Genomic DNA, 114,812 nt, shown 5'->3' with positions numbered 1-114,812 from the left:
TTTGCCCCTCGCAAACGCGAATATCCCAGATGCCGATGCAACGCGCGAAACGTCCATTTTCAGGAGAAACACTGCAGTTGACGCTGATGCGCGTGCTCCGGCCGCTTGTCAAACTCGCGCTGGCATCGGGATTGAGTTTTCCTTCGTTCGCGTCCTTGCTGAAGCGCCTCTATGTAGATGTCGCCGAACGTGACTTCGCGCTCGCCGACAAGGCACAGACGGACAGCCGGATCTCCCTGTTGACGGGAGTCCACCGCAAGGATGTCAGCCGCCTGCGCGATGAGCCGCTCAGCGAAACGACGCTGCCGGCCGCAGTGTCGCAGACGGGCCGGATCATCGCAAAGTGGATAGCCGATCCGCTCTACTGCAATGAAGACGGAAGCCCGCGCGTGCTGCCGAGAACCTTGCAGGGTGAAGGTCCGTCCTTCGAGCGGCTTGTCGCCGAAATCACCAAGGACGTTCATCCACGCGCCGTCCTCGACGAATGGGTCGATCGCGGGATCGTATCCGTCGATGCGCAGGACATGGTTCGACTGGATCTCGCATCCATCGTCCCCAATGCCGATGACGAAGCGCGCCGGCATTATTTTACCCGCAATCTTCACGACCACGCACTTGCTGCCGTGTCCAATGTCATAAACGATGTGGCGCCCCATCTCGAGCGCGCCGTCCACTACGATCGAATATCGGCGGATCTTGCTGCCCGTCTCGACGTGATTGCCCGCGAGGAGACGATGGCAATGCTTTTGAGGCTGAACAAGATCGCCCATCAACTGGTGCAAGAAGATCCGGGTGGCGGCAGCCGCTGGATTGCCGGAGGATACGTTTTGACCGAAACGGTGGAAACGAGCCCGCTGCCGCGCTCTGGAACTACGGAGGCAAAACAATGACGCCTCCGGTACTGTCGAGACGGCAACTGCTGTTGGGAACTGCTGCTTTGCATCTGTTCAGCCGCGTACCGGCTGGTGCAGGGCAGAAGGCCGCGTCCGGCGACGACCAGGGCATTGGCGGCTCGGGCCTTTCCGTCAGTGGCGGAGAGCAGGAGGATCACGGCATCGGCGGCACCGGTATCGTCGGCACCATCCAGGGCTTCGGCTCCATCATCGTCAACGATGTCCATATCCCGTTCACCGAAAGCACGCCGGTTCGCATCAACGGCAAGCGCGTCGCGACGAAGGAAATGAAGATAGGCCATGTTGCCCGTGTTCTGACCGTAGGCGGCGTGGCGCAGCGGATCGAGATCACGAGCGAAGTGCTTGGACCGATCGCGCTCATCAGCAAGTCGCGACTGTCTATCCTGCAACAGACCATCGACACGCGCACATTGGATACGAGCCGTCTCAAGGTCGGCGATCAGGTTGCCGTATTCGGGATACGGGCGGAGGACGGGACGATCGTCGCACGGCGTATCGAGCGACGCGCCGCCACGAGCAAGGCCCATGTCCGCGGCGTACCGGGTCAGCGCGGTACGAGCGCCTTCATTGGCGATCTGCCGCTCGGACCGCAATATCGTTATTTCGTCGGACGGCAGACGTTGGTGACGTTCAAGACGGTGCGCAAACAGCCCGTCATTTCCAGGGTTGTTTCGGAATCTCTGGTGCCGGGTTTGGACGAAGGCGTGGCCAATGTGGAAACCTATGGCAGCAATAAGAACGGCTCTCTGAAACTCGGTATCGGCATGTTCGGCCCAGGTGCTCAGGTTCGATTCGGTCCGGACGGGCGGACGTTTGCGACTGTCTCGGTGCGATCGGACCGTATGACATCAATTCGAAACGGCGGTCGGCCCCCTCACGATGCCCGCTTTAACGGAGGCCGTATGCCACCCGGCCCTCCGCCACCCGGTTTCCGCAGACCTGAAGGTTTCTCGCCAAACGGATTTCCGCCGGGAGGCCCGCCCTTTGGCATGCATGAACCGCCGCGCGGCATGCAGAGAGCCCCGGGCAGAAGGCCGGGGCCACCGCCGGAGAGGTTCCGCTGACCGGCTTCACGGCAAGTGTCGATTGACACATGGGAAAATTTCCCATTTTATAGTGAAGCGATTCTGAAGCCGCTGGCAGAACGGCGGAAGAGCGCCGATCGCGGAGCCGGTCCAACCCCAGGACGGCGAGGCGATCGCTCCAGTTTAACCCCTTGTTCCTGCGTTCCCGACATGGATTGCGTTGCGATGCCTGCATCCCGACGACGAGGATGATTGCCGGTAAGTACCTTCGCACGGCGATCGTCCGAGGTGTTTTCGGGCGATTTGCCGGACCGTCAAATCGCCACGCAATCCTGTCGTTTCAAATTTGATCGAGGTCTGACGATAGAGAGATGTTGATGCGCAAGGCAGGCGAAAAGGTTTCGGCGCAAGGCAGCAGGCCGCCATATACGTTAATCACGACCTGGGAAAACCGGTCGGAACTTCTCGCGATCATGCGCAATGCTCTGGGCCTCGCCGAGCAGGTTCAGAACTTGTGGGAGCGAAGCGGCCAGCGCGGCCATCTCTCGCAGTCCGACACGGATGAGATGATATTGCTGCTGTCCGAAATGAGCGCGCTGAGCGAGGCGGCGCGTCGGTTGGACTAAGCCGGCTCGAATTGCATGAGAATGATGCGCGGCTATGTCGGCCGCGCATCAAGCAGGCCATCCGCAGCGTTTAGCTCTTGAGCCCGAACAGGGCTTCGGCGTTGCGGAAGCAGATCTTCTCCATGTCTTCCTTGGGAAGATCGAGCGAATTCAGGATCTTGAGCGTGTCGCGGATGTAGCCCGGTCCCTTTTCGGGATCGAAGGGCGAGTCCGATGCGAAGAGGATGCGGTCGCTGTCATAGAATTCGAGGCCGCAGAGCGTTGCGGCGCGCGAGCCGAAGACGGCGGTGTCGGCATAGAAATCCTTGAAATAGTCGAGCGGACGCTTCTTGAGGCGCTTCAGTACGAGCGACAGATCCTCGTCCGAGGTGCGCTTGCCGAGCTGATCCCAGCCGGGACCGACACGGCCTTCGAAATAGGGCACCATCGCACCCATGTGATGGGCGAGCACCTTCAGGTTCGGCAAGCGGTCCATGAAGCCGGAGAAGACGAGGCGCGCCATGGCGGCGCTGGTTTCATAGGGCCAGCCGAAGGTCCACCAGATTTCGTATTTGGACTTGTCCTCGGTGGCATAGTCAGCCATCGAAGAGTTGCGCGATGGGTGCAGCAGCACCGGCTTGTTGTGCTTGGCGGCGGCTTCGAAGATCGGGAAGAAGCGCTCCTCGTCAAGCGGCGCACCGTTGACGTTGGTGTGGATCTGCAGGCCGTTGGCGCCGAGTTCGGTAAAGGCACGTTCGGCCTCGCGAACGGCGGCGTCCGGGGCGTTCATCGGCAGGGCGGCAACGAAGCCTGCGAAACGTTCCGGATATTTCTCGACGAGTTCGGCCTGCCCGTCATTGGCGATGCGGGCAAATTCGGTGGCGAGTTCCGGGCCGCCCATCGCTTCGAGCGGCGGCATGCCGAGCGAGATGATCTGCCGGTAGTCGGGAAACTCGTCCATCACCCGGAAACGGGTCTCGAGATCGTAGATGCAGGGTATGCCCTGCATGCGACGGCCGATATCCTTGCCGGCGCCGTCGAGCTTCTGGATACGATCCCAGAGCGCTTTCGGGAAAAAGTGATTGAACGCATCGATATAGTACATCGGACTCCTCCTCAATGTGTCGGTATTGCCGCCTCAGCCGCGCTTCAGGCGGCGGACGAGATAGGCGAAGGTCGCCTTGAACATCTCTTCACGGAACATGTGCTTGCGCTTGGCCTTGATATCCTCCGGCTTGCCGAGCGCCTTGGCACCGCCGGCAGCTTCGACCCACAGCTGCATCATGCAGGCGTTCTCCAGTGACAGGGCGAGATAGATCGCCTGTTCGATGCTGGGGCCAGCCGTCACCAGGCCGTGGTTCTGCAGGAGCATGGCGCCATGCCCGCCGAGGCAGGCCGCCACCGCCTTGCCACGCTCGGGCGTGGTGATCAGTTCCGTGGTTTCGGAAAACACCGGCAGGCCTTCGGCAAAGATCGATCCCGGATGCCCGATCGGCTGCAGCGGTTTGCCCAGTGCTGAAAAGCTCACAGCATAGGGCGCGTGCGTGTGAACGACGGCATTGACGTCGGGGCGTGCGCGCAGAACCTCGGAATGGATATAGACTTCGTTGTGGCGACCGTATTCGCCATCGACCTTTTCACCATCGAGATCGACGGTAATGATGTTGTCGAGGGTGATTTCCTCGAGGCCGAATTTCGACGGCTTCATGTAGAAGCGGTCCGGCTGGTCCGGCACACGGATCGAAATGTGGCCGCGCGTCCAGTCACCCTGGCCGGCCTGTTCGAGTATGCGGCCGGCCTCGATCATCCGCTGCTTCAGCTCTTCATGCATCGTCTTGTTCTCCGAGGAATTGTCGCACCGGAAGCCGCCACCGCTCCAGGCCGGTTCGAATGCGGCATCACCGCCCTCGCAGGCGCTACACACGGTGTTTGTCACCGCGCTTGCGGCCCTGCGATACGTCGAGGAAGAGGTCCGAGACCGCGACCTTGCGGTCGATCAGCCCCTGCTGGTGTGCGTAGCCGATGACCGTTTCCAGCGTCTTGGCGTTCTGCCCCTCGATGCCATAGGCCCAGGGGTCGTCGCCGAGGATCGCCTGCTGCTCTTCCCAGGCTTCGCGATACCAGGCGAGCGGCACGATACGCGGGTTCTCCATGCGTTTCATGGCAACCTGCTTGGCCTCCTCGAAGGCAATGTAAAGATTGATCGGCACCCATGGGTGGCGCGCGACGATCTCGGGCCGAATGCCCATGACGTGCATGATCGGAAAAATGCCGGTGCGCTTGTAATAGGCGATCTCTTCCGCCTTGTAGTCCGGAAACAGCCGGCCGACGCGCGGATCACGCTTCTTGATCGGAGCGATGAGGTCGGGATGCAGCAGAGCGTCGATCTCGCCGTCGACAAGCATCTGCTCGATCGACTTGTCTTCGGCGATCTTGTGCAGTTTCAGGCCCGACGGCAGCGTGTAATCCACGTCCTCGTCCAGTTCCGAATACCATTCGATCGACTGATGCGGCACGCCATATTCGCCTTCCAGCAGGCCGCGCAGCCAGAGCGACGCCGTTACCAGATAGCTTTTGACGCCGACCTTGCGGCCGATCAGGTCTTTCGGCTCGCGGATGCCGCTTGCCGTATGCGTGAAGATGAAGCCGTGACGGAAGCGCCGGTGCAGGAAGACAGGGATCGCATCGAAGGGCAGGCCACGCGTCTTTGCCGCCATGTAGGAAGAAAGCGAGACCTCCGCGACGTCGAATTCGCCGTTGCGCAGAAAGCGCCAGTGCCGGGTGGTCGAATCCATTTCCGTCAGGATCGTCAGCTCGATCCCGTCCGGTTTGACCGTCCCTTCCTTCAGCGCCCGCACGATTTCGTAGTCACCGCAAGCAAGCGTCAGCTCGACCTTTTTCGTCACTGCACTCCTCCCAGAGCCGCCCGGCAAAATCCGCCGCGCCATCATTTACAGCCAGCATGCGCAGAACGGCAATCGTCTGTCCAGTCAATTTTCATTTTTTCCTGCATTATGGGATTTTTTAAGTTTTGAATTGACGCCTCTTTCGAACTCGCGATAAATGAAACCCGTTTCCGCCGGTTGGAGGGTGGTTAAGGGATGGAGAGTATGGAACAGACGGATGTCCTTATTGTCGGCGCAGGCCCGGTCGGGCTGACGCTTGCTATCGACCTCGGGCAGAAGGGCGTGCGCTGCACGCTGATCGAAAAGAAGGAAGCCCCGGAATTCCTGCCGAAGATGGAGCGCTGCAACGCGCGCACCATGGAAATCTTCCGTCGCATGGGCCTGTCGCAAAAGATCCGCAAGGCCGGCCTCGACGCTTCGGTGCCGATGGATGTCTATGTCGTTCTGGCGATGAACGAGCCGCCGCTGCTGCGCCTGCCGTATCCTTCCGTCAACGAGGCACTGGACGAGATTCGCCGCTCCGAGGATGCCAGCCAGCCGCTGGAAGCCTATCAGCTGATCTCGCAATATACGCTGGAGCCTCTCCTCAAATCGGTGGCCGAAGAGCTGCCGACGGTCTCGGTCCGCTACGGCACGGAATTTGTCACGCTGGAACAGGACGAGGGCGGCGTGACCGCACGGACCGTCACGAAGAGCGGCGATATCACCTACCGCGCCAAATATGTCGTCGGCTGCGATGGCGGGGCAAGCCCGGTGCGCAAGCAGCTCGGCATCAAGCTACGCGGGGAAGGCAATCTCCTGCATCTGCGCCAGGCGCTCTACTATTCGGAGGAGCTTTACAGCCGCATTCCGCTCGGCGACGGCCCCGGCCGCGGGCGCCACTATCACGTTGCTGATGGGCAGGCGACATTTCTCATCATGCAGGATTCGACAAAGCACTGGACGCTGCATGCCGTCGTCGAGAAGGACGAGGACATGGCCGCCCAGTTCGAGAAAGCGGTCGGCGTTCCGGTCGACTACCAGATGCTCTATGTCGGCCAGTGGAAGCAGAACCTGCTGCTTGCCGACCACTATGGCGCCGGGCGTGTTTTCCTGGCCGGCGATGCCGCCCATCTCGTTATCCCGACAGGCGGTCTCGGCATGAATACCGGTGTCGGCGACGCGGTCGATCTCGGCTGGAAGCTCGCCGCTACGCTTCAGGGCTGGGGCGGGCCGAACCTGTTGCGCTCCTACGAGATCGAGCGCCGGCAGGTCGGCGACCGCAATGTCGGCGCTTCGCGCTATGCCTCGCTCGGCCGTCGCAAATGGCGCTCGCAATACCGGCCCGATATTCGCGATCAGACGCCGGCCGGCCAGGCGACGCGCGACAATCTCGCGCGCATCGCCGATGTCGAGCAACGCAAGACGAACGAGATGATCGGTGCCGAACTGGGATACCGCTATGTCGGCTCACCCGTCATCACCGACGAGCCCGGCGGGCCGGAACATCTGTTCCGCGAATATCACCCGACCACATGGCCGGGCGCCCGGCTGCCGCATCTCTGGCTCGGCGAGAACGACCCGGTGCAGGACCATATCGGCCCCGGCTACACCATGCTGCGGCTTGGCGGCACGTCCATCGATACGTCCGGCGTGGCGGCCGCCTTCAAGGCGAGGGGCGTGCCTTACCAGACGCTGGAGATCGCCTCGCAGCGCGCCCGGGATATCTATGGCTACGATCTGGTGCTGGTGCGCCCGGATATGCATGTCGTCTGGCGCGGCAAGCAGGCCCCGGAAGATGCCGGAGATCTCGTGGCCATGGTCACGGGACACTGAGAACCGTCAGCTGCGCGCCAGCGTCTTGGAAAGGACGCCGGCGCAAAAGACGACCTGTCCGGCAATATCGTCGAGTGTCTTTGCCTGTATCTGCGTGTCGCGCAGTGTCAGGCTGAGGCTGCCGATGATTTCGGAGCGACCATCGAAAACAGGCGCCGCAATGCCGGTGACGCCAGGCGTCACATCGCCGCTGGTGCTCACCCAGCCGCGGTCGCGGTGCTGGCGGAATTTCGCCTTCACGTCCGGAAGGGAACTGCCGAAGCCCGCCTTGAGGAACTCGTCCTGCGCAAGCCCGTAGAACTTTCGCAGCTGGTGATCCGGCAGATAGGCGAGGATCGCGATCGAGGCCGCACCGTGGAGCAGCGAACGGCTGCGTCCGCGGTCATAATTGCTGTGAACCGCGTCTGTTCCTGCTTCCTGGTGCACGCAGAGCACTTCGAACTTATAGCGGCGGCAGAGGAGCGCAACCGCTTTGAAGCGGGCGGCGAGTTCTTCCATCATCGGGCGCGCGGCGCGGATGAGCACGTCGCCGGTCCGGATCTTGTAGTCCAGTTCGACGATGCGGGGGCCAAGCATATAGCCGACGCCGGGCAGAGACGTCAGCAGGCCGGCATCCGTCAGGATCTTGAGGTAGCGGTAGAGGGTCGAGCGGGTATAGCCGAGCCGATCGCAGAGTTCGTCGAAAGTGAGCGCCACCGTGTCTTCGCCCGCATCGAAGAGATCGAGCAGGCCGATCATTTTCTCGAGGCTGTTCAAGCTGGCATCTCCACCCTCGGGTGAGCGTAAGGCCCGATCGAGCCCTCGAAAGACCAGTCCATCAGCAAATCGAATCCCGCCTCGACAATATCAGGAAGGCCTTACTATAGAGCGATGATCAGGCGGCAAGCAATCGGCTGCGTGAGCCGGAGCAATGTGCGGAGCTCCGGCTCATCTGCGTCAGGCCGCCGTGTTCCAATCTGCCGGGAACAGGCCGTCGCGGATAGCGCCGCCCGCGTAATATTTCCAGAGCTTGCGGATGTGGTGGCCGCGGCGGAAACTGTGGGCGAAGGATGCCATTTCTTCCTCGGTCAGCGGCTTTATCTTGCCGAGCGAGGCGGCCCGATAGGCAGCTTCGGCGTTCTCGACCAGATGCACGGCATCGATGAAGACGCCACGCACCGTCTCGGCGGTAACGATCTGACCGTGCGCGCGAATCTGCATCGCATGACAATCGCCGAGCGTCGCCACGATGCCGCGGCCGCGCTCGGGCGTATCGACATGGGCGGGATCGGCATGGACGGGAATGCCGTTGCGCCAGCGGATGGCGTGGTTCTTGACCGGGGGAAGGGGAACGTCTTCCACCAGCGTGAAGACGTTGGTCACGTCGTGATGGAAATGGGCGACGGAGTTCACATCCTGCCGCGATCGGTAAATCTCACAATGAAGGAATGTCTCCGACGGCGGTTTGACGCCAGGCGTACCAGCCACGACCTTGCCGTCGAGGTCGCAGACCAGCAGATCATCGGGTGCGACATCGGCGCGGCTCTTGTCCTGCGGCTGGATCAGAAAAGTCGTTCCGCCCGGCAGGCGGGCGCTAACATGGCCGCTATACTCAAGAATTTTCAGGCTGTTCAGGAGACGCGTCGCCATGGACACATCATGGCGCAGCGTATTTTCCGACAGTTCGGTCTGCGGTTCGTCCGCGTGTTTGTGAGATTGCATGATCGGCTCCTCCCGTTTGAAATTAATCCCACATTATACGACTTTTTATCTTCCGCAAGCGGCGGGTGTCAGACTTCGATCAGCACGTCGTTGTTTTCGACGATGACTCTGTAGGTCTTGATAGGGATCATGCAGGGCGGGGCGACGACCTCTCCGGTGCGCACGTCGAACTGTCCGTTGTGGAAGTCGCATTCGACGTTGTGACCATCGAGATAGCCTTCCGACAGCGATCCGGGACCGTGCGTACAGAGGTCGTCGGTCACGTAGAACGTGCCGTTCACGTTGAACACGGCAAGCGTCAGATCGCCTTCCTCGACCCGGATCGCGCTATCCCAATCCACGTCATCGGTCGAGCACAGCCTGATCCGAGAACCCACTTCCGCCATTGGTCTTTCCTCCTCTGCCTGGATGGCCTTGCCAGCGCTTGACTAGCCTGCCGTCTGGATGTAGCGTTTAAAACGAAACGATGTTCTGCATAACGGAACACTCGGTAAAAATACCCGATCCGGCGTGAAGGTCAACCGCAAATCCGATCGGCCGGAGGAAACACGAGGTGGCGCGGCGCAGCCGTCGGCCACGGACGAACTCGAGGAGGAGTTGTCATGCTCAGGAAAGAACAGAACGATCTATTGACCCAGACCGATATCGGTACGCCGATGGGTGAGATGTTCCGCTGTTACTGGATTCCGGCGCTGCTGGCCGAAGAACTGCCGGACAATGACTGTGCGCCTGTCCGCATCAAGCTGCTCGGCGAGCGCCTTCTGGCGTTCCGCGATAGCGAGGGGCGTTATGGGTTGATCGACGAGTTCTGCGCCCATCGCGGCGTCTCGCTCTGGTTCGGCCGCAATGAGCATGGCGGCCTGCGCTGCCCCTATCATGGCTGGAAATACGATCATACCGGCCAGTGCATCGAGGTCCCTTCCGAGCCGGCCGAAAGCGGTTATTGCAGCAAGATCAAGCTGAAGTCCTATCCGTTGATCAAGATCGGCGACATTCTGTGGACCTATATGGGGCCGGCAGACAAGGAGCCGCCGCATCCGGAATGGGAATTCGCGCTCGTGCCGGCCGAACAGACCTTCACGTCCAAGCGCTGGCAGGAATGCAACTGGCTGCAGGCCATGGAAGGCGGAATCGATTCGAGCCATGTCTCCTGGCTCCACAGCGGCAGCCTGAATTCCGACCCGCTCTTCAAGGGCGCTCGCGGCAACAAATACAACATGTCCGATGCCCGGCCCTTCTTTGAAGTGACCGACATGGCGGGCGGCCTCTACATCGGCGCGCGTCGCAATGCGGAAGAGGGCCACTACTACTGGCGTATCACGCCCTGGGTCATGCCGTCCTTCACCATGGTTCCGCCGCGCGGCGATCACCCGGTTCACGGCCATTTCTGGATCCCGATCGACGACGAAAACTGCTGGGCCTGGAGCTTCGACTATCACCCGGTGCGGGCGCTGACGAGCGAAGAGCGCCAGGCCATGAAGGACGGCAAGGGCATCCATGTCGCCTATGTTCCCGGCACCTATCGGCCGCTCGCCAACAAGGACAACGATTACCTGATGGACCGGGAAGCCCAGCGCAAGGGCATTACCTATTCCGGCGTCGAGGGCATCGCCATGCAGGATGCGTCGCTGCAGGAAAGCATGGGGCCGATCGTCGACCGCAGCAAGGAAAACCTGGTTTCGACCGACAACGGCATCATCATGGCACGCCACCGGCTGATGCGGGCGGCCCGTGCGCTCAAGGACAAGGGCACCACGCCGCCCGGCGTCGATCCGGCTCATCACCGGGTGCGGTCTGCCGCGATCGTGCTGCCGGCGGACAAGGCCTATACCGATATCGCCGATGAGGCGCTGACCGTGATCTCGGGCAAGGCGCAGACGAGCGTCTGACAGGGAGGCAATCATGCACCTCGGATTGAGCGAAAGTGCACGCGCCACGACGGCGCAGGAGGCGCGTTTCCGGATCAACTATCCGAATTCGCGGCCGCGAAAGTCGCGCATCATCGCCCTCGACAAGAGCGCCGAGGCGACGCTTGAACGGCTGGCGGCCGGTTATGCCGGAGGCCATGCGCATTTCCTGCGTTACGTCGAAGCCAAGCCCGCGAGCGATTCTTTGAAGATGCTGCCCGTCGACGCGGTACTGGAAGATCTCTCCGGCAAGCGCTCGGCGCTGGTCGACGAAATCGCGGATGCCGATGTCGTCGTCATGCTGACGACGGCCGGCAGCTCGGCGGAGGCGGCGGAGGTTATCGGCAATGCGTGCTTCGTGCGCAGCAAGATGACGACGGGTCTGGTCGTGAGTTCGGCGGACGTGCCGGCGCTCGATCTTGCCCGGACGCTGACGGCGATGCGTCCCTTTGCGGCGATGCTCGTCATCTCCAACGGCGACGACTATGTCGCCGAGATGCTGAGCGCCTTGAGGGTCTGAGAATGCTTCAAGGCGTGGCGTGAGTATTTGCAGGAGCTGTGTTATGGACGATCCCTTACTCCTTGCAAAGAGACGGAAAACGCACGCCATGAACGCATCTGTGAAGGAAACGGCACGCACGAAAAAGGCAGCGCCTGCCAAACGCAATCGCTTGTCTTCGGTCACGACGGCGATCCGTCTTTTGAAAGCGTTTTCGGAGGACGAGGTCGAAATCGGCGTCAGCGCGCTGGCTCAGAAGCTGAAGGTGGCAAAGAGCACGGTTCACCGGCTTGCCGTGACGCTGGTCGCCGAAGGGCTGCTCGAACAGAACCCCGAAACCGAGCGCTATCGCCTGGGTGTCGGCCTGTTCGGACTTGGAACGCTGGTGCGCCGCCGCATGAACCTGTCGAACGAGGCGCGTCCGTACCTCTTCGACCTTCGCAAGCATACCGGCGAGACCATCATCCTCGGCATCCCGACCGATACGGAAGTGATGCATGTCTACGACCTGGAAAGCCCGCAGGCGGTCGGCATCAAGTCTGACCTCGGCGCCCGCCGACCGGCCCATTGCACCGCGGTCGGCCGGGCGATCTTCGCCTTCGCGCCGGAGGAGACGGTCGAGCGCCTGCTTGCAGGGCCGCTTGTTCGCCGCACGCCACATACGATCACCGATCCCGCGCGGGTGCGCGAGATTTTCGCTGAAGTCCGCCAGCGCGGCTTTGCGATCGAAGACGAAGAGAGCGAGCCGGGCATCCGGGCGATTGCTGCCCCCGTCCGCGATTCCACCGGTGCCGTCGTCGGCGCCGTCGGCGTCGCCGGCCCGTCGCTGCGGCTCTCGCTCGAAGCCATAGAGAATTTCGCGCCGCCGCTCTTGGAAACGGTGGCAACCATTTCGTCCCGTCTCGGCCATGGAGCGGGTTACAGACAAAGATGACAGGGAGGAAAGCATGACCGTGATGACATTGAGCGGGACCGATACGAAATGGTCCTGCGCCGACGGAGACACGATCATGCGATCCGCCATTCGCGCCGGTCTCGGCTTTCCCTATGAATGCAATGTCGGCTCCTGCGGCAATTGCCGTTTCGATCTTCTTGAGGGCGAGATCGAGGAGCTTCGCCCGGATGCGCCGGGTCTCAGCGATCGCGACCGCCAGCGCGGACGCAGGCTTGGTTGCCAGTCGCGGCCACTGACGGACTGCCTCGTCAAGCTGCGGCTGATGCCGCAATATGTCAGCACGCACGCGCCGGTGCGCCAGGAAGCGACGCTGGCAGGCATCCGAGACATAACCCACGACATTAGAGAATTCCGCTTCCGTCTCGACAGGCCCGTGCCATTTCTCTCCGGCCAGTATGCGCTTCTTTCGCTCGCGGGCGTGGAGGGCAGTCGCGCCTATTCCATGGCCAACAGGGGAGACCAACCGGAGGAATGGCACTTCCAGATCCGGCGCGTACCGAATGGCGCGGCCACTTCTACGCTGTTTGACAAGCTCAAGGCGGGAGATCGCATCGGCATCGACGGCCCCTATGGCATGGCCTATCTGCGCGAGGATTCACCCCGCGACATCATCTGTCTCGCCGGCGGCTCAGGCCTCTCGCCGATGATTTCGGTGACGCGGGCTGCAGCCGTTTCGCCAGCTTTGGCGGGCCGCCGTATCGATTTCATCTATGGGGGCAGGGAAGCGCGCGATATCTGCGGGCGTGATATGCTGGAGGAGCTTCCGGGCTTCGGCAGCACACTTCACTACCACCCGGTCGTTTCCGGCATGCCCGCGGAGGACGACGGCTGGGACGGCTATCGCGGCTTCGTGCACGAGATCGCCGCAAAGCTGTTTGCGGATCGACTGCCGGAATGCGAGATCTATTTCGCCGGTCCGCCGATGATGGGCCAGGCCATCCAGAAAATGCTCATCGACCTTGGCGTGCCGCAGGCCCAGGTCCATTTCGACCAGTTCTACTGACATGAAACTTCGCCAGCTCTCTTATTTCGTGAAGGTGGTCGAAGTCGGCAACATCACTCGTGCCGCCGAACAGCTGAACCTTGCCCAGACCGCTCTCGGCATCCAGATCCGCAATCTTGAAGATTCGCTGCAGATCCAGCTTCTCGACCGGCATTCGCGCGGCGTCAGCGCCACGCCGGCAGGCATGCTGCTCTATGAGCGGGCGCTGGAAATTCTCCAGCGTATCGAGGAGACGCGGCGTGACCTGATCTCGCTCGGCGGCGAACGTGTCAGGGTACGGCTCGGTGCGACGCCGAGCATCCTGAAACTCATCGGCACCGATCTTCTTGTCGCCGCCAACGAGCAGCTTCCGGGCATCGCGCTTCACGTCGTCGAGGAACTGAGCTTCGTGCTGACGGATGCGCTGGAGCGTGGCGAGCTCGATTACGTGCTCGCCTATGATATCGACGACAGCCCGGGCCTGAGGCGTATCGCGCTGATGGAAGAAGACCTGCTGCTGATATCGGCGCCGGACGGCAAGTCGGACGAAGCCGATGTCTCCTTCCGCCACGCGGTGGCCGGCGACCTCGCGCTGGTGTCCAACCGCGACATCATCTGGCGGCGCGTGCATGAAACCGCCTCGCGCCTCTCCGTGGACGTCAAGATCACCTACCAAGTGCAATCGATGGAGGCGATCAAGGCGCTCATCCTTCATGGCGTCGCCCAGAGCATCATGCCCTACGGCATCGTCTCCGAAGAAATCCGCTCCGGCGAACTGGTCGCCCGGCGCATCGAGCGCCCGGACGTGAAACTGACGCTCTTTCTCGCCCACGCCTCCCACAAGGGGCTGGCGGACGAGCGGCTGTTCCATTCCTTCATCTATAACATGGTCGACCGCCTGGCAGCGGCGATCGGCCCCTACGCCCACCCGATCGATCGGGTCGCAGAAGACTGACCAGTGATTTTCGTATGGGCTGGACAATATGATTTATCTTGGACATTTCCCTGTGCGAGCCCGATGATCGCAAGGAAATATCAAGGGCCGCAGACCGGATCTTCGTGTCGGGCTAAAGAGCGCGAGAACTGATTGTCTTTTGATGTCAGTCGCTTGGCGGGAGGATGCCAAGGTCCGTCTCGGGCTCTGCTGTTGGGGAGTGAGAATTCTGACATCGTCGCTTCGTTTGTCCTTCGGTTGCTGGAATTATGACCGTACGCGCGCCCTGATGGACCGTACGGTCGTGCCTGACGGTATCGAACTCGTCTATCTGAACATGCCGGTGGAAGAGACGTTCTTCCGCATGCTGCGCCACAGGGAATTCGATATCGCCGAGATGTCGCTGTCATCCTATGTGATGTCCCACTTCACCGAGGAGCAGCCTTTCGTCGCCATACCGGTCTTTCCGTCGCGCTACTTCCGCCACTCCTCGATCTACGTGAATGCCGATGCCGGCATTCGCCAGCCGTCCGATCTCGCAGGCAAACGTGTCGGCAGTCCGGAATATCAGATGACCGCTCCGGTCTGGATCCGCGGGATCCTGTCGGACGAATACGGCGTCAGGGTCGATGACGTGACACATTACACGGGGGGCGAAGAACAGCCGAACCGGCCGGAAAAACTGCCGCTCGACCTGCCGCCCTACATCAAGATCAAGCGTATCGGTCCCCAGCAGACGCTGTCGACGATGATCCGGGAAGGGGAAATCGATGCGCTGTTTACCGCACGCAAGCCCTCTTCCTATGACGGTCGCCACGTGAAGCGTCTGTTCGAGGATTTCGTCGAGGTCGAGCGCGCCTATTTCCGCAAGACCGAGATCTTCCCGATCATGCATACGATCGTCATCCGCCGGGAAATCTACGAGAAGAACCGCTGGATCGCCCAGTCTCTCTACAAGGCCTTCACCGAGGCCCAGGCCCGCATCTACCGGGATCTGGAGGAGACGGCGGCGCTGAAGGTGATGCTTCCCTGGCTGAACGCCCATGTCGAGGAAGCCCGCCGGATCATGGGAGACGACTACTGGAGCTACGGGTTCAAACAGAACCGCCAGACGCTGGATACGTTCCTGCGCTATTCCTACGAGCAGGGCCTGTCGAAACGGCGGCTGCAGCCGGAAGACATTTTCGTGCCGGAGACGATGGAGAATTTCGTGATCTGAGCCGCTCCTGTTCAGACACCTCGGGTCGCTATGCGATGTCCGTATATCAGCATTGAAACATAGGCTCTTTCCGCAGCTGCGCCGGCAAGTTATATGCAGCGCACAATAGACGCGGAGATGAGAGATGACGACGATTGCCTACCGGAATATGCCTCGCACGGATTGGGTCCGCAGTGCATTCGGAGGTTTCTTCGACACGATGAGCCTCGTCGGCGCCGCGCATGAATGCTCGATGGCGCGCAGGGAGCGCCGTGTTCCCGACACCGCCGCTCTTCAGACCCTCGGAATCGACGCGACGGCTTTCAAGCGGACCTACAAGCGCCGCTGACCGAACTGTACCGGACATAAGAAAAGGGCGGCAATCCGTTGGATTGCCGCCCTTTTTTTATCACTGTGCGAAGTCTTAGATCATACCTGTCAGGATGCCGACGCCGGCAACGGCGGCAACACCGCCAGCCGTGCGAACCGCGAAGGTGCCGTGACGTTCGCCGGCACGGCCGATCATGAAGCCAAGGCCGAGGCCAACGGCGTGAAGCACGGCCGTCGCAATCATGAAGCCGGCGGCATATGCTGCACCAGCTGCATTTTCCGGCATCTCCGCTCCGTGCGCGTGGCCATGGAAAATCGCAAACAGGCCGACGAGGCCCATTGCCACTGCGGTCGGCGCCTTCACGTTCAGCGCAACGATGGCACCGAGGACCACTACCGAAAGCGCAATGCCAAGCTCGACAAAGGGCACGTTGATCCCGGCAATCCCGAGGCCGCCGCCAACAGCCATAACCAGGACAAAGGTTGTCGGCACCAGCCAGGTTGCGCGGCCGCCGAGCTGGAAGGCGAAGACGCCGACCATGACCATGGCGAGAATGTGATCGAGCCCGGAAATCGGATGGCTGAATCCGTGCACGAAGCCCGACGTATCGCCAACGCCGGTGTGAGCGTAGGCAACGGCCGGGGCCGCGACGGCAGCAAGGGCCAGAAGCATGCGCTTGATTGATTGTCTCATTGTCATTTTCCTCCTGAGGTCTGCGTCGGCGACAATTTATGAGGGGGCAGCGTCGTCAACATCTGATGGTAATGCAAGGGGTCATTTGACGTAGGCGCCTCCCGCGCAAGCGGAGAACAATTACCCTTCATCATGGCCACGGTAGGCCCTGGCGGTGCCGAAGTAAATTTTAATCTCTTTACAGTGCCGTTAAGTTTTTTTATCGTGACTTTTATGAAAAATATAAGTTTTCGTCAGCTGAGGTCGCTGCTTGCCATCGAGTCACATGGCAAGATCGTTGAGGCTGCGAAAGTGCTGCGGCTGAGTGCGCCGGCCGTGACGCTACAGCTCAAGCAGCTGGAGGCCGAGGCCGGAGTCCAGCTCTTCGATCGCATGGCGCATGGCATGTATCCGACCGAAGCGGGCAGGGCTGTCTTGTCTGCCGCGCGTGATATCGAGGATCGTCTTCAGCTTCTGAGCGACGAGCTCAACGCGTTCAAGGGCATCAAGCGCGGCCGTATTACTGTCGGTGCGGTATCCACCGTCCGTTATTTTGCGAGCGCCATGCAGAATGCCTTCGCAAACGAGTTTCCCGACATCGACCTTGATCTCGTCATCGACCGGCGGACGGAAACGATCGAGCGCCTTAAGAAGCGGACGGTCGATATCGCTCTGGTTGGACGGCCGCCGCGGGATATTTCCGTGCGCGCGGCAATTTTCGGAGAGCATTCGCTGGTCGTCGTCGCGCCGCCGCATCATCCGCTTGTCGGTCGCCATGGCATTTCGAAGGCGGATATTGTGGAGGAGCATTTCATCGTGCGCGGCACCGGTTCCAGCACGCGCATATCCTTCGAGCGCTTTATGGCCGATATTCCCGGCCGGGCCGCCGGCCCGATCACCGAGATGGAACTCGTTGAAGATATCAAGCGGGCCGTCATGGTCGATACCGGGCTTGCTTTCCTTGCCGCCCACAGCGTCGCCGAAGAGGTTCGGGAGGGCAAGCTTGCCGTTCTCGATGTCGTCGGGCTGCCGATCCGTCGCCAGTGGTTTGCCGTCAGCCGCACCGACCGGGCCATGACCCCCGTCATGACCGCCTTCCAGGAGTTCCTGACGCGCCGAAGCGGACAGTTCCTCCCGGAAGCGCTGCCGGCCTGACATCAGGCCTTCAGGAAGTCGGCGATTCGGGCGTTGGTATTGTCAGCTGTCAGCTGCGGCACCGGAATATCCCAGTAGTCCGAGCCCGGGATGCATTCCTGCAGATAGCGTGCGGCAGATGTCGCATGCGAGAAGTCGGCCCCCGGGACAATCAACGTCGGAATGTCAAGCCTGACGAGATCCTCTGGCTCGGCGCCCGGAGACGTGTCACGGTCGATGAGGCCGCGCGGCATGCCGGCGATGATTGCCTTGTAGTGATCGACATTCATCGAGATGTACCGCTTGGCGAACTCCTCGTCATGCCGCAGTACGGAAACCCAGGGGCCGCCGCGCGGATCGGCGCCGAAGGCCTTGTTGCTTTCCTTCGCCAGCGCGACGACCGCTTCCAGCCCGTTCTGCTGAACGAAGGCCAGGTGCTCGGCAAAGCGCTGATGGCCCGTCATGCGGTATCGGGCGCCGCCGACCGGCCAGAAGAGCACCATCTTGTCGACCCGCTCGGGGAATTGCGTGGCGACAGCCATCGCCACGCTGCAGCCCATGCAGCCGCCCATGATGTGGGCTTTTTCAATACCGAGATGATCGAGCAAGCCCATCGCCTGGGCGACATAATCGTGCCAGGTCACACGCTCGACCCGCCCGCCCGACTGGCCGGTTTCGCGCCGGTCGAAGAGGATGCAGGTAAAGTGCGATGGCAGGTGATCCAGAAACCGGGTCGTCACATAGATGCCCTGTGTGCGCCATTTCTCGATCGTGGCGTCGAAACCGCCGGGCGAGAACATCAGGAGCGGCGGACCGTTGCCGATCACCTCATAGCGCGTTTTGATACCGTCAATGACTGCCGTTGCCATTCAAGTCTCCTGATCTCAAAGTCCTTCGCAGCCGAGCTTGCGCAGGCTTTCGTCGACCCAGAGCTTGGGATCGAGCCTGCCGGCAAGCGTATTGGCCACGGTTCTCGCTTCGGCCTCATTCTTGGCCTTGGCCTGCGTGTAGATCTCCTCCGTCGTGCCATAGGGCACGCAGAGCAGGCCGTCATCGTCACCGATGACAAGGTCGCCGGGATTGATGACCATGCCGCCGAAGGCGATCGGCACGTTGATTTCGCCGGGGCCGTCCTTGTACGGGCCGCGATGCGTGATGCCGGCGGCAAAGACCGGGAAATTCCCGGCCTTGATCCATCCGTAATCGCGCACCGCGCCGTTGATGACGACGCCGGTGACGCCGATCTTCATGGCGTGCGAGAGCATCATTTCGCCGACCAGTGCATTGGTGAGATCGCCGCCGGCATCGACGACGATGACATCGCCGGGCTCGGCCATCAGCAGTGCCTTGTGGACCATGAGATTGTCGCCGGGGCGGGTCTTGACGGTAAAGGCCGCCCCCGACATCTGGCCGGAGGCATGCAAGGGGCGAAGTTCAGGCCCGCCTGCCGTCATGCGCGACATGACATCGCTGACATTGGCAACGGGCAGAGTGCGGAACTTCTCGATAGTGGCCGCATCCACCTTGCGGGTGCGCGGCACGATTCTGAAACCGAGGCTCATGGTTGCTCCTATTCCCAGGGCAGAAGCGATGCGTGGATCACGTCGGGTACGCCCTGTCCGCCGACCGACTGGATGGCGAGTGCGGCGTCCTTCAGCCCGAAGCGGTGCGTGGTGATCTTCTCAAGCGCGAAGCGGTTGGAGGCGATCTGTTCGAGCGCCAGCTCGCAGGCGCGGTAGCTGTGGCCGCGGGCGCTCTTGATGGTGATCGCCTTGGTCGTCACCTTCTCGAGCGGGAAATTCGGGAACTCCTTCATCTCGCCCTGCACGAGGATCGTGCCGGCCTTGCGCACAAGCGCCTCGACGCCGAGCAGGATCGGGATCGTGCCCGCACCCGCCGTACAGTCGAGCGAGATATCGACACCCTTGCCGCCGGTGATTTCCATGATACGCGCCAGCGGGTCTTCCCTCTGGACGTCGATGACATAATCGGCGCCGAGTTGCTTGGCGACTTCGAGGCGGGCCGTGTCCTTGGTCGTGCCGGTCACGATAATCAGCGAAGCGCCCGCCTGTTTGCAGATGACGGTCTGCGACAGGCCCTGCTGGCCCGGCCCCTGGATAAGGACGGTGGAATTATAGCCGACCCCGGCATCGAAGAGCGACCACTCCACACCGTTTGCCATTGGCGTGACAAGACCGGCAAGTTCCGGCGTGACACCCTTCGGCACGCGATGGACAACGGCGTTCCACGGCAGGTAGACATATTGTGCGAAACCGCCCCACAGATGCGGCGCGCGCTCGGCCGAGGTATAGCCGTAGCGGATGCTCTCCGGGTTGTTGCGCCAATCGGTGTTTTCGCAATGGCGATACTGGCCCTGATGGCACCATTGGCACTTGCCGCACATGACGTAATGTTCGACGAAGACGAGGTCGCCTTCCTTAAAACCCTTGCGACGGGTGAATTCGCGGCCGGCCTTGGCGATATAGCCGATATTTTCGTGGCCCATGATCGTCGGCGCATTGTTCGGCGGCGTCTTGAAGAGCTTGACATCGGTGCCGCAGATGCCGGCAACTTCCATCTTCAGGAGGGCGGCGTCCTCCGGAACGTCGGGCATCGGAAATTCCCGAAAATCCATCTGGCTCGGTCCGGTGCGGACCGCGGCGAGAACCTTCTCTGTCATGCTTCACTCCCTTCATGCGGGCTGTGGGCCAGCGGCATAAGCGCCGCACGGCGAGCCCTCTGTTTCGACAAACGTTTTTGACAAGTGACGCCGTCGCGCCCTATGGTGGCGGCCAGCAGCGGCCGATCGACCGCCGCCGAACCCAGCCGGAAACCATGCTGAAGACTGCAAGCCGCAATGCCGGAAAGATCGATGCCGTCCGCCGCATCAAGGACTGGACGCGCGCACGTTTCGGCCTCGGTGACGACATTCCGGTCATGGTAGCGGAAGTGGCCTGCGGCCTTCCGGGCTGCCCGCCGATCGAGACGATCGTCACCTTCTGGACGGCGCCGGAGACGCGACACGCCTTCAAGGCGTTCAAACCTGCCATCGAGGTGACGGTCGACGACCTGCCGCCCTCGTGGATGAAGAACGCCATCATTTCCGACAGCGACGATCTTTCCTGCTGCTGACCCGGCGCTGCTCATTGCGGTCGGCCCGGACGGCCGCGGCGCGTCAGCTGGGCGTCGAGACGCGGATAGACCCGGCGCGCATTGCCCTCGAAGATCTTGTAGCGGCTGGTCTCGTCCAGCGCTTCGAGCCTGTCGATATAGCGCTTCGTGTCATCGTAGTTATGCCCCGTTTCAGGATCGATGCCTTTGACGGCGCCGAGCATTTCCGAGGCGAACAGAATATTGTCGATGGGGATGACCTTCGACATCAGTTCGATGCCGGGATAGTGGTAGACGCAGGTATCGAAAAAGACATTGTTCAAGAGGTGCTCGGTCAGAAGCGGCTTCTTCATCTCCTGCGCCAGGCCGCGATAGCGGCCCCAATGGAAGGGCACCGCGCCGCCGCCGTGCGGAATGACGAATTTCAGCGTCGGGAAATCCTTGAACAGGTCCCCCTGCAAAAGCTGCATGAAGGCCGTCGTATCGCCGTTGATGTAATGGGCGCCGGTATGATGGAAGCAGGCATTGCAGGACGACGAGACATGGATCATCGCCGGCACGTCCAGATCGCAGAGCGCCTCATAGAGCGGATACCACTGGCGATCCGTGAGCGGCGGGTCGGTCCAGTAGCCGCCGGACGGATCCGGATTGAGATTGACGCCGACAAAATCGAGTTCTTCGACGATACGCCTGAGTTCCGGAATGCAGTTCTTCGGCGCAGCACCGGGATGTTGCGGCAGCTGGCCGACAGCTGCAAAATTGTCCGGCAGCAGCTTGCAGATGCGATGGATCAGGTCATTGGACATCGAGGTCCACTGCTGGCTCACCGCTTCGGTACCGACATGGTGGGCCATGCCGGCGGCACGCGGCGAAAAGATCGTCAGATCGCTGCCGCGTTCCTTCTGCAGCTTCAGCTGCGGCGCCACGGATTCGCGCAACGTATCATCCGAAATGCCGAGATCGGTGGTAAGCGGCCGGCGCATCGGGTCGGCGAGCCCGGCAAGCTGCTTGTCGCGGAACTGGTGAAGCGCCTGCGGCTCGGTGGTGTAGTGTCCGTGAATGTCGATGATCATGCGCAATCCTCCTTGCGTCATCGATGAGAGCTGGTGTCCGGCATCGCTCAGATGCGGACGAAGAGCTCGTCGACTTCGTAGCGCCGCGGTGTGACCTTCTGGTCGGCGGAATAGTCGAAGGCGAGCTGCAGCGAGCGGCGGTTCTCCTCCAGGCCATAGGCCGGAGGCGGTGTCGCGCCATCTTCCTCGATCGCCACGCGGCGCGCCTCCTCGAACAGTTCCATCAGCTCTCCGGCGAGCCAGGAATGGCTATCGAGCAGTTCGTTGCGCACGGTCAGCACGTGGTTGATCGGCACGATACCAGTCCGCTCGATCCAGGCTTCGGCCGCCCTGTCGCCTTCCGGAACGACCGTGCGGATGCCCGATGGATCGACGACGCGCTCGCCCATGATCGCCGAGAGCTCGCCCGCCATCATCAGTTCGCGAAGCCCCATGGACCTGTCGTTGCGCACCGTGTTTGCGGGATCGGCATATTCGCTGAGATGGGCGTCCTCCATCGTCAGCCAGGTAATGCTGTCGAGATCGACGCCGTAGTCGTCCTTGATGATGCCGCGCACCCACACACCCGACGTCTGGGCATAGGCGCGCACGCCGACCCTGGTATTGTTGAGGTCTTTCGGCTCGCGAATGGCCGAGCCGGTCGGACAGACGAGATTGGCGTGCGGCAGCCGGCTCCAGAGCGGGATCGCGATACCCGTCAGGGGCTTGGCATAGTGATGCGCGAGAAGATGTGTGACGACGGCGAGCTCCGAGACGTCGAGTTCATCGCCGCGAACCATGGTGCGGAAGGCCTTGGGCAGGGGGTCGTAATCGCGGAACGCGAAGGTTACGCGGCTGGACGAAACGCGTCCGTCCATCAGCGGCTTGACGTGAGCGTGCTTTCCCAGTGCCGTGCGCAGCAGCAATTTGTCTGACATCGAACCCTCCCGGATCGATTGTTCCTATATATGGAACGATGTTCTTGTTTAATGATAATAACGCGAATCGCCGACCGGTCAATTCCGGGCTCGGCGATTTTTCAAAGCCTGGTGTTGAAGCCCTGTCTTAGGCGTAGCCGCCCAGGCTCAGCAGGAAGTAGCCGACGGCGCTGGCAGCCAGGATCGGGTAGGGGCCGACCTTGGTGAAAAGCAACAGGCCGACGGCGGCTGCGACCGTTGCCACCTCGATCAGGTTGAGCTGGGCCGAACGCGCAACGGTGTAGACGCCGGCAAAAATCAGACCGGCGGCGACGGGCGCCAGGCCGCGCTCGGCGGCAATAACCCAGGCCGATTTGCGATGGCGGTGCCAGATACTGCCGCAGACGCAGACGAGCAGCGATGACGGCAGGAAGATTGCAAGTGTCGCGGCAAGAGCACCGAGCAAGCCGTCAACATGCCAGCCAATCAGCGCGACGATCAGCGTGCCGGGGCCGGGGGCCGCGCGGGAGATGGCGTAAAAGTCTGTGAAGGCGCGCGCGCTCAGCATGCCGAACACGTCGACTGTCTGGTGCTGCAGGCCGGCGATGATCGACTGCCCGCCGCCGAACGATACGAGCGACAGCGGGATGCAGAGAAGGACGAGGTTGAGAAGCTTTGCGTCATCCATGGTTCTGCACCTCCTTTTTGTCCTTGACGAAGAAGGCGGCGATGATGCTGACCGGGATACTGAAGGCAACGACCGGCACCAGCGGCCAGCGCAGGAGACCGACCATGACGAAGACGGCGATGGCAATCAGAATAGGGACGACATGCCGATGCAGCCGGCGGCCGGTCTTGATCCCCATCGTCAGCGACGAGGCGATGCCGACGCAGGCAAGGCCCCGCAGCACTGTATGGGCCTCGGAATAGCCATTTATCTTTTCATAGAAAAAACTCATCAGCAGGATCACTGTGAGGGCCGGGGTCAGCATTCCCGTGAAGGCAAGCGCCGCCCCGGTCCAGCCCCGCAGTTTCAGGCCGATATAGACGGCAAGGTTTACCGGATTGGCTCCCGGAAGGATCTGCGCGATCGTCAGCGTCTTCAGGAAATTGTCGTCATCGAGCCAGCCGCGCCGTTCGACGATCTCGCGATGTGTCCAGCCGGACATGCCGCCGCCGAACGACGACGCCCCGAGCCGGAGGAAAGAAATCAGCAGGTCGGACAACGGAACTGCGTCCTCCCTCTTCGTGTGAGCGTCTACCCGCTTGTCCAATTCGGCCCTCCCTTGCCTGCCTGAGATCGGCGCCCGGCCAGGAATCCCGGGCGACGTCAAGGAAGGATGGGCCGTGCTCGGCAACGAAGTCCATGCCATTTCCGCTTAGCAAGGCAGTAAGGAAAATTTATCGACTGCACCGTTGGCGGTCTTTTTCGGCAATGGGATGAAGCTTTTAAGCTGTCGATGGCGAACGGTTTCGCGTTTTCCAGACGCGAGGCCGACAGCCGGTACACAATCACGTTTTTTATCGATGATATATGTGAAAATACCGCGATTTTGTCAATATTTTATATTGAAATCAGATACTTAAATTACGTTCTTCTAAATGGAACGATGTACCCCAGTACGGAATAGCTATTGCCAGCCCGCAAGAAAAGTGATGGACTAAGCATAAATTTTTGCTTTGGACAAAGCTCTGGCGAGGGGTCCTAATGAACTCCAGATGCCAGGGGCTCGAGGCGCCGGGTAAGGATAACCGCACCTGGGGGAGTGCGGAGGATCGGCGGAGGCCTGTTGCGGTTTTCGTCGGCGGGAGGAGTGAAGCTGCAATGATTGAAACAATGTTCGGGGCGCTATTCAACCTCGTTAGTTCGCCCCACATCATGGGCCTGATGCTGATCGCGGTGGTTTTCGGACTGCTGGTGGGTGTCACGCCCGGTATCGGTGGCAAGCTGTCGATCGCCATGGCCATCCCATTCGTCTACGGCATGGATATGGTGGCAGGCGCAGTCTTTCTGCTGACCATGCACGCCGTTAACGGCACCAGCGGACAAATATCCAGTATCATGTTCGGCATCCCCGGCGACGGCGACGATGCTGCGACGACATTGGATGGCTACCCGCTGGCAAAACAGGGGCAGGCGGCGCGTGCCCTCGGCGCCAGCATTACCGCATCGGGCGTTGGCGGCATCATTGGCGCCGTGGTCTTTGCGATCATGATCCCGATCCTGGAACCGGTCATCCTGATGTTCAGCCCGGCGGAATTCTTCCTGATCGCGCTGCTCGGCATCAGTTTCATCGCTTTCCTTTCGAGCGGCAACCGCATCGTCAAGGGTCTGATCGTCGGCTTTTACGGCCTCATGCTCTCAACCGTCGGCATGGACCCGATCACCGGCACGCCCCGCTATTCCGGCGACTTCCTGTTCCTGTGGGATGGCGTCAGCCTGGTTACGGCGGTGCTTGCAATGTTTGCCGTACCCGAAATGATTTCGCTCAGCACCAAGGGCGGCTCGATTTCCGCCGTTCCGATGGACTCGGGCTTTTCCTATCGCCAGCTTCTGTCCGGCGTCATGGAAGTGCCGCGTCACTGGTGGCTGGTTGTTCGCACGTCCGTCATCGGCGCCATTATCGGCATGATCCCGGGCCTCGGCGGATCGACCGCCGCCTGGCTTTGCTACGGCCATGCCGTGCAGAGTTCCAAACATCCCGAGCGCTTCGGCAAGGGGGCGATCGAAGGCGTGATTGCGCCGGAGACCGCAAGCAACGGCAAGGAAGGCGGCTCGCTGCTTCCGACATTGTTCTTCGGCATCCCCGGTTCGTCGGGCATGGCCGTGCTGCTCGGCGCGTTCCTGATCCTCGGTATTCAGCCGGGTGCCCTGATGGTGACGCAGCATCTCGATCTCGTCTGGACGCTGATCTGGGCGCTCGTCGTCGGCAACCTGATCGCCGTCGGCATGCTGCTCGTCATCTGTCGCTGGGTTGCGGTGCTGACCTTCGTGAACGGCCGCATGCTCGTGCCCTTCATCCTGGTCTTCGTATCGCTCGGCTGCTTCGTCAGCGACTTCCAGTGGCAGAACCTGATCGTCCTGGTTGTCTTCAGCTTCATTGGCTACGGTTTCCTGCGTGCCGACTGGCCGCGTGCCCCCTTCGTCATCGGCCTCGTGCTTGGCGGAAAGGCTGAAGCCTCGCTCAATCAGGCGCTGCAGCTGTGGGGCTTCAGCTTCTTCCTGCGGCCTCTGTCGCTGGTGCTGATCGCCATGATCGTCGCGCTGATGGGCTACGCCTTCTATCGCAACTTCCGTCCGGCTGCCCGCCGGTCCAACGTGGAGGTCAGCCCATGACCCTGAAGAACATCAACTTCAGCACAGTGCTGACCGTCATCATGCTTGCCATCTTCGCGTCCATGGTGACCATTTCCTTCGGATATCCGGCAAAGGCGCGTTTCATGCCGCTCGTCGTCGGCCTGCCGGGCATCGTGTTCTGTCTCATCCAGCTCGGGCTCGACCTCTTCCGCTCGCCGACCGAAAGCGCTGCAGCCTCGGTCGGTCAGCAGATCGCGGCGGCGAGTGCGCCGGAAGGCAGCCAGCATGAAGAACTGCCGGAGTTCGGGCCGCATACGGCGCGTCAGGAAGTGGTGATGTGGAGCTACTTCGTGAGCTTCATCGCCGGGGTGATCCTGTTCGGTTTCTACATCAGCGTGCCGATCATGCTCCTGACATTCCTGCGCCGGCAGGGCGAAGCGAGTTGGAAGTTTGCGCTGGCATTGGCGATCGCCGCAACGCTTGCCCTTTACCTGATGTTCGGACGCCTGCTCGGCATCGAACTTCATCCGGGCTTTGTGACGCGCTGGGCCATTCACGCTCTTGGCCTGGGTGCCATCTAACGGAACGCCGAGCGCGGACACAGACCGTGCGGCGAAGAAGGAAGTGCCGGCCAACCAAACCCGCCGAGGAAACGGGATGGCCGGCATGATCGACGAGCAGGACGCCTACAGATTTTGATTGAGCTCACTGGGAGGAAACTATGAATATCAACGCAATTCGCATGACGGCTCTCGGCCTTGGTGCCGGTCTTGTAATGCTGGCAGGATCTGCCGCTGCACAGGAAGGCCCGGATTTCTTCAAAGGCAAGACTGTCAACTATATCGTCGCCACGGCACCCGGCGGCGGCTACGACACGAACGGACGCCTCGTCGCCCAGTTCATGCAGAAGCACCTGCCGGGCTCGACCTTCGTGGTGCAGAACATGCCCGGCGCCGGCCACCTGATTGGCGCAAACTTCATCTACGCTTCCGATCCGGACGGTCTGACCTTCGGCACGTTCAACACCGGCCTGATCTACGGCCAGCTGTCCGGCAATCCGGGCATCAAGTTCGACCTTGCCCAGATGTCCTGGATCGGCAAGGTGTCGTCCGATCCGCGCGTCATCGTCGTATCCAAGGATTCCGGTATCAACAGCTACGAGGACCTGGTCAATCTGAAGGAGCCGATCAAGTTCGCCTCCGCCGGCGTCGGTTCCGCATCGACGATCGAAACGACCATGCTCGTCAAGGCGCTCGGCCTGAAGATCCAGGTCGTATCAGGCTATAACGGCAGTGACGACCAGCTTGCCATGCGCCGCGGCGAAGTGCAGGGCATCATCGGCTCGCGCTCGACGTTCCAGCCCTTCGTCGATGCCGGCAACGGCAAGCTCATTGCCCAGATCGGCGGTTCGGAAACCGACATTCCGCAGCTTTCCTCGCTCGTCAACAGTGACGACGCAAAGCGCGTCATCGCTCTTGTGGAATCGCAGAGTGACATCTCCCGCCTGACCGCCGGGCCTGCCGATATCCCGGCCGACCGCCTGAAGGCGCTGCGTGACGCCTATGCTGCTGCAACCTCGGACCCGGAATTCCTGGCCAAGGCCAAGGAGATCGGCGTTCCGGTCGATCCGAAGATCGGCGACGACGTGGGCAACCTCGTCAAGGGGGCCATGAACCAGACGCCCGAGGTTGTCGATTTCCTGAAGCAGTCGCTCAAGGAAGACTGATCGATCCATGCAGGATGGCCGGGCGGTCAGCCGCCCGGTTCTTCTCAACCGGTTGAAGGAACGCAGCATGGACAACAAGGTGACGACCGCCGCGCTTGACAAGACGGCGAAGAAGGAAGGCGTACCCTCCGCGTGGCAGTCGGATGTCATCGCCGATCTGATCAAGCAATACGGCTTTCCCTTCATCACCCTCAACCCGGGTGCCAGCTATCGTGGCCTTCACGACTCGCTGGTCAACCATAACGGCAACAATCCGCCGATGCTGGTCTGCCAGCATGAGAAGATCGCCGTGCAGATCGCCCATGGTTACGCCAAGGCAACGGGGGAACCTCTCGCCGTCATCGTCCACAATGTCGTCGGCCTGCTGCATTCGACAATGGGTGTCTATTACGCCTATACCGACCGCGCGCCGGTCTTCCTGATCGGGGCGACCGGTCCGATGGACGAGGGCAAGCGTCGCCCCCGCGTCGACTGGGCTCACACGGCCAATGTGCAGGGCAACCAGGTTCGAGACTATGTGAAATGGGACTATCAGCCGGGTGGCATCGACGGTGTCGTTGACAGCTTTGCCCGCGCCTATTCGATCATGATGACCGAGCCGCGCGGCCCGATCTACATGTGTTACGACGCAGCCTTGCAGGAAGCGCCGCTGGAGGCGCCGATCGCGCTGCCTTCGCCGAAATCCGCCAAGGTGCCGAGCCGCATCGCGCCCGATCCGAAGGCGCTGGAAGAGGCAGCCGACCGTCTGGTTTCGGCTGAATGGCCGGTGCTGCTGCCGCAATTCGTCGGCCGCGACAAAAACGGATATCATGACATGGTGGGCCTTGCCGAAGCGCTCGGCGCGCCCGTCGTCGATACGCAATGGCGCCTGAATTTCCCGACCGAGCACCCGCTCGACATGCGCATGAGCAAGGACGTCTTCAAACAGGCGGACCTGATCACGCTGCTCGACTGCCGCGACTGGGAGCGCCCGACGCATGTCAACGACCGCATCAACCGCACGCTGAAGCCCTTGTTCCCAAAAGGCTGCGATTGGCTGGACATCGGTTTTGCCGATATCGAGATTTCGAAATGGGCGACCGATTACCAGCGTTTCCCGGAGACGGCCCAGCGTGTGCTCGCCGATACGGCACTTGCGATCCCGGCCTTGACCACCCTGATCAAGGATCGCGTCAAGGACAACGGCGCGCTTGCCCGGCGCATCGCCGAGCGCGCGAGCGCCATCGGCAAGATGCATGACGCCCAGCGCGCCAAGTGGCGCGAGGAGGCGCGTAACGACTGGGACGCCAAGCCGGTGACGCTCGCCCGCCTTGCCACCGAAGTCTGGGACAAGATCCGCAACGAGGACTGGGTGCTGACCACCAATGCCTTCGAAGACTGGGCTCTGAAGCTCTGGGATTTCGACAGGCCCTACCGCTGGCCTGGCAAGGCTCTCGGCACGGGGACGCAGATCGGCATGGCAACGGGCATCGCGCTGGCGCACAAGGGCACCGGGCGCCTCGTCGTCGACTGCCAGACGGACGGCGACCTGATGTTCGATGTCGGCGCGCTCTGGTTTGCTGCCAAGCATCGCGTACCGTTCCTCTGCGTCATGCACAACAACCGCGCCTACTACAACGACTGGGAACATCAGATCACCGTGGCGCGCCAGCGCGGCACGCCGGAAGAGCGCGCCCATATCGGCATGGATCTTTTCGATCCGGCGCCGGATTTCGCCACCCTTGCCCGTGGCCTCGGCTGGTATGCCGAAGGCCCGATCGAGGACGCGAACGATATCGGTGCGGCGCTCGAACGGGCAATCGCCAAGGTCAAGAGCGGCATTCCGGCCCTCGTTGACGTGGTGACGCAGCACGAAGGTTAAGCGCTCGAACGCGCATAGGCATAAGGGGAGACAGGGATGAAGGTCGCGGTCGTCGGCACCGGGGAAATGGGGCTCGCAATGGCAGGGCATATGCTCGACCGCGGGCATGAGGTTTCTGCCTTCGATGTCAGTGCCGAGCGCTTGGCCGCTGCAGCCGGGAGAGGCATCAAGGCGGCTGGCGCGCTTTCGGAGCTTGCGGATGCGGAGGCCTATATTCTGGTCGTTGCGACCGATCAGCAGGTCATCGACGTCTGCGAAACGCTTGCTGAAAGTGCTGCGAAAGGATCGATCATTGCCGTCGCCGCGACGATCAGCCCCGAGACGATGCTGCAGCTTGGGCCGAAGCTCAGGAGCAGGGATATTGGACTCGTAGACGCCCCGGTCGTCTACGGCGCTTCGGGCGCGAAATCGGGAACGCTGCTGTCGCTCTGCGGCGGCAGCGAGGAAGATGTCGAGCGCATCCGCCCGGCGCTGATGTGCTACAGCCGCGATGTCGTGCGTGTCGGTCCGCTCGGCTCCGGCCAGATCGCGAAATCCTGCAACAACCTGTTGCACTGGGTTCATTGCGTGGCCAATTACGAGACGCTGCTGATTGCCAAACGTTACGGCATCGATGCCCAGCGCATGCGCGAAATCCTGCTTCTGTGCCCCGGCACCAACGGCACGCTCGCGCGTTGGGACACGACACGCTTCACCTGGCAGGAGAAGGACATGGACGTGACGCTGGAGCTGGCCCAGAAGGGCGGCCTCATGCTGCCGCTTGCCGGCCAGGTGGATCAGATCATCAAGTCGCTGAAGGCCGACGATGTGAAGGGCCTGCTCTACGGGACCGAGGCCAGCTATCTCGGCAAGACGGTGCGGCCCATGTCTCCGGCCGAAGGGGGCGTTGCCTGACGCCTCTGCCTGCAACCGAATATGCGCCCGCGCAAGCGCCGGCACCGTCCGCAATTGCGCCGAACCGCCGCTCCATCCTCCGATGGCTCCTGCGGTGAAACAGAAACAAGAAATCGAGAGTGAGACAATGTCCGTCAGTGAAAAGCCAAGCGTAAGCGATCCCGTAGCGACCAGCGATCCCGGCAATTCGAAGTTTCTGGTCGATCCCTACGGCAACTGGTCGAAGGGGGAGGGCATCCCGATCCATTTCGACTACGGCCATGACCTGCTGGCGCTTGAAACCGGCGCCTGGGACCGCTACGACGCGCGCGGCTGCTTTGCCCATACCAACGGCATGGGCGACTTCATGGCGAATTATGTCATCGAAGTCCTGCCCGGCAAGAAGACGCGGCCGGTGAAGCACCTTTACGAAGCCTTCTTCTACGTGCTGTCGGGCTACGGCTCGACGACGGTGTGGCTGCCGAACGGCGAAACGCGGACTTTCGAATGGGGTCCGAAGGCACTCTTCGCCATTCCGCTGAATTGCCAGTACCAGTTCCACAACGGCTCGGGCCAGGAGACGGTGCGGCTGTCCTGCACCAATGATGCGCCACTGACGATCAATCTCTACCACAATCTCAAGTTCGTCTTCGAAAACGACTTCGAGTTCGAAGACCGCCTGGGCGGCGCCAAGCATTTCGAGGGTGAGGGCGTTCTCTACACCTATGGCGCGGAATCCGCCCGCAAGATCCAGAATGTCTGGGAAACCAATTTCGTGCACGACCTGACGAGCTTCAAGCTCTACGAGTTCGACGGCCGCGGCAAGGGTTCGCTCAACGTCAATTTCGTCCTTGCCGATGGCACGATGCATTCGCACGTCTCGCAGATGCCGGTCGGCCGCTACAAGAAGGCGCATCGTCATGCGGCGGGCACGCATGTTCATGCGGTCGACGGCGAGGGCTATTCGCTGATGTGGTACGAAGGGGAATCTGAATTCAAGGAAATCCCCTGGCGCCACGGCTATATGTATACGCCGCCCTTCTGGATGTATCACCAGCATTTCAACACCTGCGACCAGCCGGCCCGTTATGTCGCCTGCTCGCTCGGCAGCCGGCGTTATCCCTTCATCTCGCTGCGCCGCAAGAGCGCCGAAGGCGGCGGTGCGACTTCCGTCAAGGACGGGGGGCGTCAGATCGAGTACGAGGATCAGGATCCGCGCGTTCATCGCAAGTTCCTCGAGGAGCTGCAGAAGACCGGCGTGCCCTCGGCCATGGGTGACATCTTCGACGAGCCGGCTATCATGGCCCTGCCGAAGGAAAGCCTGACGGGTGTCATCAAGACTCCGATCCTTGCCGGCCCGGCAAGCTGATAGCCGCCGACGAGCCGCGCAGAGCTTGCGCGGCTCAAGCATATGTAAAGGGAACGGTGTCACGTGCACGACCTCGATTTCGACCACGAACATGGTGACCTCTCCGAGGAGGAACGCCGGGTCATTTCCGAGTGGCTATGGCAGCAGGAAACGGTCGAGCTTCTGACCGTCGGTATCGATATCGGCAGCTCGACATCGCACCTGCTGTTTGCTCGCGTCGTCATGCGGCGCGAGACGGAGGAACTGTCGAGCCGTTTTCAGGTGATCGACCGGCAGGTCGTCTGGCGTTCTCCGATCCTGCTGACGCCTTTTCTGCCGGACGGGACGATCGACGCCCAGGAACTCCGGCATTTCTTCGCGCACTGTTATGAAGACGCAGGATACAAGCGCAGCCATATCGACACCGGCGCTGTGATCCTGACCGGCGAGGCGATCAAGAAGAAGAATGCGCGGGCGATCGACGAGATTTTTGCCAGCGAATCCGGCCGCTTCGTCTGCGCAACCGCCGGCCACAAGCTCGAATGCATGCTGGCTGCCCACGGCTCGGGTGCGACAGAACTTTCCAGGAAGCGCAACGCCTGCGGCCTGCATGTGGATATCGGCGGCGGCACGACGAAGCTTGCACTGATCAGCAAGGGCGAAATTCTCGACGTCGCAGCCTTTGCCGTCGGAGGCCGCCTGGTTGCGCGGGACAAGACGGGGGCCTGGACGCGCGTCGATGAATCGGCAGCGCTCGTCGCAGCCGAACTGGGGCTTGCAACCGATCCCGAAACGCTCGCAAAACCGGAGGTTCGGCTGGCGATCGCCAGGAGGCTCGCCGCAGCCGCTGTCGATCAGATCCTCGGCGCACCGCTCGATACGCTCGGCGAGAAGCTGCTGCTGACGGAACCGCTCGAACGCAACGTCCGGCCCGACTACGTGACTTTCTCGGGTGGCGTCTCGGAATATATCTTCGAATACGAGACGGCAGATCATGGCGATATCGCCCAGATGCTTGCCAGGGAGCTCGTCTCCCAGTTGACCCCACGCATCGAGGTGCCGATCGTCGATGCCGGGCAGCGTATCCGCGCGACGGTTATCGGTGCTTCTCAGTTCACCGTGCAGGTAAGCGGCAAGACAATGTATCGCAGCGGCGACAAAGGGCTGCCGTCGCACAATATCCCGGTCGTGCATCTTGGCCATGCCGTGCCTGAGAATGTCGATGCGGAAGCGATTGCCAAGGCTTTTGCCAGCGGGGCCGCGCGCCGCGACAGTGATGTCTCCGCGCCGCTGGCACTTGCATTTACCTTCGCCGGCCTGCCCGACTATCCGCGGCTTCTTGAACTCGCCAAGGCGATCAAGATGTTTGCCGCACCCGACGGTCCGCGCAGGGAGTTGCTGGTGCTGGTGATCGACGGCGATATCGGCCTGACGCTCGGGCGTATCCTCGACCGGGAACTGGAGATCGGCCCGCAGCTGATCTCGATCGACGGCGTACAGCTGAAGGAACTCGATTTCGTCGATCTCGGCGAATTCATCAATCCCCCGGGCGTCGTGCCCGTCGTGATCAAGTCGCTTTTGTTTTCGTGACGGACAGCTGCACGGCCTTGATTTGCAGGGCGGGCGGATGTACGTTGAGTTTAAATAGGAACGATGTTCCATATAAAGGAACATTTGGTTGGGAGGAGCGCTCCGGGACAGGAAATGCCTGGAGCGACCTCGTATCGAGAGGAGAAACCCATGCATCAGGATCCACTTGGCGGCGGCACAGGCACGCACTGGCACGAGCCGGCCGGCACGAAGAAGGCAGGCTTCGGCGAGTTCAAGAAGCAGCCGACGCCCTATGACCAGTTCATGGAAGAGGAAGGCATCCCCGTCTTCCGCGATCTCGGCGTTTCCAACGTCAAGAACCTGCCGCTGAAGCCGTGGAAGCGTACCGGCGGCCGCGGCACCTATATCCAGCTCTACGGCACCGAAACCAAATGGGGCTGTCACCTCGTCGAGGTTCCGGCCGCGGGTGAACTGAACCCGGAAAAGCATATGTACGAGGAAATCTACCTCGTCGTGGAAGGTCGCGGCTCGACGGAAGTCTGGCTCGAAGGCGAAGGCAAGAAGCACGTCTTCGAATGGCAGGAAGGATCGATGTTCTCGATCCCGATGAATGCCTGGCACCGCATCGTCAACGCCACCAACAGCCCGGCGCTGCTGCTCGGCGGCACGACGGCACCGGTGGTGATCAACGCCATCCAGAATTTCGATGCCGTCTACAACAATCCCTTCGTCTTCCGCGACCGTTTCTCGGGCGCCGACGATTTTTACAAATATCGCGAAGAGATCGAGCCCGATCCGGTACGCGGGCTTGCCATGCGCCGCACCAACTTCCTGCCGGATGCGGTCAATTGCGACCTGCCGCTCGATAACCGCCGCTCCGTCGGCTACCGCCGCGTCGAGCCCTTCATGACCAACAACAATTTCTACTACTGGATCGGCCAGCATGAGAACGGCCGCTACTCCAAGGCCCATGCCCACACGTCGGCGGCAATCCTGATCTGCCTGAAGGGCGAAGGTTATACCTATACCTGGCCGGAAGAATGCGGCGTCAATCCTTGGGCGAACGGCCACGCCGACCGTGTCCGCCGCCTCGATTACGGCCCGTTCGGCATGGTGACGGCAGCTCCCGGCGGCGCGCGCTGGTATCACCAGCATTTCAGCGTCTCGAAGGATGACTTCCGCCTGACCGCCTGGTTCGGCCCGCACAATCCGGGCCGCGATCCGGGTGCGCCTGGCGAAAAACATACGGACTATACGGCGATCGACGTCAACGAAGGCGGCACCGCCATCCCTTACTGGATGGAGGATCCCTATATTCGCCAGGAGTATGAGGCGCTCCTGAAGAAGAACGGCGTCGAGGTTCGCATGAAGCCGGAATGGTACGAAAAGCCGTCCGATACGACGAAGAAGAAATCGACCGTCGTCTGATCATGTCCGACGACGAGGAAGAACAGGGCGGCCGGATATTCTTTTCGAATATCGGCCGCAGCATGGAGCTCGAGGACGAAATCGTGCTGACCAGCGTCGGCATCGATATCGGCTCCTCGACCTCGCATCTCGCCTTCTCCCGCATCGTGCTGGAGCGGCTCGACACGCGCTACATGGTCGTGGAGCGGACGCTGCTGCACCAGTCCGATGTGCTGCTGACGCCCTATCGCGGCGATGACGAGATCGACGCCGATGCGCTCGGCGCCTTCTTTGCCGATCAGTACAAGGCAGCCGGCATCACGCCCGCCGACATCGACACGGGCGCCCTGATCCTGACGGGTGTTGCCGTGCGCCGAAGCAATGCGCGGGCTATTGGCACACTGTTTTCGGAGGAAACCGGTAAGTTCGTGGTGGTCAGCGCCGGCGACGGGCTGGAGACGACGCTCGCGGCCTTCGGCTCCGGCGCCGTCGCGCTTTCCGGGCGCACGGGGCAGGCTGTGTTGAACGTCGACATCGGCGGCGGCACGTCGAAACTCGCTTATTGCGCGGAAGGCACCATCCGCCATATCGCCGCCATCGACATCGGCGCGCGCATTGTCGCTTTCGACGAAAACAGGAAGATCACCCGCGTCGAAGAGGCCGGCCGCTATTTCGGTCGCAAGACAGGCATCAACGTATCGCTCGGCGAAACACTCTGCGAGGCGGATGCGCGGCTCCTCGCCTCTGCAATGGTCGATCAGCTTTTTGAAGCCATGCGGGGCGGCGAAATGAGTGAGGCGACGGTCGGCCTGCATCGCCTGCCGCCCTTGCCGGCAGGGCTGCTGCCTGACGTCGTGACCGTATCCGGCGGCGTGTCCGAATTCCTCTATGCCGAAGAGACAGAGAATTTCAGCGACCTCGGGCCGCTGCTTGCGCAGCTGTTGCGCGAAAGGCTGGAGAACTGGTCGCCTCGGCTCGAAAAGCCGGAGCAGGGCATCCGTGCCACCGTCGTCGGAGCGTCGCAATATACGGTGCAGGTGAGCGGCAGTACCATCTTCGTCCATCCGCTGAGCCTCCTGCCGGTACGCAATATACCGGTCATCAAGCCCGCGATCGATTTCGCCGACAGGATCGAACCGTCGGAAGTGGCGGCCCGCATCACCGAATCCCTGTCGCGGCTCGATCTCGGCAATGGCGAAAGCCCGGTCGCTGTCTGCTACGATTGGGACGGCTCGGCCAGCTATCGCCGGCTGGACGGCTTCTGCCGTGGTGTGATCGAGGGCCTGAAACCGATCCTTTCTCGGGGACATCCGCTGATTCTCGTCGGCAATGGCGATGTGGGCGGCCTTGTCGGAATGCACTGCAAGCTTGAAGCGGGCATTTCGTCGCTTGTCTCGATCGACGGCATCAAGCTCGATGAATTCGACTACATCGACATCGGCGCTATGCTGGAAACGTCAGGCGCGGTTCCTGTCGTCATCAAGTCGCTGGTATTCCCGGACAAGAAACTCGGGAGCGGGGGATAGGGTCGCCGTTGCCGCGGTGTCCGCCCTGTGGCCTCAGACGGCCGCTCCGCTGCGGACGTAGGCCCGCCAGCCGCCGTATGCGGTAATCTCTTCGGCATCCCTCACGGCATGGGCTTCGCTGAGGAAACACGACACGTTCGAGCCATCCTCCAGCGTGACCTTGCCGATGCCGAGCGGGGCGGGAATCCCGGCGACGAAACGGCCGAAGCCGTCGGGCGGCAGCGCCCAGACCTCGATCGCCAGTCCATGTCCGTCATATCCGGGTTCGCGGATCAGGCCGGGCTTCTGCGGTACGGTGTCCGGCAGCACGAATAGGCGATAATCGCCTGCCGTCCGGCAAGCCTTTACAAACGTGCCGCCCAAAGCCGTCAGCTCGTGATTGAGCGGCATGCCGGTCAAATGCGCTCCGACCACCGCAATGGCGACAGTGTCGTCCGCCGGCGAAGCGATACGGCTCTGCTCGGGGATGGTCGCGGCGCGATCGACGCCCATGCCGGCTGCGGCCGCACGATGCAGCGCATCGGCGAGCGGCGCCAGTGCGTCATCGGTGAAGGCCGGCGCAACCAGTGTCACGCCACCGGGCAGGCCGTTGCTGCCGAAGCCGGCAGGAACGGCGATCGCCGCACAATCGAGCAGATTGACGAAATTCGTGTAGCGGCCAAGCCTGCCATTGAGCACGATCGGATCGGCTTGCATATCGGCGACCTTGTAGGTCGTCGGTGCCGTCGGCAGCAGCAGGAGATCGACTTTCGCCCATTCGGCCTCCGTTCTGCGCCGCAGGTCTTCGAGCCGGTAGCGGCCGTTGAAGGCATCGACGGCGGTCTTGCTTTTGGCGCCTTCGATGATCTTGCGAACCGTAGGATCGAAATCGGCGGCATTGCTCGCCAGAAAACCTTCGATGGCGGCCAGACGCTCGGCGACCCAGGGGCCGTCGTAGAGAAGCGAAGCGGCTTCCCGAAAGGGCGCATAGTCGAAAGGAACGATGGCGGCACCGAGCGCCCTGGCTCGCGCGATAGCCTGATCATAGAGTGCCTCAACATCGGCATCGCCGAAAAACTCTCGTTCCGCCCCATCAAGGACGCCGACGCGCAGGCGGGCGGCCGGAAGGGCTGCGGACGCGGCGCGGCGCGAAAAGGCATCAGCCTCATCGAAGCCCTCGGCGACCTTGCGGATCGCGACCCCGTCGCCGACGGTTGCAGCAAAGATGGTGATACAGTCGATGCTCCTGCAGGCCGGCACGGCGCCGGTGTTCGGCAGGAGGCCCGGCGTCGGCTTGATGCCGACGAGATTGTTGAAGGCGGCCGGCACACGGCCCGAGCCGGCCGTATCGGTGCCGAGCGCGAAGGCGGCAAGCCCGGAGGCCACCGTCACCGCCGAACCGGAACTCGATCCGCCCGAAATATAATCGGCATCAAACACCGAACGCGGTGCGCCGTAGGGCGAGCGCGTGCCGTTGAGACCGGTCGCGAATTGATCGAGATTGGTCTTGCCGATCACGATCGCGCCGGCTGCCCGCAACCGCGCGACGACGGTCGCGTCCTTCTCGGGCCGGTAGGCGAAAGCAGGGCAGGCGGCCGTCGTCGGCAGGCCGGCCACGTCGATATTGTCCTTCACCGCAAAGGGGATGCCCCAGAGCGGCAGACTGTTCGGTTCAGGTGCACGTTCCATCAAAGCCCGGGCTTCTGACCGCAGCGTGTCATCAGTCGTCGGCGTGATGAAGATTGCCGGATCGCTGGAGGCGGCGCGACGGGCAATGACGATCTCGACAATATCGAGCGGGCTGTGGCCCGCCTCATAGGCTGCGCGAAGGCTTGTCAGATCAAGAATGGTCGGCAGCATGGATCAGCATTCCTCCAGAATAACAATGATAGAGGTTGTGGCGATGGCCCCGTCGTCGGTCGTAACGGCATCGCCGGCGGCACCGACCGACAAACCATCCATATCGGTCATGACATCAAAGGCCCCGCCCATCTATTGGTTCACCGACCTCGCATCGTCCCAGCTGCACGTCTGGAAAGTGCCGGTACCTCATCCGCCAACTCTGCCCTTTCGAAGCAAGCACCGTACCAGATTTGCTAACCGTTTGATTTTTAGAGGTGGACCTATGCCGCATTCGGTTCAGAACTCAAAAAGTGTATACGAATGCTCGTTTATTAAGCAATATGCAAAAGCGGGCCAGCGTCGTGCATAAAATTGGCGCGGTTCGTCGACGAAATCGTGCCGGCTATCCATCCCCAGCGAGTGACGGACGGCGGGGCTCGCGGGCGTGAGAAGGGGCGTCTGCGTCGCCGGAGCGGGAATTCAGCCTGCGCGTCAGCCGGGTGCAATCGGCGATTGATCGTCTGTCGATTTGGGGCGGCGCTTTATTCTTGTCTGAAAAAGACAACTTTATCTCCCGGAGGCCTTGCGTCGCGCCAAAAGCTTGTTTAGCAGCACCCCGATATAAAGTGGAATGCATGAGTCATGTTTAGCATCCTTATGCGCGCGAGTTTTGGGGGCGTCTTATGATATTAAATCACGGAAAACTCAGGCTCTTGTCGACGGTCGCCATTGCGGGCGTCGGCATAGCCATTGGCGATGCTGCCTGGGGCCAGGCGGCAGGCGGCGCGACAACCAGCGAAAACCCCACGACCTTGGCGCCGATCGTTCTCACGGGCTCAAGCGAGGGCGTGGCCGGTGTCGTCGAAACAGATGGTTACGTTCCCAAATCGAGCCGCACCGCAACAAAGACCGATACTCCAGTCGCGGAAACGGCGCAGTCGGTTTCGATCATCAGCCGCAAGCAGCTCGACGATCGGTTGCCGCAGAATGTGACCGAGGCGGTGAGCTACACACCCGGCGTTCGCGCCGGCCAATATGGTGCCGAGCCCCGCTACGACGCATTCAAGATTCGCGGTATCGACCTGACATATACCGGCATTTTCCGTGACGGCCTGCGCCAGATCAGCAGCCCCAACGGTCTTTTCCGGATCGAGCCATATGGTGTGGAAGCCCTGACCGTCCTACGCGGCCCGGCTGCGTCCCTTTACGGCGCCAGCAGCTCCGGCGGTATCGTCGATATCATTTCCAAGCGGCCGACCGAAGAACGGCTCCGGGAGATCGAACTTCAATATGGATCATACGGACGCAAGCAGGCTGCTTTTGACATTTCCGGACCTCTCACGGATGACGGTGTCCTTCTTTACCGGCTGACCGGCGTGGCACGCGATGCGCGCAACGAAATCGAGGCGATCAAGGATGATCGTCTCATGATCGCTCCCGCGTTGACGTGGAAGCCGGATGAGGGCACGAAGCTTACCATTCTCGGCGAGTATATGGATTCCACGACCGGCGGCACCTGGGGCTACATCAATACTTACGGTCCCTCTGGAACGTCCATCGGCGCCACTCCCGTCTATGGGGGCGATGCCAGGTTCAACGACTTTACCCAGAAGCAATGGCGCATCGGATATGAGTTCGAACACGAATTCTCCGAAGGCCTGACCCTTCATCACAAGCTGCGCTACTCCGGACTTTCAGCCAAGCAGGAATGGGTCTTCGACGCCTTCCCTGGCATTGGTTACGAAGACAATAGCGGCCTCGCGACCGATACCTATCTGGAAGGCGAGTTCGAAACCGGCGGCGCGCACCACAAGCTCATCGGTGGCGTGGATTATAGCTTCATGAAATACGATGCCCGGCAGGGCAGCGGGCCGGACCTGTTCACGGACAGCTATACCTATGTGCCGGCGATCACCTATTACGAAAAGCAGAAGCAGAATTCGGTCGGCATCTATCTGCAGGACCAGGTCGAGATCGACGCCTGGCGCATCTCCGCCGGTCTGCGGCACGACTGGCACCGAAGCGAATATACGCCGGGCGACGTTGATTATGCCCGGAACGACAGCGAGACAACGGGACGCGCAGCGATCGGGTACGTGACGCCGTGGAACGTCATGCCCTATGTAAGCTACGGCACGTCTTACGTCGCAAATCCTGGTGTCGTGCTCACGTCGGGCGGCGGCGCCCATCAGGCCGATCCCACGCTCGGCAAGCAATACGAGATCGGCCTCAAATACCAGCTCCCGAACCAGAACGTCCTGGTTTCTGCCGCCTATTTCAATATCGACCAGAAGAATGCCTCGGTCTACGAAACGTCGTCCGGCGTCAATCTACTGCGGCAGCTCGACCTGCGCTCGCGCGGCTTCGAGCTTGAAGTCACCGCCTCGCTCGACAACGGCCTGAGCTTCACGGGCGGATATTCCTACAATGACGTCGAGATCACCAAGCTCACCCCTGAGACGGTCGGCAACCAGCTGAACTCCTCGCCTTACCACATGTTCTCCCTCTGGGCCGATTATGAGGTTCAGAGCGGTGCCTTGGAGGGGCTGGGGCTCGGCGCCGGCGTGCGTTATATCGGCTCGAGCTTCGGCGACAACGTTCACACGCCGGTGCTCGACAACGGGGCGCGCACCTTCGTCGATGCTGCATTGCGCTACGATTTCGGCAAGCGCAATCCGGCGATGGAAGGCATCAAGCTGCAGGTCAACGCGACCAATTTGCTGGACGAGGTCAACCAGGTCTGCACGACCGGCTTCTGCTATTATGACGAAGGTCGCAAGGTCGTTGCCAGCGTGAAGTACAGCTTCTGATGAGCACGACGGAAGCCCCCGTTCAATTCCCCTCTCCGGTGGCGATCTTCATCGCCATCGGCGGCGTCTACATAGCGCAGAGCGTCATCGGCGGCGTGACGATGCTTGGCCTGCCGGCGGTGCTCAGGCAAGAGGGTTTGCCTCTCGATCAGATCGGCCTTCTCTATCTGACGGTGCTTCCATGGGCGTTGAAGTTCCTGTGGTCGCCCTATATCGAGCGGTTCCGCCTGCCGGCAGCCGGCCGCAATCGATCGAACGTCATCGTACTCAGCGGCAATCTCATCTGCGTTGTCGGCATCGCCCTGGTTGGGCTCCTCAATCCCGGCGTTCTGCTTCCCGTCATCGCCTGTCTGGCGCTCGTCGCACTGGTTGCATCAACGGTCGATATCGCTTGCGACGGTTACGCGGTGGAAAACCTCGCAAAGCGACACCATGGCTGGGGAAATGCCGCGCAGGTGGGAGGCTCCTACCTCGGTTCGGCGATCGGCGGCGGTCTCTTCCTCGTTCTTGTCGATTGGATCGGCTGGCACTACGCCTGCTTTGCCATGGCCGGCGCCATCCTGGCCCTCAGCCTGCCCTTTTCCCTGGGGCCCGCAGCGAAAGAGGAAGAACGGCAGCGCAGCCATACGCCTTCTCTGGCCGCAACCGTTCGCCGCCCGGAGATCCGGCGCGGCATGATCGCAACGGCACTGTTCGTCGCCGCTCAGAAATGGGGGCTTTCCATGCTTGGGCCGTTCCTCATCGACCAGGGCCTTGACCTTGCCACGATCGGCGCCCTGAACGGGGCAGGGAGCATGTTCGTCGGGCTCGCCGGCGCCCTTGCCGGCGGTGCGCTCGTCCGCATTTTTGGCGTGCGCGCCGTGATTGCGGGAGCTCTGGTCACGCAGGCGGCGCTGCTCCTGGGCCTGGCCTATGCGGGCCTCACTGGCGACATGCCGCGGCATCTCATGCTCGCAATCGCGATCGCGAGTTCCTCCGGTATCATGTCGATCGGATTCGTGGCGCTCTATGCGCAGTTTATGGACTGGTCCGATCCGAAACAGGCGGGCGTGGACTTCACTGTCTTCCAGTGCATGGACGGCATCGTCAGCATCGCTGGCGGGCTGGGCGCCGGATGGCTCGCGGAGCGGTTGGGCTATGTCAGCATTTTTGCCGGAACAAGCGGCATATGCCTTGCCGCTGTTGTCCCGATCTTCCTTTTGTTGCGGAGGACGCAGTGAGATCTCATGCCATGCTGTCCCACGGCGATGCCCGCTCGGCGGCCGCGAGCCTGCTCGACATGTTCCGTGAATATGCCGAGGTCAGGACTGACGGCGAGACGCATGTCGTTCGTCTTCGATACGGACAGGCAATTCTCAAAGTCGAGAGTGATCGCATATGTGTTACGGCGGAGGCGGAAGACGCCATCCGATTGTCCTATGTCAAGATGGCTGTGGCGGAACATTGGGCCGCGCAGCCGCTCTCGGCAGATCGGTCAATGGCCTGGGATGGCGCTCCGCAGATTGATCGCAAGCCTGCATTCTTCCAGACCATCGAGGTCGTATCCTCAAGGCTGGTCACCCCGCACATGAAACGGGTCACTTTTCGCGGAGAGGCTTTTGAGACCTATGTGGCCGGCGGCCTGCACGTTCGCCTGCTGTTTGCCCAGAAAGGACGGGACGCCATATGGCCTTCGGTCGGCGCGGACGGGCGGATCATTTGGCCGGGCGGCGAGGATGCGCTTTCGGCGCGCGTGTACACCATCCGCCGGCTCGATCTTGCACGCGGCGAGATCGAGATCGACTTCGTCCTGCATGAACCATGCGGCCTCCCGGCCCCCGGTGCCGCCTTCGGCCGCGATGCCTTTCCGGGTGACGTTGTCGGGATTTTTGCGCCCGGCGGAAACGAAATTCCGGACGCACGCTCGGTTCTCCTTCTAGGCGACGAGACCGCGTTGCCAGCAATGGCGCGAATCGTCGAGCAGCTCCCCGAGCACTCGAGAGCCCGTGTTTTCGCAGAAATCGACAGCGCGGCCGATCACTACGATTTTCCCTCCGCCGCAAATGTCGACCTGACATACCTCTATCGCGACAAGAGAGGCGCCGGCACCACGATGCAACTGAGTGCGGCGCTGGCACAATACCTGTCATCCCATGAGGGAGCTGCCCCCTTTATCTGGGCCGGGTGCGAGCGCGATGACTTTCTGGCAATTCGGCGCCTGGCGCGCGAAGACCTGAAATTGCCGCGTGAAATGCACAGCGTGACGGCCTACTGGCGAAAGCGATAGGCACGGGATATCCCGTGCCTGCCGATGCGAGTCCGCAGATGATCGCGGACCGGACGCGAAACCGGGCCGCAATCAGTCCGCCGGCAAAGGCGCAGCGTCTATTCCGCAGCTTCGATGAAGCGATGCCTTTCGTAGAGAAACTTCAGGACCGCTTCGCGACATTTGAGATATGTCCGGTCGGACGCGAGTTCGATACGGTTGCGAGGACGCTTGATGGCCACGTCGAGCACTTCGCCGATGCGGGCCGCCGGCCCGTTGGTCATCATCACGATGCGGTCGGATAGCAGAACCGCTTCGTCGACATCATGCGTGATCATCACCATCGTGTTGCCGAGCCGTGCGTGAATTTCCATAACCGCGTCCTGAAGATGCGCGCGGGTCAATGCGTCCAGCGCACCAAAAGGCTCGTCCAGCAGCAGGATCTTCGGCTCCATTGAAAGCGCGCGCGCAATGCCGACACGCTGCTTCATGCCGCCCGATATTTCCGAGGGCCGCTTGTCCCTGGCATGCGCCATCTGCACGAGGTCGAGATTGGCCATGACCCAATCATGCCGCTCAGCCCTGGTCTTCGTGCTGTTGAAGACCTTAGAGACGGCGAGGTTGACGTTCTCGTAGACCGTCAGCCAGGGCAGGAGCGAATGGTTCTGGAAGACGACGGCGCGTTCGGGACCCGGTTCGTTGACCTCGCGATTTTCGAGGAGCACGGCGCCTGCGGAAACCGGGGTGAGGCCGGCGATCAGATTGAGCAGTGTTGATTTACCGCAGCCCGAATGGCCGATGATCGAGACGAACTCTCCTTGGGAAATCGTCAGGTTGATATCTTTCAGGACTTCGGCGCGCACGCCGCCGCGATCGAAATGCTTGTCGATGCGATCGAGTTTCAGATAGGCGTTCATGGCTATGATCCTCAGCTGGCCGTGGCCCCGCGGGCGACGAGTTTGCCGAGCGCCGCCACCAGCTTGTCGAGGGCGAAGCCCACGACGCCGATATAGGCGAGCGCGACGATGATGTCTGGAAGTCGCGACGAGTTCCACGCGTCCCAGATGAAAAAGCCGATACCGACGCCGCCAGTCAGCATTTCCGCAGCGACGATCGCAAGCCAGGAGAGGCCGACGCCGATCCTGAGGCCGGTAAAGATATAAGGGGCTGCCGACGGCAGCATGATCTTCCAGAAAAATTCGAACTGATTGAGGCGCAGCACCTTGGCGACGTTGCGGTAGTCCTGCGGGATGGTGCGCACGCCAACAGCGGTGTTGATGATCACCGGCCAGACGGAGGTGATGAAGATGACGAAGATCGCCGAAGGGTTGGAATCCTGGAAGGCGGCGAGCGAAAGCGGCAGCCAGGCGAGCGGTGGAACCGTACGCAGGACCTGGAAAAGCGGATCGAGGCCGCGCATCGCCCAGACCGACTGGCCGATGACCGCGCCGATGACGACACCGGCAACGCCGGCAAGCCCGAAACCATAGCCGACCCGTTGCAACGAAACGAGCACGCGCCAGCCGAGACCGATATCCTGGGAGCCGTAGTTGAAGAAGGGAAAGGCAATCAGATCGTAGCTGTCCTGCCACACCTGGTGCGGCGAGGGCAGAGACGCAGTCGTGGAAGAACACAATACCTGCCAGACGAGCAGGACGAGCGCCAATACGACGGCCGGCGGAAGGACATTGCGAAGTGCGGCCAGTCCCGCATGGCGGAGGTTGAACAGCGATCCCCGCCTGCCGGAAAACGGCAGGACCGTTGCCGCCGGCTTGGCGGGGGCGGTCGGGGAGGGGGTGTGGTCACTAGCAAGGGCGGACATCGACGTGCTCCTCAGGTGAAAACGGGCCGGCGCGCATCACGCGCCGGGAGAGGTCAGGAGACTGCCTTGATCGACAGGCTGTCGAGATAGGCCGAAGGATTTTCGGGGTCGAAGATTTTGCCGTCGAAGAAGACTTCCTTGCCGCGCGAGGACGAGGCGGGAATGTCGGCTGCGGCGACGCCGAGATCCTTGGCGGCCTCCCGCCAGAGATCGTCGCGGTTCACCTGGTTGACCAGCGCTTTCACGTCGGTATTGGCCGGCAGGTTTCCCCAGCGGATGTTTTCCGTCATGAACCAGGTGTCGTGGCTCTTGAAGGGATAGGAGGCGCCGTCCTTCCAGAACTTCATGTAGAGGTCGGAGGCTTTGATCTCACGGCCGTTGCCATAGTTGATGTCACCCTTGAGGCGGCCGAGCACATCCTTCGAGGGAACGTTGAACCATTGGCGCTTGCCGAGAATTTCGGCCATCTCCGCCTTGTTGTCCATGCTGTCACACCATTGCTGAGCCTCCATGACGGCCATCAGCAGGGCCTTGGCGGCATTGGGATTCTTCTCGATCCAGTCGGCGCGCAGACCGAGCGCCTTTTCGGGATGGCCCTTCCAGAGTTCGCCGGTGGTGGCTGCCGTAAAGCCGATGCCCTGGTTGACGAGTTGCTCGTTCCACGGTTCGCCCACGCAAAAGACGTCCATGTTGCCGACCTTCATGTTTGCGACCATCTGCGGCGGCGGCACGACGATGGTCGAAACGTCCTTGTTCGGGTCGATGCCGCCGGCGGCGAGCCAGTAACGGATCCATAGATCGTGGGTGCCGCCTGGGAAGGTCATGGCGGCCTTGACCTCCTTGCCCTCCGCCTTCTTCTTCTCAAAGGCCGCCTTGAGCTTCGAAGCGTCGAGCTGCACGCCGGTTTCGGCATATTCCTTGGCGACCGAAATGCCCTGGCTGTCCAGATTGAGGCGGGCAAGGATTGCCATCGGCACGGGCTTGTTGTTCTGCGTCACCTTGCCGGTATGCATGAGATAGGGCAGCGGGGAGAGGATATGAGCGCCGTCGATGCCGTTGGCAGCGCCGCCAAGGACGAGATTGTCGCGGGTCGCTCCCCATGAGGCCTGTTTGGCGACATCCGTTTCCGGAAGGCCGTATTTGGCGAAGAGGCCCTTTTCCTTGGCGATGATCAGCGGGGCGGAATCCGTCAGAGCGATGAAGCCTAGCTTGACGCCTGTCACTTCTGGTCCAGACCCGGCCGCGAAGGCACCGGACGGAAAGGCGGTTTTGACAGCGCCGATAAGGGCGGCCGTCGCGGTCGTCTTGAGCATGCTGCGGCGCGTGATGCCGGGTGTCGAATTCTTTGTCATGCGCAGGTTCCCTCTGCTGGCTGAATTTGGACACAAAAAAACGCCGCCGGAATGCGTTCTCGGGATTGGGGAATCCCGGATGGCAATCCTTGCGACGTCGGTGTCTAATGTAAGCGCTTATGTCGCGCCTATCTGCGTCGGTCGCCGTTGACCGATGCACCAGGAAGGATTGCAATCGGCGTGCCAATTTCGAAGAATTTTGTAACACTATGAATAAAAAGACGAATTTCCGGAAAAATCGATTGCCTATTTTATGAGCTTAGGTCTATCTTGGCGATGATTTAGGCATGGCTGACGGCTCCTGCTTTTGCAATAGCGTTCTATTTGTGCACTGCACATGTGGCTGCTGGAGCGGATTGTGAATTGGATTTGCGCCGGCTGGCCCTTGGGCGAACGGCGAAAGGGACCTTTTCTGCCAGCAACGGCGTGCTGAAAACTCCGGTCCCTTGAAGGCGGAGATCAGAGCTTTCGACAATCTTGCTCCTCGTTTTCAGCGCTTCGGCAGCGGCCTGCATGGTTGTGGGCAAGCGCGCAAGTTGTCTCCGACGGACGACCTCCGCTTTCGCTAGGCGGACCCCGATAAGTGACGAGACGACAGCCTTGACGGCAGAGCACGAGCGTAAATCGCGCAAGGTACTCACCAAAAAGCTGTGCAAGCGTCAGGTCGTCGCTGCTCCAAGCTCGGATCGGCCGGGGAACATCGCGTCAAGCGATCCCAAGCCCGCAGGATCAATGCAATAACCTCGCCGCTTGGTCACAAAAGAAAGTTCCATAAGATACGTTATGCGATCTAAATGTGTAGGGGTGTAGAGGCTATTTAGTAATGCGACAGTCTCGCCTCTCGATGCACTGGTCAATGCCAATGTCGGGAGCAAGGATGACGATCTTCAGCCCGGTTGAGATCAGGAGCGGTCGGAGTCGTCATGTCCTGTTTGATCACCATGTCGCAGAAAGAGTTGCATCGCCTCGAAGTCATCCAGAAGATCCGCAGTCGGCGCCGGAGCGTCATCCAGGGCGCCAATCCGCATAAGACCCACGGTAATTCATCACCTGGACGACGGCATGATGCGCGTGGGTGAGCTGCCCAATTTTCCCAGGGGGCCATCGATATGGGCATCGACTGAACGCACGACGCCCTATCAGTTTTCCGTACTCAGCCGATCGTCATGAGGCTGGCATTGCCGCCGGCGGCGGCCGTGTTGATGGAGGTCGACACCTCCTCGACGAGCCAGTTCAGGCAATAGGCCTCGATATCGTTCTCGATCTCTTCGGTGGTCGCCGACTGGACAAGAACCAGCGGTCCCTCAAGCGCGGCGATGGCCTTGTTGACCTCGAGAACGCGTGTTGCATCGCCCTCTATCAACGCCGCCGCGAACGGACCGTCCCGGTTCCAGTCGGACGTCCAGGTGACGCGTGCGGCAACTCGTTGCGGAAGATCCCCGGCGAGCGATCTGAGGCCGGAAGCTTCATCGACGAACAGGCGGTTTCCGGTTGCAAGACCGGCAGCGATCTGACGATAGAGGCCAAGCTCCGTTAGCGGCACGAGCAGAACCTTGCCTCGCGGATGAAGAGCGTACAGGTTCCTCTCGCCGACAGGACCTGCGAGCTCCTTTTCCAGGCCAACCGCCGAGAGGCTTCCCAGTTCGCGCGCCGCCTCCGCGTCCTGCGCCCGCCCCATCCGGGAGAGCCAGAGCGCGAAATCCGTGAGCGCCACATCGATATGAACGGAGCTGTGCTGGGGAGGAACCGGTGCCGTCTGAACGAGACGTCCGATGTAGAGCGGGCCGCCGGCCTTGGGACCCGTGCCCGAAAGTCCGCGCCCCCCGAACGGCTGGACACCGACAACCGCGCCGATGATGTTCCGGTTCACATAGAGGTTGCCGGCCTGCACCCGGCTGGTGACGTGGGCGATGGTTTCGTCGAGACGGGTATGAAGGCCGAAGGTCAGGCCGTAGCCAGAGCCGTTGATGTCGTCGATCAGGCGGTCGAGTTCCTCGCGCCGATAGCGGATCACATGCAGCACCGGGCCGAAAATTTCCTTCGTCAGCTCGGAGAGCTTCTTGAGCTCGATAATTGTGGGAGCCACAAAGGTTCCAAGATCGGCAGTGGCCGGCAGCGGAAGCTGGTCGACCTTGCAGCCGGCGGCGCGCATCTTTGCGATATGGCCGTCGATCTCCGCCTTCGCCTCGGCGGTGATGACCGGGCCGACGTCGATCTTCAGGCTGTCCGTTCGTCCGATCGTGAGTTCCCGAAGGGCGCCCTTGAGCATGGCCAGGGTGCGGTCGGCCACGTCCTCCTGCAGGCATAAGACGCGCAGGGCCGAGCAGCGCTGGCCGGCGCTGTCGAACGCCGAGCTTATGACGTCGGCGACGACCTGCTCCGCCAGGGCCGAGGAATCGACGATCATGCCGTTCTGGCCGCCGGTTTCGGCGATCAGCGGAATGGGCTTCCCGGATTTCGACAATCGCTGGACGAGCTGCGCCTGGATCATGCGCGCAACACCGGTGGATCCGGTGAACATGACGCCCGCCGTTTCGGGAGAATCGATGAGCGCCGCGCCCAGACGGCCACTTCCGGGCACGAACTGGAGCGCGCCCCTTGGCACGCCCGCTTCGTGTAGGATCTTCACGCTCTCATAGGCGATGATCGGCGTGACGCCGGCCGGCTTTGCCATGACAGAGTTTCCGGCGACGATGGCTGCTGCGACCTGGCCGGTGAAGATGGCCAGCGGAAAGTTCCATGGGCTGATGCAGACGACGGCGCCCAGCGGCACGTGAGCCGGTCCGAGCGTTTTCCTTGCCTGCTCGGCATAATAGCGAAGGAAATCGATGGCTTCACGCACCTCGCCGATCGCGTTTGCAGCGGACTTGCCCGCCTCGCGCATGATGATGCCCATCAGCTGCTCGATACGGGCCTGCATGATATCGGCTGCGCGATCGAGGCACGCGGCCCGTTCGGCAGGCGCTACAGCCGCCCACTCCCCTGCCCCGCGAGCGGCAAGGGCCGCAATCCTGGCCGCGTCTTCTGCGCGGACTTCCGTCACCTGTCCGACCGCGTCACCATGGTCTGCTGGATTGAGGATCGGCCGGGTTTCTCCTTCTTCAGAACCGTCAGCCAGAAGCGGCAGGGCGTGCCACGACGTCTTTGCGGTCATTACCAGGTTTGCAGCGAGCCGGCGCAGTTCGTCTTCATTGGTAAGATCGAGACCCGACGAGTTCCTGCGGTCGCTGCCGTAGAGGTCCCTGGGAAGAGCGATAAGATCGTGCGGCTTGCCGACGGGATTGTTGGCTTCGACGAGATCCACCGGATCGGCGACGAGGTCGTCGACGGAAATGTTCGGATCGGAGATGCGGTTCACGAACGAGGAATTCGCGCCGTTCTCGAGCAGGCGGCGTACGAGATAGGCAAGCAGGGTCTCATGCGTTCCGACCGGCGCGTAGATGCGGCACGGGCGGTCAAGTTTCTGTTGTCCCACCACCTCGTCGTAGAGAGGTTCGCCCATGCCGTGAAGGCACTGAAACTCGTATTTCCCGACCTGGAAATCGGGACCCGCAAGATGGTAGATCGTCGCCAGCGTCTGGGCGTTATGCGTGGCGAACTGCGGGAAGATGACATCCGTCGCAGCCAGCAGCTTGCGCGCGCATGCGACATAGGCGACGTCCGTGTGAATCTTGCGCGTATAGACCGGGAAATCCGGCAGGCCGTCAAGCTGCGCACGCTTGATCTCCGCATCCCAGTAGGCGCCCTTGACGAGACGCACCATCATGCGCCGGCCGGAGCGGCGGGCAAGATCGATAATATAGTCGAGAACGAACGGGCAGCGCTTGCCGTAGGCCTGGACGACGAAACCCAGGCCGTTCCAGCCTTGCAGTTCGGCGTCGAGGCTGAGTTCCTCGAGAAGGTCGAGAGACAGTTCAAGCCGGTCGGCCTCTTCGGCATCGATGTTCAGGCCGATGTCGTATTTTCGCGCAAGCAGTGCAAGTTCGCGCACCCGCGGGAAGAGCTCATCCATGACGCGCTTTGATTGGGCGCGGACGTAGCGGGGATGGAGCGCCGACAGCTTGATGGAGATCCCCGGCCCTTCATAGACGCCGCGGCCGCCCGAGGCCTTGCCGATCGCGTGGATGGCGTTTTCATAGTCCCGATAGTAGCGTTCGGCGTCCTTTGCCGTCGTCGCAGCCTCGCCCAGCATGTCGTAGGAATAGCGGAAGCCCCGGGCTTCGAGCGGACGTGCGCGTTTCAGTGCCTCGTCGATCGTCTCGCCGGTCACGAACTGCTCGCCCATCATGCGCATCGCCATGTCGACGCCGCGGCGTATGACCGGCTCGCCGCAGCGGGCGATCAGCCGCGTCAGCGCCGCCGCGAGGCTGCGATCGTTAACGGTGGCGGTCAGTTTGCCGGTGACGACCAGTCCCCAGGTCGCGGCATTGACGAACAGGGAGCGGCCGCCGCCAAGGTGAGACTTCCAGTCGCCCTCGGAAATCTTGTCGCGGATCAGGGCGTCACGGGTCGCTGTATCCGGAATGCGCAGGAGAGCTTCGGCAAGACACATAAGGGCAACACCCTCCTGGCTTGAGAGCGAATATTCCTGAACCAATCCTTCGACGCCGGTTCCCTTGTGCTTGGCACGAAGCGCCTCGATCAGCCTGCGCGCAGTGTTGCGCACGGCCGCCTTTGTGTCGGCGGAAAGCCGGGCGGCCTCGACAAGAGGCGGCAGGCATTCGGTTTCCGGGCGGCGGTAGGCCGCCGTGACTGCCTTACGCAGGTCCGACTGCTCGCGGATCGGAGGTGCGAACTGCGCGAAGGGTTCGGATGAATTTGAACCAGGGCCGTTGTCAGCGACGACTTTGAGCATTGCAGAGCCTACTTAGGAGCGTTGGTTGAATTTGAAACTGTCGCAATTCGTGGCCCGAAGAGCTTTCCGGAAGAAGGCGCCGCCCCAGAGCGTCCGCCCCAGTTCGGTCGATTTTGAAGGTCCTTGGTCATCGGGTATCCGCCGAACAATGGCCACGCGATGATACGCCCCTCGCGTGACATCGTCCAATCCGGCGAACGGGATCGATCTTGCTGCCACGCGTCAGGAATTCATCCCGCCTGCGCTCCGGAAAATCCTCTCCCGATATCCATTCCCGCGCCGTGCCCATAGTCGTCCCTCAGGAGCCACGGCACAGAGGTAGCACAACGCAGATTGTCGATCTCACTGGATTTTCATCCGCAATAGAGACATTGATCTTATTTATTGATATCTGGAGATCGAAATGGCTACTGAAGGCGGCACTTTTAGTGAACTTGACCAGTTCGACAGAAAGATCATCGAGGCACTGACCGAAGATGGCAGAATGTCCATCACGGACCTGGCGGCGCGCGTCGGTCTTTCAAAGACACCCTGCCAGTTGCGGTTCAAACGCCTCGTGTCCGAAGGATTCATCGAGGGGTTTAAGGCGGTCCTGAACCCGTCCAAGATGCAGCTCGACCATATCGCCTTTGTGGAGGTAAAGCTGTCGAATACCACCGAGGATGCCCTCAGGAGATTCAACGAGGCCGTGAAGAAGATCAAGGAAGTCGAGGCGTGCCACATGATCGCCGGGCGCTTCGACTATCTCCTGAAGGTTCGCACGCGCGATATCGGCAAGTATCGTCGCGTACTCGGGGAAAAGATTTCAACGCTCCCGTATGTCGCAAGCACATCGACGAACCCGGCGATGGAAACCGTCAAGGAGGGCTGGGATGCGTTTCCGCCGGCCCTTCCCTGACAGCCGACGCATGAGCGCCATTGTCGGATTGGCCGGTTTCTCTGTCCGCTTGCATTCTTTCGCCGCCCACGCTTAAGGAGACATGGTCCTCGAAGAGGAGTGGCGGGCGATCAGTTTACGGATGCAATCGGCTCCGCACATGCCTTATCGCGCGAAATACACGACCGCAATTTCACCACCGGGCTTCAAATGAACGAGCATATGAAAGCGGTTGAACTCAGGAAGGCCTTTCGGCTGATCAATTACGGGCCAACGGTTCTGGTGTCGGCCCGGCACAACGGCATCGACAACGTGATGGCCGCCGCCTGGTGCTGCGCGCTCGATATAGATCCCCCGAAGCTGACCGTCGTCGTCGACAGGATTGCCCGAACGCGCACGCTGCTCGAGGCGAGCAGGCGTTTCGTCATACAGGTGCCCACGGTCGCTCAACTCCGGCTGACCCACGAGGTTGGAAATCGCAGCCTCTATGAGGAGCCGGACAAATTGCAGGCGTCAGGGGTGACGGTTTTTGACGTCCCGGGTCACGACCTGCCCTTCGTGGAAGGCTGCTCGGCCTGGCTCGCCTGCGAACTGGTCGATGAGCCTCATATCCGGGATGCCTACGACCTGTTCATCGGTGACGTAACCGCCGCGTGGGCGGACGATCGCGTCTTCCGCGACGGGCACTGGCACTTTGAAACGGCCGGCCCGGAATGGCGCAGCCTGCACCACGTTGCGGGCGGCCATTTCTACGCGATTGGCGAAGCGCTCTCGGTTGAAGCCGAACCCGCCGAACGCGCGCCGCCCTCGCCCTGATCAGAAGTTTCATTCAGCCTTTGGTCGCCCCTGCCGTCAGTCCGCCGACGAAAAGGTTCTGGAAGAAGAGGAACAGGAGAGCGATCGGCACCGTCATCACCATGGAGGCGGCCATGACCGCTCCCCAATCGGTGTTGAACTCGGTCGAAAATTCCGCAAGGCCGATCGGCAGGGTCTTGACCGAGGAATCCGTTGCAAAGCAGAGCGCGAAGATGAACTCGTTCCAGGTGGTCACGAAAGCATAGACCACGACAGCCACCAGCCCAGGCGTGGAGAGCGGAAGCGTGATGCGAAAAAGCACGCCGAGGCGCGAGGCGCCGTCGATCGTCGCGGCCTCTTCCAGCTCGACAGGTATCGCCCGGAAATAGCTCGTCAGCATCCAGACACTGAGCGGCAGGGTGATGATCATGTAGACCAGGATCAAACCCCAATAGGTATTGACCAGGTGCAGATAGCGCAGCGTGATGAAGAGCGGCACGATGATCGCCGCCGTCGGCAGCAATTGGCCGATCAGCACCAGCGATTGCAGAAAGCGCCTGCCGCGGAACTCGAAACGGGCAAAGCCGTAGGACGCAAAGATTGCCAGGATCAGCGCAAGGCCTGTGGAACCGACAGAGATCACGACGCTGTTCAGGAAGTAGCGCGGAATGTTCGAGCTGAAGATGACGTTGACATAGTTGCCGATCGTCGGCGCCGACGGCAGCCAATGCGGCGGCACCGTGTAAAGTTCGGGAAGCGTCTTGATCGAGGACAGCGCCATCCAGGCGAAGGGGAAGAGGCAGACGGCCACGAGAACAAGCGAGCAGAGTGCAATCGTCAGCGTTCCAAGGCGGTTTCTTCGTACCATCACGCCTCTCCCGGCCTTGCCGCCAGAACCTTCAGGTAGATCGCCACGAGCACAGCCGCCGCAAGGAAGAAGATGACCGACAGCGCCGCCGCCTGATTGAACTGGAAACTCTCGAAAGCGAGCCGAAAGATCTGGATCGGCGTGATCAGCGTCTTGTTGGCAGGCCCACCTTTGGTGATGGCGTAAATCAGCGTGATCGAGTTGAGGCCCCAGATGACCAGCAGCAGCGTTACCGCGGTGATGACCGGACGGACCTGCGGCAGCGTGACGTACCAGACCTCCTCCCAGAAATTGGCGCCGTCGACCTTGGCCGCCTCATAAAGCTCCTTCGGGATCGCCTGCAGGCCGGCGAGAACCATAATCGCCACGAACGGAAACAGCTTCCAGACGTTGATGGCGATCAGAACCGGCATGACGGTACCGCTATCCGTCAGCCAGCTGACCGGCGCCGGGATGATGCCGGCGCCGGTCATCATGTAGTTGATGATGCCGAATTCGGTGTGGAACATCCATGCCCACGTTGTCGCGGCAACGATACCGGGAACGACCCAGGGAATGAGCGTTATCGAACGCAGAATGGCACGGCCGGTAAATTGCTGGTTGAGCAGGATGGCCGTCGCCGTGCCGAGCGCCACCTGAAAGACGATCGACCCGCCGACGAAATAGATGAGATTGACGAAGGCCTGCCGCGTCACCGGCGGACGCAGCACATTCACGAAATTCCTGCCTGTGAAAGCGCCCTGCGCATTGGTGGCGCTGAGCAGGGCCGTATAGGCGATCGGATAGGCGATCAGCATGGCCAGCACGATCATGGCGGGCAGGACAAACAGAAGACCTGTAGATGGGCGGCCCATGGGGCGACCTTTCTTGTGATGCGGCGGGAATATCATCTGGCGTCGGCGGCGCGGGCGGCGCCGACGCCGCCCGCTGCAAAACCACCTTGCCTGCTCGGCGCTTCATCAGCTGTCGAGCAGCGCCTGAATTTCATCCTTGGCCTGATCCATGGATGCCTGCGGATCCTGATCGCCGGAAAGAACCCGCTGCACGCCATCGAACAGGGCTTGCGAAATCTCCACCCAGCGGGGCGTGTTCGGCGCCGGCCGGCCGAAGGGAAGCATGGCCGCGAACTGTTTGAGCATGGGATCCTGGAATCGCGGCTGAGACAGGGCCGAAGCGCGGGCCGGGAACGTATCGGTGAAGAAGCCCTGATTGTCCGACGTCGCGAGGAACTTGATGAACTTCCGGGCATCGTCGGGATTCTTGGCATCCTTCGGGATCACATAGCTCCAGCCGCCAATGATACCGGCAGTCTGCTTACCCTCCGGGTGCGGTGTTGCCATGGCGCCAAGCTTCATGTCGGGCTTTGCCTGCATGATCGGGGCGATGTCGAATTGACCGGCCTGATACATGGATACCTTGCCGGCGATGAAGAGCTGGCGGTTGGCAATGCCGTCATTCTGCAGCGTCGAATCCGGCGAGTACTTGTTCTTGTAGAAGTCCGTGTAGAATTTGACCGCAGCGACCGCTTCCGGCGTATTGACCACGGCGGTCTTTCCATCGACGCTGATGACGTCCCCGCCATTCATCCAGATTAGCGGCAGCAGACGGGTAACGGTATTGCCGACCTCACCGCCGCCGGTGATCGCCATGCCGAACTTGCCGCCCGTCGTCAGCTTCTTTGCCGCGTCCGTCCATTGAGCCCAGGTCTGCGGCGGATTGGCAGGATCGAGCCCGGCTGCCTGGAAGTCGCTGATGTTATAAAGCATGCCCACGCATTCGATGCGATACGGAATGCCGTAGAGCTTGCCGTCATAGGTGTCGTAGTTGATCGCCGCCTTGTTGTAATCGTCCTTGTCCTCGATGACATCGTCAACCGGCAGCACCAGACCATTATGCGCATAGCCCTGAACCCAGGGATGCTGAACCTCGATAATATCTGGCGTCGCGCCGGACTGCAGCGCAGTCAGGATGCGCTGCGGCAGGCCGTTTGCCGTCGTGATCTCCATCTTGATCGTGATATCGGGATTGGCCTTCTGGAAATCGGCAGCCAGTTTCTCCGCTCGCGCCTGGCCCCAGTTCGGCGTCCACCAGACCACCTCGCCGGCCATTGCATTCGTGTATGCGAATGAAAGTGCCGAGACTGCTACGGCCGTCATGACCGTCATCTTCATCTTGTCCATTGTTCTCCTCCTTCGTGCGACATTTCGGTCGCCTCCGTCTCCTCAGACCTTTCTGCTACCGGTATCCGCCAGGGTGGCTCCTCTTTCCACCAGGCCACACTTTCATGCGACCTACGCAGATACCGGACTATTCAAATATGAACTGATGACGTTTCACTATATAACTTTTTGGCGCAGAGCACTAGCTGTCAATCGCGCCCGCCCTCCTCGGCCTGCCCGAAGGTTGCAGCTCCCGTTGCGACACCGCTCGTGCTCATGCTGCCGTCGAACAGCGGCACATCGTATGGTGCATAGGGATAGCGCGCGCAGGCTTCCTCATTCAGTTCGACGCCCAACCCTGGCGCCGTTGGCGCAAGAATTGCGCCGTTGTCGAATTGCAGCGTCTCGCGAACCAGTTCCTTGCGCCAGGGCACGTCGATCGAGACGGTTTCAAACACCGAGAAATTCGGTATCGCCACCGACATGTGCAGGGTCATCGCATTCATGACGGGTCCGACCGGATTGTGCGGGGCAACCGGAATGAGATGATAATGCGCCATATGCGCAATGCGCTTCGTCTCCGCGAGGCCGCCGGCATGGGAGACATCCGGCTGCAACACATCCACCGCCTTCTTGGCCAGCGCCTCGAGGAAGCGCGTAGGTTCGTACCAGCGTTCACCAGCGGCGATCGGCACGGCGCTTGCCGCGCGCACCTCGGCAAGCGCATCGATGCTTTCCGGCGGCGTCGGCTCCTCGATCCAGCGTAGATCGAACCGCGCGAGTTCGCGGCACATGGCAATCGCCGTCGGCACGTTCAGCCGGCCATGCACGTCGAGCATCAGGTCCACGTCCGGCCCGACCGCATCGCGCACCGCGGCCACGATATCGATCGTCTGGCGTCGCTGCTTGCCGTTCATTTCGAGATCGGCGACATCGAAGGGGTCCCATTTGAGGGCGCGGTATCCCATGGCGACCGCCGCGCGGGCCTTCTCGGCATATTGTTCCGGCGTCGCCGCACCGAAGAACCAGTGATTGGCATAGCATTCGACCCGGTCGCGATATTTGCCGCCGAGAAGTTCGAAGGCCGGCACGCCGAGCGCCTTGCCCTTGATATCGAGAAGCGCCGCCTCGATTGCGCCGAGCGCGGTGCGAAAGACCGCGCCGGTCCGCCAGTAGGAATCGCGATGCAATTGCTCGACGATGGCATCGACGGCAAACGGATCGCGCCCGATCAACACCCGCTCCAGTTCCTCCAGGGCGGAGACGACCGTTTTGGTCTTCCATTCGAGCGTCGCCTCGCCGACGCCCTCCAGCCCCTCGTCCGTGTAGAGCTTCACGAAGACGAAGTTGGTCCGCGAAACATTGGCGACGAAGACCTTCTGCGCCGTAATTTTCATGGTTTCCTCCCGGCCGCGGGTCTCGCAAGCCGCTTGACGACTGTTCTAGCGGCGAACGGATCAAAGCCGTCCGTATTTCGCGTAGATATCGGCAACATCGCCGCCGGCACGGATTTCATCGCGCGAGCGGTTCTCGATCGTCAGAACCTCTTCGGCGCGTATCAGAACGGCTTCAACCTTGTCGGCGGGAATGACCATCACGCCATCCATGTCGCCAAACAGCCAATCGCCCGGATTGACCCTGATCTGCGAGGTCAGCGTGCCGGTCACGGCAACCGGGACTTCGATACCGCTGATACGCGTGCGCCCCCGTGACTCGATCGGGGAAAGATAGCGGGTAAAGACCGGCCAGTCCTCCATTCCCAGGAGGATATTGCCATCGCGGATTCCACCGTCAACAACGACGCCAGCCGCGCCTCGTGCCTTGGAAGCAGTGCTCATCAGTTCGCCCCAATGGCCGGCCTTGCGCTCGCCAGCCGCCGAGACCAGCACGACGCAACCTGGATACATGCGGCGGAAAAAGGTGAAGGTTTTGACCTCCTCGAGATCATATTCTTCGTCACTGCGCATGTCGGCAGTCACGGCGACCGTAAAGGCAGGACCGGCAATGCGCATCGATCGGTCGAGCGCATGAACGCCGAGATCGATACATTGATTGGGCAGTCCCATCTCGTCCAGAATGTCGTAGACTGCAGCCGTATAGAGCTTCTTGAATCGCTCGGCCCTGCCCGCGACCTCTGCATGCTGCGTAACCATGGCCTGCCTCCTCCAGCTAAGCCCACTCCTGCAAGCACGTTAAGAAACAGTCGCTCCCCGATTGTTTCCTATTTGAACTTTCAAAGTTCTCTAATGAATGGTAATGGAAGGATCGGAGTCTTGTCAATCGCTCTTGAGGGCCGATGGGCGCCCAGGCGCGGACATCCGATAAAACCGATACAGGGAGGAGCGGATATGAAGATCGTCGACCTCAAATGCGCCGTCATCGGCAAGAGCCCGATTGTGCGCATCGTCACCGACGAGGGCATTTCCGGCTACGGTCAGGCCGAGACATGGAAGCCCTATCTCAAGCCGCATATCCTGGCCTTCCGCGAAGCGCTGATCGGCGAGGATCCGACCAATGTCGAGCGCGTGATGCTGAAGATCCGCCAGCGCGGCAGTTTCAAGCCCTGGGGCTCCGCCGTCAGCGTTATCGAGATGGCGCTCTGGGATGTAGCGGGCAAGGCCGCGAACCTGCCGGTGCACAAACTGCTCGGCGGGCGCGTACGCGATCGCATCCGTGTTTATAACGGCTCCATTCGCTTTCCGGTGAGCGGTTACCAACCGGAGCACATGGCCGACGATCTGAAGAAGATGATGGATCTGCCGGAAGGCTTCACCATCATCAAACAGCCGATCGGCTTTCATTCGCCGATGAAGCGCATCCCGGATTTCTACTATGGCGAACCCAATGCCAGCCCCTTCCATGGCGCGCTCGATCGCGGCCCGATCACCGAAAAAGGCCTGCGGCACCTGGTTGATTGCGTCGCCGCGATGAAGGAAGTCGCGGGCGACAGGATCGGTCTTGCGCTCGATTGCGGCCCAGGCTGGATGCTGCCGGATGCAATCCGCCTTGCCCGCATGCTGGAGCCCTACCATGTGCTGTGGATCGAGGACCTGCTGTCCGGCGACTATACGCCCTGGGTCAATGCCGGCGTCTATCGCGAACTCACACGTGCCAGCACGACACCGATCCATACCGGCGAACAGATCTACCTGCGCCAGAATTTCAAGGAACTGATCGAGGGCCATGCAGTCAATGTCGTCGGCCCCGACCCGGCCGATGTCGGCGGCATCGCCGAACTGAAATGGATCGCCGAATATGCCGACCTTCACTCGATCATGATAGCGCCGCATGGAACGGCCAACGGGCTGCTCGGCCTTGCGGCGCTGATCCAGGTTTGCGCCACCCTGCCCCACAATTTCATCGCCTTCGAATACACGACCGGTGATCCGGACTGGTGGTACGACATCGTCGAGGGGCTGCCGAAGACGATCGTCAAGAATGGCTTTGTCGATGTGATCGACCGACCCGGCATGGGTGTCGATCTCGTGCCCGAAAGGGCAAAGCCGTATCTGACGGAAGACGATCAGGCATTCTTCGATTGACCCGCTTCGTTCCGGCAACCCAACCTCAGCGCGAATAACTGGAGCGGTCGCAGCCAATTGTCATTTGACATCGCGATTTTTTGATTCCTATAGTTGGTCTGTTATGAACTAGATATTGTTCATATAAGAAACAGGTCACGGCGCACCGGAGGAGCGGAACGCCGGCGACCTGAGGAGGAGGCTCATGGGAATCCGATGGAGCCGCGTCACCCCGCATCTGGCCGTTGCGCCCGCGGCGTTGCTGACGCTTGTCTTTTTCATTGGAGCGATAGGCTGGACCGTCTATCTCTCCTTCACGGCATCCAGACGCTTTCCCGACTATGAACTGGTCGGCTGGAAGCAGTACTGGCGGCTTTTTCACGATCCGTCCTGGATCCTGTCGTTGCAGAACCTCGTCATCTTTGCCGTGGGCAGCCTGCTGTCGATCGTTACGGGCTTCATTCTCGCCGCGCTGATCGACAAGGAGGTGCATGGCGAGGGCGTCTTCCGCACCGTTTTTCTCTACCCGCTCGCTGTCTCGCTGATTGTCACCGGTCTTGTCTGGCGCTGGCTCTTCAATCCGGGGCTCGGCGTCGAGAACGTGCTGCACTCGATGGGCTGGGAAAGCGCTTCCTTCAACTGGCTTGCGAGCCAGGATACGGTCATGTTCGGTGTCATTCTGGCAGCCGTCTGGCAATCGACCGGTTTCTTCATGGCCCTGATGCTCGCCGGGTTGAAGTCGATCAATACCGAGATCTGGCAGGCTGCGCGCCTTGATGGCGTTCCCTTCTGGCGGCTCTATATCGAGGTCATCATTCCCATGATGAAACTCACCTTCCTGACCTGCATCATCCTGCTCTGCATCGGCGTGGTGAAGGCCTACGACATCATCGTCGCCATGACCAATGGCGGACCGGGCGGCGCATCGGTCATGCCGGCCTATTTCGTCATCGACGCCTATTGGCAGAAGCAGAATCTCGGCTTCGCCTCGGCAGGTGCGACCGTCATGCTTTTGACGACGCTCCTGCTCTTCCTGCCGCTCGTCATCATCACCGCCATCCGGCAAAGGAGGGAAGCATGACGGCGATATCCGCCACATCGCAATCCGGCCGCGAGACGAAAGTGCGCCGGCGCCCGCTGATCCGTCCGAGCCGGGTGGTGATCTTCGTTTTCCTGTTGATGGCCGCCGCCTTCTTCGCAGTGCCGCTCTATGTCATCGTCGTCACATCCTTCAAGACGATGGACCAGATCCGCGAGGGGCAGATCTTCTCCCTGCCCTCGCCCTGGACGACCGAGGCCTGGTCCTATGCCTGGATGCAGGCCTGTTCGGGCATGAACTGCAACGGTGTGCGCGTCGGCTTCATCAACTCGCTCTACATTCTCGCCCCGAGCCTCATTCTGACCATCTCGCTGTCGATCGTGACCGGCTACGGGCTGGCGCTCTGGAACGTCAAATGGGCGAACGGCTTCCTGTTCGTGCTTTTCATCTGCGCCTTCGTGCCGTTCCAGATCATCATGTATCCGCTGATCAAGATTACCGGAGCGCTGCATATCTACGGCACGACATTCGGCATTGCCGTCATTCACAGCGTCTTGTCGATGCCGTTCCTGACATTGATTTTCCGCAATTATTTCCGGGGCATGCCGCCGCAGATCATTGCCGCCGCGATGATCGATTCCGGTTCCTTCTGGCGGATCTTCTTCGAAATCGTCCTGCCGATGTCCGGCAATATCATGATTGTCGTGCTGATCCTGATGATTACGGGCATCTGGAACGACTTTCTGGTGGGCCTCACCTTCGGCGCGCAGGACACGCAGCCGATGACGGTCGTGCTCAACAACATCACGGTCACGACGACCGGCGCCAAGAACTATGCGGTCGACATGGCCTCGGCGCTGCTCACCGCTCTGCCGCCGCTCGTCATCTACTTCGTTCTCGGCAGGTTCTTCGTGCAGGGCATCACTGCCGGCGCCATCAAGGGATAGAGGCATGCCTTCCATTGCATTCAACAATATCGTGAAGAAGTTCGGCGCGCTGACGGTCATCGAGAACCTGAACCTCAGCATCGGCGACGGTGAGTTTCTGGTGCTGCTCGGACCGTCCGGCTGCGGCAAGACGACACTTCTCAATCTCCTGGCCGGTCTGCTGGAAATCGATGACGGCGAAATCCTTATCGACGAACGGGATGTCAGCTACCTCGACCCCAAGGACCGCGGCCTTGCCATGGTCTTCCAGTCCTATGCGCTCTATCCCACCAAGACGGTGCGCGGGAACATGAATTTCGGACTGTCTTCCCGCGGCATTTCGCGGGAGGAGGCGGACAGGCGGATCGCCTGGGCCGCCAAACTGCTGCAGATCGAGCATCTGCTTGACCGCAAGCCGTCGCAGCTTTCCGGTGGCCAGCGCCAGCGCGTGGCGATCGGCCGGGCGCTGGTGAAACAATATGGTGTGTGCCTGTTCGACGAGCCGCTTTCGAACCTCGATGCCAAGCTGCGCAACGAAATGCGCATGGAGATCAAGAAGCTCCATAACCAGCTCAGGAATACCGTCGTCTACGTCACGCACGACCAGGTCGAGGCAATGACCATGGCGACCAAGATCGCGGTGATGAACAAGGGCGTCATCCAGCAATTCGGCACGCCGGACGAAATCTACAACGAACCCGCCAATCTTTTCGTCGCCGATTTTGTCGGCTCTCCGGCGATGAACCTGCTCGACTGCACGATCAGGCGTGACGGTGGCGATCTCGTCGCCGTGGATGAAAGGGACGGCATCCGCATCAATCTCGGCGAATATAAGTGGAAGGCGAAGGCGGACGAAGGCAAGCCCGTCAAGATCGGTTTCCGCGCCGAGGAACTTCTGATCGAGGAGCGTCAGGATGCCGGCAATACCGTCCGCTTCGACTGCCCGGTCGAATATTTCGAAAAATCCGGACCCGACGCCTTTGCCTTCCTGACCATGTCGGGAAAGAGCGTCGCCGTGCGCATCGATGGGCGTGACGCCAACCGCTACCGCAGCCAGCCGGCTTTGCCCGTCTATCTGCCGCTCACCAAGTTGAACGTGTTCGACGCACCGACCGGCCAGCGCCTGTAATCAGAAAGATGTGACCAGATTTAACAGGGAGGAATGCTGCATGACGAAATGGAAATCGCTGAAGAGACTATCGCTTCTGCTGGCCGCGACCACGCTTGCCGCCAACGCATGGGCAGATGAGGTCGTCGTCTACCACACCTGGTCCAAGCCATCCGAAATCGCGGCGCTCGGCGTTCTCCGCGATGCCTGGGCAAAGGACGGGCACCAGTGGAAAGACTTGTCCATCGCCCACGATTCCGGCGCCAATGTCAGCCTGATGAACATGATCACCGGCGGCAATCCGCCGGCAATCTTCATGAATTCCGATCCCGGCATCTATCGGGATCTGAACAAGCAGGGCCTCGGCGTGCCGCTCACCAAGCTGTTCGACAGCATTGGCGCCACGAAGAATTTTCCGCCCTCGGTTCTGAAAAACATCACCGTCGACGGCGAGATCATGAAGGCGCCGGCGACGGTGCATATCGACGGGATGGTCTATTACAACAAACATGTCGCCGAAGCGGCCGGCGTCGATCCCAAATCGTGGAAATCGCTCGACGACCTCTTCGCGGCCTTCGACAAGGTCAAGGCTGCCGGCTACATCCCGATCGCCCAGGGCGGCGACCAGTTCCAGAAAGCCTATCTGCTGCAGGCGCTGATCGCCTCCGAGGAAGGCCCCGATATCTACAACCGTTTCTACGGTGAAAAGCCCGACCGCACCGTGATCGATACGCCGGAAATGCGGGCGGCGCTGAAGCGCTTCCGCCAGATCGCCGAACACACCGATCCCGGCTCGCCCAACCGCCAGTGGAACGACACGACCAATCTGGTCATTACCGGCAAGGCCCTGCTGCAGATCCACGGCGACTGGATGAAGGGCGAGTTCCTGGCCGCCCAGAAGAAGCTCGGCGAGGATTTCGACTGCATGAACATTCCCGGCACCAAGGCGGTCGTCGTCACCGTCGATTCCTGGGGTTTCCTCAACACCAACAATGCCGACACCGCGAAAGCCCAGGAAGACTTCGCCAAGCTCGATGTCGACCCGAAGCTCAATGCCGAATTCGTCTTGAAGAAGGGCGCGAGCCCCGTCCGTACCGATGCCGATACGACCAATCTCGACGCCTGCAACAAGCTTGTCCTCGATACGTTGAAGGATCCGACGAAGCAGGTCTCCAACCCCTTCAATACGGCCGATGCCGACTGGTATCGCACCATCTGGCAGGAGGCCGACAAATATTGGAGCGATCCGAAGCGGACCGAAGACGAGTTCGTGCAGGCGATGCAGGACGCCTACGACCAGATCTTCTAAGGACCACCAAACACAAAACCCGGCAAATCACTGCCGGGTTTTCTCATCAATCCGTGATACGGAGAAAAACAGTCCAATCAGACTGATTCTGCATGCAATCTTCTGATGGCCTGCAGCTGAATGCAATCCGGCGCCATTTCCATGACCTCGATCTGCGTGCCGTCGGGATCTTCGATCCATGCGCCGCGATTGCCGTCGATGCCGATTTTGGTCGGCCTTGGCTTGCTCGGCTGGATGCCGACCTTCGCGAGCTCTTCGAACGTCTTGTCGATATCTTCGACGGTGAGGCAGATATGGAAGATGCCGATCGTATCGGGCGCAGTTTCCGGCCGCTTCACGCCCTTCGGGAAGAGTTCGAGATATTGGTCGTCGTTGATGCGCAGATAGACGATCCACGCCTCTCCCTGATCGTTGAGCAGCCGCGTCATCTCGCGAAAGCCGAGTTTCTGGTAAAACGCCAGGGACTTGTCGAGGTCATTGACGCGCACGGCGATGTGGCCGAGATGTTTGAAAAGATCCATGGCTCAGACCAGCCCCTTGATGCGGCGAACGGCGGCCGTCTGCATGGCGCCTGCGCCAAGCTGCATCAGTTCGATCCGGTTGCCTTCCGGATCCGCGATCCAGGCCTGGTAATTGTTGTCGACGCCGAGCTTCTTTTCGGCCGTCAGAACGACGCCGCGGCTGGTGATATCGGCAATCGCCTCGTCGATATTTTCGACCTCAAGGCAGAGATGGTTGTAACCGACATTGGCAAAGGGCGGCGCGCTGTCGCCGACGCCTTCGGGAAACAGTTCGATGAACTGGGTGTCGGTGATCCTGAGATAGACGATCCACAGTCGGCCGTCGCGCTCGAGCCGGAACATTTCGTCGAAACCGAGCTTGTTGACATAGAAGTCGAGCGAGCTGTCGATGTTCTTCACACTGACGGCCACATGCCCGATCGATTTCACACTCTTCATTGCATCCTCCTCCGTATTTCCGTTGAACGCGCACAAGGCAGCGCCCGCCGAACCTCCGATCCGGCGCCGCTTCCGGAACGTCGCGTCGGATAACAATCGACGTGACGTTTCTTATTTGAACTGATATAAGTTCATTTATGAATTTACCGGTATTCTCATGCCGGAGTCAATCGAAAGGAGCCGCGATTGCGTGAACTCCACGCATTGCTTATGGAAGTCGAAGCGTTGCCTGACAGGCTTGGCAGGATTTGAATGACCGACATTAGTGAAGACGCCGCGCAGAAATATCGCATCCCAGTCATCGAGCAGATGGTGGAGGTGTTTGCGCTCCTGGAACGGACACCGGAGGGCGCGACGATCCGTGACGTCGTCAAGGCCGTGAAGTTGTCGCGGACGACCGTGTACCGCATGCTCAACACGCTCAGCGCCTATGATTTCGTGCATCGTTCGCCGGCGGGAAGTTATACGCTCGGCCGACGTCTCCTGACGCTTGCGGCCCATGTCGCCCCGACCGTTGCGAGCTACGACCTCCTGGCGATTGCGCAGCCGCATCTGAACCGGATTTCCGAGCTTCTGGGCGAGGGCAGCAAGCTGACCGTACCATCCGGCGACAATATTCTGGTTGTCGCCTCCGCCCAAGGGCACGGCCAATACGCACTGTCGGCGACGGCCGGACAGCGCCTGCCGTTTCATGCAGGTGCCGCCGGCAAGATCCTGCTTGCCTTTTCACTGCAGGAAGATATCGAGCGCCGCCTGACCAAGCTCGAGCGCTTCACCAACCAGACGATTACCGATCCCCGGCGAATGCTCGAAGAGCTGGCGCTGATCCGCAAGCAGAACTGGGCGCGGGACATGGGCGAGCAGATGTCCGGCGTGCACGCAATCGCAGCCCCCATCAGGGATCACCAGGACACGGTCATTGCTGCCGTCAGCGTTCCCTTCGTCACAGGCGTGGACGAAAAGCGCGTGGCCGACATCCGGCAGGCCGTGATTGCGGCGGCGCAATCGATCACCAACGACATCCGATCCGCAACGCCCGAGATGTCGTCGACAAACCCCGCTGCCGAGAAGCCGGTTCCAAAGCGCGCAAGTCGAAAAACGGCGGCAAAGCCGAAGCAGCGATAAGGTCTGCCCGCCGAAGACCTTCTCCCCTCGGCAGGCGGTGCATTCGCGCGCCGCCCGACCGACCGGGAGGAAACTTCAGGTGAAATTGCCTTCCTTCAGATGTTTCGGGATCGGATCCGGCCGGCCGCAACTGCTGCGGATGGCGACCGACCGCCTCGATTGGGCGGACCGCTCAAAGGCCGTCATCACCTCGAGCGCGTGAAATGCGAGTTCCGAGGAAACGCGATGCGGCCGGCCGGAGCGCAGCGAATCCACCATCTCGGCAGCCCCCAGCCCCCTGAGGCCGAGATGGCCGGGAACGCCTTCGACATAGGGATGGTCGACTGCCACCTCCTCCCAGGCCTCACCACCTTCGGTGAAGATCTCGACCTTGCCTGTGAAGTTGTTCGGGTCCGGCGTTATCATCGAGCCTTTGGAACCATAGATTTCGATCTGGTTGTGCTTGTGTTTGATGACGTCGAAACTCGTCGCGATCGTGACGGTCGCGCCGCTATGGAATTCCATCACGCCGGTCAGGTGCGTCGGCGTCAGCACCTTGATCGTCTCGCCGAATCGCGGCTCCGTCTTCACGGTCCGCTCTATGCGCGTGACCTTGGCGGCGCCGAACACTTCGCGAACCGGCCCGAGAAGGGCGATCAGGTTGGTGACATAATAAGGACCGACATCAAGCATCGGCCCGCCGCCGCGGCCATAGAAGAAGGCCGGGTTGGGGTGCCAATGTTCGTGGCCGGGCAGAAGCAGCATCGCGGTTGCGGAAACGGCGGTGCCGATGCGACCCTCGTCGTAGAGGCGGCGCGTCAGCTGATGGCCGCCGCCGAGAAACGTATCGGGGGCGCAGCCGAGCCTGAGATCACCGGCGCGGGCGAGCGCCATCAGTTCCTCGGCCTCTTCCATGGAAACGCCGAGCGGCTTTTCTGAATAGACGTGTTTGCCGGCAAGCAGCGCCTTCTTGCTGATCGAATAATGGGCGGTCGGTGTCGTGAGGTTGATGATGAGGCCGATTTCCGGATCGGCGAGCATCGCATCGAGCGACACCGACTGGACGCCGAATTGCTCGGCAAGCTTGCGCGCAGGCTCCTGGTACAGGTCGTAGATCGACTTCACGCGAATGAAATCGAACATATGCAGCATTGCGACATAGGTGGCGCTGATATTCCCGGCACCGACGATGCCGACTTTCATGGGGCTGTTCGCGCTCATTCTGGCTCCTCAGGCAATAGTGATATCGAGTTCGGCGGCGCACTCACGCAGGTAGCAAATGCCGCGTTTCATTTCGGAATCGAATTCCGGCGTAGCTTCGCGGAAATGGGTCCAATGCGACGCGCCGGGCGCATCCTCGAGCTCGAGAGTGATCGGTCCGGAATAACCTATGGTGCGCAGCGCCGCGAAAATTGCCTTCCAGTCGATCTTGCCGCGACCGGGGCGCCAGTGGGCGTTGGTGTGCCCCTCATTGTCGGAGAAATGCGTGTTGTAGATCCGGTCCGCAAGCTGCAGCACGACGTAATGCGGCATGTCGCCGGCAGGAAAGAGATGGCTGGGGTCGAAATTCAGCCCGAGATTGGGAGCGCCCGTACGCTCGATCAACCGCAACATTCCCTGGCCGGAGCTGACCCAGCGATAGGGATGCGGCTCGATGGCGACACGCAGCCCGGCATCCGCTGCGATGGCGCAGGCGGCCGCGAAGCCTTCCACGACAACCTCATATTCCTCTGCCCAATCCCATTCCGGCTTTACGACAGCCGACCATTCCTGGGCGGTCGGCCGCTGCAATATCGGTCGGATATCCGATTGGAAAGGATAGGGCGTCATGCCTGTCACGATCGGCGCACCGATCTTTGCCGCAAGCTCGACGCCGCGTTTGTAGGCGTCCAGATCCGCACGCGAAACCGGCGCGCCCTCCGCACGTGAGAACGGCAGGTTGTAGAAGAAATTGGTCAGCGTCAGTCCTTCGCCGTCGGCGATCGACTTGAGTTCGCGGATCGTCTCGTCGGAGTAATAGCCGAGCATGTCGACCGACCATGCCGTCAGCTCGACCCCCTTGCAGCCGGTAGCCGCCAGCCGTCGCAAGGGCGATGCATAAGGCGGGTTCCAGTTGAACGTCCAGATTGGCGAACCGAAAAATAGCGTCTGAGCACCCACGCCGTCCTCCCATCATTGTCGCAGTGTCTTTCCTGCCCTGGAGCGCTCCACCCCGCCCCATGGCCCATTCGTAACGTTACGAATGCACGGCATGGCTTCGGCTGTCAACGCCTCAGATCATCATGATCCTGCGGCGTCGTGGCATGAATCGAGGAATTCGTAACGTTACGAACAACTTGCCCCGGGAGCGAATTCCCAATGTTTTTAGCGGAGGCTGAATTCGCTGCGGCGTTCGACAAAACTAGCGCGAACGACTTCGGTCAGGCTGGATGCCGGTTCGCCCTGCATCGACCTGTAGAGGAGATTGCTCAGGCGCTGTCCGATGACGAAATTCGGAAAATAGTAGGTGCTGAGCGGCGGATTGTAGAAGTCGTGGAGGCGACTGCCGGAATAAGTGAGGATGGAAAAATCCTCTCCGACCTTTCTGCCAAGATCGGCCAGCGCGGAAACGAAGCCGAGAGCCGCCTCGTCGCTTGCCACGAAGGCGCTCGTCACATCGGGATATTTGGCAAGCGCGTCGACGGCAATCTTCTTGCCGCTGTCGGGCGTGGTCGCGGTGAAGAACATACGTTCGTCGGGAACGGTCAGGTTCCGGCGGTTGAACTCGGCTGTCCAGCCCTTGATGAATTGCAGGCTGTAGGTGAACTGGCTGGAGGGGGCGACGAGCAGTGGCGCCTTGTGTCCGGCATCGAGCAGACGCGCGGCCGCCGCGGCACCGATCTCTTCGTGGTCGATATCGATGCTCGGATGTTTGCTAAGCAGCTCGGTGCGGCCGAAGGTGACGAAAGGCATGCCGACCTCCAGCAGATATTTCACGCGATCGTCCTGTGGCCGCGTATGGGTGAGGATGATGCCGTCGACAGTTCCCTCCTCGACAAGATCGCGCACGGTTGCCAGCGGGTCGTCAGCCTGAAACTGCGGAGCGACCGTCGTGCGATAGCCATATTGCTTGATTGCGCCGCAGAAGCCTTCGATCAGGGAGGCGACGACGATGTTCATCTCCCCGTCCCGCTGAAACGGCATCACGACACCGACAGCATGAGTCTTGCCCGTTCTCAGATTGATGCCGCCGAGATTCGGCCGGTAGCCGAGGTCGGATGCGGCCTTCTTGACGAGATCGACCGTCTCCCGGTTGACCTCGGGGCCATCCTTCAGTGCGCGGCTGACGGTCGTAACGGAAAGACCGAGGGATTTCGCCACAGTGCGCAATGTCACCCGCTGGGCCACCCTGCGGGATGCCGCCTGTTTCGCTTGATCCGCCACGCAAATTCCCTCCGATTCGACAGCCGCCTCCCTGCCGGAAGACGGCAATATCCAGCCTAACATGGGAACGCTTCGGCTAGCCACGCCGCCGTCCTTCCCCTATTAAGCGGATAACTATCTAGTTATTTCCCAACCCCGAGGTAATCATCATGAAATCCTACAGGCTTCCGCAAACCGACCTCGACGTGTCGAGCATCATTCTCGGAATGATGCGGATTGCCAATATGAGCAATGGCGAAATCCAGCAACTGGTCGGCGCCGCGCGGGACGCCGGCGTGACGTTCTTCGACCATGCCGACATCTACGGCGGCGCGCCGCATCGCTGCGAGGCCCGTTTCGGCGAGGCGATCTCGCTTGGCGCGGCCGAGCGGGAAAAACTCGTCATCCAGAGCAAAGTCGGCATCCGCAAGGGATTTTTCGATTTCTCCGCCGCGCATATTCTGGCCTCTGTGGACCAGTCGCTCGCCGCACTGAAGACCGACTATCTGGACGTGCTTCTGCTGCACCGCCCGGATACGCTCGTCGAGCCCGAGGAGGTCGCGGCAGCCTTCGACGCGCTCAAATCGTCGGGCAAGGTCCGGCATTTCGGCGTCTCCAATCACACACCTGGCCAGATCGAGCTGCTCAAGACCGCGGTCAAGCAGCCGCTCATCGTCAACCAGGTGCAGCTCAGCATCACCCATGCGCCGCTGATCGCATCGGGCGTTGCGGCCAACATGGCCGGACTTGACCAGTCGGTCGATCGCGACAACGGCCTGCTCGACTATTCCCGTATCAACGGCATGATGCTGCAGGCGTGGTCGCCGTTCCAGAAGGGCTTCTTCGATGGCGTGTTCCTCGGCGATCGTGAGAATTTTGCCGATCTGAACGACGCCATCGACGAGCTCGCGAAAGCCTATGGCGTGACCCCGACCGGCATCGCTGTTGCCTGGATCACCCGCCATCCGGCAAAAATCCAGGTCGTTCTCGGCACCACAAAACCGGAGCGCGTCGCCGAAGCCGCCGCCGGTTCTTCTGTCGCGCTGACCCGCGAGGAGTGGTATCGCCTGTTCAGGGCGGCCGGACACACCCTGCCTTAACCTTCACCGACGATGCGGCCGCCCGACTGTCGGGCGGCCGATCCCGAAGCGCAGCCGATCATGCGATAATCGCCATTTTCGCATATTCGCTTGGAGGGCAGCCGACCCTCTGGCTGAACGCGGTGCTGAACGCACTGGCAGAACGGTAGCCGACCTTTTCGGCAATCTCTTCCAGACTGCTACGGGAATAGCGCAAGGCGTCCTTGGCAACAGCCATCCGCCACCGCAATAGGTATTCGACGGGCGCAAGCCCGACCGCCTCCGAAAACTTCCTTGCAAAGGCCGAGCGCGACATGCCAGCCCGGTGCGCCAGGTCGGCGATCGTCCAGCCGCGCCGCACGTCGGAATGAATGTCGCCGATTGCCCGGGCAAGCTGGGGATCGGAAAGCCCGCGCAGCATGCCAGGGTGAAGCAACCTGGAAGCTTCCCTGCGCAGGGTTTCGATCAGCAGCACTTCGAGCAATCTGGACAGGATGAGATCGCTGCCGGCGCGCGCGTTTGCCGCCTCGTCGCGAATGTAGGAAATCAGACCGCCAAGCCGCGGGCCGATCCCCTCGCCCGCCCGGACGTGAACAAGCCGCGGCAGGAGTTCAGCCAGGAGGTCTGCGTTGGTCGGATCACACAGGATGCAGCCGCCGACGATCCTGGTGGCGCTGCCGTCATCGACGGAACCGATCACGATCTCACCGTCGACCAGATGGCGAGCCTTGAAATCGTCGTCAGAGAGAACGACGCGCTCACCCGGCCTGCTGAAGAAGGAATCCGCAGCCGGACTGCCTGAGAGGACGAAGTCTCCGGCTTCCAACCGGATGCTTTCGCCGCCGGCAGCAAACAGGGCCGCTCCCTCGATCAGGAAATACAGCATAGGCCCCGGTTGAGGCGGAACCTGAATGCCCCAGTCACCGAAGGCCACCATGCTGCCCATCAGCACCGTCCTGGGCCTCAGCAGCTGAACCACATCCGTCAAAGCGTCCAATGGTACGATCCGTAAGGCAAAGCGAGTTCCTCATTATGGATCGCACTCCGCCGCCGATCCAGCGCCGAATGCCTCTCGATCGAAGCTGCCCACCGTATTCCTGCAAATTTGTGGACGATCCATAATGCAATATGGACATCATATTATTCATAGTCCGATCGATTGGCCATAGCCTCGTGATATCGATGTATGGAGATGAAAATGACAAAGACAGTCCTGATCACGGGCACCTCGTCCGGCTACGGCAAGGCGATGGCGGAACTCTTTCTTCAACACGGATGGAATGTCGTTGCGACGATGCGCCGTCCGGATCCTTCGATATTCCCTTCTTCGTCCGAAAGGCTGAAGGTGCTGCCCCTCGATATTACGAAGCCAGAGACGATCGAAAAGGCGCTTTCCGACAGCGTGGCAATGTTCGGATCGATCGACGTATTGATCAACAATGCCGGGATCGGGATTGCCTCTGCCGTCGAGGCAACGCCGGATCCTACGATCCAGGAGGTTTTTGATACCAACACGTTCGGGGTGTTCCGCACCTGCCGCGCCATCATCCCTCAGATGCGCAATCAGGGGCACGGCACCATCATCAACGTCACTTCGAGCGTGACGATCGGCGTCATGCCGCTCGTTGCGATCTATGCGGCCAGCAAGTTCGCGGTCGAGGGCTATACGGAGTCCCTTTCCTACGAGTTGGAGCAGTTCAATATCAAGGCCCGACTGGTCGAACCGGGCTACGCTCCGACCACACGTTTCGCGGCCAATGCCGGCGAGCGCATGCAGGGCTTGATCCCTGCCGATTATGGTGCTTTCGCGCACGCCTATTTCGAGAAGATGGCGAACTACCCGACGGCATACTGCACCGAAGCGGAAGTCGCGGAAGCCGCCTATCTTGCAGCGACCGACGAAGGCACCCGTCTTCGCTATCCGGCCGGCGCCGACAGCGAGATGCTCGCCGAACTGCGCTGGTCCACTTCGGAAGACCACTATCGCGCACGCATGCACGATATGTTCGCCCCGAAACTTGGCGGGGCGGTTGGCGCAATCTAATCCGCAATCGACAGGGCGGGCGCGGGCTCACCGGCGCCCGCCCTCCCCTCGCCTCTGAATTGCTTGCATGGAAAGGCTCGGCCGCCGCCCGGAGATCAATCCGGTCAGCCGGATTGATTTCACTATGTATCCGCTTTAAACAAATACAAATAGCAAGGCGGGAGGCTTTGCCTGGGCCAGCCAAGGTTGCTGCGCGCATCAGATTTCCAAAGGGAGGAATCCATGTCCAAGTTCACGAAGCTGCTCGCCGGCGCAACCCCGACGTCGCCCAGGCGCTGATGGAGCAGGTGCTTACGGCAAACGACAATAAGGTCGATGCCGTGCTCAGGCGTTGCATTTCAACGCGCGGACACTGATCATGGACGAGCCGACCGCAGCGCTTGGACCGGAGGAGACGAAAAACGTCGGCCTTCTCGTTCGGGAGCTCAAAAAGCAGGGCCTGGGTATTTTCCTGATCAGTCATGACATGCACGATGTCTTCGCGCTGTCTGACCGGATCACCGTGATGAAGTCCGAAAGGGTTGTCGGCTCGTATCCGACACGCAACCTGACTCAGGACGATGCTCTGGAAATGATTATCCTCGGGCGCAAGCCGGCACGATTTGCCGCCGCAACAGCGTGACGCCCAAAGCGAAGTGGAGGAAACAGATGACGGTAAAAGCACCAAATTTCAGCCTTCAGGGCAAGGTCGCGCTCGTCACCGGCGCCGCCCGCGGCATCGGGCGCGCATGTGCGCTGGCCTGCGCAGCCGCAGGGGCCGACGTGATCGTCGGCGTCCGCAACGTGGAGGCGGCGGCGGATCTCATCGCCGAACTGGAGACAGCAGGCGGAAGGGTCTTTGCCGTCACCATGGATATTTCCGACAGCCGGCAGATTTCGCAGGCGGTTGCTCGCTCGATCGAAGCCTTCGGCAGGATCGATATCCTGGTCAACAATGTCGGGGTGGCGCCCGGCAATCTGGCGGAACTGGTCGAGGAAAAGGACGTCGACGAGATCCTGAACGTCAATATCAAGGGTACCTTCCTCGTCACCCAGGCGGTTGCCCGCCACATGATCGAGAAAAAGAGCGGACGCATCATCAATATCAGCTCTCAGGCCGGAACTGTGACACTGCGCGGCGAAGCGATCTATTGCATGAGCAAGGCCGCCATCAACCATTTGACGCGTTGTCTTGCTGCCGAGTGGGCGCGGTACGGCATTACCGTCAATACCGTGTCGCCGACTTTCATCTGGACGGATTCCACGCGCCCGGCACTGGCCGATCAGGATTTCTACGATCGGACCGTCGGCCATATTCCGTTGGGACGGATCGGCGATACGGACGACGTCGTCGGTGCGATCGTCTATCTTGCCTCGCCGGCAGCCGCCCTCGTCACCGGCGCCAACCTGCTCGTCGACGGAGGGTGGTCGGTCGCGTGACATCGCGCCTGATGCCAATCTTTGCTTGCCGGCAGGCATCTGCTACTTCGTCAGGGATTGTTGCCGGCGCTGATTCGAAAGGCCCGCCGGCATTCCCCAATAGCTCCTGATCGGCACACGGTGTCCTGGGAGGAATATTGACGACGAACAGTGTCTTGCGACACATGAATGCGGTGCGTTGCCTGCGCGTCCTGCGCAGGGGCACCGCACTGTCGCGTGCCGATATTGCGCGCGAACTGAATGTGACGCGGGCGACCGTCGGCAATTCCATCAAACAGCTTCTCGCCGAAAAACTCGTCATCGACCTTAACGAGAGCGCCGAGGCGAGCGGTGCCGGCCGGCCTGGCGCTCTGGTGGCGCTCAACCCGGGTGGCGCCTATTTCATCGGGCTCGACATTTCCTCGGCGGAAATCAACGCGGTCCTGATCGACTTCTCGATGCGCGTGGTCGCCAAGAGGATCGTGTCGATTGCGGACCGCCACCACGATCCCGAGAGGGTGATCGATCTGCTTGCATCCCTGCCCGGGGAACTTATCGAGATATCCAAGGTACGCGCGTCCCGCGTGCGAGGTGTTTGTATTTCCGTTCCGGGCATCGTACGCGACGGCAGGATCATCTCGGCGCCCTGGCTGGACTGGCAGGACGTGGATGTTGTTGCCGCCCTGTCAGAGGCAATGCAGCCTTCGTTGAAGGTTCACATCTGCAACGATGCCGTCGCCCTTGCCAGCGCTGTCGCTGCGGATGCCGCCGAAGGCGATCTGAGCGATGTGCTCCTGCTCCTTCTTGCGCAGGGTATCGGCAGCGCGCATCTGCGGCAGGGCCGTGTCGTCGAGGGCGCGCACGGCCTTGGCGGCGAGGTCGGTCACATGGTGATGGGCAGCCAGCCTGGAATGGCGGCAACCCATACGTTCGAAATCCTCGCAGGCTATCAGAAATTCCTGCCTTTCATCGACCAGGATATCCCCATCCCCGAAGGATTGGCGAAACTTGCAGGTCACGAAAGTTCTCCGGCGTTTGAGGAGGCACTTGCCGAATGGGCGCTTGCGCTCGCCACGGGCCTGCTCAACCTGATCCATATCCTCGACCCGAAAACGATCGTGCTCGGTGGCCCCCTCGCCGTTCTCTACCCGAAGGTCTCGGCCCGCGTCGAGCACTTGCTCGCCAGCAACCTCGTTCACGGTTTTCACGTGCCGCCGATAGCGGTCGCCCGCTTCGGCGGCGATGGCGCCGCGATCGGTGCGGCCGCGCTGCTGCGCGAGAGCCTATTCGACCTTCCCGAACTGCCCTCCGTTTAATGCGGCCCTGCATTCAAACCCATTTGACAATTAATTTGTATTTGTATAATACAAACGCAAAAGAGACGATCCATGGAGGAAACCATGTTGAAACTCATCGATCCGATCCTGTCTCCCGAATTGCTTTACGCGCTTCGCGCGATGGGTCATCGCCACGATATCGCCGTCGTCGATGCAAACTTCCCATGCGACGCCGGTGATGACCGGCTCATCCGCCTTGACGGTGTCTCGGGTCCGCGTGCGCTTGACGCCATTCTCGGCGTCTTCCCTCTGGAGGAACAGGAGCCGGAGGTGGCGTGGCGCATGATCGCGGAAAACGACCCGGCCAAAATCCTGCCCGTCTTCGAGGATTACGGCGCAAGCCTCCGCAAGAGCCAGGGCAAGCCGGTAGAACTGACAGCTGTCGCTCCTTACGACTTCAAGGATCGCGTGCGCGCCGCCCATACGGTCGTCGTCACCGGCGAACGGCGCTTCTATGGCAGCGTCATCCTGCGCAAGGGCGCCATCCCGCCGCAGTGACGCACCGCCCGGAAGGCCATGCAGCCGATCTCCAGAAAGCTGCTATCTTCGAGGCCGAACCCGCATTGCTCTCCAACTGTCGAAACGAGGAAATTGCAGATGCCAGCGAAACAGGAACGCCGCCTTCGCGTGGGTGTGCTCGGCGCGGGGCAGATCGCTCAGGCGGCACATTTTGAAAGCTGCACGAAGGCCGCCAATGCCGATCTCTACGCCATCTGCGATGTCGCCGACGACCTGCGCGAGCGTATGGCCATCATGCACGGCGCAGAGAAAACCTATGACGATTACGACAGGATGCTCGCCGATCCGGATATCGATGCGGTCATCATTGCCACGGCCGACGCCTTCCATGTGCCTGCCTCGCTGCGAGCGCTGGAAGCCGGCAAGCATGTGCTTTGCGAAAAACCCGTCGGCGTGACCGTCGAGGAATGCCTGAAGCTGAAGGCGGCCGTCGAAAAGTCCGGGAAGGTCTTCCAGGTCGGCCACATGAAACGCTTCGACGCGGGCCTGCAGGCAGCAAAATCGTTCATCCGCGACGAAATGGGCGAGGTCATTGCCCTGAAGGCCTGGTATTGCGACAACACACACCGCTATCCGATGACGGATGCCGTCCAGCCGCTTATCGTTTCCAGCGCCAAGGCGAAGAAGCCATCGGAAAACCCGAAGGCCGATCTCAGGCGCTATTACATGCTTGCGCATGGTTGCCACCTGATCGACACTGCGCGGTACCTTGCCGGCGATATCGTCTCGGTCAACGCGCGGCTTTCCGAGCGCGCCGGGATCTGGTGCTGGTTCGTCGACGTCGAATTCGCCTCGGGCACGCTCGGCCATCTCGATCTGACCGTACAGGTCCGCATGGACTGGCATGAAGGCTTCCAGATCTACGGCAAAAACGGCAGCATTCTCGGAAAGACCTATAATCCCTGGTACTACAAGACGAGCGATGTGGACATCTTCCGCGAGGCCGACGGCGCCACCCACCGCGTTCTGGGAGCGGACGGCCATTTCTATCGCCGGCAGGTCGAGGGTTTTGCGCGCACGATTCTGGACGGCGCCCCCATGGAAGGCGCAGATGTCGATGACGGTCTTGCATCAGTCCGGGCCATGGTTGCCATCGCCCGATCCGTCGAAAGCAGAAAGGCCGTGGCACTGGCTGATGCCGAAGGTGGCGTTTGATGAAGCTCGGCATCTTCGCCAAGACGTTCGAGGGAACCGATCCTGACGGGGTCCTGAAATCCGTCGCCCAAGCCGGCTTTGCCTGTGCCCAGTATAACATGGCGTGCTCGGGCCTGCCTTCCATGCCGGACGAGATCACGGCGGCCGAGGCCCGATCGGTCGCTGAAGCAGCGGAAAGGAACGGCCTTGAGATCGTCGCCGTTTCCGGCACCTACAACATGATCCATCCCGATCCCGCCACCCGCCGGGCCGGCCATCGCAGACTGGCGGTGCTGGCCGAGCGCTGCGCTGCGATGTCCACCAGGCTCATCACGCTGTGCACGGGCACGCGCGATCCCGCCGACCAGTGGAAGGCACACCCCGACAACGATTCGCCCGAGGCATGGCGCGATCTGCTGGATGCGATGGAGACGGCTGTCGAGATTGCCGACCGCTGCGATGTCGATCTCGGCATCGAGCCGGAACTTGCCAATGTCGTCAATTCAGCCGCCAAAGCCCGCCGGCTGATCGACGAGATCAGGAGCCCGCGGATCAAGATCGTCATGGATCCGGCCAACCTTTTCGAGGTCGGAACGCTCGCCGAGCAGCATATGATCGTCTCCTCGGCGATCGACCTGCTTGCCGATCGGATCGTCATGGCGCATGCCAAGGACCGCACGAGCGACGGGCGGTTTGCGACCGCCGGCAAGGGCGTACTCGATTACCGCCACTATCTGGGCAGGCTGGCGTCGATCGGCTTTGGCGGCAGCCTGATCACCCACGGGCTTGCGGCCGATGAAGTGGAAGGCGTTGCGGCCTTCCTCGCAGCCAGGCTCAAAGAAAGCGCCGGAGCTTGACGATGACCGATGTCAGGACCTTCACGACAAGGGACGGCACGAAGCTCAACATCGACACGACAGGCGACGGTTCGGCGGTTGTCTTCCAGCACGGACTATGCGGTGATTGCGGCCAGACCCGCGAAGCCTTTCCATTCGGGAGTGGCTTTCGGCGCGTCACGGTCGAGGCGCGCGGCCATGGCTCGTCGCAGGCCGGGGACCTCAGCAGGCTGTCGATCGCCACGTTCGCCGATGATATCGCTGATTTCATCGAACAAGAGTTCGGAGCCCCGGTGGTGATTGGCGGGATTTCGATGGGCGCGGCGATTTCGCTGCGTCTTGCCGTCAAACGTGCGGATCTCGTCAAAGCTCTGATCATTGCCAGACCTGCCTGGATAACCGCTGGTGCGCCGGAGAACATGGGGCCGAACGCGGAAGTCGGGCGCCTGCTGAACCGGCTCGATCCGGAAGCGGCGAAGGCCGCCTTCGCCGCCGGCGAGACCGGGCAACGTCTCGCCGGCGAGGCTCCGGACAATCTGGCCTCCCTTATGGGCTTCTTCGCGCGCCGACCGATCGATGTCACCGCGGCACTCCTGACGGCCATATCGAACGACGGGCCTGGAGTAACGGAAAGACAGGTTCGCGCCCTCCGGATACCGACACTCGTTATCGGCCATCAGAAGGATCTCATCCACCCGTTTTCGCATGCGCATGCCATTGCCGGATTGATCCCCGCCGCCCATCTCGTCGAGATTACGCCGAAGGCAGAGGATCGGGCTCGCTACGTGTCCGGCTTCCATGAGGCCATAGGCAATTTCCTGAAGGAGCTTTAGCCGATGTCTGCCGTCTCGAAGAGCTGGATCGACGATCTCCCGCGCGATCGCCTGATCGCCGAATTCTCCGTCTGGTCGGCCGACCTCGTGCGCCTTGCAGATGAGCTTGCCCGCGTCGATCCCTATGTCGATATCCTCCATATCGATGTTGCCGACGGCCATTTCGCGCCGGCAATCCTGTTCTTTCCCGATCTCGTCGCGGGGATCAGAAAGGTTTCCGCTCGGCCTATCCATGTTCATCTGATGGTCGCAGACAGTATTCTTCTTTCGCAGATCGACCAGTTTGCCGATGCCGGAGCCGACCTGATCAGCATCCATGTCGAAAACGAGAGCATCGCCCTCGAAGCGCTCGATCGTCTCGAACAGCTCGGCGTTGCGGCCGGCATGGTCATCAAAGTCGACACATTGGTCAAGGTGATAGAACCCTACCTCTCCCGCCTCAGCTTCGTCACACTGCTCGGCACGGCGATCGGGGTAAAGGGACAGGGACTGAACGAAAATGCCGGCATCCGTCTTGCCGAGGCGAAAGCGCTGATCTCCAGTGTTGGTGCGCACCGGCGCATCGTGCTTGCCGCCGATGGCGGCATCAGGGAACATACGGTTCCGTTCCTGCGTCGGTCGGGCGCGGAGACTGTCGTGCTCGGATCCCTCGCTTTCAACGCCCCGTCCCTCGAAGAGCGGATGACGTGGCTTCGTGCCCTCTAACGCATGGTTCGGAAATGCAGCAGATTGCCATTGGGATAGATTTGGGCGGGACACAGGTCAGGGCCGCGCTTGTCGACGAGAAGGGAAGCCTCATCGCACGGCGCGAAGAACTGACGGACGTCGATGGTGGCCCCGATCGTATCCTTTCGCAGATCCGGGCGCTTTCGGATGAACTTCTGGCGGCGGTGAACCCAGCCGGTGTCGCCGGCATCGGCGTTTCCGCTCCAGGCCCGATAGACACTGTTTCCGGTATCGCCACCAGCATCCCGACGCTTTCCGGTTTCGTTGATTTCCCCCTGAGAGCGGAACTGCAGCAGCGCTTCCCCTTCCCTGTCAGTCTCGAGCATGACGGTATTGCCGCAGCGATCGGCGAGTGGACCTTCGGTGCCGGCCGGGGCGTAGAAAATCTGATCTACGTGACCGTCAGCACGGGTATCGGCGGCGGCGTGATCGCCGACGGGCGCGTGTTGCGCGGGCGCAAGGGCATGGCGGCTCATATCGGTCACATGTCGGTCGTACCCGACGGTGAACTTTGCCCCTGTGGAAACAGGGGGTGCTTCGAGGCCTATGGCTCGGGCACGGCGTTCACCCGGCGCGCGCGCGCCCGCGCCGCCGAATGCAGCGAGACAACACTTGGCAGATCGGGTGACGACATTCACAGCCGTGATGTCTTCGCGGCCGCGAGAGCCGGCGACGCGCTCTCCAACGCGCTGATCGATGAGGAGGCCGAGATACTCGGGCGCGGCTTCACCAGCCTCATCCACATATTTTCACCCGACATGCTGGTGATGGGAGGCGGCCTCTCGAATGAATTCGACCGGCTCCAACCCGGCATTCAGGCCTATATCGCTCAGCGCGCGATGCCGGGCTTCAAGGATGTAAGGATCGTGCGCGCGGCTCTCGGACAGAATTCCGGCCTGATCGGAGCAGCTGCCCTTGTCTTCCTTGCCGAGAGTGTCCGTCCCGACGCCCCTTCACTTGTTGCAGGCCTCCGATAGAGCTCTCGACATGAAACGGCCGCCCCGTGATCGGCTCCGCGCAGCAGCCGGCGGACATCTGTGGCCGACCCCGCCGTTCAACGCATCGCGCGTGCCGATCGACGTCAGGCCGCGTCCCCGCTCCAACGCCTTCGGCCATTGCACACTGCTCTCGCACCCGTCATGATACGCTCATCCTCAGCATAGACGGACAGCCATGCGCATCTTTCTCGTTCGACACGGCGAATCTCTCGGCAATATCAGCGAGAGCGCCTACCGCCAGTTCGGCGACCATAATGTGCCGCTGACGGAATGGGGGTATCGGCAGGCGCTGGCAGCCGGCCACGCGATTGCATCCTACCTTGCGGCGCTGCCCGGTACCAAGCCAAAGGCGGCCATCTGGCATTCACCCTATCTGCGAACGCGCCAGACCAAGGACGCGATCATCGAGGCTTTGCCCGCAGACGCGATCGGCGACGTGCACGAGGATTACCTGCTGCGGGAACAGGATTTCGGCCTCTTTACCGATATCTACGACCGGGCAGAGCAACGGCGCAAATTTCCCGAGGAATTCGAGAAATGGGCGCGGCTGCGCAACAACAGCGGCAAATTCTATGCGCGCCCGCCGGACGGTGAGAGCCGGGCCGACGTTGCCCAGCGGGTGCGGATGTTTCTTCTGACCGTCATGCATGACATTGGCCGCGGCAACGATATCGTGATCATCGTCGGCCACGGCGTCACCAACCGTGCCTTCGAGATGAATTTCCTGCATCACAGCGTCGAATGGTTCGAGCGCTCCGACAATCCCGGCAACGCAGATGTAACGCTGATCCACGGCACGCATGCGGAAGGCTATCAGTCGACGCTTCTGCACAAGGCCAGCGACCGCGATCCATCAGCCGCGACGGAAATGCGCGGCGCCTATGGTTCGGAGCTGACGATCGCACCGAGGACCAATGTCTAGTGCGGCGATTTGAGCCTTCGATGCACGCGGTTCGGCTGCGAACAGCGCCTTCAGCCGTCCTCAATAGGAAGCCAGCAGGTTCTGCCCGAAATCCGGTTCGACGCCCAGGATCGGTGCGACGCGGCTGATGATGTCATGCACCATCGGCGCGGCCGTATTCGTCGCGAAGGTAAGCCCGTGCTGGCCGGTCAGCGGTTCATCGATGAAGGAGAGCACGACATATTTCGGTGCATCGATCGGGAAGGCCGCCAGATAGGCGTTGAAGCTCAGCGTATGTGAATAATGGCCGTTCACGACCTTGTTTGCCGTGCCCGTCTTGCCGCCGACATGAAAGCCCGGCACGTCGGCGGTGCGCCCGGAGCCCTGCTCGCCATTGAGCTTGAAAAGGTAACGGATCGTATCGCTGGTGCTCTTCTTGACGATCTGCTGTTCGGTTTTCGCGGCCTCTTCTGCCGAGCGCGGCAGGAACGTGGGCTCTATCAACTCGCCGCCATCAACCAGGGCCGCACCGGCGACGGCGGTCTGCAGCGGCGTGGTCGCCACACCATGGCCGAAGGAGATCGTGATCGAATTGATCTTCTTCCAGACTTTCGGCTGCGTCGGCGTCTTCACTTCCGGCAGCTCGGTCTGCATTTTCGTCAGCAGTCCGAAGCGGGTGAGATAGTCCTTCTGACGATCCATGCCGACCAGGTCCATCATTCTCGCCGTGCCGATATTGGAGGAGTAGCGGAAGATTTCCGGAATGGTCAGCCAGCGGCGCGGCACGTCATGGTCGTCGTGGATGGTGAAGCCGCCATAGTGCAGCGGCGCGGTGGCGTCGAAACTGTCGGAAAGCTTCACCGTGCCGGTGTCGAGCGCCAGTGCCATCGAGAAGGTCTTGAAGGTGGACCCCATTTCGAAAGTGCCGTTCGACATGCGATTCAGCCAGCCTTCGCTGCCGGTCGCCTGCGGGTCGTTCGGGTCGAAATCGGGGGCGGACGCCATGGCGAGCACCTCGCCGGTATGGACGTCGAGAATGACGGCGCCGGCGGCCTTGCCCCTGTAAGTGGTGATCGCGTCAGTGACGACGTCATGAACCACATTCTGCGCCCGAATGTCGATCGACAGCCTTACCGGCTGCAGATTTTCGCGCACCGCAAGCCCGGTTGATTCCAGGTCCGAAAGACCCTGCATGTCGAGATATTTCTCCATGCCGGCCATGCCCTTGTTGTCGATATCGACATAGCCAAGGATGTGAGCTGCCGTGCGCCCGCCGGGATAGAAGCGCTTCACCTCCGGGCGGAAGCCGATCGCGGGAAGGCCGAGGGCCAGAACCTCGCTCTGTTGCTTCGGCGTCAGCTGGCGGCGCAGCCATGTAAATTGCGAACGCTTGTCCGACAATTTTTGATAGAGCGCCTTCCGGTCGAGCTCGGGGAAGAGCTGCGTGAGCTTCTCGACCGCTTCGTCGACATCGACCATATGGCTTGGCTCGGCGAACATCGATACCGTGCGGATATCGGTCGCCAGAAGCTCGCCGTTGCGGTCGAGGATATCGGGCCGGGAGGCCATGATCGGATTGGGCGGTATGCTCGATGTCGTCGTATCCACGGCAAGGCCGTAGTAGATCAGCTTGCCGAACATTCCCGCGTAGACGATGCCGAGAACGGCTGCGAGGGTGACGATACGGCTTCTGGCCAGCCGCGCCGTTCCGGTGGTCTTGCGAGCGGCCCGCGTGAACGGGGCGGATTCGAAGGTGAGCTTCACCAATCGACCGCTTCTTACGCTGATACTGTGAATGATCGACATTGCTACACACCGAAAACAGGACGCACCAGCGCAGAGCCGCCCGTCCGCCTGACCTTCAAGCGGTAAGTGGATTTAAAGCTCCAAGCGCTGGGCCAGAGTTTTGCTGCTCCGGCAGAACGTTAACACCTGCCCTCATCTGGGACCTGCATGGTTAACAAGGTCTTATTCAGCCATGTGCATTTTGTCGCAGCTGCCTTGTGCAGTGGCGCCGAAGACCGCGGCCGGATTTAAAACGATTTTAAAATCATCGCCTCAGAAGCTAATCGATTTTAATTTTGTGGTTAAAATTTTCTTGTTGCAGCGCAAAAGAATCCGGGCCTAAATTCCTGCGAAAAGTCAATCTGCTCTCGGAGGAACGCTTATGACCGTGACGTTTCCGCTGACTGAAAAGCGCAATGTCGACGAGTTGTTGAAGCATCTGGTCCAGCACAACCTTTCCTATCCGGGAAACTGTGCGGTTTCGCTCAAGGCTCATGTCGCCCTTGTCACTTCCTCCCATACGTTCGCACTCGGCACCGCCCGGACAGCCTGGTAGCGCCGGCCAGCCGGGCTTTTCCTACTCTTCCCGAAACGCGCGGAAGATCTGGTCGGAAAGCGGCTTGACGAGATAGGAAAGCGCGGTGCGTTCACCGGTCTTGATCATCACCTCGGCCGGCATGCCGGGGACGAGCGTGAGGTTCTTCAGCTTCTCCTTTTCCGCTTGCGGAATGGCGACACGCACGAGGTAATAGGACTGGCCGGAGCGTTCGTCGGTGGTCAGATCGGCCGCAATCCGGCTGACAAAACCGTTAAGTTCGGGCGTCGTGCGAAGATTGAAGGCGGTCATGCGCAACAAGGCGGCATGTCCGATCTGGATCTGATCCACATCCTTCGGCGCGATCTGAACTTCGAGGGCAAGATCGTCCCCTTCCGGCACGATAAGCATGATCGGATCGGCAGGTGAGATTACACCGCCCAGCGTGTGGACGGCCAACTGGTGCACGATGCCGGATTGCGGTGCGACAATGTCGATGCGCTTCAGTTCATCCTCGGCCGCCACCCTGCGCTCGACATATTCCCCGATCTGCGCCTGGACTTCGCGCAGCTCGCGCCCGACTTCGGTCCTGAGATCCTGATCGATCTGCAGGATCTGCAGCCGCGTTTCCGTAATCCGGCCAGCGGACTGGGCCTGGAAGGCGATCTTCTCGCCGCGTTCCCCGCCGAAGGTCGCAGCCTGGGTCTTGAGACCGTTCAGCCGCTGGTCGGAAACGATGCCCTGTTCGCGCAGCCTGTTCAATGCGGATATTTCCGTATTGAGAACCTCTATTCCCTCGGCATAGGCAACCTCCTGCGCCTTCAGCCCCGCGATTTCATGCTCGAATTGCTCGATGCGCTGATTGAGCTGGGCTTTCTGCCCTTCTCTCGCCTCCCGCCGGGACTGGAAGAGACGAGATTCGCTATGAATGGCGGCGGCCACCTCCGCATCTCCATCGTTGGCAAGCAGCCAGTCCGGAAAAATGATCGCATCCCGGTCGTCCCGTTCGGCTTCGAGCCGGGCCAGACGCGCCGCCAGCTCGTTCAGCCGCTTCGTGACGATTGCCAGATTGGCACGGGTCTGCGTGGCATCAAGGCGCATCAGCACGTCACCGGCTCTGACCTTGTCGCCCTCGCGGACGAGGATTTCTCCGACGATCCCGCCCTTCGGGTGCTGGACCTTTTTGACGTAGGAATCGACGACGAAATGCCCCGGCGCCACGACGGCTCCGGCGAGATTCGTCACCGCAGCCCATGCGCCGGCGCCGACCATTGCGAGCGAAGCGATGACGCCCACCATCAGGTGGCGCCGGATGGAACGGCTGATTTCGAGGTCGTCAATGCCTGACATCGGCATCCTCCTGACTGTCCGCAGCGGCGTCATTTGCCGTATCGGGTGTAACCTGGGCGGCGTTTGCGATCACCCGCAGCGGTGCCGTGCTGACGCCTGTGGCTTGAAAGCCGCGGCCCGCCGGCAGGCCGGAAGCGCTCTTGAGAACATTTGAAAGAACCTCGTCGCGAGGGCCAAACGCCCTTTGCCTGCCGCCGTCGATCATCAGCACATGATCGACTATTCCGAGCGCACTGGGTCTGTGGGCAACAACGACGACGATGCCTTTGCGATCACGAACCATGGCAATCGCCCTGACGACCGCCGCTTCACCCTCGGCATCGAGATTGGCGTTGGGCTCGTCAAGGACGACCAGAAACGGATCGCGATACAGGGCACGCGCAAGGCCTATGCGCTGGCGCTGGCCCGCAGACAGCGCGGTTCCGGCTTCGCCGATCTGCGTCTCATAGCCGAGTTCGAATTTCAGAATGAGTTCGTGCGCACCGGCCGCGCGCGCCGCGGCGACGATCGCTTGCGCATCGGGCGCTTCCTCGAACCGCGATATGTTTTCGGCAATGGTGCCGTCGAACAGCTCGACGCCCTGCGGGAGATAGCCGATATGTTCGCCGAGCGCGGCGCTGTCCCACTGGTCAAGGCTTGCGCCATCGATCCTGACCTTGCCTGCCGATGGCTGCCAGGCACCGACGAGGATTCGCGACAGGGTCGACTTCCCGGATCCGGACGGACCGATCACGCCGAGCGCGCTTCCCGCGGCCAGCGAGAATCCGAGCCCTGCGAGCGTCGGCTTTCTTCCGCCCGGCGGCACAACGGTCACGGCCTCGATGCGCAGCTCACGTTCGGGGCGAGGCAGAGGCGTGACCGCGGTGGGTTCGGGAATTTTTTCAAGCAGGTCCTGAAGCCTTGCCCAGCTCTGGCGTGCCATCAGGAACGGCTTCCAGTTGCCGATTGCGAGCTCGACCGGGGCGAGCGCCCTGCCCATCATGATCGAGCTCGCGATCATGATGCCGCCCGTTGCCTGCTGCGTGATCACGAGATAGGCGCCGACGGCAAGGATTGCGGACTGCAGGATCATGCGCAGGGATTTCGACACGCTTCCCAAGCCGCCACCGATATCGCCGGCCCGGCGATTGGCGGAGAGATAGGCGGCGTTGACTTTCAGCCATCGCTTGGCAAGCCGCAGTTCCAATCCCATCGCCCGAACGACTTCGGCATTGCGACGAGTGCCTTCGAGCAGGCCGTTTCGCACCATGTTCCGGGCAATGGCTTCGCGGATCGGGGCCTGTGACAGGGCATTCGTAAGCAGGGTCAGGGAGACGAGAACGACCGCGCCGGCAAGCGCGGTGAGGCCGATCCAGACATGAAAGAGGAAACATATGCCGAGATAAAGCGGCATCCACGGAAGGTCGAAGAAGGCGGTCGGCCCGGTGCCGGACAGGAAACCGCGGACATTGTCGAGATCCCGCAGGGGCTGCAGGCCGTCACCCTGGGTTCTGCCGATCAACGGAAGGCGGATCACGGCCTCATAGACCCGGGCGCTGAGCTTTCCATCGAACCGCTCGCCAATCCGCAGCAGGACACGGCTGCGAACGATATCGAGCACAGCCTGAAAGGCGTAGAGACCGGTTGCAAGCATCGCCAGACCGATCAGCGTCGGAACGCTGCCGCTTGCCAGAACGCGGTCATAGACCTGCAGCATGAACAGGGGCGATGTCAGCGCAAGCAGGTTGACGACCCCGCTGATCAGGCCAATGGCGACGGCGTTCGCCTTCAGCGGAAGGATCGCCGCCGCAGCGAAATGCTGCGACGGCGCCCGAACCAGGAGCTGGTTCCTCATCGATCGATCACGCGGCGAAGATCAGATCGGAACTGTCGAGCGTACCGCCGCCAGCAAAGGCCACGGCGATCGTGTTGCCGGCGTAGGAAATCGTCGAGCCGGAAATACTGCCGCCGGCCGAAACGAAGTCGCTGTAGTCGTCCCAGCCAAAACCGTCGAGTACGATCAGATCGTTGCCGTCAACGAAGTCGGTGATGGTGTCGTCGCCCCATCCGCCGGCATTCAGGTCGGCGCGATAGAAGAACGTATCGAAGTCGCTTGCACCGGCACCCGTCAGCACATCGTTGCCGGCAAAGCTGTAGAGCGTCTCGCCAAGGCCGCCGCTATTGCCGGTCTGGGTCGTCCCCTGTTCGCCGAGATAGTCGTAGAGATGCGTCAGGTCGCCGGCGTTGGAGAGGTAGTAGATCGCATAGGTGAAGGCGGCCGAGGCCGTGGCATCCGACAGATCCAGCGTCAGAACTGTGTTGAGATCGTAGCCGGCGGCCGTGCTGCCGGTCAGGTGCGAGCCGAATTCCAGCGTGTCGAGCGAACCGACGAACCCTCCCGGCGGAACGTAGCTGAAATCACCGTTGAGAATGACGCCGGACTGGGTGGTTCCGGCATTGCCGGCGACCCACTGATCATAGGGCGCCGAACCCGGGCTGAACGAACCATGGCTGCGATATGAGAAGGAGTTGAGCCACGTGGTTTCGAGATAATTGACCCAATCGGGCGCACCGGCAGGGACCTGAATTCCTACACTCATTGTCTTTCTCCATTGATGGTTGCTTGTCCGTCGATCGACGAACCTCGGACCTCGGCCCTTCGGCCGGGAAATTGCTTAGAACTTGAAGTTGAGCGATGCGGTGGCCGTGCGCCCCGGCCCGGGCAGGCTGACCGTGCCGAGCGCTGGGACGTAGGCGACATCGGTGACGTTGTTGACGGCGAAGCGGAGCTTGACGGTGTCGTTGAAGGCGTAGGACCCGTATATGTCGTAGAGCGAATAGTCCTCGGTGACGTAGCTGCTCGCCAGTACGCCGATATTGGGAGATGTGCCGCCGACATGGGTGGCGCGACCGCCGATGGTCAGCTTGTCGTCGAACAGCCGCATGCCCGCATCGATGGTGAACTTGCTGCGCGGCGGTATGAAAATGATCGAGGGCTCGATCTCGTAGCTCTCGCCGTCATAGCTGTAGCTGGTGCCGAAATCCGTCTTCAGATAGGTGTAGGACAGGCCGGCATACCATTTGCCGGCGTCATAGCTCGCCTCCAGCTCGATGCCTTTCATCCGCGTCGTGCCATCGACATTGACGTAGGCGGCATAATCGCGGTCCGTTTCGGCGCGATGGACGGTTCCGAGCGCGATATAGTTTTCGATCGCGCGATAAAAACCGACGGCCTTCAGGCGCAGGCTGTCGTCGGCGGACAGGAGGCCGTCGGTCGTGACGTTGACGCCAAGCTCGAACGTGTCGCCTTCTTCGGCGACGAGATCGGGATTGGGCGCGTTCTCCACGAGGTTGACGCCGGGGTGTCCGCCCGTCAGGAAGGTTTCCATGATCGTCGGGGGGCGGAAGCTGCGCGAGTATTTGGCGAAGGGCTGCAGCCAATCGACGGGTTTGACGGCGAGCATGGCGGATGGCAGCAACGCGCCGTCCGAATTGTCGACCGGGATGAGGTTTTCGGGATAGACCGTTACGTGATCGATGGTTCCCGTCCATATCCGGCAGGTCACACCGTCCGGATAGTACAAACGGCAAGTGCGGTTGTCGATGGTCTTGACTTCCACGCCGTAGAGCGATGCGTCGCCCGACAGGTTGTAGTAGTCGTAACGCATGCCGGCCTGCGCCATCAGCCAATCGTCATGTTCGAAAGTCGCATTGGCAAAGGTGCTGTAGACGTCGCGATCGCCTGACGGGGTCATGCCGGTATAGGTGGCCGTCATATCGACGCCATTCAGGAAGTAGTCCTCGAGCGTCTCCGTCTTGCCGCGATCAAAGAAGGCCTCGACACCGTAATTCAGCGAAAGCGAGCCGGTCGCGGTTTCGAAGCGGCTGGTATTGTCGATGCTGAAGCCCAGTGTGCCGAGAGCGTAGTTGACCGGGAAACCATCGTCGTTGATGGCCGAACCGTAACGCTTCTCGCGGTTGCGCGTGTGGTTGTACCAGAGGCGGGCATTGAGATCGATAAGCTCGCTGTCGGGATCCCAATGGAGGCTGCTGGTAAGCGTATCGTTCAGGACTTCCTGTGTATCCTCGTCGAGGTCGCCGTCATTGTTGTAGGAACCCTGGCTGAAGTCGGAATCGTTGCGAAGCCAGGTCAGCGATGTGTCGATATCGTCGGCGAGTTCCGCCTCGGCCTTCAGCAGGTAAGAGTAGGAGTCCTGCCCCGTGAAGATCGCCGCGCCGTCACGTACGGAGGTGTCATAGAGCTTGATCTCGCCGTTCTTGCCGATGTCGTAGGCGCCGATCTTCTTGTGGCTGATGCCGCCGAGCACCGAGAAACTGTCCGACAGTCTCACTGCCGCCATGCTCGCGCCATCGAACTGGAACTCGTTGGTGCCGGTGGTCGCGTTCGACTCGCCACCCCATTGGCGGCCGTTCTCTATGAGGTCATCGGCCTCGATGGTGCGGAAGTTGACCGAGCCGCCAAGCGCGCCGGCCCCGCCAACGCCCGACGTACCGCTCTTTTCGACATCGATTTCGCGGATGAAGGCGGTTTCGACATAGGTGCGCTGCGTTGATCCGTGACCGTTGCGCTGAAAATTCTGTCTGGCGCCGTCGATCATGGTGACGACACGGTTCTGGTCCTGGAGGCCGCGAATATTGACCGTTATGCCGGGGTTCTGTCCCTCGGAGCGGTTGGCATAGACGCCGGCGGCCGTATCAAGCAGATCGCGCGCGTTACGGGCAGGCGAACTTTGAATAGCCTCCCTGGAGATGACGCTGACGCTTGCCGGCTCCTCATAGACCCAGTCCGGCGTGCCGCGATAGCCCGAACCGGAACTTGCGCGCCGCCCTCCTTTGATGACGATCGGGGCCAGCTGGGTAGTGCCATCGGACTGCGGGATGGCATTCACGATCTCGGCGCCGCCGATCGTCGCCGCACCCCCGTCTCCGGAGACATGTGCGGATATTCCCGTCCCCGACAGCATTCTGGCCAGCGCATCGGCGGGCGTCAGGCGGCCGATGACGGCATTGGTGTTCACTGTGCCTGTCGGCGCCGCCGTCAGCGTGACCTGCATGCCGGACTGGCGCCCGAACGAACGGATTGCACTTGCCAGGGGCTGGGACGGGATATTGAAAGCAACCGTGGCAACCTGTGCCCGCGTCTGATCGGCCGGCGCAGACTGCGCGTGAACGCCGGTCACGACCGATAGGATTGCAAAAGCCGTTGTCGCCGATAACCGTGCTCGCCGCGTATGTCCGTCGGTCCGGCGCGCGCCGTTGAATCCCAAAACCCCTACCCTCACTCGCATGCTCACTCTCGTCTCTCCAGTCGCCTGCGCCGATGTCGTGCCCGGCGCCTTCAACCAAATGACGATTAGTGCTCAGAGTTTTTTCAGGGTTTTGAGCGGATTTCGCTAAATCTTGATAATTACACTCAAATTTTTCTAGTACCGGCTGACGATGCGTGCCAGCGAGGATATCGAACGGACCTTCCCGCCATAGGGCTCGACAAGCGCGCGCAACGCCTGATCGGGCTGCTTGAGATTGTAGAAGCCCGTGACCCGCTGACGGGCGAGTGCCGCGTCGGGAACCGATATCCACGCCTGGTGGTAGCGCTGGATCTGCTCAATTACCGAGGCAAGCGTGGCGTTCACGACGTAAAGCTCGCCGTTGCGCCAATTGGCGATCTCGTCGACCGGGATCGTATCCTTGGTCATGACGGCGCTGTTCGGATCGACGGTCAGCAGATCTCCGGGCACCATCCGTTCGGGCGCGATCGCGGCCGAACCGGCAACGGAGGCCTCGACGGAACCGTGCGCAAGCGCGATGCTCGTCAGCCCGTCGGCAACCTGCACATCGAAACCCGTGCCGAGCACTTCGACGCGCACGCCGTTCGCTTCCACCCTGAAGGGCCTGTCCTTGTCCGGGGCCACCTCGAAATACGCCTCACCGGCAAGAAGCGTGATGCCCCGCCGTCCCTCGCCGTAGTCCAAGGCGATCGAGGTCGCCGCAGCCATCGTTACCGTGCTGCCGTCCTGCAGGGTGATTGAGCGGGTCTCGGCCGTGGAGGTTGAATAGTCGGCGCTCAAGCGCAGCATCAGGCCGGGCGCAACGACAAGTCCAAGACAGAGCGCGCCGGCGAGCGCCGCCGCTACAGCCGCCCGCCGCCACGGCGCGCGGCGCCGGGTCGCGGATGGTCCGCGCATGATGGGCCGGGCATCGGACCTTGCCGCATGCTCCCATTGCGAGCGCATGGCTGGGCGCACCTGCCCCATCGCCGCCCATGCCCTATGTGTGCGTTCCCAGGCCAGGCGGTGTTCGCTATCGCTGCAGAGCCAGCGATCGAAACGCGCTTTGAGCGCCGCCTCTTCAGGCCCTTCCTGCAGGAGAAGGAACCAGTCCGCTGCCGCCGCCAGCGCCTCGTCCGAGACGCCTGGCCCATTATCGGGTTCGACCACCATCAGCTTCCAGTCTTTGTTCCAGCCAAACCAACTCGCATCCCCCTGTTTTGCCGCGTCACGAACAATGACGTTTATCTCGCCTGTTTTTTTCACGCGGATTCGCAATTTTCGCGGATCATCCCATCTTTTTGGCGAATTCGACAATTGCGGCCTTGATCAGCCTGTGAACGCCGGCCACTGAAATGTCGAGATGACTGGCGATATCTTCCATGCGGTATCCGCCGAAGCGATGCATTTCCACCGCAATGCGTGTCTGTTCCGGCATTGCGGAAAGGATCGCCTCGACTTGCCTGACCTGGTCGCAGAAGAGCGCGTTTTCCTCCGGTGTTCCCGCATCGAGCGGCAGCCCCCACCAGGGCGTATCTTCCGGGCGGGAACGTAAGTCGCGCTTCTGGCGCCGGCGCACGTCGAGCGCCAGGTTGCGCACCATACGGAAGAGGTAGGCCTTGAGTTTCTGCGGGGTGGCCGCATCTTCCGGCACGAATTTTATGAAAACCTCCTGGACGAGATCTTCCGCTTCCTCTCGTGAACCGACGATGGGCGTAGCGTATCGAATGAGGTCGGAGCGATGTGCCGCATAGACCGCATACCGCCGGTCGTCCTCCCTGATGCCCATAGCAATATCCATAAAGAAACGCGGAGACGAACAATCGGCCGCCAGCCAAACGCCGGGTTGCAAATTCCGCATATTTCGCAACGGGAGAGGTAAATCAAAAAAACTTGACAATTTCCAGCATGTTTTTTCCGCAATTGAATTTGTAGGATTTTTTGAGCCGCGCGACGGTTCGGCGTGCAGAATCGCAATCGGGACCGGGCGCAACCGCATGAATCGTAATCGCGCCCCGGTCGTGCGATGCAGTTGGGTATATCGCAGCTCACGGCGAGTAACGATCAGAGCAACGCAGGACCCGCCTATTGGCAACGAGAACTCAAACTACAGGGGATGAGAAGAGTTTTGTGTTGTGGCAAATGAAAAATCTGATTTACTGGCATCGCGCTGCTTGGCTTTGAGGGGGATTTGGCCGATGGTGTGGACTCGCAGGGATATTCTGCTTGGTGGATTGGCATTACTTGGCACCGGAGCGGTGCAGAAACCGGCTCTAGCCCAGGCCGCTTCCTATTTCGCCGGCACGGCCGTCGACAACGGCGTAACATTCCGGGCGACCAACTTCGCCAAGATCGACAGGAAGTGGCACCGCCAGGTCGTCAAATATTTCAGCAGTGAGCCGATCGGCACAGTCGTCGTCGATACGCGCCATCATTTTCTCTACCTGATCATGGAAAACAAGACAGCCATACGCTACGGCGTCGGCGTCGGCCGCGAGGGTTTCAAGTGGTTTGGGCGTGCTACAATCGACCGCAAATCGCTGTGGCCGCGTTGGACGCCGCCTCCGGAGATGCGCAAGCGCCATCCTGAACTGCCTGAATTCGTGGCCGGCGGCTCGCCGAAGAATCCGCTCGGCCCCCGCGCCATGTACCTGCTGCGCGACGGCGTCGATACCGGCTATCGTTTCCACGGCACATTGGAACCGTGGAGCATCGGCAAGGACGCCTCCAGCGGCTGCATCCGCATGTTCAATGAGGACGCCATCGACCTCTATCAGCGGTGCCCGATCGGCACCGCGGTGCAGGTCCTGCCGCATATAGCCGACCAGGCGCCTCCCGCCGAGGTCAGCCAGGCAACCCCGGTTCAGTGAGGAATATCACGCTGATGTCTGTTATGACCGGATATGCAACGCGCCTCTCTGCCGCGGCCATGCTTCTGGCGCTTGCCGCCTGCACCACCACCGATATCGCCTCCGTGGAGGAGCCCCCTGCGGCACCCCTGACTGGCCAGACCAACGATCCCGCGCCCGGCTTCGAGACTGTCAAGGCCGGCAGCGAAGAGGATTTCATCCTGAATGTCGGCCGCCGCATCTACTTCACGCAGGATTCCGCCAAGCTTGATACCGTCGCCATGACGACGCTGGACAATCAGGCAGCCTGGCTGAACAGGAATCCGTCCTGGCTGATCAAGCTGCAGGGATTTGCCGACGATTCCGGTTCGGAATCGAAAATGAAGACCCTGTCGCAGCAGCGCGCCGATGCGGTCATGGCCTATCTCGTCGCGAAGGGCGTCGATGCCAGCCGCATGTGGGCCAAGGGCTACGGCGCGGACCGCGAAGTCCGCGACTGCACCGAACGGTCCTGCAAGGTGCAGAACAGGCGCGTCGTCGCCAATCTGCGCACCGAGCGCGATGCCACATGATTGCGGGCTCTCCATGACGTCGATCCTGCAGGCAACGCTCGATCGGCCTGCCGTCGCCCGGGTCGGGTTGAACCGGCCTACCCCGTCTCATCAATAATGATGAAGCAAAGCACCCAGCCTTCATCTTCCTCAAGCCTTCTCCAGGCTGCACACTGATGCTGCCGTCCCGGGCCTGGTGTCCGGTGTGCGCGCAGCGTCTAAGGCATTGAACCAGTATCCGTTTAAGGATGCTTTGCAGGCTGGACATGTATAAGAAGCTTTCGTACCGCGTTCCTCGCATGTTCTTTCGTGCGACGTTTGCCGCCGGCGCATTCGTCTTTCTCGCCGGCGCCATGTCGCCGGCTTTCGCCGAGGGTCCGTCCTTTGCTCCGCAAACGAAAATCCGCCTGACGGTCGTCCAATGGATGCCGTCCAAAGGCCAGTTCGAGCGATGGGACGCGATTGGCGGCGAATATACGATCTCGGATGAAGGCACTGTCTCCCTGCCGTTTCTGGGGTCGCTGTCGGTCGGAAATCTCGACAATGCCGGCCTCGCGGGCGAGATCGGCAAGCGCCTGCAGGAAGAGATGGGTCTGGCCCAGACACCTGCGGTCAGCGTCGATATTCTCGACTACCCGTCCATTTACGTCGTTGGAGACGTGACCACGCCGGGAGAATACAAGTTCCACTCCGGCCTCAGCGTGCTGCAATCTCTGGCCATGAGCGGCGGACCTCTTCGGGCGGCCGCACAGCAGCGATCGAAGACGATCACGCTTGCCGGCGACTTGCGGGAAATCGACCATTCGCTGCTGCGCAGCTCCGCAAAGCTTGCGCGACTGCAGGCGGAGATGTCCGGGGCCAAGGAGATAACCTTCGACCTGCCGCCCGCCGCCGACCGGCAATATGCCGAGAGTATCTATGACGAGGAGAGGGTCATATTCCAGGCGCGCGCCAGCGCGCTGGACAGGCAATCGACGGCGCTTATCGAATTGCGCAATCTGCTCAAGGCGGAGATCGATACGCTGGAAGAGAAGCTGAAGGGTTCCGACGACAATATCCAGTCGGTCGAGGAGCAGCTGACCAGCGTCAAGACGCTGGTCGAGAAGGGCCTGACGATCACCTCACGGCAGATGGATCTGGAACGGCTGCTCACCACCTACCGCTCCGACCGGCTCGATCTCGTCACGGCCATCATGCGGGGGCGCCAGGCGATCAACGAGACGACGCGCAATCTCGAGGGCCTTTCCGATACGCGGCGGAGCGAAGTCGCGTCCGAAGTGCAGGCAGAAAAGGCCAATCTCGATCAGCTGAGACTGAAGCGCGATACGACGCAACAACTGCTTCTTGAGGAACTCTCGAACGGCAGCGGCATCAGCGAGCGCGGCGAAGAAATGCCGCTGACGTTCACCGTGAGCCGGCGAGAGGGAGGGCAGGTCAACCAGTTCCAGGCCTCCGAGACGACAGAACTGGCGCCGGGCGATGTGGTCAGAGTGACGCAGCCCCGCCTCACGGATGCGCCGTCCAAAGCGGCCGTCACAGCGCCGGCCCAGACTGAGGCACATGTCAGTCAGGCAAGCCGGTGAGGTGCGCAGGGTATGGGCTGCGGCCGGACTTTCCGCGGGCGGCTGAACGCCCCCACGCGACCAATATCTAGGGGCCTCCGATGACCATGCGCATGACCCCGCCCAACAGCCAGACCTACAGCCAGATCCTCAAATCGACGATTCTGATGGGCGGCTCTTCGCTCGTGAACGTCGCGCTCAGCATCGTCAGAAACAAGGCGATGGCTGTTCTGCTTGGGCCGGAAGGCGTGGGGCTCATGGGCCTCTACAGCGCGATACTCGACATCGCACAGGCGGTTGCCGGACTTGGCGTTGGCAGCAGCGGCGTGCGCCAGATTGCCGAAGCTGCGGGCACCGACGACGCAGATCGGATCGCGCGATCGGCGGCAGTGCTCAGGCGCATCTCGCTGGCACTCGGCCTGTTCGGTGCGTTTCTCCTCTTGGCACTGGCATTCCCGATCTCGGATTTCACCTTCGGCGACTACCAGCACGCTGGCGCCATTGCATTGCTGTCGCTGGCGATCTTCTTTCGGCTGGTTTCCGCCGGGCAGACAGCATTGATCCAGGGCCTGCGCGGCATTGCCGACCTCGCCCGCATCAACGTGCTTGCCGGGCTTTTCGGCACGGCCGTCAGCATTCCCTTGATCTATCTGTTCGGCATGCAGGCGATTGCCCCCTCGCTCATCGTCATTGCCGCAGCCTCGATCCTGCCGACCTGGTGGTACAGCCGGCGGATCTGCACGCGTCCCTCGCCCATGCCTGCGCACCAGTTCGGCCGGGAAGTATCGGCGCTGCTGAGGCTCGGTTTCGTCTTCATGGCAAGCGGACTTCTGACCTTCGGCGCGGCCTATGCCATCCGCCTCATCGTGCTGAAGGAGGGCGGCGTAATGGCGGCGGGCCTGTATCAGGCGGCCTGGGGCCTTGGCGGCCTCTACGCCGGCTTCATCCTCCAGGCGATGGGAACGGATTTTTATCCGCGCCTGACCGCCGCCGCCAACAACAATGCCGAATGCAATCGGCTGGTCAACGAACAGGCGGAAATCAGCATGCTGCTCGCCGGCCCCGGCCTGCTCGCCACACTGACGCTCGCGCCGCTGATGATGAGCCTGTTTTATTCCACGGAATTTCATGGAGCCGTGGATCTCCTACGCTGGATCTGCCTTGGAATGATGCTCCGGATTATCTCCTGGCCAATGGGCTTTATCGTCGTTGCAAAACGCACCCAGGCGATTTTCTTCTGGACCGAGGTCGCTGCCGCGGTCGTGCATGTGGGGCTCGCCTGGCTCCTCGTATCGCTGTTCGGAACGCCGGGAGCCGGCATGGCGTTTTTCGGGCTCTATGTATGGCACAGCATCCTGATCTACGTGGTCGTCCGGAAGCTTGCCGGGTTTCGCTGGTCCCGCCCCAATCGCAGACACGCTTTGCTTTTCCTGCCGCTGTCGGGACTGGTCTTTCTCGCCTTCCAGGTTCTGCCGCTGTGGCCCGCGACGGCGATCGGCTCTATAGCCGTAGCTCTCACCGGGCTCTATTCGCTGCGTATGCTGGTTGACCTGCTTCCGCCCGAGTGCGTGCCGGCGGTCATCAGAGGATGGATCGCGAAATCCGCATGACGAACAATGCGCGCATCGGGCGATGCGCGCATTGTTCGCTGTGCAAATATGACGTCATGCAAATGGCGCGTCAGACCAGAGCGGCGTCCAGGCCAGGTTGTGCGCTCCCATTGGGGGCCGCGGCTTCCGCAAGCGCTGCGTAAAGTGTCTCGACAACGCATGCGACGTCGAATTCCGTCATCTGGGCATAAAGCGGCAGGATGATCGTTTGCCGCTGCGCCGATACGCTTCGCATCAGGCTTGAGGCAGCACGATGCGAGTTCCGGTCTGCATAGGCGCCTTCCAGATGTATGTTCATCACGCCGCGCCGCGTCGATATCCCCTGATCAAGGAGGGCCTGCATGACCGCCCGCTGGTCGGCTGTCTCAGGCAACCTCACACAGAAGCTCTGCCAGTTGCTGCGCGCCCAGCGCGGCTCGACCGGAGAAAGCCCGGGGAGTAAGGACAGGCGCTTGCGATACAGCTCTGCGAGCCGCCGCCGTTGCGCGATCAGTTGCGGCAACCTCCGCAGCTGTTCCCGCCCGACGGCGGCCTGCAGGTCGGTCATGCGGTAGTTATAGCCCAGTTCGTCATAATCCTCGAAGATCACCTGTTTCGAACCGTGGCGAACGGCATCGGTGACGCTCATTCCGTGCTGACGCCACAGCCGGAATTTTCGATCATGATCGGGGTTGGCCGTGGTCAGCATACCGCCGTCGCCTGTCGTGACGACCTTGCGGGGATGGAAGGAGAAGCAGGCAATGTCACCATGCGCCTTGCCGATTTTTTCCCAGCGTCCGTCCCAAAGGATTTCGCTTCCTGTCGCGCAGGCCGCATCCTCGATGACCGGAATCTTGTGGCGCCTGCCGATCTCCACGATCGAGCGGAGATCGCAAGGCATGCCGAGCTGGTGCACGCAGAGGATTGCCTTGGTGCGGGGCGTGATCGCCGCTTCGATAAGGCTGGCGTCGATATTGTAGCCATCCGCTTCGATATCGACGAAGACAGGCACGCCGTCGCAGTACCGAACGGCGTTCGCGGTGGCGATGAAGGAATGGCTGACGGTGATGACTTCGTCACCGGCACCCACGCCGACGGCCTTCAGGGCGAGATGCAGTGCGGTCGTGCAGTTGGATACGGCGCAGGCATGCGCCGCACCGACGAAGGCGGCAAATTCACGCTCGAATGCCGCGACTTCCGGCCCCTGCGTCACCCATCCCGACAGAATGACGCGACGCGCGGCCTCGGCCTCTTCCTCGCCCAGAACGGGCTTGGCGACCGGAATCGTGGACGATGACGCACTCATGCAGCCTGCCCCCCTGCTGCAGTCTTCAACTGCCACCATTCGACGAGGTCGCGCAGCCCCTGTTCCATCGATATCTCCGCCTTAAAGCCCAGGAGCCTTTCGGCCTTGCTGACATCGGCAAGACGACGGGTCACACCGTTGACCGCGCGGGCCTCCTTGTGCTCCGGCGCAAGCGAGACTCCCATGATGCCGCTTAGCATCTGCGCGAGTTCCAGGAGGCTTATTTCCCTGCCGCTCGCGACATTGAACACCTCATCGGTGACATCGCTTTTCGCCGCCAGCAGATTTGCCCGGGCGATATCACGCGCATCCACGAAATCCATCGTCTGGCTGCCATCGCCGTAGACGAGGGGCGGCATGCCGGCCGCCAGGCGCTCCATCCAGCGGATCAGCACTTCCGTGTAGGCGCCGTAGACGTCCATTCGCGGCCCGTAGACGTTGAAATAGCGCAGCGCCACATAGCGCAGGCCATACATGTCCGCGAAGCTGCGCAGCAGCCCCTCGTTGAACGTCTTGGCCGCGCCGTAAATCGTCCGGTTATTGTACGGATGATGGTTTTCGGTCGTTGGGAAACTCTCGGCAAGCCCCAGTACCGAGGCCGATGAGGCGGCGACGACCTTGGACACGCGCGCATTGACGGCAGCTTCAAGGACGTTGAACGTGCCTTCGGCCAGAACATCGAAGGCAAGCCGCGGCTCTTCCGCGCATTGCGTGATGCGAATGGCCGCCTGATGGAAAACGATATCGACGCCCTCGAAGATTTTCGCCAGCAGCGCCCTGTCGCGGATATCTCCCTCGACGATGTTGACGGCTCCGCCGGCTATCGCCGCACTGAGATTGTCGCGCCGCCCACGCACGAAATTGTCGAGGATGATGATCTCGCGCGGTTTTTCGAGTGCAACAAGATCGGCAATGTGCGACCCGATCAGGCCGGCCCCGCCGGTAATGAGTATCCGCTGATTTCTCACGATCTTCCTCCACGCGATATGTCCAGCGCAGGATCGGCTTCCTTGCGCCAGCGTATGAACTTTGCCGGTACGCCCGCGACGACCGAATAGGGCTCGACATCGGAAACCACGATTGCGCCCGCGCCGACGATCGCCCCTTCACCGATGCTGACACCGGGCAGGATTGTCGCGTTCGTTCCGATATCGGCGCCCGCGCCGATCCGAACCGGCCTGATTTCGAGATCCGTGCGAATGATCGGCACGTCTACTGGCAACGCGGTGTGGGTCGAGCCGAGCACCTTGGCACCCGGTCCCCACCCAACGGAATCCTCGATCACCAGATCGCGCGCGTCGAAATAGGCCATCGGCCCGATCCAGACATTGTTGCCGATCTTGCAGGTGCCGTCGTAGCGGCCCTGGATATAGGCCTGAGCGCCGATGAACACGCCGCTGCCGATATCGAACGTTTCGGGATGTTTGAAACCGGCGCCGCCCGCAACCTGCAGACCCTCGCCGCAACTGCGTGCGAGCGCCTGCCAGATGGCTTTGCGCATCAGCGTGTCCACGACACCGTCGCCTGCCGCAAAGCGCCCGTAGAGTTCGATAAGGCCGGCGCGGCCATATGACTGCCTCAGTTCCTCGGCAAGTCCCGCCTGATAGGCGGGATCCGCTGGCTTGCGACTGCGTCCGTGAACCGCCTGTACAACGCGCGCCTCGCCTGCGCGATCAACTGACATAAGCGTACTCCAGTGCTGCCGCCACCTGATCGACGTGCGCAGCAGGCATCTCCGGATAGATCGGCAGGGAGAGAACCTCGCGTGCGGCAGCTTCCGAAACCGGGAAGTCGCCGGCCCGATGGCCGAGGTCGGCATGCGCCTTCTGCAGATGAACGGGAACGGGATAATGCAATCCGGAGGGGATGCCTTCCGCCGTCAGCACACGCTGAAGTGCGTCGCGATCAGGGCTTCTGATGGCATAGACGTGATAGACGTGGCGGCGATCGGCGGCCTCGACAGGCGTCGTCAATTGCGTCGCGCCCGCAAGTAGCGACGAGTAACGCCGGGCATGGCTACGCCGCGCTTCCGTCCAGGCGTCGAGATGGCGAAGCTTGATGCGCAGGATGGCGCCCTGAATGGCATCCATACGGTAATTGAAGCCCTTCAGCACATGGTGGTAGCGCTGTTCCTGTCCCCAGTCGCGCAACATGCGCATGGTCTTGGCCTGCTCGTCGCTGTCGGTCACAACGATGCCGCCCTCGCCGCAGGCGCCGAGATTTTTGCCCGGATAGAAGCTGAAGCAGCCGGACAGACCGATGCTGCCGGCGCGCTTGCCCCTGTATCGCGCCCCGTGCGCCTGGCAGGCATCCTCGATGACCGGGATACCGTGGCGGTCGGCAATGGCCTTGATGGCATCCATATCGGCCATCTGGCCGTAGAGATGGACGGGAATGATGGCCCTGGTCCGGCGCGTAATCTTCGCCTCGAGCTGAGCCGCATCCATCGTGAGCGTCACAGGCTCGATATCGACGAAGACCGGTCGTGCGCCGGTGTAGCAGATCGCCGATACCGTCGCGACAAAGGTGAACGGTACGGTGATGACCTCATCGCCGGGGCCGACGCCTGCCGCAAGAAGCGACAGATGCAGGGCACTCGTCCCGGTATTGACGGCGATCGCATGCTTCACGTTGCAATAGTCAGCGAATTCCTGCTCGAGCCGGGCGACTTCCTCGCCCAGTATATATTGGCCCGACGCCAGGACGCCGAGCACGGCGGCGTCGATTTCGCTCTTGAGGGACTGATATTGTGCCTTGAGGTCCAAAAACGGGATCATGCGATAAGCCTCGCCTCTTCCAGCTCGATGATGCGACCGCGCTGGGCGAGCGACCGGCTTGCGGCTTCAAGAATGCGCACGACACGCAGCCCGGCATTGCCGTCGGTAATCGGCCGCGTATTTTGCTCGATGCAATCGACGAATTGATCCAGTTCGCGTTTCAGCGCCTCGGTCATGTCGAGCTTGGGCGCCCACATGTCGCCGCTGCGATAGCCGACCATCATCTGATGCACGTTCTCGCCATAGGCCTGGGAATTGGGGTTTAGCGTAATGCCCTTGTCGTAGACCTTGATCTTTTCGCTGGGCTCCAGGTCGTCGTAGACGACCATCTTGGCGCTGCCGCCGATCAGCGTGCGGCGTACCTTGACCGGCGCCAGCCAATTGACGTGGATATGTGCGATAAGCTTGCTCTCGAAGAAGAGCGTGAGGTAGGCGATGTTCTCCGGCTCGCCGAGCACATGGCTCATGCCCGTCGCGGAAACGGCTACGGGCCTCTCCTGCACCACATGGTCCAGGATGGACAGATCGTGCACGGCAAGATCCCAGATGACGCTGACATCGTGCTGGAAGAGCCCAAGATTGACCCGGACCGAGTCGTAATAATACATGTCGCCGAGACCGCTCTCGACCAGCTCCCGCATCTTGCGCACCGCGCCTGTGTGAACGAAAGTATGGTCCACGGCGAGCACGAGGCGCCGGCGCGCGGCCTCCTCGACCATGCGTGCCGCTTCTTCTGCGGTCGAGGCCATGGGCTTTTCGACGAAGACGTGCTTTCCGGCCATCATCGCCTGCATGGCAAGTTTGAAATGCGTGAAGACCGGCGTCGCGATAGCGATCGCATCCACTCGCGGATCGCGCAGAACTTCCTCGAAATTGTCGGTGATCGTTACCGCGGGGTACCGGCTTTTGACCGCCGCCAGGCGCTCGACATTGAGGTCACAGACCGCGATGAGTTCTGCACCGGCCGCTTCCGAAATGTTGCGCACCAGGTTGGGACCCCAATAGCCATATCCAACAACTGCAATGCCGATCATCGCATTCCTCCCAACGCTTGCATGTTGACGGACCGGTCATGAACGCGACCGGTAATCCTGGCCGGAACGCCGGCGACAATCGCGCCGTCAGGCACGTTCTTCGTTACGACCGCTCCGGCGCCGACCTGCGCAGCCTCTCCGATCGTGACGCCAGGGAGAATGGTCGCATTGCTGCCGATCGATGCGTGGCGCTTGACCAGGGTGCGCACCACGGCCCAGTCCGCTTCGGTCTGCAGGCTGCCGTCCGCATTGACGGCGCGCGGGTATGTGTCGTTGGTGAACATGACGCCGTGGCCGATAAAAACGCCGTCTTCCAGCATCACGCCTTCGCACAGGAAGGAATGGCTGGAGATCTTGCAGTTTTTTCCGACGACGACGTTTTTCTGGATTTCAACGAAGGTGCCGATGCGGGTTCCCGCGCCGATCGTGCAGCCATAGAGATTCACGAGATCTCGATGATGGATGACGCTGCTATCATCCAGCTTTACATCTGATGCAATCATACGCATGCACCCCTTACTCTTCATCAAACCCTGACTTCTAGATGAAACCGTCAACCGGATGATTGCGCCAAGATTTCATCTCGAAGAAACAAATATTTCTTTCCATTCAAAGAGAATTGTTTTCGCAACCAGAGTAAAGAAACAAAACGTCTAAGCTTATTCACCTAAAGACGTATCTACTTACGACGATGTACGCCGAAATTCATAGCCAACGATCAAGATTGGTGAAGGACCAGGTCCTGGCATATCCGAGCTATGCGCCGTGGGGCGGGCATTGTTTTCATGCGTTTAGCGGCTGCGTTCGTAACCGGGGAGCAACACAATCAACCATTCCGCGAATGGCATAGTATCGTATAAGTTTATACCAAGAATTACGTCCTATTTACACCTTACGATGGAACTAATCTGATCCTTTAGCCTATATTAGCTAGTTTAAGATAACAGGAACTGTGGTATTTAAATCCTACTTTAGTGCTGCCAAACCCTCATATTTGAAGGGCTTGAGTATTCGGTTTTGTTGGGGCGTAGGGAAACTCGGCTGGGGAGGATGAAGCAGTGAATTCAGCGCTTGTTCCAAATTTAGACCTTAGACAGGAAAATGTGGCTCTTCCACTTAAAGTAGAGAATACCTCTACCGGATTGAGCTCGCAATCGAGGCCAAAGCACTCTTTGGTGATCCTCGACAACCGTGAACTTGATCGGCAATGCCTCGCGCAGTGCATGGCCGCTCACAAGACGGATCTACTTATACTGGCATTCGGAAGTATTGAGGAGTGGAAGCAGAAATGCGACGAATATCCGCCGCTTTCAGCTATCCTCTTGAATATCGGTGGCAAGAAAATCGACGAGCCTGCCGTCTCGGGGCAGATCAGAAGCCTTGCTGCGGAATTCGGCGCGATACCCGTCATCATACTGGCCGATAGCGACGATTTCGGCCAGATCCTCAAGGCGATCGAATACGGCGCCAAGGGCTACATACCCGCCTCGGTCAGTATCAGCGTCTGCATGGAGCTGATTGCACTGTCGGTAGCGGGTGGTGTTTTTGTGCCCGCCAGCACGCTCTTCGCCATGCGTCACTTGCTGGAATCCAGCAACACGACCGCCCGTCCCCTGGCCGGCATCTTCACGGACCGTCAGGCAGAGGTGGTCGAGGCGCTCCGGCGCGGAAAGGCGAACAAGATCATCGCCTATGAACTCAACCTGCGGGAAAGCACCGTGAAGGTGCATGTCCGCAACATCATGAAAAAGGTCAAGGCAACGAACAGAACGGAAGTCGTGTTCAAGCTCAACGACCTGTTTCAAAACAGCATTTCCGGCGTCAGCGCAAACAAGACACTGTGCTGACACCGTCAGACGATTGAATGGTTTGGCTGCAGCAGACGCGTTTCTGCGCCAGATCATCCCGGCGGCACCGACCGCCGCCGGGGCCGTGATCGACAATTCCGCTGCACATCCCTGCCCGCTCATCCTGCAACCCACCGCCCGATGGAATTCAGGGCATACCAATATCTTGGTCCGATGATCCGCTTGCAGGCCAGCTTGATCCAGGGCAGTGAATTTCGCACCTCCGGAGAAACCTCGAGGGCAAAGCGCTGAATGGCCGCGGCAGTGGCAAGATCGGAATTGTTGAATGCCATTCCAGCCAGGCGAAGCGACTCTTTCCCCAGATCTCTGGCAAGGAAACGCCTCAGTTTTTCATCTGTCTTGAGGCTGTCGGCGCCCTGGCGAAACAGGATATCGAAAGCATGTTTTCTTTGCCGGAGGTCGGGGAGAATACTTTGGCCGTAGTATTGCAGCGACATGTTCGAAGCATGTCTGCGATATACTGCCTGGTCTTCGTTGATATAGCCCACCCCGGCATGCGATGCGAGCCGCAGCCACATCTCCATGTCACCGGCATGCGGCAGTTCCTTATGATAGCCGCCAACATGCTTTTGCAGCGCCGTTCTGACGACGGCCGTCGGTGTCGGAACGAGGTTGCTTGCCCCGCTTAGGCGCATGAATTGCGGACCGGACAGGACCTGCATGGGCGGCACATTCCGCTCGCCGAGAGGATCGACGCGCCTGGTTATGACGCCGTCCGGCTCGGCCACAAGTGCGTTCCCGAACGCAAACCCCACATCGGGATTGTCACGCATCAGCGCTGCCGCGCGGCCCAGCGCACCTGGCAATAGATAATCGTCCGCGGACAGAAGCAGGAATAGGTCACCGCCTGCCCACTCGATACCCTCATTATAGGTCGCGATGTGTCCCTTGTTTGCCGCATGCCGACGATAGGCAACCCGTTTATCCCGGGATGCCAAGGCCATTCCGACCTCGGGCGTATTGTCCGGCGAGCAATCATCCAGGATGAGCACACGTACTTCGACATTGGCCTGCGAAAGAACGCTTTCAACACATTCCCGCAGGAAGTGAGCGTAGTTGTAACAGGGAATTACGACATCAACTCGTTGCAAGTTTTTTCCTCCACGGGCGCCACTCGGCTTCGCTTCGCTCTTCACGCGTTCCTCGCTCCCCGATTCATTCGCGCCAAAGTTGATGTGTACGTCTGCATTGCCGATTTCGTGCAGGACCACACGGCCCGCAACAGCGCGGATCGGGCAAGCAGCCGGGAGCCTGCGCGCTTCAGGCCACTTTGAATGCGCTCCCGGCGCGTCAGCGCAAATCGGGTCCGGGATCGGAACGCATCGTAGAATGCGACGTTCGGGCTCAAGCTTCCCGATTTCCAGGGCTTCACGTTGGTTACGAAATGCACGATCCCGAGCTTCTGTTCGAGCGCGATGCGACCGATCGCCTGTGTGGGCTCGAACTGGAAATTCCAGGCGCGATCCAGAACTTTCCACTTTCCGTCGCAGGCGACGTTGAGAGCGTCCTGATCCGAATATTCCGTCGTCGGAAAGCGATCGAGATAATCCAGCGACCGTTCCGATATCCGCTCCTTCCGCCATTTCTCAAGGTCGATAAGAAGAATGCCGGCGTTGAAATAGCGCTCCACCCGGGGAGGGCCTGCCGCCCCCGGCTCTTTGCTCACCACATCGTCCAGCCAGTAGTCCGGCACGGCGCCGATTACCGCCTCGCCCAGATCGGCATTCCACAGCTGTTCAAGCGCAGCCAGCACGAGGATGTCGCCGTCCAGATAGAGAGCCCGGTTACAGCTCTCCGGAAGGAACTGCGGCAGAAGGATCCTTGCGAAGGTCATCTTCGAGACGCCGGGGCGCGTGGAAAATCCGCTCGCGAAAGACAGGGTTCCGATGGGATGCCACTGGATGACTGTGGAGTTTGCCGGCAGGGAATCAAAGATCCGGCGCTTTGTTTCTTCGCCTATACCTTCATGAATGACATGGATATCCAGAGGCCATGCATCTCTGTTGTTTTCGGCGACCGATCTAAGCGCGGTCGCCAGGGGAACGGCGTAAGCCGCATCGACCGCAAAGACGATCGGCCCCAGCCGCTGTTTCGTGCCCGCAGGGGCGGCTCCTGTTGGTATCCTATGCACATTCATGTTTCCGGCACCATCCCATCGAAAGAAACCGAGCTTCGCCCCACCAGGACCGGCGTTGCCGTTCACGGCCCGATCGATACGGCTTCCTGGACGGGAAGGCCGACGGCCGGCGTCGGCAGATGGGCATAAGCCGCTTGCTGGGACCGCGCGCTAGGCATGCTCCTGGCTCCGCCAGAAAGCTTCCATTCGAAATAGGCGATGGTTTTCTCCAGCCCTTCGCGCAGATTTACTGTCGGCTGCCAGCCGAGGTCCTGTTTTGCGCGGCTGATATCCGGTTTGCGCTGCGTCGGATCGTCGATCGGCAGAGGCTTGTAAACGATGCTTGATTTCGACCCGGTCATTTCGATGACCATTTCGGCCAGTTCGCGAACCTGGAATTCTCCGGGGTTGCCGAGATTGATCGGCCCGGTGATGCCGGCAGGCGCGCCCATCAGGCGGATGAAGCCCTCAATCAGATCGTCCACATAGCAGAACGAGCGGGTTTGCGTTCCGTTTCCGAAGATGGTGATCGGCTCGTTCTGAAGCGCCTGAACGATGAAATTGGAGACGACGCGACCGTCATTGGTCTGCATGCGCGGCCCGTACGTGTTGAAGATGCGCGCCACCCGGATTTCCACGCCATATTGGCGATGGTAGTCGAAGAACAATGTTTCGGCACAGCGCTTGCCTTCGTCGTAGCATGCCCGCGGCCCTATGGGGTTCACGCTGCCCCGATATTCCTCGGGCTGGGGATGGACTGCCGGATCACCGTAGACTTCACTCGTGGAGGCCTGGAAGATCTTCGCCTTGGTGCGTTTGGCAAGGCCAAGCATATTGATGGCGCCGTGCACATTGGTCTTGATCGTCTGAACGGGATCGACCTGGTAATGGACCGGGGATGCCGGGCAGGCGAGATTGTAGATCTCGTCGACTTCCACATAGAGCGGGAAGGTAATGTCGTGGCGAAGGATCTCGAAGCGCGGGTCGTCGAGAAGATGCAGCACGTTGTCGCGCGAGCCGGTGTAGTAGTTGTCCACCGCGAGGACATCATTGCCTTCCCGCAACAGCCTTTCGCACAGGAATGATCCCAGAAATCCGGTGCCGCCGGTTACCATAATTCGCTTTTGTCCGTGCATTGGTGTGCTCCGTTGTTGATGGTTGCCCCGCAGAAGCGAGGATGGTCAGTAAGCTCCCCTGCGCTTGAAGACCGCAGGGATCGTGCTGAAAAGAATTTGGCAGTCGAACCAGAGGGACCGATTGTCGATGTAGAACTCGTCGAGCTGCTGCTGCAGCTCGATATCCGCATTGCTTCGTTCGGATATCTGCCAAAGGCCCGTGAGCCCTGGCGTGACGGAACGGCGCTTGTCGCGAAATTCGCCGTCCATCGCCAGCAGGTGATATTCCGGAAACGGACGCGGTCCGACGATGGCCATCTCGCCCGCAATGATGTTCGCCAGTTGCGGGAGCTCATCGAAGCTCGATGAGCGAAGGAGATGCCCAATGACCGGCAGGACGCGCGGATCGTCCTTGAGCTTGAAATGGGCCAGCCACTCGGCGCGCATCGCCGGGTTTTCCCGGAACAAGGCTTCGAGACGCTGCTCCGCATCCCGGTACATCGTCCTCAGTTTCAGCACATAGACCGGCTTGCCGGACAGTCCCTCCCTGGCATGCCGGAAGAAGACAGGACCCGGATCGATGACGTAGATCGCGGCGGCCGCAATCGCAATGAAGGGCGCGACGACAATCGCGGCGGGAATAGCGATTGCAAGATCGAGGGCTCGGCGAACCAGATCCGAATTCACCGGACTTCCGCCGGTGGCGAGGCGAATACCGATCTCTCCGCCGACATCCGCCGGCCGCAGGCCGCTGACCTTGAGGCTCGGCGTGTCGGAGAGCAGAATGACTTCCGCAAACTTCCGGCGCATGGCCGCCAGATCGGGTGCAAGCGAACCCGCATCAGCTGCGATCAGGGCAATGGATGGCCCACCGTCCGGCAATGCTTCCGACGTGTCGGGGGAGAAAGATTCCGGCCTGATGCCATACTGCCAGTGGCGCTTGAAATGCGCCACGAGCGCGGGAGCAAGATTGCGCCCCCCTATGATCACCGCGCGCTCTCCCCAGATGCCAAGTTTCCAGCACAGGCCTCTCGCAAGCCAATGCACGATTGGCTGAACGATCAGCCCGAGCCCGAGGAAGCCGATGATGGCAAGCAGCAGCCGTTCGCCATCCGGCAGGATGATCGCTCCGAATACCGTCAGGACGGCCACCTTGACGGCAGCTATCGTGCGCCGGCGCAGATGTTCGTGGTCGTGCAGCCGATATCCGGGATAGAGGCCGGCCGAGGCATAAAGAACGATCGCAGCCAGTGCCGTGAGGATGAAGGCGCGCTCCGCTAGCCTGCCCTCCGCGCCCTCTGGAAGGAACGACAGAAGGGCGAAATAGGCAACCAGATAGCTCGCGATGTCGCCGGCAACCAGAAGCGACGACGTTGCAAACCGAGGAAGCCGGCGCTGCAGTGCGGCCGGCATACTCAGCCCTGTCGAGCCAATGCGATCCGCCGTCTTGGCTGCGATGGGTGGTACCGACCCCGCCGGGATCGCTCGCGACGCCATGTCGTTTGTGGAAGATGCCTTCGACGGACCCGATGTCATCGCTGACGGCGCAAATGAGGACATGATGCTTTACTCCTCTACGGCCTTTGTCCCGACCCGGAGACGGCGTCCTCGATCGGAAACTTTCGAAGGCCCAGCCTCTGAAAGGCGGTCAGTGAGATGAAGGTCGGCACGACCAGCGCATAGCGCCGCCACAGCCGTCGCGGCTCGCAGAGAAGGCGAAACGCCCATTCGAAGCCGCTTCTTTGAATGATCCTGGGAGCCTGCCGCTTGAGACCGGCGTGGAAGTCGAAAGCAGCGCCGACGCCGATGAGCATCGGCGCGTCCAGGCGCTCGCGCATGCGCGCCATCCAGAGTTCCTGTTTGGGACTGCTTAACCCAACCCAGATGATGTCGGCACCCGACCGGTTGAGCCGGTCGGCAACATCCGTTTCCTCCTGCATGGACAGCTGGCGAAAAGGCGGCGCATAGGAACCGACGATCCGCGCCTGCGGATATTTTGCCAGAAGTCGCGTCTGCAGCTGGCCGAGCGTTTCGGCTGTCGCGCCGTAAAGGAAGTGGCGCAAACCCTTGGAACTGCCGGCATCGAAAACGGACAGCATGAGATCCGGTCCGTAGACCCTGTCGCTTTCCGCGTAGCCGGCATGTCTCAGCGCCCATACCAACGGCATGCCGTCCGGGGTTACCAGGAACGCCCGGTTATGGATGGACCGAAGCTCGGGATCTTTCTGACACCGCACGACACCGTGTGCGTCGCGAACGCACACATATTCTTTCCTGCGGTCTTCGATCGCCTTTTCGATAAGTCCGGTCGCGCTTTCGAGATTGACTGCGGAAACTCGAACACCAAGGACATTCGTCCACTTCAGGGAATCCTTTGAATCAGGGACTGAAGTTCGGTTTCTGTCTGCTGGTGAATTTCTCATGATCTACGCTTTTGCCAACTGAAACTGTCGCCAGAATATGCTGGCAGGCTCGCTGCCTCCATACTTTCAGCTCCAGCTATTGGACGTAGAAAGACTTCACATTTCTGCGTTCTTCATAGAAATAGATACAATATTGGAAGTAAGGCCCTATCCCCGGGGTAGGCTCGATTGCTCTTTTTGATAAGCGTTACCCCGAAAAGAGCGGTTTGACCTTCGCGAAGCTGCGGAAGACAGTCGCTTTAGCGCGACCAAAGCTGGGGAGGTTTGAGCGCGAGAAAGCCGGGGAGAGAGACAATGGTGAATTCAACAGGGGTGAATTCAATAGACGAATTGCGGGCGCCGGCCAGCGGGCCTCCAGAGGCGCCCAGCACGACCAACCAGCTGCAGAACGATCTGACCTCCAATGGTTATACTGTCATCAGGGATGTGCTGACGCCTGAACAGGTGGAAAGATTGCGGCGGGTTGCCAGACAGCATCTAAAGTCCGGCGGCAAGTATTTGTACGGCGGCAAATTCCAGCTTCATGCCATGTATGTCGTGGACGAAGTCGCGAGATTCATGACTTCCGATACGATCCTCAACCGTCTCAAAGAAATTACCCAACCGCTCGATGTCGTTCTGACAGGCGAGTGCGATCTGATGATCAACACGACGTCGTCGTGGCATAACGACGTCCCGCACCATCCGCGCTGCGTCGATGGAAGCATTTTCTCGGACGAGAATTTCAAGGTCTACAAGATCGCGTTCTACCTGCAGGACCAGGACGAGGACTCGAGCGCAACATTGAAGGTGCGGCCGAAATCTCACCTGAAAGGCTTGGTCCAGAGCCTGCCGGCAAGGGGCCTTGGAGTCCGGGCGGGCGATGCGATCATCTTCGACGTGCGCATCGAACATGCAGGGCAGATGCCGACCCTGGTTGACAGGAGTCTGCGCAAATTTTTCGAACGGATCGGGCCGCTGCTTCACCTGGACGTTCAAAAGGCATTCACCGTGACGCGATCGATCATTCGACGGATCGCCGGAACGCCTGACCGTGTCGCCGTCTTCATGACTTTCGGCCCGTCGGATGCGGAGACCTATTCCTATGCCGAGGAAGGTCGCCACCGCCATCCCGGCGTTCGGGGAACGCTGAGCCCGGATGTACTGGCCCAGCTTGCGGTCAACAAGGTTGTTCCACCGATTATCGGGGCGCCTGCCTAGCCGCGCCCGCTTTCAGACCCTGGCTGGCCTCGCGCACACGATAGACCAACTGCGCACCATCGAAATGGTGCGCAGGACTGCGCCCCTCGCCCCGCTCTCGAAGCGGACCGGCAACAGTGCAGAAAACGCAACAACATGGCTTGTGACAGCGCGGACGGGCTTGCGGGTATCCGCCCGCATCCGCAGCGCACCAACGCCGTGACCGCGGCATCTACGTCCAAAGCATGAGCCCATAACCCCATAGCCGCTCCGTCCTTATGCCTTCTGCGGCTCCCTCCCCCAAAAGGTGGCGGTCAGGGCCTAAGGGATTGCCAATAAGAGCAGATGTTACGTGTGTCCATTCACCGGTAGCTTGGAGAGGAATGCATGGCGCGAAGGACATGGCTCGGTTGCAGATCCCGATAGCGCAAGGCCATGGTTCCCGCGCAGGCTGATTGTTCGTAGTTGATGCTTAGAGGGTTGGGATTCCTATGGTTTCGCGTTCTGGTCCTGGTTCTGCACATTGTGTGACGGAAGCATCACCCGTCCCGGCATTGTTGGCGGCGACCTCTTCGGTTCAATGCAGGATCCCGGCCGGGCAAGGGAGCGCCCTGCACGCCGCCATCATCGAGGTCCCAAGGAACACGTCGCGGCGCTGCGGTCCAATCCGGCAAGCCGCGTGAGAGGGTGTCATGGAGCGACCAGGCATCAGCGTTCTTATCAACAATTACAATTACGGCCGCTTCGTCGGACGCGCGATTGACAGCGCCCTGAGCCAGGAGATGGCCGATGTCGAGATCATCGTCGTGGACGATGGATCGAGCGACGAGTCGCGCTCCGTTCTGGAAGCTTATGGCGACCGGGTGAAGGTGATCTTTCAGGAGAACTCGGGACAGGCCGCCGCGATCAACGCCGCTGTGAAATCCAGCAGCGGCGGCATCCTCTGTTTTCTGGACGCCGACGACTGGTGGGCGCCCGGCAAGCTGTCGGCGACGGTTGAGACCTTCCGCTCGCATCCCGAAGTATCGCTTACCTATCATCGACTTCAGCCAATTTCGATCGACGGCTCGCCGATCCTCAAGCCGATCCCCCGAACCCTGTGTTCAGGAGACCTGTCGCCGCAATTGACGCGTTCGGCCGGCTGGTGGCCCTTCCCCATGACGTCAGCCATCTCCGTACGACGCAGCGCGTGGGATGCCGCCGGGCCGATTCCCGAACAGTTCCGCATATCCGCCGATGCCTGGCTCACGGGAATCTATCCGTTTCTGGGCGACGTTGCCGCCTTGCCGGAAACGCTCGGCTTCTATCGGATCCACAACAACAACTGGTACCGTCCAGCAGATGACGCCTCGATGCTGAAAAGGCGGATGGCCCATTGGCAGCGCAGCGTCGAGGCGACGAACCGGTTCCTCTCGTTCCACGACTTGCCGGCGAGGCTCAACCTGAGGGATCACTACCCCTATCAGATGGCGGCGGCAGGGCTGGATGGCGTCAATGTGCGCAGCCGGCTCAAGCTCGCTGTCGAAGGGCTGTTTTTCTCCGGAGAACCAAACCTGCTGCGGCGGACGCGCGACGCGTTGCGCAGCGCCTACCACCTCCCCCGCCCGGGCAGAGATATCGGCTTGTCGGAGGCGGCGAAATGAAAGCGCTGCTGCTGGTTTCCGAACTGGAGGACTATACAATATCCTTCGCGAGCGGCGTCGCGCGCCACATGCCGGTCGTCCTGGGCGTGCCGCGCCGGCGCTATGCGCATCTTGCTTCCTGGTTCGATCCGGCCGTCGATCTTCACCTTCTGGACTGGCCCCGGCACCGTTCGCTTGCCAATCCGTGGTTCCTGCACCAGCTCACGCGTCTGATCCGGCACGAGCGGCCGAACCTCATTCACCTGCTGAGCAACTCCACATTGTGGTTGAATTTTGCCGTACCCTTCTGGCGCCCGATCCCGCTCGTGACCACCGTTCACGACGTGGAAGTGCATCCCGGCGATTCCGACACGCGCACCCTTCCCGGCTGGGCTCCGGAACTGATGGTCAAGCAGTCGGGACATATCGTCGTGCATGGCGAGGGGCTGAAGCGGATGGTCCTCGACCGGTACTCGAAATCGCCCGACTGTGTGCATGTCCTGTCGCATCCTGCCATTCATCGCTATGCGGAACTCGCGCGACGGCAGCAAATGAAGCGGCGTGGCGGCGATGGGACGGTGCGTGTCCTGCTCTTTGGGCGGATTTTCGCTTACAAGGGCCTGGAACACCTGATCCGTGCCGAGGCGATGCTCAAGGATGCGCTCCCCAACCTGCACGTTACGGTCGCCGGTCGTGGCGACGATCCCTGGGTCTTCCGGTCCCTCATGGGGGAAGCCGGCCGTTACGATATCCGCAACCGCTTCATCGAAGACGAGGAGGTCGCCCAGCTTTTCCTCGACGCCGATATCGTTGTCCTTCCCTATACGGAAGCATCCCAGAGCGGCGTGCTGAACCTTGCGGCGGCATTCGGCAAACCCGTTATCGTGACCGACGTGGGCGAATTGCGAGCCACCGTCGAGCCCAACGGATTGGGAATGGCGGTCCCGCCGGGCGATGCGGAAGCCCTCGCAAAGACGATCCGGACATTGGCCGACGACAACGCACTCAGAAACAATCTCGGCGCCAACGCGCTCGAATGGGCCAGGGGACCGAATTCGCCCGACCAGGTCGGCGCCCGGGCGGCCGCCATCTATCGCGAGGTGGTCGGATCATGTTGATGAAGCTCTCGACGGATGGTCCTCAGATGGCGATGCGCTGCACGACGAGCGTCCGTCACTACGTTCCCGGTGGCTGCGAGAACGGCGGCGGCATTGGCAGGCTGGTCGGTTACATAGTCGGCACGGCGAAAGAAGGCGGTGCAGAACATACCGTCACCGACACCAGAGGGCCACGGTGGTCTGCGGCAACGTCCCCTCTGCGCCTGCTGGGCGCTATCCTTGCAATGGCGAAAGATCGAATCCTCGATCCCGCACGTATTCATCATATTCACGTCGCCGGCCGCGGCAGCACCTCGCGAAAGCTGATCCTGACCGAGGCTGCCCGCTGGCTCGGGTGCTTTCACATCTTGCACCTGCACGACTACGACTATGCCGGCGACTTTGCAGAACGCTCGCCGCGGCAACAATCGCTCATACGCCGGATGTTTCAGCGCGCCGATTGCGTCGTGGCGCTCGGCCAACGGGATCGCACGACGCTCGCGACACGTCTGGGCGTGGACGAGCGCCGCCTCGTCATCGCCCACAATTGCGTTCCCGACCCCGGCCCGCACAGCATTCGTGCCGGCGAGCCGCCGTTGATCGTATTCCTTGGCCGCCTGAGCGAACGCAAGGGCGTTCCGGAACTGCTGCTCGCCCTCAGCCATCCGCTGATGAAGGAGCTAAGGTGGCGGGCGGTACTGGCAGGCGACGGACCTGTGGAAGACTATCGCCGCCAGGCTGCAGACCTGGGCCTTTCAGGTCGGGTGGAGATGCCGGGGTGGCTTGGCGCCGACGAAGCGCGTGCGCTGTGCGCACGTGCCGATATCCTCGCCTTGCCCTCGCATGCCGAGGGCCTGGCGATGGCCGTGCTCGAAGGGCTCTCTCACGGACTTGCCGTCGTCACCACCCGTGTCGGAGCGCATGAGGAGGTTATCTCAGACGGGAAAAACGGCGTGTTCGTCCCTGTCGGAGACAAGGATGCCCTGGCCGCCGCCCTGGCGAAGCTGGTTGCGGATCCAGACGCCCGCAGCCGCCTCTCGGCCGGGGCGCGCGCCCATTATCTCAACCATTTCAGCATGAAGGCATATATGCGGTCGATGGAAAAGCTCTACGAAACCATCTCCGCGCAACCTCAAGCAAGGGTTAGCGCACAATGACCATTTCAACTTTTCCGCCAGATCGCAACGTATCGCTCCCGGCGATGCCCTATGAACCCCGGTTTCAGGCGGAGGTGAGGCCGGAAGAGTTTGATCTGACGTCGGGTTTGCGGTTGCTGCGCCGGCGGATGGGGATGATCGTGGCTGTGATGGCGGTTGTGATGGCGGCCTCCATCGTGCTGATATCGGGGCTGAGGCCGGCTTACCATGCCGAGTCCCGGCTGATGATCCACAAGCCCCTGGCGACTGCGCTCAGCACAGGCGATGCCGGCGGCGATGCGCCGCTCAACGTCACCTCCGAGACCGAACGGCTTCTGTCCAGAAACGTGGCGGAACGGGTCATCCGCGACCTGCGGCTCGACGAGCGGCCGGAGTTCAACCCGGCCCTGCGCCAGGCCTCCGTCGTCGACAGGATCAGGGCAACGCTGCGGGGCCTCGTCAGTACCGACAGGCCGTCGCAGCCGCCCGGAGAGACGATCGAGCCGGTCGTCCAGGCCTATTACAAGGCACTCAGCGTGTGGCGCGACGGCCAGAGCGACGTCGTTGAGATCGGCTTTACCGCCGGCGATCCCGAACTGGCCGCCGCCGTCCCCAACCGCCTCATC

Annotated in this window: 102 protein-coding genes and 2 pseudogenes; 56 read left to right on the top strand and 48 right to left on the bottom strand. The window is 61.1% G+C overall.

What is annotated here, in order from left to right; genetic code table 11:
- The first annotated feature begins 29 nt into the window (after positions 1–29).
- The 3 genes from ACFPWW_RS15570 (at position 30) to ACFPWW_RS15560 (ending at position 2,565) form a co-directional block, all read left to right on the top strand.
- On the top strand, positions 30–890 hold the full coding sequence (locus ACFPWW_RS15570) for a DUF6502 family protein (RefSeq protein ID WP_377312421.1): 861 nt from the start codon (positions 30–32) through the stop codon (positions 888–890).
- Positions 887–1,978: a DUF5666 domain-containing protein gene (locus ACFPWW_RS15565; protein WP_377312419.1), complete on the top strand. Its 1,092-nt coding sequence runs from the start codon at positions 887–889 to the stop codon at positions 1,976–1,978. The genes ACFPWW_RS15570 and ACFPWW_RS15565 overlap by 4 nt, the downstream gene beginning before the upstream one ends.
- Positions 1,979–2,310: 332 nt before the next feature.
- On the top strand, positions 2,311–2,565 hold the full coding sequence (locus ACFPWW_RS15560) for a hypothetical protein (protein WP_162758019.1): 255 nt from the start codon (positions 2,311–2,313) through the stop codon (positions 2,563–2,565).
- Between the two features lie 70 nt (positions 2,566–2,635).
- Here ACFPWW_RS15560 and ACFPWW_RS15555 read toward each other — a convergent pair whose 3' ends face one another.
- From ACFPWW_RS15555 to ACFPWW_RS15545, 3 genes are all read right to left on the bottom strand, one after another.
- Positions 2,636–3,649, bottom strand: a complete 1,014-nt coding sequence (locus tag ACFPWW_RS15555) for an amidohydrolase family protein (protein ID WP_377312417.1) — start codon at positions 3,647–3,649, stop codon at positions 2,636–2,638.
- Positions 3,650–3,682: 33 nt separating this feature from the next.
- Positions 3,683–4,375: a class II aldolase/adducin family protein gene (locus ACFPWW_RS15550; RefSeq protein ID WP_112572017.1), complete on the bottom strand. Its 693-nt coding sequence runs from the start codon at positions 4,373–4,375 to the stop codon at positions 3,683–3,685.
- 85 nt (positions 4,376–4,460) lie between these two features.
- On the bottom strand, positions 4,461–5,450 hold the full coding sequence (locus ACFPWW_RS15545; RefSeq protein WP_162702918.1) for an ABC transporter substrate-binding protein: 990 nt from the start codon (positions 5,448–5,450) through the stop codon (positions 4,461–4,463).
- A gap of 204 nt (positions 5,451–5,654) precedes the next feature.
- Between ACFPWW_RS15545 and ACFPWW_RS15540 the strand changes: the two genes are divergently transcribed.
- A complete protein-coding gene (locus tag ACFPWW_RS15540) occupies positions 5,655–7,265 on the top strand; it encodes an FAD-dependent monooxygenase (protein WP_377312415.1) in 1,611 nt (536 codons plus the stop codon).
- Between the two features lie 6 nt (positions 7,266–7,271).
- Here ACFPWW_RS15540 and ACFPWW_RS15535 read toward each other — a convergent pair whose 3' ends face one another.
- From ACFPWW_RS15535 to ACFPWW_RS15525, 3 genes are all read right to left on the bottom strand, one after another.
- Entirely contained in the window at positions 7,272–8,021 is a 750-nt protein-coding gene (locus ACFPWW_RS15535) for an IclR family transcriptional regulator (RefSeq protein WP_112704128.1), read from the bottom strand.
- A gap of 180 nt (positions 8,022–8,201) precedes the next feature.
- A complete protein-coding gene (locus ACFPWW_RS15530; RefSeq protein WP_112572009.1) occupies positions 8,202–8,966 on the bottom strand; it encodes a class II aldolase/adducin family protein in 765 nt (254 codons plus the stop codon).
- Between the two features lie 68 nt (positions 8,967–9,034).
- A complete protein-coding gene (locus ACFPWW_RS15525) occupies positions 9,035–9,352 on the bottom strand; it encodes a non-heme iron oxygenase ferredoxin subunit (protein WP_112572007.1) in 318 nt (105 codons plus the stop codon).
- A 216-nt stretch (positions 9,353–9,568) separates the two neighbouring features.
- Here ACFPWW_RS15525 and ACFPWW_RS15520 point away from each other — a divergent pair, with 216 nt between their 5' ends.
- From ACFPWW_RS15520 to ACFPWW_RS15490, 7 genes are all read left to right on the top strand, one after another.
- Positions 9,569–10,855, top strand: a complete 1,287-nt coding sequence (locus ACFPWW_RS15520) for a Rieske 2Fe-2S domain-containing protein (protein ID WP_113413381.1) — start codon at positions 9,569–9,571, stop codon at positions 10,853–10,855.
- A 13-nt stretch (positions 10,856–10,868) separates the two neighbouring features.
- Positions 10,869–11,393 (top strand): 3-methyl-2-oxobutanoate hydroxymethyltransferase, encoded by a 525-nt coding sequence (locus tag ACFPWW_RS15515; RefSeq protein ID WP_113413380.1) that lies wholly within the window; start codon positions 10,869–10,871, stop codon positions 11,391–11,393.
- 88 nt (positions 11,394–11,481) lie between these two features.
- Positions 11,482–12,306, top strand: a complete 825-nt coding sequence (locus ACFPWW_RS15510) for an IclR family transcriptional regulator (RefSeq protein WP_377312412.1) — start codon at positions 11,482–11,484, stop codon at positions 12,304–12,306.
- A gap of 13 nt (positions 12,307–12,319) precedes the next feature.
- Positions 12,320–13,330, top strand: coding sequence for a 2Fe-2S iron-sulfur cluster-binding protein (locus ACFPWW_RS15505; RefSeq protein ID WP_377312411.1), 1,011 nt, complete (start codon positions 12,320–12,322; stop codon positions 13,328–13,330).
- A gap of 1 nt (position 13,331) precedes the next feature.
- Positions 13,332–14,264, top strand: coding sequence for a LysR family transcriptional regulator (locus ACFPWW_RS15500; protein WP_112571999.1), 933 nt, complete (start codon positions 13,332–13,334; stop codon positions 14,262–14,264).
- A gap of 268 nt (positions 14,265–14,532) precedes the next feature.
- A complete protein-coding gene (locus ACFPWW_RS15495) occupies positions 14,533–15,462 on the top strand; it encodes an ABC transporter substrate-binding protein (RefSeq protein WP_112572027.1) in 930 nt (309 codons plus the stop codon).
- A gap of 124 nt (positions 15,463–15,586) precedes the next feature.
- Entirely contained in the window at positions 15,587–15,790 is a 204-nt protein-coding gene (locus ACFPWW_RS15490; protein ID WP_112571997.1) for a hypothetical protein, read from the top strand.
- Positions 15,791–15,865: 75 nt separating this feature from the next.
- Here ACFPWW_RS15490 and ACFPWW_RS15485 read toward each other — a convergent pair whose 3' ends face one another.
- On the bottom strand, positions 15,866–16,465 hold the full coding sequence (locus ACFPWW_RS15485) for a HupE/UreJ family protein (protein WP_112571995.1): 600 nt from the start codon (positions 16,463–16,465) through the stop codon (positions 15,866–15,868).
- Between the two features lie 213 nt (positions 16,466–16,678).
- On the opposite strand from ACFPWW_RS15485, the gene ACFPWW_RS15480 reads away from it, so the two are divergent.
- Positions 16,679–17,599, top strand: coding sequence for a LysR family transcriptional regulator (locus tag ACFPWW_RS15480; protein ID WP_113497895.1), 921 nt, complete (start codon positions 16,679–16,681; stop codon positions 17,597–17,599).
- Positions 17,600–17,601: 2 nt separating this feature from the next.
- Here ACFPWW_RS15480 and ACFPWW_RS15475 read toward each other — a convergent pair whose 3' ends face one another.
- The 3 genes from ACFPWW_RS15475 to ACFPWW_RS15465 are packed head-to-tail and all read right to left on the bottom strand — an operon-like array spanning position 17,602 to position 20,258.
- Positions 17,602–18,447 carry an alpha/beta fold hydrolase gene (locus tag ACFPWW_RS15475; RefSeq protein ID WP_377312409.1) on the bottom strand — a complete coding sequence of 282 codons (846 nt, stop codon included), beginning with the start codon at positions 18,445–18,447 and terminating at the stop codon, positions 17,602–17,604.
- A 15-nt stretch (positions 18,448–18,462) separates the two neighbouring features.
- The gene (locus ACFPWW_RS15470) at positions 18,463–19,140 is read right to left on the bottom strand and encodes an RraA family protein (protein WP_112571989.1); all 678 of its coding nucleotides are present in this window, start codon (positions 19,138–19,140) and stop codon (positions 18,463–18,465) included.
- Between the two features lie 8 nt (positions 19,141–19,148).
- On the bottom strand, positions 19,149–20,258 hold the full coding sequence (locus ACFPWW_RS15465) for a zinc-dependent alcohol dehydrogenase (protein ID WP_113497898.1): 1,110 nt from the start codon (positions 20,256–20,258) through the stop codon (positions 19,149–19,151).
- 77 nt (positions 20,259–20,335) lie between these two features.
- Here ACFPWW_RS15465 and ACFPWW_RS15460 point away from each other — a divergent pair, with 77 nt between their 5' ends.
- Positions 20,336–20,710 (top strand): hypothetical protein, encoded by a 375-nt coding sequence (locus ACFPWW_RS15460; RefSeq protein WP_377312408.1) that lies wholly within the window; start codon positions 20,336–20,338, stop codon positions 20,708–20,710.
- An 11-nt stretch (positions 20,711–20,721) separates the two neighbouring features.
- Here ACFPWW_RS15460 and ACFPWW_RS15455 read toward each other — a convergent pair whose 3' ends face one another.
- The 4 genes from ACFPWW_RS15455 to ACFPWW_RS15440 form a co-directional block, all read right to left on the bottom strand.
- Positions 20,722–21,762, bottom strand: coding sequence for an amidohydrolase family protein (locus tag ACFPWW_RS15455; protein ID WP_112755607.1), 1,041 nt, complete (start codon positions 21,760–21,762; stop codon positions 20,722–20,724).
- Between the two features lie 47 nt (positions 21,763–21,809).
- A complete protein-coding gene (locus ACFPWW_RS15450; RefSeq protein ID WP_377312407.1) occupies positions 21,810–22,679 on the bottom strand; it encodes a phosphate ABC transporter substrate-binding protein in 870 nt (289 codons plus the stop codon).
- Positions 22,680–22,806: 127 nt separating this feature from the next.
- The gene (locus ACFPWW_RS15445) at positions 22,807–23,346 is read right to left on the bottom strand and encodes a chromate transporter (RefSeq protein WP_112571981.1); all 540 of its coding nucleotides are present in this window, start codon (positions 23,344–23,346) and stop codon (positions 22,807–22,809) included.
- Complete coding sequence (locus tag ACFPWW_RS15440) at positions 23,339–24,031, bottom strand: chromate transporter (RefSeq protein WP_377312406.1); 693 nt, start codon at positions 24,029–24,031, stop codon at positions 23,339–23,341. Before ACFPWW_RS15440 ends, ACFPWW_RS15445 begins: the two co-directional genes overlap by 8 nt.
- Before the next feature lie 452 nt (positions 24,032–24,483).
- Between ACFPWW_RS15440 and ACFPWW_RS15435 the strand changes: the two genes are divergently transcribed.
- From ACFPWW_RS15435 to ACFPWW_RS15395, 9 genes are all read left to right on the top strand, one after another.
- Positions 24,484–25,995, top strand: coding sequence for a tripartite tricarboxylate transporter permease (locus tag ACFPWW_RS15435; RefSeq protein WP_162702920.1), 1,512 nt, complete (start codon positions 24,484–24,486; stop codon positions 25,993–25,995).
- Positions 25,992–26,537 (top strand): tripartite tricarboxylate transporter TctB family protein, encoded by a 546-nt coding sequence (locus ACFPWW_RS15430; RefSeq protein ID WP_112755617.1) that lies wholly within the window; start codon positions 25,992–25,994, stop codon positions 26,535–26,537. The genes ACFPWW_RS15435 and ACFPWW_RS15430 overlap by 4 nt, the downstream gene beginning before the upstream one ends.
- A 140-nt stretch (positions 26,538–26,677) precedes the next feature.
- Positions 26,678–27,682, top strand: coding sequence for a Bug family tripartite tricarboxylate transporter substrate binding protein (locus ACFPWW_RS15425; RefSeq protein ID WP_112571973.1), 1,005 nt, complete (start codon positions 26,678–26,680; stop codon positions 27,680–27,682).
- A gap of 7 nt (positions 27,683–27,689) precedes the next feature.
- A complete protein-coding gene (locus tag ACFPWW_RS15420) occupies positions 27,690–29,543 on the top strand; it encodes a thiamine pyrophosphate-binding protein (RefSeq protein WP_377312405.1) in 1,854 nt (617 codons plus the stop codon).
- A gap of 36 nt (positions 29,544–29,579) precedes the next feature.
- Positions 29,580–30,437, top strand: a complete 858-nt coding sequence (locus ACFPWW_RS15415) for an NAD(P)-dependent oxidoreductase (protein ID WP_112704119.1) — start codon at positions 29,580–29,582, stop codon at positions 30,435–30,437.
- Positions 30,438–30,564: 127 nt separating this feature from the next.
- Positions 30,565–31,785 (top strand): hypothetical protein, encoded by a 1,221-nt coding sequence (locus tag ACFPWW_RS15410; RefSeq protein ID WP_377312404.1) that lies wholly within the window; start codon positions 30,565–30,567, stop codon positions 31,783–31,785.
- Between the two features lie 63 nt (positions 31,786–31,848).
- On the top strand, positions 31,849–33,354 hold the full coding sequence (locus tag ACFPWW_RS15405) for an ethanolamine ammonia-lyase reactivating factor EutA (protein ID WP_377312403.1): 1,506 nt from the start codon (positions 31,849–31,851) through the stop codon (positions 33,352–33,354).
- 150 nt (positions 33,355–33,504) lie between these two features.
- Positions 33,505–34,743 (top strand): cupin domain-containing protein, encoded by a 1,239-nt coding sequence (locus ACFPWW_RS15400; RefSeq protein ID WP_112753669.1) that lies wholly within the window; start codon positions 33,505–33,507, stop codon positions 34,741–34,743.
- Positions 34,692–36,248, top strand: a complete 1,557-nt coding sequence (locus ACFPWW_RS15395) for an ethanolamine ammonia-lyase reactivating factor EutA (protein WP_377312402.1) — start codon at positions 34,692–34,694, stop codon at positions 36,246–36,248. Before ACFPWW_RS15400 ends, ACFPWW_RS15395 begins: the two co-directional genes overlap by 52 nt.
- A gap of 33 nt (positions 36,249–36,281) precedes the next feature.
- On the opposite strand, the gene atzF is transcribed toward ACFPWW_RS15395, so the two are convergent.
- Positions 36,282–38,087 carry an allophanate hydrolase gene (gene atzF, locus ACFPWW_RS15390; RefSeq protein ID WP_377312401.1) on the bottom strand — a complete coding sequence of 602 codons (1,806 nt, stop codon included), beginning with the start codon at positions 38,085–38,087 and terminating at the stop codon, positions 36,282–36,284.
- Positions 38,088–38,752: 665 nt separating this feature from the next.
- On the opposite strand from atzF, the gene ACFPWW_RS15385 reads away from it, so the two are divergent.
- The 3 genes from ACFPWW_RS15385 to ACFPWW_RS15375 are packed head-to-tail and all read left to right on the top strand — an operon-like array spanning position 38,753 to position 43,145.
- Positions 38,753–40,879: a TonB-dependent siderophore receptor gene (locus ACFPWW_RS15385; protein WP_377312400.1), complete on the top strand. Its 2,127-nt coding sequence runs from the start codon at positions 38,753–38,755 to the stop codon at positions 40,877–40,879.
- Positions 40,879–42,099: an MFS transporter gene (locus ACFPWW_RS15380; RefSeq protein ID WP_377312399.1), complete on the top strand. Its 1,221-nt coding sequence runs from the start codon at positions 40,879–40,881 to the stop codon at positions 42,097–42,099. The genes ACFPWW_RS15385 and ACFPWW_RS15380 overlap by 1 nt, the downstream gene beginning before the upstream one ends.
- Before the next feature lie 11 nt (positions 42,100–42,110).
- The gene (locus ACFPWW_RS15375; protein ID WP_377312398.1) at positions 42,111–43,145 is read left to right on the top strand and encodes a DUF2218 domain-containing protein; all 1,035 of its coding nucleotides are present in this window, start codon (positions 42,111–42,113) and stop codon (positions 43,143–43,145) included.
- Between the two features lie 98 nt (positions 43,146–43,243).
- Here ACFPWW_RS15375 and ACFPWW_RS15370 read toward each other — a convergent pair whose 3' ends face one another.
- From ACFPWW_RS15370 to putA, 4 genes are all read right to left on the bottom strand, one after another.
- The gene (locus tag ACFPWW_RS15370) at positions 43,244–44,041 is read right to left on the bottom strand and encodes an ABC transporter ATP-binding protein (RefSeq protein WP_377312397.1); all 798 of its coding nucleotides are present in this window, start codon (positions 44,039–44,041) and stop codon (positions 43,244–43,246) included.
- Between the two features lie 11 nt (positions 44,042–44,052).
- Positions 44,053–44,946 (bottom strand): nitrate ABC transporter permease, encoded by an 894-nt coding sequence (gene ntrB / locus ACFPWW_RS15365; protein ID WP_377312396.1) that lies wholly within the window; start codon positions 44,944–44,946, stop codon positions 44,053–44,055.
- Positions 44,947–44,999: 53 nt separating this feature from the next.
- The gene (locus tag ACFPWW_RS15360) at positions 45,000–46,298 is read right to left on the bottom strand and encodes a CmpA/NrtA family ABC transporter substrate-binding protein (RefSeq protein ID WP_377312395.1); all 1,299 of its coding nucleotides are present in this window, start codon (positions 46,296–46,298) and stop codon (positions 45,000–45,002) included.
- Between the two features lie 1,153 nt (positions 46,299–47,451).
- Positions 47,452–51,153, bottom strand: coding sequence for a trifunctional transcriptional regulator/proline dehydrogenase/L-glutamate gamma-semialdehyde dehydrogenase (gene putA / locus ACFPWW_RS15355; protein WP_377312394.1), 3,702 nt, complete (start codon positions 51,151–51,153; stop codon positions 47,452–47,454).
- Positions 51,154–51,556: 403 nt separating this feature from the next.
- On the opposite strand from putA, the gene ACFPWW_RS15350 reads away from it, so the two are divergent.
- Positions 51,557–52,051, top strand: coding sequence for an Lrp/AsnC family transcriptional regulator (locus tag ACFPWW_RS15350; protein ID WP_112704106.1), 495 nt, complete (start codon positions 51,557–51,559; stop codon positions 52,049–52,051).
- A gap of 99 nt (positions 52,052–52,150) precedes the next feature.
- The gene (locus ACFPWW_RS15345) at positions 52,151–52,846 is read left to right on the top strand and encodes a flavin reductase family protein (RefSeq protein WP_377312393.1); all 696 of its coding nucleotides are present in this window, start codon (positions 52,151–52,153) and stop codon (positions 52,844–52,846) included.
- Between the two features lie 13 nt (positions 52,847–52,859).
- Here ACFPWW_RS15345 and ACFPWW_RS15340 read toward each other — a convergent pair whose 3' ends face one another.
- The 5 genes from ACFPWW_RS15340 to ACFPWW_RS15320 all read right to left on the bottom strand — a co-directional run bounded on the left by ACFPWW_RS15340 (position 52,860) and on the right by ACFPWW_RS15320 (position 58,005).
- Complete coding sequence (locus ACFPWW_RS15340) at positions 52,860–53,693, bottom strand: carbohydrate ABC transporter permease (protein WP_112564282.1); 834 nt, start codon at positions 53,691–53,693, stop codon at positions 52,860–52,862.
- A complete protein-coding gene (locus tag ACFPWW_RS15335; protein ID WP_377312392.1) occupies positions 53,693–54,547 on the bottom strand; it encodes a carbohydrate ABC transporter permease in 855 nt (284 codons plus the stop codon). The genes ACFPWW_RS15340 and ACFPWW_RS15335 overlap by 1 nt, the downstream gene beginning before the upstream one ends.
- 105 nt (positions 54,548–54,652) lie before the next feature.
- A complete protein-coding gene (locus ACFPWW_RS15330; RefSeq protein ID WP_377312391.1) occupies positions 54,653–55,873 on the bottom strand; it encodes an ABC transporter substrate-binding protein in 1,221 nt (406 codons plus the stop codon).
- Positions 55,874–56,061: 188 nt separating this feature from the next.
- Positions 56,062–57,249: a mandelate racemase/muconate lactonizing enzyme family protein gene (locus ACFPWW_RS15325; protein ID WP_377312390.1), complete on the bottom strand. Its 1,188-nt coding sequence runs from the start codon at positions 57,247–57,249 to the stop codon at positions 56,062–56,064.
- A gap of 60 nt (positions 57,250–57,309) precedes the next feature.
- Positions 57,310–58,005 carry an RraA family protein gene (locus ACFPWW_RS15320; protein ID WP_377312389.1) on the bottom strand — a complete coding sequence of 232 codons (696 nt, stop codon included), beginning with the start codon at positions 58,003–58,005 and terminating at the stop codon, positions 57,310–57,312.
- Between the two features lie 195 nt (positions 58,006–58,200).
- Here ACFPWW_RS15320 and ACFPWW_RS15315 point away from each other — a divergent pair, with 195 nt between their 5' ends.
- The 5 genes from ACFPWW_RS15315 to ACFPWW_RS15295 all read left to right on the top strand — a co-directional run bounded on the left by ACFPWW_RS15315 (position 58,201) and on the right by ACFPWW_RS15295 (position 63,755).
- Positions 58,201–59,394, top strand: coding sequence for a mandelate racemase/muconate lactonizing enzyme family protein (locus ACFPWW_RS15315; RefSeq protein WP_377312388.1), 1,194 nt, complete (start codon positions 58,201–58,203; stop codon positions 59,392–59,394).
- A 184-nt stretch (positions 59,395–59,578) separates the two neighbouring features.
- Positions 59,579–60,454: a carbohydrate ABC transporter permease gene (locus tag ACFPWW_RS15310; RefSeq protein WP_377312387.1), complete on the top strand. Its 876-nt coding sequence runs from the start codon at positions 59,579–59,581 to the stop codon at positions 60,452–60,454.
- Entirely contained in the window at positions 60,451–61,359 is a 909-nt protein-coding gene (locus ACFPWW_RS15305; protein WP_377312386.1) for a carbohydrate ABC transporter permease, read from the top strand. Before ACFPWW_RS15310 ends, ACFPWW_RS15305 begins: the two co-directional genes overlap by 4 nt.
- Positions 61,360–61,363: 4 nt before the next feature.
- Positions 61,364–62,467: an ABC transporter ATP-binding protein gene (locus tag ACFPWW_RS15300; protein ID WP_377312385.1), complete on the top strand. Its 1,104-nt coding sequence runs from the start codon at positions 61,364–61,366 to the stop codon at positions 62,465–62,467.
- Positions 62,468–62,507: 40 nt separating this feature from the next.
- Positions 62,508–63,755, top strand: coding sequence for an ABC transporter substrate-binding protein (locus ACFPWW_RS15295; protein ID WP_112564264.1), 1,248 nt, complete (start codon positions 62,508–62,510; stop codon positions 63,753–63,755).
- 77 nt (positions 63,756–63,832) lie between these two features.
- Here the strand turns inward: ACFPWW_RS15295 and ACFPWW_RS15290 are convergent, their stop codons facing one another.
- Entirely contained in the window at positions 63,833–64,276 is a 444-nt protein-coding gene (locus tag ACFPWW_RS15290; protein WP_377312384.1) for a VOC family protein, read from the bottom strand.
- A gap of 3 nt (positions 64,277–64,279) precedes the next feature.
- Complete coding sequence (locus tag ACFPWW_RS15285; RefSeq protein ID WP_112564259.1) at positions 64,280–64,714, bottom strand: VOC family protein; 435 nt, start codon at positions 64,712–64,714, stop codon at positions 64,280–64,282.
- Positions 64,715–64,966: 252 nt separating this feature from the next.
- Here ACFPWW_RS15285 and ACFPWW_RS15280 point away from each other — a divergent pair, with 252 nt between their 5' ends.
- The gene (locus ACFPWW_RS15280; protein ID WP_377312383.1) at positions 64,967–65,839 is read left to right on the top strand and encodes an IclR family transcriptional regulator; all 873 of its coding nucleotides are present in this window, start codon (positions 64,967–64,969) and stop codon (positions 65,837–65,839) included.
- A 75-nt stretch (positions 65,840–65,914) separates the two neighbouring features.
- Here ACFPWW_RS15280 and ACFPWW_RS15275 read toward each other — a convergent pair whose 3' ends face one another.
- The 3 genes from ACFPWW_RS15275 to ACFPWW_RS15265 all read right to left on the bottom strand — a co-directional run bounded on the left by ACFPWW_RS15275 (position 65,915) and on the right by ACFPWW_RS15265 (position 69,241).
- The gene (locus ACFPWW_RS15275; protein WP_377312382.1) at positions 65,915–67,039 is read right to left on the bottom strand and encodes a Gfo/Idh/MocA family protein; all 1,125 of its coding nucleotides are present in this window, start codon (positions 67,037–67,039) and stop codon (positions 65,915–65,917) included.
- Positions 67,040–67,048: 9 nt separating this feature from the next.
- Positions 67,049–67,978: a sugar phosphate isomerase/epimerase family protein gene (locus ACFPWW_RS15270; RefSeq protein ID WP_377312381.1), complete on the bottom strand. Its 930-nt coding sequence runs from the start codon at positions 67,976–67,978 to the stop codon at positions 67,049–67,051.
- Between the two features lie 204 nt (positions 67,979–68,182).
- Complete coding sequence (locus tag ACFPWW_RS15265) at positions 68,183–69,241, bottom strand: substrate-binding domain-containing protein (protein WP_112755651.1); 1,059 nt, start codon at positions 69,239–69,241, stop codon at positions 68,183–68,185.
- Positions 69,242–69,390: 149 nt separating this feature from the next.
- On the opposite strand from ACFPWW_RS15265, the gene ACFPWW_RS15260 reads away from it, so the two are divergent.
- Positions 69,391–70,320, top strand: coding sequence for an aldo/keto reductase (locus tag ACFPWW_RS15260; protein ID WP_112704096.1), 930 nt, complete (start codon positions 69,391–69,393; stop codon positions 70,318–70,320).
- Positions 70,321–70,378: 58 nt separating this feature from the next.
- On the opposite strand, the gene ACFPWW_RS15255 is transcribed toward ACFPWW_RS15260, so the two are convergent.
- Positions 70,379–71,245 carry an AraC family transcriptional regulator gene (locus ACFPWW_RS15255; protein ID WP_377312380.1) on the bottom strand — a complete coding sequence of 289 codons (867 nt, stop codon included), beginning with the start codon at positions 71,243–71,245 and terminating at the stop codon, positions 70,379–70,381.
- A gap of 252 nt (positions 71,246–71,497) precedes the next feature.
- Between ACFPWW_RS15255 and ACFPWW_RS15250 the strand changes: the two genes are divergently transcribed.
- The 11 genes and pseudogenes from ACFPWW_RS15250 (at position 71,498) to ACFPWW_RS15200 (ending at position 81,046) form a co-directional block, all read left to right on the top strand.
- Positions 71,498–72,343: an SDR family oxidoreductase gene (locus ACFPWW_RS15250; protein WP_377312379.1), complete on the top strand. Its 846-nt coding sequence runs from the start codon at positions 71,498–71,500 to the stop codon at positions 72,341–72,343.
- Positions 72,344–72,665: 322 nt separating this feature from the next.
- A pseudogene (locus ACFPWW_RS15245) lies at positions 72,666–72,965 on the top strand (sugar ABC transporter ATP-binding protein); the annotation flags it as partial.
- 26 nt (positions 72,966–72,991) lie between these two features.
- On the top strand, positions 72,992–73,762 hold the full coding sequence (locus ACFPWW_RS15240) for an SDR family NAD(P)-dependent oxidoreductase (RefSeq protein ID WP_112564242.1): 771 nt from the start codon (positions 72,992–72,994) through the stop codon (positions 73,760–73,762).
- A gap of 137 nt (positions 73,763–73,899) precedes the next feature.
- A complete protein-coding gene (locus tag ACFPWW_RS15235) occupies positions 73,900–75,057 on the top strand; it encodes an ROK family protein (RefSeq protein ID WP_377312377.1) in 1,158 nt (385 codons plus the stop codon).
- A gap of 84 nt (positions 75,058–75,141) precedes the next feature.
- Positions 75,142–75,576: an RbsD/FucU family protein gene (locus tag ACFPWW_RS15230; protein ID WP_377312376.1), complete on the top strand. Its 435-nt coding sequence runs from the start codon at positions 75,142–75,144 to the stop codon at positions 75,574–75,576.
- A 99-nt stretch (positions 75,577–75,675) separates the two neighbouring features.
- Positions 75,676–76,752, top strand: a complete 1,077-nt coding sequence (locus ACFPWW_RS15225) for a Gfo/Idh/MocA family protein (RefSeq protein WP_112564236.1) — start codon at positions 75,676–75,678, stop codon at positions 76,750–76,752.
- Positions 76,752–77,588, top strand: coding sequence for a sugar phosphate isomerase/epimerase family protein (locus tag ACFPWW_RS15220; protein ID WP_377312374.1), 837 nt, complete (start codon positions 76,752–76,754; stop codon positions 77,586–77,588). Before ACFPWW_RS15225 ends, ACFPWW_RS15220 begins: the two co-directional genes overlap by 1 nt.
- A gap of 2 nt (positions 77,589–77,590) precedes the next feature.
- Positions 77,591–78,400: an alpha/beta fold hydrolase gene (locus ACFPWW_RS15215; RefSeq protein WP_377312372.1), complete on the top strand. Its 810-nt coding sequence runs from the start codon at positions 77,591–77,593 to the stop codon at positions 78,398–78,400.
- Between the two features lie 3 nt (positions 78,401–78,403).
- The gene (locus ACFPWW_RS15210) at positions 78,404–79,105 is read left to right on the top strand and encodes a ribulose-phosphate 3-epimerase (RefSeq protein WP_113500465.1); all 702 of its coding nucleotides are present in this window, start codon (positions 78,404–78,406) and stop codon (positions 79,103–79,105) included.
- Positions 79,106–79,119: 14 nt separating this feature from the next.
- Positions 79,120–80,103: an ROK family protein gene (locus tag ACFPWW_RS15205; RefSeq protein ID WP_377312371.1), complete on the top strand. Its 984-nt coding sequence runs from the start codon at positions 79,120–79,122 to the stop codon at positions 80,101–80,103.
- A gap of 196 nt (positions 80,104–80,299) precedes the next feature.
- The gene (locus ACFPWW_RS15200) at positions 80,300–81,046 is read left to right on the top strand and encodes a histidine phosphatase family protein (protein WP_112564226.1); all 747 of its coding nucleotides are present in this window, start codon (positions 80,300–80,302) and stop codon (positions 81,044–81,046) included.
- A gap of 60 nt (positions 81,047–81,106) precedes the next feature.
- On the opposite strand, the gene ACFPWW_RS15195 is transcribed toward ACFPWW_RS15200, so the two are convergent.
- A complete protein-coding gene (locus ACFPWW_RS15195; RefSeq protein ID WP_112704085.1) occupies positions 81,107–82,831 on the bottom strand; it encodes a peptidoglycan D,D-transpeptidase FtsI family protein in 1,725 nt (574 codons plus the stop codon).
- A 361-nt stretch (positions 82,832–83,192) separates the two neighbouring features.
- Here ACFPWW_RS15195 and ACFPWW_RS15190 point away from each other — a divergent pair, with 361 nt between their 5' ends.
- Positions 83,193–83,366, top strand: coding sequence for a hypothetical protein (locus ACFPWW_RS15190; protein ID WP_377312368.1), 174 nt, complete (start codon positions 83,193–83,195; stop codon positions 83,364–83,366).
- A 21-nt stretch (positions 83,367–83,387) separates the two neighbouring features.
- Here ACFPWW_RS15190 and ACFPWW_RS15185 read toward each other — a convergent pair whose 3' ends face one another.
- The 6 genes from ACFPWW_RS15185 to ACFPWW_RS15160 all read right to left on the bottom strand — a co-directional run bounded on the left by ACFPWW_RS15185 (position 83,388) and on the right by ACFPWW_RS15160 (position 91,961).
- Positions 83,388–84,695 (bottom strand): HlyD family type I secretion periplasmic adaptor subunit, encoded by a 1,308-nt coding sequence (locus ACFPWW_RS15185; protein WP_377312367.1) that lies wholly within the window; start codon positions 84,693–84,695, stop codon positions 83,388–83,390.
- Positions 84,682–86,529, bottom strand: coding sequence for a type I secretion system permease/ATPase (locus ACFPWW_RS15180; RefSeq protein ID WP_377312365.1), 1,848 nt, complete (start codon positions 86,527–86,529; stop codon positions 84,682–84,684). Before ACFPWW_RS15180 ends, ACFPWW_RS15185 begins: the two co-directional genes overlap by 14 nt.
- A 7-nt stretch (positions 86,530–86,536) precedes the next feature.
- Positions 86,537–87,274: a hypothetical protein gene (locus tag ACFPWW_RS15175; RefSeq protein WP_112564220.1), complete on the bottom strand. Its 738-nt coding sequence runs from the start codon at positions 87,272–87,274 to the stop codon at positions 86,537–86,539.
- A gap of 75 nt (positions 87,275–87,349) precedes the next feature.
- Positions 87,350–89,875 (bottom strand): TonB-dependent receptor, encoded by a 2,526-nt coding sequence (locus tag ACFPWW_RS15170; RefSeq protein WP_377312364.1) that lies wholly within the window; start codon positions 89,873–89,875, stop codon positions 87,350–87,352.
- Positions 89,876–90,118: 243 nt separating this feature from the next.
- Positions 90,119–91,135, bottom strand: coding sequence for a FecR family protein (locus ACFPWW_RS15165; RefSeq protein WP_377312363.1), 1,017 nt, complete (start codon positions 91,133–91,135; stop codon positions 90,119–90,121).
- A gap of 115 nt (positions 91,136–91,250) precedes the next feature.
- Complete coding sequence (locus tag ACFPWW_RS15160; RefSeq protein ID WP_377312361.1) at positions 91,251–91,961, bottom strand: RNA polymerase sigma factor; 711 nt, start codon at positions 91,959–91,961, stop codon at positions 91,251–91,253.
- 199 nt (positions 91,962–92,160) lie between these two features.
- Here ACFPWW_RS15160 and ACFPWW_RS15155 point away from each other — a divergent pair, with 199 nt between their 5' ends.
- The 4 genes from ACFPWW_RS15155 to ACFPWW_RS15140 all read left to right on the top strand — a co-directional run bounded on the left by ACFPWW_RS15155 (position 92,161) and on the right by ACFPWW_RS15140 (position 96,534).
- The gene (locus tag ACFPWW_RS15155; RefSeq protein WP_112704079.1) at positions 92,161–92,832 is read left to right on the top strand and encodes a L,D-transpeptidase; all 672 of its coding nucleotides are present in this window, start codon (positions 92,161–92,163) and stop codon (positions 92,830–92,832) included.
- A gap of 14 nt (positions 92,833–92,846) precedes the next feature.
- On the top strand, positions 92,847–93,383 hold the full coding sequence (locus tag ACFPWW_RS15150) for an OmpA family protein (protein ID WP_112755681.1): 537 nt from the start codon (positions 92,847–92,849) through the stop codon (positions 93,381–93,383).
- 245 nt (positions 93,384–93,628) lie between these two features.
- On the top strand, positions 93,629–94,945 hold the full coding sequence (locus ACFPWW_RS15145; protein ID WP_377312360.1) for a polysaccharide biosynthesis/export family protein: 1,317 nt from the start codon (positions 93,629–93,631) through the stop codon (positions 94,943–94,945).
- An 80-nt stretch (positions 94,946–95,025) separates the two neighbouring features.
- Positions 95,026–96,534, top strand: a complete 1,509-nt coding sequence (locus tag ACFPWW_RS15140; protein ID WP_377312359.1) for an O-antigen translocase — start codon at positions 95,026–95,028, stop codon at positions 96,532–96,534.
- A 70-nt stretch (positions 96,535–96,604) separates the two neighbouring features.
- Here ACFPWW_RS15140 and ACFPWW_RS15135 read toward each other — a convergent pair whose 3' ends face one another.
- From ACFPWW_RS15135 to ACFPWW_RS15110, 6 genes are read right to left on the bottom strand one after another with little or no spacing between them, the layout of a single operon-like run.
- Positions 96,605–97,819 (bottom strand): DegT/DnrJ/EryC1/StrS family aminotransferase, encoded by a 1,215-nt coding sequence (locus ACFPWW_RS15135; RefSeq protein WP_377312357.1) that lies wholly within the window; start codon positions 97,817–97,819, stop codon positions 96,605–96,607.
- Entirely contained in the window at positions 97,816–98,787 is a 972-nt protein-coding gene (locus ACFPWW_RS15130) for an NAD-dependent epimerase/dehydratase family protein (RefSeq protein ID WP_377312356.1), read from the bottom strand. Before ACFPWW_RS15130 ends, ACFPWW_RS15135 begins: the two co-directional genes overlap by 4 nt.
- Complete coding sequence (locus tag ACFPWW_RS15125) at positions 98,784–99,503, bottom strand: acyltransferase (protein ID WP_112704073.1); 720 nt, start codon at positions 99,501–99,503, stop codon at positions 98,784–98,786. The genes ACFPWW_RS15130 and ACFPWW_RS15125 overlap by 4 nt, the downstream gene beginning before the upstream one ends.
- Complete coding sequence (locus tag ACFPWW_RS15120) at positions 99,493–100,596, bottom strand: DegT/DnrJ/EryC1/StrS family aminotransferase (RefSeq protein ID WP_112564200.1); 1,104 nt, start codon at positions 100,594–100,596, stop codon at positions 99,493–99,495. The genes ACFPWW_RS15125 and ACFPWW_RS15120 overlap by 11 nt, the downstream gene beginning before the upstream one ends.
- On the bottom strand, positions 100,593–101,630 hold the full coding sequence (locus ACFPWW_RS15115) for a Gfo/Idh/MocA family protein (protein ID WP_112564198.1): 1,038 nt from the start codon (positions 101,628–101,630) through the stop codon (positions 100,593–100,595). The genes ACFPWW_RS15120 and ACFPWW_RS15115 overlap by 4 nt, the downstream gene beginning before the upstream one ends.
- Positions 101,627–102,133 carry an acyltransferase gene (locus ACFPWW_RS15110; RefSeq protein ID WP_113500454.1) on the bottom strand — a complete coding sequence of 169 codons (507 nt, stop codon included), beginning with the start codon at positions 102,131–102,133 and terminating at the stop codon, positions 101,627–101,629. Before ACFPWW_RS15110 ends, ACFPWW_RS15115 begins: the two co-directional genes overlap by 4 nt.
- A gap of 555 nt (positions 102,134–102,688) precedes the next feature.
- On the opposite strand from ACFPWW_RS15110, the gene ACFPWW_RS15105 reads away from it, so the two are divergent.
- Complete coding sequence (locus tag ACFPWW_RS15105) at positions 102,689–103,477, top strand: response regulator transcription factor (RefSeq protein WP_377312354.1); 789 nt, start codon at positions 102,689–102,691, stop codon at positions 103,475–103,477.
- Between the two features lie 119 nt (positions 103,478–103,596).
- Here ACFPWW_RS15105 and ACFPWW_RS15100 read toward each other — a convergent pair whose 3' ends face one another.
- The 5 genes from ACFPWW_RS15100 to ACFPWW_RS15080 are packed head-to-tail and all read right to left on the bottom strand — an operon-like array spanning position 103,597 to position 109,152.
- On the bottom strand, positions 103,597–104,589 hold the full coding sequence (locus ACFPWW_RS15100; protein WP_377312700.1) for a glycosyltransferase family 2 protein: 993 nt from the start codon (positions 104,587–104,589) through the stop codon (positions 103,597–103,599).
- A gap of 41 nt (positions 104,590–104,630) precedes the next feature.
- Positions 104,631–105,701 (bottom strand): glycosyltransferase family 8 protein, encoded by a 1,071-nt coding sequence (locus ACFPWW_RS15095; protein WP_377312353.1) that lies wholly within the window; start codon positions 105,699–105,701, stop codon positions 104,631–104,633.
- On the bottom strand, positions 105,698–106,750 hold the full coding sequence (locus ACFPWW_RS15090; protein WP_112753592.1) for a UDP-glucuronic acid decarboxylase family protein: 1,053 nt from the start codon (positions 106,748–106,750) through the stop codon (positions 105,698–105,700). The genes ACFPWW_RS15095 and ACFPWW_RS15090 overlap by 4 nt, the downstream gene beginning before the upstream one ends.
- A gap of 45 nt (positions 106,751–106,795) precedes the next feature.
- A complete protein-coding gene (locus tag ACFPWW_RS15085; protein WP_377312352.1) occupies positions 106,796–108,289 on the bottom strand; it encodes a sugar transferase in 1,494 nt (497 codons plus the stop codon).
- 14 nt (positions 108,290–108,303) lie between these two features.
- The gene (locus ACFPWW_RS15080) at positions 108,304–109,152 is read right to left on the bottom strand and encodes a WecB/TagA/CpsF family glycosyltransferase (protein ID WP_377312351.1); all 849 of its coding nucleotides are present in this window, start codon (positions 109,150–109,152) and stop codon (positions 108,304–108,306) included.
- 264 nt (positions 109,153–109,416) lie between these two features.
- On the opposite strand from ACFPWW_RS15080, the gene ACFPWW_RS15075 reads away from it, so the two are divergent.
- From ACFPWW_RS15075 to ACFPWW_RS15055, 5 genes and pseudogenes are all read left to right on the top strand, one after another.
- The gene (locus ACFPWW_RS15075; RefSeq protein ID WP_377312350.1) at positions 109,417–110,352 is read left to right on the top strand and encodes a phytanoyl-CoA dioxygenase family protein; all 936 of its coding nucleotides are present in this window, start codon (positions 109,417–109,419) and stop codon (positions 110,350–110,352) included.
- A 671-nt stretch (positions 110,353–111,023) separates the two neighbouring features.
- On the top strand, positions 111,024–111,974 hold the full coding sequence (locus tag ACFPWW_RS15070) for a glycosyltransferase family 2 protein (RefSeq protein WP_377312349.1): 951 nt from the start codon (positions 111,024–111,026) through the stop codon (positions 111,972–111,974).
- On the top strand, positions 111,971–113,071 hold the full coding sequence (locus tag ACFPWW_RS15065) for a glycosyltransferase family 4 protein (protein ID WP_377312347.1): 1,101 nt from the start codon (positions 111,971–111,973) through the stop codon (positions 113,069–113,071). The genes ACFPWW_RS15070 and ACFPWW_RS15065 overlap by 4 nt, the downstream gene beginning before the upstream one ends.
- Positions 113,065–114,207: a glycosyltransferase family 4 protein gene (locus ACFPWW_RS15060; protein WP_377312346.1), complete on the top strand. Its 1,143-nt coding sequence runs from the start codon at positions 113,065–113,067 to the stop codon at positions 114,205–114,207. Before ACFPWW_RS15065 ends, ACFPWW_RS15060 begins: the two co-directional genes overlap by 7 nt.
- A gap of 134 nt (positions 114,208–114,341) precedes the next feature.
- A pseudogene (locus tag ACFPWW_RS15055) lies at positions 114,342–114,812 on the top strand (exopolysaccharide biosynthesis protein); the annotation flags it as partial.

It is taken from the genome of Rhizobium sp. GCM10022189 (genome assembly GCF_042656325.1).
Taxonomy (GTDB): domain Bacteria; phylum Pseudomonadota; class Alphaproteobacteria; order Rhizobiales; family Rhizobiaceae; genus Rhizobium.
The sequence above is the reverse complement of the archived record's forward strand: the minus strand, read 5'-3'. Positions and strand labels throughout refer to the sequence as shown.

Bases quoted from the DNA above. Each gene is read 5' to 3' on its own strand.
- ACFPWW_RS15570 (WP_377312421.1), top strand. From the start codon at position 30: ATGCCGATGCAACGCGCGAAACGTCCATTTTCAGGAGAAACACTGCAG.
- ACFPWW_RS15565 (WP_377312419.1), top strand. From the start codon at position 887: ATGACGCCTCCGGTACTGTCGAGACGGCAACTGCTGTTGGGAACTGCT.
- ACFPWW_RS15560 (WP_162758019.1), top strand. From the start codon at position 2,311: ATGTTGATGCGCAAGGCAGGCGAAAAGGTTTCGGCGCAAGGCAGCAGG.
- ACFPWW_RS15555 (WP_377312417.1), bottom strand. From the start codon at position 3,649: ATGTACTATATCGATGCGTTCAATCACTTTTTCCCGAAAGCGCTCTGG.
- ACFPWW_RS15550 (WP_112572017.1), bottom strand. From the start codon at position 4,375: ATGCATGAAGAGCTGAAGCAGCGGATGATCGAGGCCGGCCGCATACTC.
- ACFPWW_RS15540 (WP_377312415.1), top strand. From the start codon at position 5,655: ATGGAACAGACGGATGTCCTTATTGTCGGCGCAGGCCCGGTCGGGCTG.
- ACFPWW_RS15530 (WP_112572009.1), bottom strand. From the start codon at position 8,966: ATGCAATCTCACAAACACGCGGACGAACCGCAGACCGAACTGTCGGAA.
- ACFPWW_RS15525 (WP_112572007.1), bottom strand. From the start codon at position 9,352: ATGGCGGAAGTGGGTTCTCGGATCAGGCTGTGCTCGACCGATGACGTG.
- ACFPWW_RS15520 (WP_113413381.1), top strand. From the start codon at position 9,569: ATGCTCAGGAAAGAACAGAACGATCTATTGACCCAGACCGATATCGGT.
- ACFPWW_RS15515 (WP_113413380.1), top strand. From the start codon at position 10,869: ATGCACCTCGGATTGAGCGAAAGTGCACGCGCCACGACGGCGCAGGAG.
- ACFPWW_RS15510 (WP_377312412.1), top strand. From the start codon at position 11,482: ATGAACGCATCTGTGAAGGAAACGGCACGCACGAAAAAGGCAGCGCCT.
- ACFPWW_RS15505 (WP_377312411.1), top strand. From the start codon at position 12,320: ATGACCGTGATGACATTGAGCGGGACCGATACGAAATGGTCCTGCGCC.
- ACFPWW_RS15500 (WP_112571999.1), top strand. From the start codon at position 13,332: ATGAAACTTCGCCAGCTCTCTTATTTCGTGAAGGTGGTCGAAGTCGGC.
- ACFPWW_RS15495 (WP_112572027.1), top strand. From the start codon at position 14,533: ATGGACCGTACGGTCGTGCCTGACGGTATCGAACTCGTCTATCTGAAC.
- ACFPWW_RS15490 (WP_112571997.1), top strand. From the start codon at position 15,587: ATGACGACGATTGCCTACCGGAATATGCCTCGCACGGATTGGGTCCGC.
- ACFPWW_RS15485 (WP_112571995.1), bottom strand. From the start codon at position 16,465: ATGAGACAATCAATCAAGCGCATGCTTCTGGCCCTTGCTGCCGTCGCG.
- ACFPWW_RS15480 (WP_113497895.1), top strand. From the start codon at position 16,679: ATGAAAAATATAAGTTTTCGTCAGCTGAGGTCGCTGCTTGCCATCGAG.
- ACFPWW_RS15475 (WP_377312409.1), bottom strand. From the start codon at position 18,447: ATGGCAACGGCAGTCATTGACGGTATCAAAACGCGCTATGAGGTGATC.
- ACFPWW_RS15470 (WP_112571989.1), bottom strand. From the start codon at position 19,140: ATGAGCCTCGGTTTCAGAATCGTGCCGCGCACCCGCAAGGTGGATGCG.
- ACFPWW_RS15465 (WP_113497898.1), bottom strand. From the start codon at position 20,258: ATGACAGAGAAGGTTCTCGCCGCGGTCCGCACCGGACCGAGCCAGATG.
- ACFPWW_RS15455 (WP_112755607.1), bottom strand. From the start codon at position 21,762: ATGATCATCGACATTCACGGACACTACACCACCGAGCCGCAGGCGCTT.
- ACFPWW_RS15450 (WP_377312407.1), bottom strand. From the start codon at position 22,679: ATGTCAGACAAATTGCTGCTGCGCACGGCACTGGGAAAGCACGCTCAC.
- ACFPWW_RS15445 (WP_112571981.1), bottom strand. From the start codon at position 23,346: ATGGATGACGCAAAGCTTCTCAACCTCGTCCTTCTCTGCATCCCGCTG.
- ACFPWW_RS15440 (WP_377312406.1), bottom strand. From the start codon at position 24,031: ATGGCATGGACTTCGTTGCCGAGCACGGCCCATCCTTCCTTGACGTCG.
- ACFPWW_RS15435 (WP_162702920.1), top strand. From the start codon at position 24,484: ATGATTGAAACAATGTTCGGGGCGCTATTCAACCTCGTTAGTTCGCCC.
- ACFPWW_RS15430 (WP_112755617.1), top strand. From the start codon at position 25,992: ATGACCCTGAAGAACATCAACTTCAGCACAGTGCTGACCGTCATCATG.
- ACFPWW_RS15425 (WP_112571973.1), top strand. From the start codon at position 26,678: ATGAATATCAACGCAATTCGCATGACGGCTCTCGGCCTTGGTGCCGGT.
- ACFPWW_RS15420 (WP_377312405.1), top strand. From the start codon at position 27,690: ATGCAGGATGGCCGGGCGGTCAGCCGCCCGGTTCTTCTCAACCGGTTG.
- ACFPWW_RS15415 (WP_112704119.1), top strand. From the start codon at position 29,580: ATGAAGGTCGCGGTCGTCGGCACCGGGGAAATGGGGCTCGCAATGGCA.
- ACFPWW_RS15410 (WP_377312404.1), top strand. From the start codon at position 30,565: ATGTCCGTCAGTGAAAAGCCAAGCGTAAGCGATCCCGTAGCGACCAGC.
- ACFPWW_RS15400 (WP_112753669.1), top strand. From the start codon at position 33,505: ATGCATCAGGATCCACTTGGCGGCGGCACAGGCACGCACTGGCACGAG.
- ACFPWW_RS15395 (WP_377312402.1), top strand. From the start codon at position 34,692: ATGGTACGAAAAGCCGTCCGATACGACGAAGAAGAAATCGACCGTCGT.
- atzF (WP_377312401.1), bottom strand. From the start codon at position 38,087: ATGCTGCCGACCATTCTTGATCTGACAAGCCTTCGCGCAGCCTATGAG.
- ACFPWW_RS15385 (WP_377312400.1), top strand. From the start codon at position 38,753: ATGATATTAAATCACGGAAAACTCAGGCTCTTGTCGACGGTCGCCATT.
- ACFPWW_RS15380 (WP_377312399.1), top strand. From the start codon at position 40,879: ATGAGCACGACGGAAGCCCCCGTTCAATTCCCCTCTCCGGTGGCGATC.
- ACFPWW_RS15375 (WP_377312398.1), top strand. From the start codon at position 42,111: ATGCTGTCCCACGGCGATGCCCGCTCGGCGGCCGCGAGCCTGCTCGAC.
- ACFPWW_RS15370 (WP_377312397.1), bottom strand. From the start codon at position 44,041: ATGAACGCCTATCTGAAACTCGATCGCATCGACAAGCATTTCGATCGC.
- ntrB (WP_377312396.1), bottom strand. From the start codon at position 44,946: ATGTCCGCCCTTGCTAGTGACCACACCCCCTCCCCGACCGCCCCCGCC.
- ACFPWW_RS15360 (WP_377312395.1), bottom strand. From the start codon at position 46,298: ATGACAAAGAATTCGACACCCGGCATCACGCGCCGCAGCATGCTCAAG.
- putA (WP_377312394.1), bottom strand. From the start codon at position 51,153: ATGCTCAAAGTCGTCGCTGACAACGGCCCTGGTTCAAATTCATCCGAA.
- ACFPWW_RS15350 (WP_112704106.1), top strand. From the start codon at position 51,557: ATGGCTACTGAAGGCGGCACTTTTAGTGAACTTGACCAGTTCGACAGA.
- ACFPWW_RS15340 (WP_112564282.1), bottom strand. From the start codon at position 53,693: ATGGTACGAAGAAACCGCCTTGGAACGCTGACGATTGCACTCTGCTCG.
- ACFPWW_RS15335 (WP_377312392.1), bottom strand. From the start codon at position 54,547: ATGGGCCGCCCATCTACAGGTCTTCTGTTTGTCCTGCCCGCCATGATC.
- ACFPWW_RS15330 (WP_377312391.1), bottom strand. From the start codon at position 55,873: ATGGACAAGATGAAGATGACGGTCATGACGGCCGTAGCAGTCTCGGCA.
- ACFPWW_RS15325 (WP_377312390.1), bottom strand. From the start codon at position 57,249: ATGAAAATTACGGCGCAGAAGGTCTTCGTCGCCAATGTTTCGCGGACC.
- ACFPWW_RS15320 (WP_377312389.1), bottom strand. From the start codon at position 58,005: ATGGTTACGCAGCATGCAGAGGTCGCGGGCAGGGCCGAGCGATTCAAG.
- ACFPWW_RS15315 (WP_377312388.1), top strand. From the start codon at position 58,201: ATGAAGATCGTCGACCTCAAATGCGCCGTCATCGGCAAGAGCCCGATT.
- ACFPWW_RS15310 (WP_377312387.1), top strand. From the start codon at position 59,579: ATGGGAATCCGATGGAGCCGCGTCACCCCGCATCTGGCCGTTGCGCCC.
- ACFPWW_RS15305 (WP_377312386.1), top strand. From the start codon at position 60,451: ATGACGGCGATATCCGCCACATCGCAATCCGGCCGCGAGACGAAAGTG.
- ACFPWW_RS15300 (WP_377312385.1), top strand. From the start codon at position 61,364: ATGCCTTCCATTGCATTCAACAATATCGTGAAGAAGTTCGGCGCGCTG.
- ACFPWW_RS15295 (WP_112564264.1), top strand. From the start codon at position 62,508: ATGACGAAATGGAAATCGCTGAAGAGACTATCGCTTCTGCTGGCCGCG.
- ACFPWW_RS15290 (WP_377312384.1), bottom strand. From the start codon at position 64,276: ATGGATCTTTTCAAACATCTCGGCCACATCGCCGTGCGCGTCAATGAC.
- ACFPWW_RS15285 (WP_112564259.1), bottom strand. From the start codon at position 64,714: ATGAAGAGTGTGAAATCGATCGGGCATGTGGCCGTCAGTGTGAAGAAC.
- ACFPWW_RS15280 (WP_377312383.1), top strand. From the start codon at position 64,967: ATGACCGACATTAGTGAAGACGCCGCGCAGAAATATCGCATCCCAGTC.
- ACFPWW_RS15275 (WP_377312382.1), bottom strand. From the start codon at position 67,039: ATGAGCGCGAACAGCCCCATGAAAGTCGGCATCGTCGGTGCCGGGAAT.
- ACFPWW_RS15260 (WP_112704096.1), top strand. From the start codon at position 69,391: ATGAAATCCTACAGGCTTCCGCAAACCGACCTCGACGTGTCGAGCATC.
- ACFPWW_RS15255 (WP_377312380.1), bottom strand. From the start codon at position 71,245: ATGGGCAGCATGGTGGCCTTCGGTGACTGGGGCATTCAGGTTCCGCCT.
- ACFPWW_RS15250 (WP_377312379.1), top strand. From the start codon at position 71,498: ATGACAAAGACAGTCCTGATCACGGGCACCTCGTCCGGCTACGGCAAG.
- ACFPWW_RS15240 (WP_112564242.1), top strand. From the start codon at position 72,992: ATGACGGTAAAAGCACCAAATTTCAGCCTTCAGGGCAAGGTCGCGCTC.
- ACFPWW_RS15230 (WP_377312376.1), top strand. From the start codon at position 75,142: ATGTTGAAACTCATCGATCCGATCCTGTCTCCCGAATTGCTTTACGCG.
- ACFPWW_RS15225 (WP_112564236.1), top strand. From the start codon at position 75,676: ATGCCAGCGAAACAGGAACGCCGCCTTCGCGTGGGTGTGCTCGGCGCG.
- ACFPWW_RS15220 (WP_377312374.1), top strand. From the start codon at position 76,752: ATGAAGCTCGGCATCTTCGCCAAGACGTTCGAGGGAACCGATCCTGAC.
- ACFPWW_RS15215 (WP_377312372.1), top strand. From the start codon at position 77,591: ATGACCGATGTCAGGACCTTCACGACAAGGGACGGCACGAAGCTCAAC.
- ACFPWW_RS15210 (WP_113500465.1), top strand. From the start codon at position 78,404: ATGTCTGCCGTCTCGAAGAGCTGGATCGACGATCTCCCGCGCGATCGC.
- ACFPWW_RS15205 (WP_377312371.1), top strand. From the start codon at position 79,120: ATGCAGCAGATTGCCATTGGGATAGATTTGGGCGGGACACAGGTCAGG.
- ACFPWW_RS15200 (WP_112564226.1), top strand. From the start codon at position 80,300: ATGCGCATCTTTCTCGTTCGACACGGCGAATCTCTCGGCAATATCAGC.
- ACFPWW_RS15195 (WP_112704085.1), bottom strand. From the start codon at position 82,831: ATGTCGATCATTCACAGTATCAGCGTAAGAAGCGGTCGATTGGTGAAG.
- ACFPWW_RS15190 (WP_377312368.1), top strand. From the start codon at position 83,193: ATGACCGTGACGTTTCCGCTGACTGAAAAGCGCAATGTCGACGAGTTG.
- ACFPWW_RS15185 (WP_377312367.1), bottom strand. From the start codon at position 84,695: ATGTCAGGCATTGACGACCTCGAAATCAGCCGTTCCATCCGGCGCCAC.
- ACFPWW_RS15180 (WP_377312365.1), bottom strand. From the start codon at position 86,529: ATGAGGAACCAGCTCCTGGTTCGGGCGCCGTCGCAGCATTTCGCTGCG.
- ACFPWW_RS15175 (WP_112564220.1), bottom strand. From the start codon at position 87,274: ATGAGTGTAGGAATTCAGGTCCCTGCCGGTGCGCCCGATTGGGTCAAT.
- ACFPWW_RS15165 (WP_377312363.1), bottom strand. From the start codon at position 91,135: ATGGTGGTCGAACCCGATAATGGGCCAGGCGTCTCGGACGAGGCGCTG.
- ACFPWW_RS15160 (WP_377312361.1), bottom strand. From the start codon at position 91,961: ATGCGGTTGCGCCCGGTCCCGATTGCGATTCTGCACGCCGAACCGTCG.
- ACFPWW_RS15155 (WP_112704079.1), top strand. From the start codon at position 92,161: ATGGTGTGGACTCGCAGGGATATTCTGCTTGGTGGATTGGCATTACTT.
- ACFPWW_RS15150 (WP_112755681.1), top strand. From the start codon at position 92,847: ATGTCTGTTATGACCGGATATGCAACGCGCCTCTCTGCCGCGGCCATG.
- ACFPWW_RS15145 (WP_377312360.1), top strand. From the start codon at position 93,629: ATGTATAAGAAGCTTTCGTACCGCGTTCCTCGCATGTTCTTTCGTGCG.
- ACFPWW_RS15140 (WP_377312359.1), top strand. From the start codon at position 95,026: ATGACCATGCGCATGACCCCGCCCAACAGCCAGACCTACAGCCAGATC.
- ACFPWW_RS15135 (WP_377312357.1), bottom strand. From the start codon at position 97,819: ATGAGTGCGTCATCGTCCACGATTCCGGTCGCCAAGCCCGTTCTGGGC.
- ACFPWW_RS15125 (WP_112704073.1), bottom strand. From the start codon at position 99,503: ATGTCAGTTGATCGCGCAGGCGAGGCGCGCGTTGTACAGGCGGTTCAC.
- ACFPWW_RS15120 (WP_112564200.1), bottom strand. From the start codon at position 100,596: ATGATCCCGTTTTTGGACCTCAAGGCACAATATCAGTCCCTCAAGAGC.
- ACFPWW_RS15115 (WP_112564198.1), bottom strand. From the start codon at position 101,630: ATGATCGGCATTGCAGTTGTTGGATATGGCTATTGGGGTCCCAACCTG.
- ACFPWW_RS15110 (WP_113500454.1), bottom strand. From the start codon at position 102,133: ATGATTGCATCAGATGTAAAGCTGGATGATAGCAGCGTCATCCATCAT.
- ACFPWW_RS15090 (WP_112753592.1), bottom strand. From the start codon at position 106,750: ATGCACGGACAAAAGCGAATTATGGTAACCGGCGGCACCGGATTTCTG.
- ACFPWW_RS15085 (WP_377312352.1), bottom strand. From the start codon at position 108,289: ATGTCCTCATTTGCGCCGTCAGCGATGACATCGGGTCCGTCGAAGGCA.
- ACFPWW_RS15080 (WP_377312351.1), bottom strand. From the start codon at position 109,152: ATGAGAAATTCACCAGCAGACAGAAACCGAACTTCAGTCCCTGATTCA.
- ACFPWW_RS15070 (WP_377312349.1), top strand. From the start codon at position 111,024: ATGGAGCGACCAGGCATCAGCGTTCTTATCAACAATTACAATTACGGC.
- ACFPWW_RS15065 (WP_377312347.1), top strand. From the start codon at position 111,971: ATGAAAGCGCTGCTGCTGGTTTCCGAACTGGAGGACTATACAATATCC.
- ACFPWW_RS15060 (WP_377312346.1), top strand. From the start codon at position 113,065: ATGTTGATGAAGCTCTCGACGGATGGTCCTCAGATGGCGATGCGCTGC.